Source organism: Arenimonas daejeonensis (assembly GCF_007993735.1).
Lineage (GTDB): Bacteria > Pseudomonadota > Gammaproteobacteria > Xanthomonadales > Xanthomonadaceae > Arenimonas > Arenimonas daejeonensis.
In genome coordinates this window covers 2,790,673-2,902,786 of sequence record NZ_CP042453.1, presented here as the reverse complement: position 1 = coordinate 2,902,786, position 112,114 = coordinate 2,790,673, and the positions used below count along the sequence as shown (strand labels likewise).

The following is a 112,114-nucleotide window of genomic DNA, read 5'->3' as shown; positions in this document are numbered from 1 at the left end:
TGGTGCATGGCGAACTCCTTGCGGGGGTGTGGGGAGGTCGGGACTGAAGTCCCTCCCACAGAAGGGATTACTGTGGGAGGGACTTCAGTCCCGAAACGTTCAGTCCAGACCGAGCTGGCCGTGGATGTCGCGGCGCGCCGCCTCGTCGAGCGACAACTGGCCGGCAAGCCGGTCCAGGAATGCACGTTCGGCCTCGGTGTCGGTGGTGATGGCGATGAGTGCGGCGGCGTAGACCTCGGCGCGCAGGTTGTCGGGCGTGCGCGCGACCAGTTGTTCGACCGTGAACGGCGCGCGGATCTCGGCGTCGAGCGCCTGCAGGCTGTCGGCGTCCAGGCCGGCCTCGCGGGCGCGGCCGAGGATCGATTCACGCTCTCCGGCGTCGATCAGGCCGTCGGCGTGCGCGGCGGTGATCATGGCGCGCAGCAGGTGCATGGCCTGTTCGGTGCGCGCCGGCGTGGAGGCGGCCGGCGGCGGAGGCGGCGGTGGGCTCGCCGTGGCGCCCGGCGGAGGCGGCGGCATGGCGGCGCCCGTGCCGGCCAAGGGGTTCGGTGCCGACCCGCCCCCGGGCTGTTGCTGGTAGTGCTGGTAGGCCGCGACCGCGATGCCCAGCAGGCCCAGGCCCAGCTTGGCCTTGGTGCCGCCGGACATCCCGCCCATCAGGCCGCCCAGGCCCGAGGAGGACGAATACGACGCCGAGCGCTTGCGCTTCTTGCCGCCGAGCTGGCCGGAGAGGGCATCGCCCATCAACTGGCCGAGCAGGCGTTCGGGATTGAACATGTAAGGCTCCATCGGGGGTCGGGGATGATCCCGATCTGGGGTGGGCTCCCCCAGTGCACAAGGTCAGGGCCGGCCCGGCACGGGGCCGGGAGGACGGACTGTGGCAAAATGCCGGACCTGCGTTCCGTCACCGAGCCCGACCTCCATGCCGATCCCCGGCCTGCGCCCCGCCTCCCAGGACTGAGCCCGGCCATGGCGGACAGCACCGGCAGCCACGCTCCGCGCAGCCCGTTCCGGGCCTGGCAGGCGTTCCTGTGGTCCATGAAGGGCCTGCGTGCGACCTGGGACGTGGAATCTTCGTTCCGGCTCGAGGTCTATCTGTTCGTGCTGCTGGCGCCGCTGGCGCTGTGGCTGGGCGGCGACGGGGTCGAACGTTCGATCCTGGTCGGCTCGATGATGCTGGTGCTGGTGATCGAAGTGCTCAATTCGGCGGTCGAGGCGGTCGTGGACCGCTGGGGCCCGGAGCACCACGAACTGGCCGGGCGCGCCAAGGACATGGGTTCGGCCGCGGTGTTCCTGGCCGACATGAACGTACTGATCTGCTGGGGCCTGATCCTCGGTCCCCGTTACCTGAATTGAACTGAGGCTTCGCCACGATGGAATGGATGTACAGCACCGAAATCTGGATCGCCCTGGCGACCCTGACCACGCTCGAGATCGTGCTGGGCATCGACAATCTGGTGTTCATCTCCATCGCGGTGAGCAAGCTTCCGCCGGAACAGCGGCCCAAGGCCCGCAAGTTCGGCCTGGCCCTGGCCTGCATCTCCCGCATCCTGCTGCTGCTGTCGCTGGCCTACCTGGCCACCATGCAGAACAGCCTCTTCCACCTGTTCGGCCAGGACTTCTCGGTGCGCGACCTGGTGCTGATCGCCGGCGGCCTGTTCCTGCTGGTCAAGGGCACGATGGAGATCCACGACTCGGTCGAGGGCCGCGGCGAGGAAGAGGACATCGGCACCCGGCCTTCGGCGGTGTTCGGTTATGTCATCGCCCAGATCGCCGTCATCGACATCGTGTTCTCGTTCGACTCGGTCATCACCGCGGTGGGAATGGTCAACAACCGTTGGGTGATGGTCGCCGCGATCCTGATCGCGGTGGCGGTGATGCTGTTCGCCGCCAACCCGATCGGCGACTTCATCGACCGGCACCCGACCGTGAAGATGCTGGCCCTGGCCTTCATCATCCTGGTCGGCGTGGCCCTGATCGCCGACGGCTTCGAATACCACATCGACCGCAAGTTCCTGTACTTCGCCATGGCCTTCTCGGCCGGCGTCGAGACCCTGAACATCCTGGCGAAGCGAAAACAGAAACGGCACGGCTGACGCGGACGTCAGCCGGCAACCGAACCAAGCCGTGTCCCTTCGCCGCCCGGAGCCCGCATGACCCTGTTGCACGATATCGACCCGCTGGCCGTTACCCTGCCGTTCTGGCCGCACGGCATCCACTGGTACGGCGTGATGTACCTGCTGGGCTTTGGCGTCGCCTGGTGGCTGGGGCGTCGCCGGGTGCGGGCCGGCCGGCTGCCGGGCGTGAACGAGGAAGGTTTTGGCGACCTGCTTTTCTACGGCATGCTGGGCGTCGTGCTGGGCGGTCGCCTGGGTTACGTGCTGTTCTACGGTTTCGAGGCCTTCCTGGCCAACCCGCTGATGCTGCTGAAGATCAACGAAGGCGGCATGAGCTTCCACGGTGGCCTGATCGGCGTGATGCTGGCCGCCGCCTGGTGGACGCGCCGGCAGCAGCTGCACTTCTTCGACACGATGGATTTTGTCGCGCCGCTGGTGCCGGCCGGCCTCGGTTTCGGCCGTCTCGGCAACTACATCGGCGGCGAGCTCTGGGGCAAGTTGACCGGGGGTGACGGCGGCGTGGTGTTTCCCGCCAGCCTGCCGGCCGAATACGCCCGCCTGCCGGCCGAACAGCTGCGCGAGCTGCACGCCTCCGGCGCGCTCGACGCTTTCGCACGTTACCCGTCGCAGCTCTACCAGGCCGCGCTCGAGGGTCTGGTGATGCTGGTCGTGCTGGTCTGGTACTCGCGCAAGCCGCGGCCGCGTTATGCGGTGTCGGGCCTGTTCGCGCTGCTCTACGGCGTGTTCCGTTTCGCGGTGGAGTTCATCCGCGAGCCGGACGCGCATATCAGCTACCTCGCCTGGGGCTGGGTGACGATGGGCCAGGTGCTGTCCTTGCCGCTGGTGGCGCTGGGGCTGTTCCTGCTCTGGCTGTCGCGCCATTCACCCACGCTTGCGCCTTCTTCGGCGCCCGGAGCCGCCTGATGCGCCAATACCTCGAACTGTTGCGCCACGTGATGGAACACGGTGCGGAAAAAGCCGACCGTACCGGCACCGGCACCCGTTCGGTGTTCGGCTGGCAGATGCGGTACGACCTCAACGAAGGTTTTCCGCTCGTCACCACCAAGAAGCTGCACCTGCGTTCGATCATCCACGAGCTGCTGTGGTTCATCCGCGGCGACACCAACGTGGGCTACCTGCGCGACAACAAGGTCACGATCTGGGACGAGTGGGCCGATGAAAACGGCGACCTTGGCCCGGTTTACGGCAAGCAGTGGCGGCGCTGGACCGGCCTGGATGGCCGCGAGATAGACCAGTTGCGCTGGGTAGTGGACGAGATCGGGCGCAACCCCGATTCGCGCCGGCTGATCGTCAGCGCCTGGAACGTGGCCGAACTGCCGCAGATGGCGCTGATGCCCTGCCACACCATGTTCCAGTTCTACGTGGCGGACGGGAAGCTCAGCTGCCAGCTCTACCAGCGTTCGGCCGACATCTTCCCGGGCGTGCCGTTCAACATCGCCAGCTATGCACTGCTGACCCACATGATCGCGCGGCACTGCGGCCTGGGCGTCGGCGACTTCGTGCACACGCTCGGCGACGCCCACGTTTACAGCAACCATTTCGAGCAGGCGCGCGAGCAGTTGGCTCGCACGCCGCGGCCGCTGCCCAAGCTGGTTCTGGCGCCGGAGGCGACCGACCTGTTCGCGATGCGCTACGAAGACATCACCATCGAGGCTTACGACCCACTGCCCGCCATCAAGGCGCCGGTGGCGGTGTGAGCGGGCTGGTCCTGGTCGCGGCGATTGATCGCCAGCTGGCGATCGGCCGCGGCAATGAACTGCCCTGGCGGCTGCCCGACGACCTGAAACGATTCAAGGCCCTGACCCTGGGCAAGACCGTGCTGATGGGGCGCAGGACCGCCGAATCGCTGGGTCGCGCGCTGCCCGACCGCCGCAACCTGGTGCTGACGCGTTCCGGCCAGGTGCCGTTCGCGGGCATGGAGGCCGTGGCTTCGCTTGACGCGGCCCGTGCGGGCTGCCCGGATGGGGAATTGGTGGTGATCGGCGGTGGCGAGGTCTACGCGCTGGCCTTGCCGCTGGCCAGCCGCCTGCACCTGACCCATGTGCACACCCGGGTCGAGGGTGCGGATGCGTTTTTCCCGCAGTGGGCCGCGGACGACTGGGAGCCGGTGGCGCGCGAAGCGCATGCCGCGGATGCGCGGCATGCTTTCGCCTTCGACTTCGTGGACTACCGGCGCCGGGGCGCCGGGATGCCTCAGAGCGGCGTGTTGGCCGCCAGCTCGTAACGCAGCAGGGTGGACAGCTGGCGCTCGAGCTGCAGGTACTTCAGGGCCTTGGTCGCCGGCAGCACGCGGCTCATGCGCGAATAGGTCTGCTCGTTGAGGCGGGCCTCTTCCATGTCGATTTCCGCCATTTCCTCGGCCAGCTCGGTGGCCTGGTCCTCGTCCAGGCTGGCCAGCCGGGCGTACGCCGTGGCCGCGGCGCGGCGGCGCAGCACGAGGTCGGCCAGCTCGCTCTGGTGGGCATCGTAGACCGGCCAGAAGTCGGCTTCCTCGGCCGGCGTGAGGTCCATCTGGCGGGAAATGAAGATCTGCTTGCCGGGCGCGAGCTGGGATTTCAGCGTCGCCATGTGCATGGCGGGATCGGCGGCGGTCTGCGCCAGGACCGGGGAGGCCAGCAGCAGGGCCAGGGTCAGGATGGCGAGGGAACGGTGCATGGAACGACTCCTTGAAGCGGGACAGGCAGGGTGACCATACCCCGCCTGAACCGAGGTGCGGCACTAATCGGCCGCGGCAGGCGACCAGAAATGTGATGGATTTCTCAGTCTTCGACGCGGGTGCCGGCCGGCACTTCGCGGCCCGGGACCTGGTAGAGGCGCAGTTCCTGGCCCAGTTCCATCGCGGTGAGCTTGCCGCCCCAGACCGCGCCGGTGTCGATGGCGTAAACGCCCAGGCCCATGAACAGGCCGAGCGTGGACCAGTGGCCGCAGACCACCGGCAACTCGCGCGGGGCATGGCCGGGCACTTCGAACCACGGATACATGCCGGGTTTCTGGGTGCCGGGGCGCCCCTTGTCGTCGAAACCGATGCGGCCGCTGGGCGTGCAGTAACGCAGCCGGGTGAAGACGTTGATGATGGCGCGGTGGCGGTCCACGCCGGTGAGCTTGGGCGACCAGGCCGGCTTGTCGCCATACATGTTCTTCACCAGCTTGAAGAAGCCGTCGCCCTGCAGTTTTTCCTCGACCTCGCGCGCGCGCGCCTCGGCCAGGCTGATCGTCCATTTCGGCGCCAGGCCGGCGTGCACCATGGCGAAACCGAGCGTGCGGTCCACGTGCATCAGCTTCTGGCGGCGCAGCCAACCGATCAGCACTTCGTGGTCGTCGGCGAACAGCACGCGCTGCAGGTCGGGGTTGACCTTGCGCTGGTCGGCTTCGCGCCGGGTGGAGATGGCCAGCAGCGACAGGTCGTGGTTGCCCAGCACGATGGTGCTGTGGATGGCCAGCGAGTGCACCAGGCGCAGCGTTTCCAGCGACTGGCCGCCGCGGTTGACCAGGTCGCCACAGAACCACAGGCGATCCAGGGCCGGGTCGAAGCGGATGCCCTCCAGCAGCCGCTGCAGCGCGTCATAACAGCCCTGGACGTCGCCGATGGCGTAGGTGGCCATCAGTGCAGCGTCCGCGGGATGGACAGGGTGAAGGGGTCGATCATGGCGTCGAAAGCGGTGCCGTCGTCGGCCAGCATCTGGTAGCTGCCGTGCATGGTGCCCAGCGGGGTTTCGAGCACGGCGCCGGAGGTGTACTCGAAATGTTCGCCGGGCCGCAGCCAGGGCTGCTCGCCGACCACGCCCTCGCCGCGCACCTCCTGCACCTTGCCGTTGGCGTCGGTGATCAGCCAGTGGCGGCTGATCAGCCGGGCCGGGACCTGGCCGACGTTGTGGATGCGGATGCTGTAGGCGAAGACGTAGCGGTCGTCCTCCGGGATCGACTGGTCGTCGAGGTAGCGGGTGCTGACGATCACTTCGATGGCGTGCAGGGGCGAATCCATGCCGCCATTCTACGCAGTCCGCTCGGCCGGGGGCAGTTTGGCGAGATGGGCCGTCAGCCTCACGAAATCAGCCACTTCCAGCTGCTCCGCGCGTGCGTCCGGGCGCAGGCCGGCGGCTTCGATCTGCGCGCCGGAGCAGACCTGCGAAAGCGCGTTGCGCAGCGTCTTGCGACGTTGCCCGAAAGCGTCGCGCACCACGTTCTCGAACAGCACCGGATCGGTGATGCCGATCGTGGCGGGATCGCGCGGCACCAGCCGCACCACCGCGGAGTCGACCTTCGGCGGCGGCCGGAACGCGCCGGGCGGCACGTCGAACAGCGCCGTGACCGTGCAGTACGCCTGCAACATGACGCTCAGCCTGCCGTACACCTTGGTGCCGGGGCCGCAGGCCATGCGGTCCACCACTTCCTTCTGCAGCATGAAGTGCATGTCGCGCACTGCGCCGGCGTGTTCCAGCGCATGGAACAGGATCGGCGAGGAGATGTTGTAGGGCAGGTTGCCGACCAGGCGCAGCGGGCCCTCGTCGCCGGCCAGCCGGCTGAAGTCCACCTGCAGCACGTCCTTGTGGATGATGGTCAGGCGGCCCACGCCCTCCGAACCTTCCATCAGCGGCGTGATCAGGTCGCGGTCGAACTCGATGACGGTCAGTTCGCCGTGTTTCTTCAGCAGCGGGAAGGTGATCGCGCCCTGGCCCGGGCCGATCTCGACCAGGCGGTCGCCCGGCTTCGGGTTCACCGCCATCACGATCCGGTCGATATAGCTGCGGTCGGTGAGGAAGTGCTGGCCGAGGCTTTTTTCGGGGGCCTTGAAGGAACTCATGCCGGCATCCTGCGGGCCGCGAGCCGGGCGCACAAGTCGGCGGCCGCGAACAGGCTGGACGGGTCGGCGCTGCCGTGTCCCGCCAGTTCCAGCGCGGTGCCGTGGTCCACCGCCACGCGCGGGTAGGGCAGGCCCAGGGGTGATGTTGACCGCCTGCTCGAAGCCGCTGTGCTTGAGCACCGGCAGGCCCTGGTCGTGGTACATGGCCAGCACAGCGTCGAAACCGGCCAGCTTCTTCGGCAGGAAGGCGGTGTCGGCCGGCAGTGGGCCGACCAGGTCCAGGCCTTCGGCGCGCAGCGCCTGCAGTGCCGGGAGGATGACGTCGAGTTCTTCGCGGCCCAGGTGGCCGTCTTCGCCGGCGTGCGGGTTCAGGCCCAGCACGGCGATACGTGGCGCCACCAGGCCGAAGTCGCGTCGCAGTGCGGCGTGCACGATGCGCAGCGTGCGCTTGAGTCCATCACCGGTGATCGCATCGGGCACGGCGCGCAGCGGTAGATGGGTGGTGGCCAGGGCGACCCGCAGCGAGGGGTTGGCCAGCATCATCACGACTTCGGTGCCCGCCTGGCGCGCCAGCAGCTCGGTGGTGCCGGAGTAGGCGATGCCGCCGGCGTTGATGCTGGCCTTGTGCACCGGACCAGTGACCAGTCCCTGCAGTTCGCCGGACAGGCAGGCGGCGCCGGCCTGTTCCAGCGCGGCGATCACCGCCGGCGCATTGGCCGGATCGGCATGGCCGAAATGCGGGGCGTGGGCTTGGAGAATGGGGTGCAGCGCCAGCTCGCCGGTGGCGGTGGCCTGGCCCGGTTCACGCAGCCGCAAGGGCAGGCCCAGGGCCGCGGCAGCGGCCAGCAGGGTTTCCGGGGCGGCGTAGGCGATCAGGTCGGCGGCGACCGGCCGCTGGGCCAGCCGCACGCACAGTTCGGGCCCGATGCCGCCCGGCTCGCCAGCAACCAGGGCCAGCCGGGGCCGCATCGGCGTCAGGTGGCCGCTTCGGGCGCCGCCAGGCGGCTCTCGACGTAGGCTTCGGAGCGGATCTGGCGCAGGAAGCGCTCGAATTCCTCTTCCGCCTTGCGCTGCGCGATGATCTCGCGCGCCTGGTTGCGGCGGTTCGTTTCGGTCACGTCCTGTTCGCGGGTGCCCAGGCGCCTCACCACATGCCAGCCGACCGCGCTCTGGAACGGCTGTGACAGCTGGCCGTCGGCCAGGCTCTGGATCTGGTTGCCGATCGCGGTGCCCCAGGCGTTGATGACGAACCAGCCCATGTCGCCACCATCGGAGCGGGTGAGGGTGTCGTCGGATTCGGCGCGCGCGATGGCCGCGAAATCCTCGCCGGCGGCGATGCGGCCGTGCAGGGCCTCGATCTTCTGGCGGGCGACCTCGACCGGCACCGTCGGGGTGACGCGGACCATCAGGCCCTGGGCGTTGTATTCGGTGACCGTCTGTTGGCTGGCCTCGCGGGTCTCGGAGACGTGGATCAGCTGGTAGCCGTTCGGCCCGCGCAGCGGCTGGGTGATGTCGCCGGCCTTCATGCCGCGGATGATGTTGGAGAAAGCGGGCGGTATCGCGTCGAGTCCGCGCCAGCCGATCTCGCCACCATCGAGCGCGTTCTGCGAGTCGGAATAGCGGATGGCGGCCGCGCGGAAGTCCAGTTCGCCGCTCAGGATCACGTTGCGGATGCCTTCGATCTTGCGCTGGGCGGTGGCCACCTGCTCGGGCGTGGCGCCGTCGGGCAGCGCGACCACGATGTTCGCCAGGCGCACTTCCGGGCCGCCGATTTCACGCAGCGCCAGCAATTGGTCGATCTCGGTCTCGCTGACCTGGACGCGGCTCTGGATGTAACGCTGGCGCAGGCGCTCGACCAGCATCTCCTCGCGCAGGCTGTTGCGGAATTCCTCGTAGCTGATGCCGTCGGCGGCAAGGCGTTGGCGCAGCTGGTCCTGGGTCATGCGGTTGCGCGTGGCCACGCTCTGGATGGCCTGGCTCAGTTCGCTGTCGCTTACGCGGATGCCGGTGTCCTGGGCCTGGACCAGCTGCAGGCGCATCAGCACGAGGCGGTCGAGGACCTGCCGTTCCAGCACGTCGCGGGGCGGAAGCTGGCCAGGCTGGGAGGCGTACTGGGCCATGATGTTGTTGACCGCGCGGTCGAGTTCACTGCGCAGGATCACATCCTCGTCCACGACGGCGACGATGCCGTCGATGGCGGTGGTTCCTGGGCTTGGGCCTGGGCCAGTGACGGCGCCGCGGTGGAACACAGGGCCAGCAGGGCAGCCAGGACGGTGGAAAGGGCGTTCTTCATGCGGGGGCGGGCTCCGGCGCCGGGGCCGGCGCCATGGGGTCAACGGGAGTAGTCAAGGATAGCATCATGGAGCAGACGGTCCGTGTCGCGGCCGATGCTGCCGACGCCGTTCAGCTCCAGCTCAAGGTAAATGCCGGTATTCGCCTCGCCGTCGACTTCGGCGAGGTAACGACGGCCCATGACCCGCACGGCGATGCAGCAGCTCTTCCACTCGATGCCGCCGAGGGCTTCGAGGGTGGCCTGGTCGCGCAGCGAATAGTTCCAGCGGCCGATCAGGCGCCAGCGCAGGTCGATCGGCACGACGAAGGAAATGTCGGTCTGTTCGACCAGGTCGTTTCGATAACGGTATGCGGCGTTCACCAGCCCGCCGTCGCCGAAAAGCCATTGGCCGCGCACGGCCGACAGGGCGGTGAGTTCCGTATCGGGGTCCCACTGCTGGGCCACGCCCAGGCTCCAGTTTTCGGAGGGCGAGATGCTGGCTTCGAAGACCCAGGCCGAGCCGTCCTCGGACAACGGCGGCGCACGGGGCACGGTGACCCGTGGCGGCTCGAAATAATGGATGCGGCCGACGCTCGCGCTGATCAGTTCGCGGCCATCCTGGGAACTCAGGATGCGGCTGGTGAGCGCCATGGTGACCTGGTCCGCATCGCCCTGCCGGTCGGCGCCGCCGAAGCGGTTGTCGCGGAACAAGGCAGGCCAGCTGAAGGTCAGCGGCTGGGTGTCGAACAGCGGCAGGTCGTCCTGGTCGCGATAGGGAACGTGCAGGTAGAACAGGCGCGGCTCCAGCGTCTGCAGGTAGTCGCCTCCCTGCCATTCGAAGTCGCGTTCAAACACCGCGCCTGCGTCCAGGCTCATGATCGGCACGCTGCGGCTGGGGGTGTCGTCCCCGTTCGCGGGCACCAGGCTGTCGTCGAGCTGGTAGGTGGTGTAGCGCCACGCGAATTCCGGCGTCAGGAACCACGATGCACCACCGAACGGCAGGCGCAGGTAGGGTTTGACGTCCATCCGTTCGCCGCCGGCGAGGGTTTCGTGCTGGAAGCGGGTGGCCTCTGCGCGCAGCCCCAGTTCGAACCAGTTGGCGAACGGGCGGTTCCAGGTGACTTCGGCGGTGGGCAGGCGCCGGTAGGGTTCTTCACCCGGGCGCAGGCTCGGGCTGGCGATCTGCCAGCTCTGTGCCCAGAGTCCGGCGTTCCAGCCCAGGCCACGGCCATACAGCCCGGCGCGGCTGGTGATGGTCGTGATGGTGGTCGAGTCGAGCGACTCGCCGAAATCCTCGAAATAATCCACGTCGCTGACATGGTTGAGGTTGGCCGTGGCATTCCAGTGCGGCCCCAGCTTCGTGAGGTGGCGCCATGATCCCAGGCCACGGTCGTAGCCCGTGATGTCGTCGTCTGGAAGCCAGGTGCCGTCGATCACGCCCCGGTGGCGTTGGCTGAGGTACCGGAATTCGCTGCCCAGCATCAGGCCACGCTGGCCCAGCACGTGCGGGGTCAGCGTGGCGTCGTAGTTCGGTGCCAGGTTCAGGTAGATCGGCTGTTCGTATTCGATGCCGTTGCGGTCGTCGTAGCCGAGCTTGGGCGCCAGCAGGCCGGTGCGGCGACGGTCGTCGGTCGGGAACCGGATGTACGGCAGCCACAGCACGGGCACGCCGCCCAGGCGGAGGGTGGCATTGCGCGCGGTGCCCATCGCCTCTTCCTGGTCCACGTCGATGCGGCTGGCGGAAAACTCCCACTGGCGCTGGCCCGGTGGGCAGGTCGAATAGGTGCCCTGTTCCATCCGGCCCAGGTCGCCCTGCAGCGTGATGGATTCGGCGGCGCCATTGCCGACGTTTTCATTGAACTGGTACTGCACCTTGTCCAGGCGCACCACGTCGGCCTTCTGGTCGCCCTCGGCTTTTTCGGCCAGGAAGCGCAGGCCGCGATCCTGGTATTTCACGGGACCTTCGGTGACGAAGGTTTCCGCTTCGTGTTCGTAGGTCAGCTGGTCGGTGCCCAGCCACTGCTCGCCGCGCTGCAGCTCCACCTTGCCCGTGAGCACGGTGACCTTCTCCCGGCTCACGTCCAGGCGTTCGGCACTGATGTCGGTGGCGAGGCCTTCGCGCACGGCCTTGGTTCCCGCCTCCGGCAGCGGCTGGAACAGCGGCAGCGCGTCGGTGACGGGGCACAGCTCCCAGGTGGGTGCTTCGGGTTATGGGCGCGGGCGGTGCAGGCCATGGCCAGGCAGACGGGGAGCAGTCGAAGGGCTGGACGGCGCACGGGGGTTCCCGGAAAAAGACGCGCTAGCTTGGCGCAAGGCGCCTATCGGGGCAACACGCGATGCCTTGCGTTCAGGCGCCAAGACCCCGCAGATGCGCCACGCTGCAGGCGCGCAGCGCCGCCAGGCTGTAACCGCCCTCGAGCAGCGACACCACGCGGCCGCCGGCGTGGCGCCCGGCCAGCGCCGCCAGTTCGGCGCTGAGCCAGCGGTAGTCTTCGGCCTCGAGCTCCAGGTCGGCCAGCGGATCCAGCCGGTGGCCATCGAAACCGGCGGACACCAGCAGCAGCTGCGGCCGGAGAAGGCCTCCAGCGCCGGCAGCAGTGTGCGCGACCAGGCGGCGCGGAAGGCTTCGCTGCCCGCGCCCGGCGCCAGCGGCGCATTGGCGATGTTGCCGACGCCGCGCTCCTCCGGACGGCCGCTGTCGGGATACAGCGGCATCTGGTGCGAGCTGGCGTACATCACCCGCGGCTCGTTCGCGAAGATGTCCTGGCTGCCGTTGCCGTGGTGCACGTCGAAGTCGGCGATCGCCACGCGCTCGAGGCCATGCGCGTGCACGGCATGCGCGGCCGCGACCGCGACCGCGTTGAACAGGCAGAAGCCCATCGCGGTGTCACCGGTGGCGTGGTGGCCGGGCGGGCGCACGGCGCAGAAGGCATGGCTGGATTCGCCCGCCATCACCGCGTCCACCGCGGCGATGCCGGCGCCGGCGGCGCGCAGCGCGGCTTCCGGTGAATCGACGGACATGGCCGTGTCCTCATCCAGGCGCCGGTGCCCTTCGAAGGGCGTGTCGAGCACGTCGGCCACCAGTGCGCGCGCGTGGACACGCAGCACGGCGTCGCGCGATGCCCGTGGTGCCTCGCGCCAGGGCAGCGCCGGGAAGGTGGCGCGCAGCGCGTGCAGCACGGCTTCGAGCCGGGCGGGGCATTCCGGGTGTCCGGCGCCGGGATCGTGCGAAAGGCAGGCCGGGTGCGTGTAGAGCAGCACGCTAGCCCTTGCGGCGCTCGTGGTTCCAGAGCACCTCGCCGTGGCCGCTGGCGCGTGCCAGCACCCGCGACAGCACGAACAGCAGGTCGGACAGGCGGTTGAGGTAGCGGATCGCCTCGGGCCGCACGGCGTCATGGTGCGACAGCGTCACCACTTCGCGCTCGGCGCGACGGCATATGGTGCGGGCGAGGTGGCAGTGCGCGGCCGCCAGGCCGCCGCCGGGCAGGATGAAGTCCTTCAGCGGCGGCAGGTCGGCGTTGAAGCCATCGAGCTGGTCTTCAAGGCGCTGGATGTCGGCATCGAAGATGGCGGCATGGCCCGGATGCACAGCTCGCCGCCGAGGTCGAACATCTGGTGCTGCACCGACACCAGCACCGCGCGCACGTCGTCGGGGATATCGCAGGCCAGCACCAGGCCGATCGCCGAGTTCGCTTCGTCCACGGTGCCATAGCCGGTGACGCGGGCCGAATCCTTGGCCACGCGCGAACCGTCGCCCAGGCCGGTGCTGCCGTCGTCGCCGGTGCGGGTGTAGATCTTCGACAGGCGGTTGCCCATCGCCCGGTCAGTGCGCCGTGCGGCCCGCGGACGGGGCGTGGCGCGCCATCAGGGTGATGGCGACATGCGCGACGGTGGCGATGGCGACGTAGATGCCGGTGGTGCGCAGGTAGGGCAGGAACCAGTCGGCGTAGTTCTTGGCCCAGCCGGCCACGGTCGGTTCGGCGACCTGGCTGCTGAGCCAGTAGAAGCCGCCCTGGGCGAAGAAGTGGCACAGCGCCACGCCGCCGAACACCATCAGCACCAGCAGGCCCAGGGGTGTTGGGCTGCAGGCCGTGGTAATGGCGGCGCAGCAGGCTGCCCGCGGCCCACAGGCTGAAGTGCGCCGGCAGCAGGAACCAGTAGCCCGGGGACACGCAGTAGTGGTTCCAGAAGCTCAGGCCGGCCTGGGTGATCACCAGGTAGTCCACCGCCACCGCCAGCACCATCAGTGCCGGGAAGGCCCAGCGGGCGCTGCCGCGCAGGTAGAAACCGGCGATGAAGAACACCGCCCAGGACGCGTCCGGCACCACGCCGAAGTGGTTCAGGCGGGTCGCGGCCATCACGGCGGCCAGCACCAGGGAAGATGGTCAGGCGCGAGCGGGTGGTCAGGGTCATGGGTCCGGCTTCCTTGGGTCAGGCCGGCATTTTAGCGGAAGTGGAGCGCCAGCGGGCCAGGCGTGGGCGGGCCCGGGGCGGGCGCGTATCATCGCCGCATGGTGCGCGATGACGCTTACGACCACGACATCCTGATCCTCGGCGGTGGCCTGGTGGGCAGCGCGCTGGCCTGCGCGCTCGACCGCAGCGGCTGGCGCGTGGGCCAGGTCGAGGCCAGTGCCCCGCAGGCGGGCGCGCCGGGTTTCGACGAGCGCAAGCTCGCCCTGGCCCAGGCCAGCCTGAATGCGCTGCAGGCACTGGACGTGCTGCCGCGCCTGGCCACGCCGCCCGCTCCGATCCGGCGCATCCACGTCAGCCGCGCCGGGGATTTCGGCAGCGTGCGCCTGGAGGCTGCCGAACATGGCCGCGAGGCTTTCGGCGCCGTGGTGCTGGCGCGCGAACTGGGCCAGGCGCTCGAGGCCAGGCTGTCGGCCTGCGGCGATCTGGTCCGGCATCGTCCCGCGCAGGTGATCCGTGTTCAGCCGGATGCCGACGGGCCGGTGGTGTGGATCGAACAGGACGGAAGCGAGCGCCGGTTGCGCACGCGCCTGCTGGTCGCCGCCGACGGCAGCCGGTCGCTGGCGCGCGCCGCCCACGGCATCGGCGCCGAAGAACACGACTACGGCCAGACCCTGGTGGTCTGCAGCGTCGCCACCGACCGTGCGCCCGACGGCACCGCCTACGAACGGTTCAGTGACGAGGGGCCGGTGGCGCTGCTGCCGATGGCAGGCGGCCACTACGGCGCCATCTGCGGCGTCGCGCGCGAAGACGCGGCGCGGGTGCTGGCGCTCGACGACGCCGGTTATGCGTCGTATTTCCAGCAGCGTTTCGGCTGGCGTGCCGGCCGCGTGTTGCGGGTCGGCGCGCGGGGCGGCTATCCGATCGTGCGGGTGGTGGCCGAACGGCTCACCGCGCCACGCCTGGTGGTGATGGGCAATGCGGCGCAGACCCTGCATCCGATCGGCGCCCAGGGGTTCAACCTTGGACTGCGCGATGCACTGTCGCTGGCGGAAGGGCTGGTGGGCGAAGATCCGGGCGCCGCACCGGTGCTCGCCGCCTACGTCGAAGCGCGCCGCGAAGACCGCGAACGCACCCTGGCTTTCAGCGACGGCCTGGCGCGCGCCACCGCCAATGGAAGTTTCCCGATGCACTTGCTGCGTTCGCTCGGACTGCTCGCGCTTGGCCATGTGCCGGGCCTCGCAGACCCGCTGGTGGCCGGCGCGATGGGGTTCCGCGGGCGTGTGCCGGTGCTGTCGCGGGGTGGCGCATGAACCGCCGCGCCGGATTCGACCTGGTGGTGATCGGCGCCGGCGTGGTCGGCAGCGCCGCGGCGCTCGCGGCCGCGCGCGACGGCCAGCGCGTGGCCCTGGTCGAGGCGCACGAACCGCCGGCCTGGCACGCCGACGCGCCCGATCTTCGCGTCTATGCATTCGCGCCGGACAACGCGGCGCTGCTGGCCGATCTCGGCGTCTGGCCTTCGGTGCTGGCCGCGCGTGCACAGCCCTATCGCCGCATGCGCGTATGGGACGCGGCGGGTGGCGGTGAACTGGCCTTCGACGCCGATGCGCTGGGTCGCGATTCGCTGGGCCACATCGTCGAACACGGCCTGCTGGTGGACCGCCTGTGGGCCGCCTGCGGCCGCGAACCGGGCCTGCAGCGTTTCACCGGCCGGCTGGACACCCTTGAACAGGACGAGGACACGGTGACCGCGGTGCTGCAGGACGGCCAGCGCCTGCGCGCGCGTCTGCTGCTGGGTGCCGACGGCGCCGCATCGCGGGTGCGCGGACTGGCGGACCTGCCGAGCGAACGCCACGACTATGGCCAACGCGGCCTGGTCGCCTACGTCGGTACCGCGTTCCCGCACGAAGACACCGCCTGGCAACGTTTCCTGCCGACCGGGCCGCTGGCTTTCCTGCCCTGCGCCGACGGCCGCTGTTCGATCGTGTGGACGCTGCCCGACGACGAAGCCACGCGCCTGCTCGCCGTCGACGACACGACATTCCTGCGCGAGCTCACGCGCGCCTTCGATGCCCGCCTGGGCGAGCTCACCTCGGTGTCGGAACGGGTCGCGTTCCCGCTGCGCCGGCAACTGGCCAGGGACTACGTGGCGGGCCGCGTGGTGCTGGCCGGCGACGCCGCCCATGTCGTGCATCCGCTGGCGGGGCAGGGCGTGAACCTGGGGCTGCGCGACATCGCTGCGCTGCGCCTGGCCTGGCGCCAGGCCGGTGAACGGGGATCGGATTTCGCCACGCCGCACCGGCTGGCGCGCTGGGCGCGCGGACGGCGCAGTGAGAACGCGATCGCCGCGCACAGTTTCGAGGCGATCAACCGCGCCTTCAGCAACGACGCGATGTGGCCGACGCTGCTGCGCGGCCAGGTGCTGGGGCTGGCGGGAAAGCTGCCGCCGCTGACCCGACTGCTCTGGAAACGCGCCGCCGGTTTGACGCGAACCAGGTTCATTTTCTTTCTCGCTGAGACGGAGTCTCAGCGAGAAAGAAAATGAACCTGGTTCGGCTTGTTCAGGTCAGGCCGCTTCGGCCTGCGACTTGCGCGGGCCCTTGAGCAGGGCCTGGCGGATGTGCTCGATCACCAGGTCCGCTTCCTCGCTGGTGACATTGAAGTGCGGGGTGAAACGCAGCGAATTGGTGCCGCCGTGGATCACGCCGATGCCGTGTTCGCGCATGTACTCCTCGGTGGAGCCGGCGCCGTAGCACTTGAACGACGGGTCGAGCTCGCAGGAGAACAGCAGGCCGGTGCCCTGGATCTTGGTGATCAGGCCGCCGCCCAGCTCGTCGCGCAGCTTGGCCAGCTTGTCCAGGAACTCCTGGCCGCGCTCGCGGATGTTCCTGCGCAGCGCCGGCGTCAGCAGGTCCAGCACGGTGGCGGCGATGTCGAGCGCGCGCGGGTTGGCGGTCATGGTGTTGCCGTACACGCCCTTGCGGTACAGGCCGGCGGCACGTTCGTTCACTGCCAGCACGCTCAGCGGGTACTGGCCGCCGTTGAGCGCCTTGGAATAGGTTTCCATGTCCGGCGCTTCCAGGCCTTCGAAGCCCGGGTAATCCACGATGGACAGCACGCCGTGCGCGCGCAGGCCGGCCTGGATCGAATCCACCAGCAGCAGGCTGCCGTGCGCCTGGGTCAACTCGCGCGCGACGGCGTAGAACTCCGGCGGCAGCGCCGGCCCGGGTCGCCTTCACCCATCACAGGCTCCAGGAACACGGCCTCGATGAACCAGCCGTTGGTTTCGGCGGCGGCGAAGGCCGCGCGCAGCTGCTCGGACGAATACGGCTCGACCGTCAGCACGCTGTCCTCGCCACGGAAGCTGGCCAGGTGCTGGATGTAGGTCTTGCGGCTGGAGTCGGAATACAGCGCCGGGCGTTCGGTGCGGCCGTGGAAGGCACCCTTCACCACCAGGCGCTTGATCACCCGGTTGGCATGGCGGCCGCCGGCGTCGGTCATCAGCTTGGCGTTGACGTCGGCGATGCGGCTGGCCAGCGACACCGACTCGGAGCCGGAGTTCAGGCACATGAAGCGGGTGTAGGGGCAGCCGCCGCGGCTGTGGCCGATTTCGGCGCGCAGCGCGCGCACGACGCGCAGCTGCGACAGCGACGGCGTCATGACGTTGGCCAGCACCTGCGGTTTGGCCATCGTGTCGAGGATGGCCTGCGGCGTGTGGCCGAAACCGAGCATGCCGTAGCCGCCGGAATCGTGGATCACGGCGCCCTTGAGCGTGACCACCCAGGGACCGCAGGCGGCGAGGGCGACATAGGGGTTCACGGCGTCGTCGGAGTAGAAGTTGACGAAACCGGCCTGCACGGCGTCGATCTGGGCCTGCTCGTCGAGGTCCAGCAGGTCGGCGAACTCGGCGCGGATCGCGGCGTACTGCTCGACCGCGGCCTGCACGGCGTTGGCGAGTTCCGGGAACTGGCCGGCCAGGCGCAGCACGGTGGCGTCATCGAGGCCGCGGGTGCGGACGGTGCCGGCGTGGTTGCGCAGCGGGGCGAGCGTGTCGATCAGGGTCATGGCGGTCTCCGGACCCGGAGATGGAGCGCCGCGGGGCCCTCGCTAGCCGAGTCTTGCGTTGAAAATCAAATACTTGGCGGCGATGGTACCACCGCGCCCAGACCCGCGTAACCCCCACGCGTTTGAATTCCGGTGGCCACCGGGTGACAGCTGTCAGGCGCGATCGCTGACGGCCACCACTGCCGGCCGCGGGGCGCGGAAACGAGTGGCGACACCCTGGAGGTGTCCCATGAATCGATCCTTGTCCCCCGACCGTCCGCTGGCGCAGTTGCGCGGCGCCGTGAAGCGTTACGGCGCGCTGACCGCCCTCGACCAGGTGAACTTGGACATCCGCGCCGGCGAAGTGCTGGCCGTGCTCGGCGCCAACGGCGCCGGCAAGACCACCGCGCTGGGCCTGCTGACCGGCCGGCTGAGCGCGGATGCCGGTGCCGCCACCCTGTTCGGCGCCGACCCGCGTGACCCGGCCGTGCGCCGCGGCATCGGCGTGATGCTGCAGGACGGTGGCCTGGCCGACACGGTGCGCGTGGCCGAACACGTGCGACTGTTCTCCAGCTACTACGCCCGGCCGCGCCCGGTCGCCGAAACGCTGGCACTGGCCGGTCTCGAGGACCTCGCGCACCGCCCCTATGCCGCACTGTCCGGCGGCCAGCAGCGCCGCGTGCAGTTCGCGCTGGCGATCTGCGGCCGGGCGCCGCTGCTGTTCGTGGACGAACCCACGGTCGGCCTGGACGTCGAATCGCGCCGCAACTTCTGGGCCGTGCTGCGCCGCCTGCGCGGCGAGGGCACCGCCATCGTGCTGACGACGCATTACCTGGAAGAGGCCGATGCGCTGGCCGACCGCATCGTGCTGCTGGCCGGCGGCCGCGTGCTGGCCGAAGACACGCCGGCCGGCCTGAAGTCCCGTGCCGCCGGAAAACGCGTGCGCGCCCGCAGCGCCCTGGCCGCCGCCGAACTCGCGGACTGGCCGGAAGTCGCCCGCGTGGTCGCGGAGGCCGGCCGCCTCGAGGTCACCAGTCCCGATGTCGAGGGTCTGCTGCGCCGCTGGCTGGCCGCCGACCCGGCGCTGTCCGAACTCGAGGTGCGGCCGCTCAATCTCGAAGAAGCCTTCCTGTCCCTGACCGCCACTGCCGCCGACGAGGTGACCGCATGAACGCCACCGCCCATCCCGTGCTCGATGCGCTCGGCACGCCGTCAGCACTGCGCATCCACGCGCTCGAAGCCTGGTACGAATTCCTGCGCGTGCTGCGCACGCCGGCCTTCGCGCTGCCGACCCTCTGCTTCCCGCTGGCGTTCTACGTGGTGTTCGCCTTGCTGGTGCCGGGTTCGTGGGGAAGCCTGCACAAGGCGTCCTACCTGTTCGCGACCTATTCGGCCTTCGGCGTGATCGGCCCGGCGCTGTTCGGTTTTGGCGTTGGCCTGGCACTGGAACGGCAGCAGGGCTGGCTGGAACTCAAGCGCGTGTCGCCGATGCCGACCTCGGCCTATTTCCTGGCCAAGATCGCCATGAGCCTGGCCTTCGGGCTGGCGGTGGTGGTCCTGCTGTCGATCGCGGCGATCGGTTTTGGCGGCGTGGTGATAGCGCCGCTGGACTGGCTGCGCCTGGTGGCGGTGCTGCTGCTGGGCACGTTGCCGTTCTGCGCCATCGGCCTGTGGATCGGCACGCTGGTGAAGGGCCAGGCTGCGGTGGCGATCGTCAATCTGGTCTATCTGCCGATGGCGTTGCTCAGCGGCCTGTGGATGCCGCTGTTCGTGTTCCCGCCGCTGATGCAGAAACTGGCCGTGGTCTGGCCGTCCTGGCATCTGGGCCAGATGGCGCTGGGCGTGGTCGGCCAGGTGCAGGACGTGCGCTACGGGCTGCACGCGGGCGTGCTTCTGGTGACCACCGTGCTGTTCCTGTCCCTGGCTGCGATCCGGCTGCGCAAGGAGTGATGGCCATGAATTTCCTGAAAGTCGGTGCCGCGGCCAGCGTGCTGGCGCTCGGCGGCCTGCTGTGGACGGTGGCGCCGGAGTCCGCCACGACCGCGCCGGCGCGGCCGGATCCGACGCGATTCGTGATCCGCGATGTACGCGTGTTCGACGGCGAGCGTTTCATCGAACGCGCCACCGTGCGGGTGAAGGATGGCCTGGTCGAAACCATCGGCGCCGATGCCGGAGTGCTCGCCGGTTGGGAGGTCGTGGAAGGCAAGGGCCGCACCCTGCTGCCCGGTCTGATCGACGCGCACGTGCACACCTGGGGCGAGGCACGCCGCGATGCGCTGCGCTTCGGCGTCACCACCCAGATCGACATGTTCAGCGACCACCGGCAGCTGGCGGCGGCGAATGCCGAGCGCGAGGACATCCGCCAGTCCGGCCAGGCCGATCTCTGGTCGGCCGGCACGCTGGCCACCGCGGCCGGCGGCCACGGCACCCAGTTCGGCATGACGGTCCCGACGCTGGCGGCACCGGGCGAGGCTGCCGCGTGGGTGGCCTCGCGCCGCGACGAGGGTTCGGACTTCATCAAGATCGTGCGCGAAGACCTGCACGTGTACACCGACGACCGGCGCCTGCCGACACTCGATGCCGCGACCGCGGCGGCGGTGATCGAAGCCGCGCACGCCAACGGCCTGCGTGCGGTTGTGCACGCCTCCGCGCAGGAAGCCGCGCGCGAATCCCTGCGCGACGGCGCCGACGGCCTGGTGCACGTGTTCCAGGACGCGCCTGCCGACGAGGCCTTCGTCGCCCTGGCGCGCGAACGTGGGGCCTTCGTCGTACCGACGCTCACCGTGATCGCCGGCTTTTCCGGCGAACGCAGCCCGCTCGCCGACGATCCCCGGTTTCGCGCCTGGCTTTCGCAGGAGCAACGCGATTCGCTGTCCGCACGCATGCACGACGGCGCCGGCGATCCCGCCATGCTGGCGAATGCGGTGGAAAGCGTGCGCCGCCTGCATGCGGCGGGCGTGGCCATCCTCGCCGGCACCGATGCGCCGAATCCGAACACTGCGCACGGCGCGTCCCTGCACGAAGAGATCGCCCGGCTGGCCGCGGCCGGCCTGGGCAATGCCGGCGCGCTGGCCGCCGCCACGTCCGGCCCGGCGCGTGCCTTCGGCCTGGACGACCGCGGCCGCATCGCCCCGGGCCAACGCGCCGACCTGGTGCTGGTCGAAGGCAATCCTGGAGCCGACATCACCGCCACCGGCGCCATCGCCATGATCTGGAAAAACGGCCGGCGTGTGGACCGGCGCCTGGTCGCCGGCGAATCGCCGGTGCTCGATCCCGGCCTGCTCAGCCATTTCGACGGCGAACGCATCGACAGCCGCGTCGGCAGCGGCTGGATGGCGACCAGCGACCAGATGGCGGGCGGCCAGTCCGAAGCGGTCATCGAACGCCGCGCGGGTGGTGCCGCCGGCAGTGCCGGTGCGCTGCACGTCAGCGGCGTGGTGCGCGCTGGCGGGCCGCAGGTCTGGGCCGGCGCCTTCTTCAATCCGGGCGAGCAGATGATGCAGGCGATGGATGCCGGCGCCGCGCGCGAGCTGGTGTTCCATCTGCGTGGTGACGGCCGCGAGATGTCGGTGCTGCTGTTTTCCGGCGCGCAGGGCGGACCGCCGGCGCGACGTGGCGTGACCGCCACCGCCGGGTGGACCGAGCACCGCATCGCGCTGGCGGATTTCAAGGGCGCCGACCCGTCCCGCCTGCGCGCCATCGCCATAACGGCCGGCGCGCCGGAGGGTGAGTTCGCCTTCGACCTCGACCAGGTCGAAATCCGCTAAGGTTCCGCCCGGGGAGACTCATGGCCACGATCACCGGACCGGCGCAGGTGGACAGGAACGACATCCACGACAACCCGTGGGTGACGCTGGTCTACCTGTTTTTCGTGTTCGTGCCGCTGGTGTTCTATCCCCGCGCCGCCGGCTGGCCGCTGCTGGCCAGCCTGGTCGCGATCGCGGTGTTCCTGCCGCTGCATTTCCGCTATTACCGCACCGGGCCGGCCGACCGGGCGCCGCTGGTGTTCGCGGTGGCGGCCATCGGTTACCTGCTGATCCCGATCAATGCCGGCGGCCAGACCTTCCTGATCTATGCCTGCGCCATGTGCGCCTGGGCGTTCCCGCCGCAGCGGGCGGTGATGGTGGCTTCGCTGCTGCTGGCGATCATGGTCGCCGAGTTCTTCCATGTCATGCCGACCCTGCGCCTGGCCCTGGGGTGGAGCGGCATGGCGGTGCTGATCGCCGGCATGGTGCTGACCGGAACGCTGTTCGCCCGCGCCAAGGCGCGCCGCGATGCCGAACTGCGGCTGACCCAGGATGAAGTCGGCCGCCTGGCCGCGATGGCCGAACGCGAACGCATCGGCCGCGACCTGCACGACCTGTTGGGCCACACCTTGTCGCTGGTGGCGATCAAGAGCGAGCTTGCGGGTCGGCTGGTGGACCGTGATCCCACCGCCGCCAAAGCGCAGATCGGCGAAGTCGAAACCGTCGCACGCCAGGCCCTGGCCCAGGTGCGCGAAGCCGTGGTCGGCATCCGCGCCACCGGCCTGCAGGCGGAACTTGCAGCGGCCCGGCTTGCCCTGTTGTCGGCAGATGTCCGGCTCGACCAGCGGCTGGCGCCCGTGGCGCCGACGCCTGCGGCGGAGTCGGTGCTGGCGCTGGGCCTGCGCGAGGCAGTGACCAATGTGCTGCGGCACGCCGGCGCCGGCCGGGTCGAGGTCGAGCTGTCGGCGCGCGACGGCGGCCTGTGCCTGGCCATCAGCGACGACGGCCGCGGCGGGGCGGGTACGACCGGCAACGGCCTGCTGGGCATGCGCGAACGGCTGGCAACCCTCGGCGGCACGCTGGAGATCGAAAGTCCGCCCGGCGGCGGCACGCGCCTGCTGCTGAAACTGCCGCCGGCCGCGCTCGAGGGCCCGTCGCCATGATCCGGCTGGTGCTGGCCGAGGACCAGGCCATGGTGCGCGGCGCACTGGCCGCGCTGCTGCGCCTGGAGCCCGATTTCGACTTGCTGGCCGAAGCCGGCGACGGCGAGGCAGCCTGGCACGCGGTGCGCGAACACCGGCCCGACCTGCTGGTCACCGACATCGAGATGCCCGGCCTCACCGGGCTGGACCTGGCGCTGAAGGTGCAGGAATCCGGCCTGGCCACGCGCGTGGTCATCCTCACCACCTTTGCGCGCGCCGGTTACCTGCGGCGTGCGCTGGATGCCGGCGTGCGCGGCTACCTGCTCAAGGACGCGCCCTCGGCCCAGCTGGCGCAGGCGCTGCGCCAGGTGCAGGCCGGCGGCCGCGCCATCGACCCGCAGCTGGCCGTCGCCGCCTGGGGCGAGGACGACCCGCTGACCGAACGCGAGCGCCAGGTGCTGCGGCTGGCGGGCGAGGGCGTGAAGAGCGCCGAGATCGCCGAACGCCTGCACCTGTCGCAGGGCACCGTGCGCAACTACCTGTCGGAGGCGATCGGCAAGCTGGGTGCCGCCAACCGCATCGAGGCCTATCGCACGGCAAGGGCGAAAGGCTGGTTGTGACGCCGTTTCTGGGATAATACCGGCCCGCTGCCGCCTTGCCCCGCCTTGAAGAAGTCCGACTTCCACTACGAGCTGCCGCCCGAACTGATCGCCCAGGCGCCCCTGGCCGAACGTTCGGCCAGCCGCATGCTCGTGGTTACGGCCGACGCGCCGCCCTACGTGGACAGCCACGTCCGCGAGCTTCCCGGTTACCTGCGCGCCGGCGACCTGCTGGTGTTCAACGACACCCGGGTGATTCCCGCGCGCCTGCACGGCAGCAAGGACAGTGGCGGCCGGGTCGAGATCCTGCTCGAACGCCTGGTCGGCGGGCACGAAGTGCTGGCCCAGGTCGGCGCCAGCAAGTCGCCCAAGGCCGGTGGCCGCATCACCCTGGACGAAGGCACGGCGCTGACCGTGCTCGGCCGCGAGGGCGAGTTCTACCGCCTGCGCTTCGACACCGACGAACCGCTGGAAAAGCTGCTGATGCGTGCCGGCCGGCTGCCGCTGCCGCCCTACATCCAGCGCGAACCCGGCGCCGAGGACCTGGAGCGTTACCAGACCCTGTTCGCGCGCCACACCGGCGCGGTGGCGGCGCCCACGGCCGGACTGCATTTCGACCAGTCGCTGCTGGCGACGCTGCAGGCCGGGGGCGTGAACTTCGGCCACGTCACCCTGCATGTCGGCGCTGGCACCTTCCAGCCGATGCGCGCCGAGTCGCTGCAGGACCACGTGATGCACAGCGAGTGGCTGAACGTCGGTGCCGAACTGTGCCAACAGATCGCCCGCACCCGCGCCGCCGGCGGCCGTGTGGTCGCGGTCGGCACCACGGTGGTGCGCGCGCTCGAGACGGCGATGCGCGACGGCGAGGTGCGGCCCTTCGCCGGCGACACCCGCATCTTCATCTTCCCCGGCCACCGCATCCGCAGCGTGGACGCGCTGCTGACAAACTTCCACCTGCCCGAAAGCACGCTGATGATGCTGGTGTCGGCCTTCGCCGGCCGCGAGCGCATCCTGGCGGCGTACGCGCACGCGGTGCGCGAGAAGTACCGCTTCTTCAGCTACGGCGACGCCATGCTGCTTTATCCGGAGGCCGCGCCGTGAGCCGGATGACATTCGAGAAACTCGGCCAGGACGGCCTCGCCCGTCGCGGCCGGCTGCACTTCCCGCGCGGCACGGTGGAAACGCCGGCCTTCATGCCGGTGGGCACCTACGGCACGGTGAAGGCGATGCTGCCGGAATCACTGCGCGCGATCGGTGCCGAGATCATCCTGGGCAACACCTTCCACCTGTGGCTGCGGCCGGGCATGGAAGTGATCGACGCGCACGGCGGGCTGCACGGGTTCTGCAAGTGGGACGGGCCGATCCTCACGGACTCCGGCGGCTTCCAGGTGTGGTCCCTGGCCAAGCGCCGCAAGATCACGGAGGAGGGCGTGACCTTCGCCTCGCCGACCGACGGTGCCAAGGTGTTCCTGTCGCCCGAGGTCAGCATGCAGGTGCAGCATTCGCTGGATTCGGACATCGTGATGATCTTCGACGAGTGCACTCCCTATCCGGCCACTGAGATCGTCGCCCGCAAGTCCATGGAACTGAGCCTGCGCTGGGCCGAGCGCAGCAAGGCGGCGCACGCGGGCAACGACGCGGCGCTGTTCGGCATCGTCCAGGGCGGCACCCACATCGACCTGCGCGCGCGTTCGGCCGAAGGGCTGAAGGCGATCGGTTTCGATGGTTACGCGGTCGGCGGCCTGGCGGTGGGCGAACCGCCGGAGGAGCGCGATGCGACGCTGGACGCGCTGGTGCCGCTGCTGCCGGAGGACCAGCCGCGTTACCTGATGGGGGTGGGCAAACCCGAGGACATCGTCGAGGCGGTGGCGCGCGGCATCGACATGTTCGACTGCGTGATGCCGACGCGGAATGCGCGCAACGGCCACTATTTCGTGCGCGGCGGGCAGGTGCGGATCCGCAATGCGCAGTACGAGAAGGACCTGCGCCCGATCGAGGAAGGCTGCACCTGTTACACCTGCGCCAGCGGCTACTCGCGTTCGTACCTGCGGCATCTGGACCGCTGCAACGAGATCCTGGCGTCGATGCTGGCCACGATCCACAACCTGCACCATTACCAGCAGCTGATGCGCGAAATCCGCGCCGCCATCGAGGCCGGCCGTTTCCAGGCCTTCCGCGAGGCCTTCCACGCCGCGCGCCTTACCGGTGCATCCCGTCCGTCCTGAGTTCTCGCTTGCCGCGCAAGAAGGCCTGACTTGCTCGTGTTCGGTGGGTTCGGTGCGCCGGGCTCGTTCCTGGCGATAGGCCGCCGTACGTGAGGTCGCTTTCCGGGGACGCCGTGAATCCATCCATGGAGGCTCTTCGAAAACGTCCATGTTTTCGAAGCCCCGGAAAGCGACCTCACGCACGACGACCTGCGGACCGTCCGGGCCGGGATTCCGTTTTGGGGCAAGAGCTCGCTTGCCTCGGCTTCTGGCAGGCATTCGGAACCTGGAACCACACAGGGCAGCAAAGCGACGGGCTCGCAAGGCTTTTCGAATTCGATGGCCCGGCCCAGATCGACCACAGGACGTCGTGCGAGGGAACTTTTCCGGACCTTCAGCGACACGGACGTCGCTGAAGAGCCTACATGGACGTACTTGCGGCGTGTCCGGGAAAGTTTCCTCGTGCGGCGGCCTATCGCCACGAACGATCCCGGCACCCCCAACCACCCGGATGCGAGCAAGACAGTCCTTCTTGCGCCCCGAAGGGAGCGCAAGCCGGGGCGGGCAGGGGGTGGCGCCCTGTGGCATACTTGCGCGCTAAATTCACTAGCGAGACGCCAAGCCCATGTCCCTGCTCGATATTCTGATTTCCCCGGCCGCCGCCCAAGCCGCCGGCCAGGCCGCCCCGAGCCCCCTGCCGAGCTTCCTGCTGATGGGCGCCGTGTTCCTGGGCATGTACTTCCTGATGATCCGTCCCCAGATGAAGCGCGCCAAGGAACACCGCGAACTGGTGTCCAAACTGCAGAAAGGCGACGAAGTGATCACCAGCGGCGGCATCGCCGGCCGCATCGACGGCCTGGACGAGAATTTCGTCAGCGTCGAAGTCGCCGACAAGGTCAGCATCAAGGTCCAGCGCGGCGCCGTCACCGCGGTCCTGCCCAAGGGCACGTTGAAGTCCGCCTGAACCGTCCCCATCCGAATCACCCACGGCCCTGACCGGGCCGCCACCGGTTGTCGCCCATGCTTCAGTACTCCACCTGGAAATACGTCGTCGCCGCCCTGGTGATCGCGCTGTCCCTGTTCTACTCGCTGCCCAACCTCTACCCGCAGGATCCTGCGGTGCAGGTGGCGGCCAACCGCGGCAACGTGGTGGACGACTCGCTGGTGCTGCGCGTGCGCGGCGTGCTGGATACCGCCAAGGTGCCGGCCAAGTCGGTGGCGATCGAAAAAGGCAACGTGGTCGTGCGCACCACCAACGCCGACCTGCAGACGGCCGCCGCCGACAGCCTGCGCGCCGAGCTCGGCACCGGCTACACCGTGGCGCTGAACCTGGCCTCGACCGTGCCGGACTGGCTGCTCAAGACCGGCGCCCGGCCCATGTCCATGGGCCTCGACCTGCAGGGCGGCGTGCACTTCCTGCTGGAAGTGGACCAGAAGGCGGCGATCGAGAAGCGCAGCAACGCCTTCGCCGACGAGATATCGACCGTGCTGCGGGAAGGCAAGTTCGCCTACACCAGCGTGGCGCGTGCGCCCGAGGGCGTGCAGGTGGAGATCAAGAACGCCACCGACATGGCCGCCGTGCGCAACGCGATTTCGCGCGAGGCGCCCGAGCTCGAGCTGATCGTGGACCCGGCGCAGCCGACCCGCCTGCTGGCCCGCATCACCCCGACCGTGATCAAGCAGATCATGGACGGTGCGATCGAACAGAACCGCACCACGCTCGACAACCGCATCAACAGCCTGGGCGTCGGCGAGCAGGTCATCCAGCGCCAGGGCGAAAGCCGAATCGTGGTGCAACTGCCGGGCGTGCAGGACACGGCCGAGGCCCGCAAGCTGATCGGTGCCACCGCCACCCTGGAATACCGCCACGTCGTCGACCTGGGCCCCCAGGCCATGGAGGCTGCCCGCACCGGCGTGGTGCCGCCCAACGCCCGCCTGTACTTCATGCGCGAGCGCGGTCCGGACGGCAAGCCGCGCCCGATCCTGCTGTCGCGCCGCATCATCGTTTCCGGCGACCAGCTGGTGAACGCCACCTCGCTGCTCGACCCGCAGTCCGGTACCCCGGCGGTGTCGATCGAGCTCAACCGCCTCGGTGGCGACCGCATGCTGGCGCACACCCGCGAGAACGTCGGCCAGCTGATGGCCGCGGTGTACATCGAGACCATCCCGGAAGTGAAGATGGTGGATGGCGTGGAAGTGCGCACCTCGCGCGTCAGTGAGGAGGTGATCAACGCCGCCACCCTGCAGGGCGTCTTCGGCCGCAACTTCCAGACCACCGGCCTGGACAGCATGGACGAGGCCACCAGCCTGGCCCGCCTGCTGCGCGCCGGTTCGCTGGCGGCGCCGATGGTGATCATCGAGGAACGCATCATCGGCCCGAGCCTGGGCGCCGAGAACGTCGAACGCGGCCTGACCGCGGTGTTCTGGTCGTTCGCCTTCGTGCTGCTGTTCTTCCTGGTCTATTACAAGATGTTCGGCATCGTCACCAATCTGGCGCTGCTGCTGAACCTGCTGATGGTGGTGGCGGTGATGTCGGTGATCGGCGCCACGCTCACCTTGCCCGGCCTGGCCGGCATCGCCCTGACCGTGGGCATGTCGGTGGACGCCAACGTGCTGATCAACGAACGAATCCGCGAGGAGCTGCGCAACGGCAACACGCCGCTGTCGAGCATCGCCAACGGCTACGACAAGGCTTCCGGCACCATCGCCGACGCCAACGTGACGGCGCTGTTGGCCGGCATCGCGATGGCGGTGTTCGGTTCGGGCCCGATCCGTGGTTTCGGCATCACGCTGATCATCGGCATCCTGACCTCGATGTACACCGCGGTCTCGGTTTCGCGCGGCATTGCCACCCTGATCTACGGCAAGCGCAAGAAGCTCGCCAAGGTCTCGATCTAACCGTTTTCCAGGAGGCGACGTGGAACTCTTCCCGTCCAACAGCAAGATCAACTTCATGAAGATCCGGGTCGCGGCCCTGGTCGTGTTCACGGCCCTTGCCGTGGCCGCGGTCGGCGCGCTGGCGACCAAGGGCTTCAACTACGCGCTCGACTTCACCGGCGGCACCGTGGTCGAGGTCGAGTTCCAGAAGCCGATGGACGTCGAGGGCGTGCGTGCGCGCCTGAGCGCCGCCGGTTACGACAGCCCGGTGGTGCAGACCTTCGGTTCGGGTACCGACATCGTCATCCGCCTGCAGCCGCCCGAGGTCGAGGGCGAGGCGGAAGGTCCGGTCGAGGCCACCCCGAGCGAGCAGACCGGCACGGCGATCCTGCAGGCCGCCCAGACGCCCGACAACCCGGGCCGGGTGATCCGCAGCGACTTCGTCGGCCCGCAGATCGGCAGCGAGCTGGCGCTCAACGGCGTCTATGCGGCGATCTTCGTGGCGATCGGTTTCCTGGCCTACATCGCCATCCGCTTCGAGTACAAGTTCGCGATCGCCGCGGTGACGGCGACGCTCGGCGACATCCTGCTGGTGTGCGGCTGGTTCGCGCTGAACCAGCATGAGTTCGACCTGACGGTGCTGGCCGGCATCCTGTCGGTGATGGGTTTCTCGATCAACGACAAGATCGTGGTGTTCGATCGCGTGCGCGAGAATTTCCGCCTGCTCAGCAAGCTCGAGCCCAGGGAAGTGCTGAACCGTTCGGTCAACCAGACGCTGTCGCGCACGATCATCACTTCGTTCGTCGCGTTCCTGACCATCCTGGCGCTGTATCTGTACGGTGGCCAGTCGCTGAAGGGCATGGCGGAGTCGCAGATGATCGGCATCGTGATCGGCACGCTGTCGTCGATCCTGGTCGCCTGCCCGCTGCTGTTGCTGCTGGGCGTCACCAAGCAGGACCTGATGCCCAGGGCCCGCGACGACCTGGAAGCCGAGCTCGCGCGCCGGCCGTAACGGCTCGCTCTGCCTGTTCTCGAAAGGCCCGCTTCGGCGGGCCTTTTCTATTTGCGCCCGATGGATCTGGCGCCGACAACACCGGAGAGGCGAGGGTCTCTTTCTGCTCAGTGAAGCCTTTTATTTCGCAGAAAGAGACCCTCACCTCTCCGGCGCCGCCGGTTCCATCCTCGCGGGTACTTGAGGGGAGTTCCTGAGGGGCATCGGTGCCTTGCTTGCGCGTACGGCTGGCGGGCTTCCGCGTGCGGGATCTTTCCTGCGCCTTGTCGTTTGCTAAAACGCACGCGTCCCTTGTCGTCAGCGCGCCCCCGCGGGCGCGTTCCCTGAACGCGTCTGGTGCCATTTCCGAAAACTGGTCAGGAGTACCCGCCGCTTCGCGGCGCAGAGCCCTGACCAGCAGCCGAGCCAGGGCGGGTCCGCTTGTGCCGTCGCCGTTGCTGGCGCTGTTGCTGTTCGCCGCGCAGCGGCGAGCACTTGTCGCAACCTAGCCCAAATGGCACCGGACGCGTTCAGGGGAACGCGCCCCACGATAGGCGAGCCGCCCCGATTTTGAGCGTGCTCCCACTTCACAACCCGCATGGCGCAGGAAAGATCCCGCACGCGGAAGCCCGCCAGCCGTACGCGCAAGCAAGGCACCGATGCCGCTCAGGAACTCCAATCAGCAACCCGGACGATCCGCACCGGCAGTGCCGGAGGAGTGACATGCTCTTTCTGCGAAATAAAAGGCTTCACTGAGCAGAAAGAGCATGTCACTCCTCCGGTGCTGACGGCGCCAGATCCCAAAGCCGCGAGCATGAAAAAGCCGCCCCAAGGCGGCTTTCTCGAAGCAGCATGGAGCGGCGAGGGTCAGACCGAGAAGGCCGCCGCGTAGTTCGACGACACGATCGCCTTCTGCAGCGAATCGCTGATCTTGAGATTGCCCGCGACGATCTGCCCCGACATCAGCAGCTTGTCGCCACCGCCGCGGAAATCGCAGACCCGCCCACCGGCCTCGCGCACCAGCAACAGACCGGCAGCGATGTCCCAGGGCTTCACCCCGCCTCGAAATACGCATCCGCCCGCCCACAGGCCACATAGGCCAGGTCCAGCGCCGCCGAACCCGTGCGGCGGATATCCTCCGCCTCCGCCAACAGCCTGCCGATGCATTCCAGATGCGGCGCCAGGCGCGCCCGCTCACGCGGCGGGAAACCCGTCACCAGCAGCGCACCGTTGAGGTCCTTGCGCTCCGCCACCCGGATCTTCTTGTCGTTGAGCACCGCACCGGCACCGCGCGAAGCGGTGAACAGCTCGTTGCGCAGCGGATCGAAGATCACCCCGTGGATCGGCTCACCGCCCTCGCACAGCGCGATCGACACGCAGAAATGCGGCAGCCCCCGGAGGAAGTTCGAAGTGCCGTCCAGCGGATCGATGACGAAGGTGTAGCGGCCCGTGCCCATCGCGCCCGATTCCTCGCCGAGGATGGCGTAGTCGGGGAAGGCGCGGCGCAGCTCGCGTATGATCTCCGCCTCGGCCTGGGAATCGACCTCGCTGGCGTAGTCCTGCTTCGACTTCTCGAAGACGTTCAGGGCGTCCAGCTTGCCCATGTGGCGAAGGATAAGGTTGCCGGCCGAACGGGCCGCCTTGACCATGACGTTGACGACAGGTTTTTGCATGGATCCCGTCCGATGACCGCTGGATTGTGTGAAGAACAAGGGGCCGGTCGAGCCGGCGCGGCGCAAAGGATAGCAGGTTGGCCCGAGCCGGGCCTCTAGAAACGGCATGACCATCCCCTTCCAGAACCTCCGGATCGTGCTCGTCGGCACCCAGCACCCGGGCAATATCGGCTCCGCGGCCCGGGCCATGAAGACCATGGGCCTGTCGGCCCTGCACCTGGTCGCGCCCGAACGTTTCCCCGACCCCGAGGCCAATACCCTGGCCGCCGGCGCCGACGACCTGCTGGCCGCGGCCCCGGTGCACGCCGGCCTCGACGAGGCCCTGGCCGGTTGCCACTTCGTGCTGGGCACCAGCGCCCGCCGCCGCCACGTGCCCCTGCCCGAACTCAGCCCCGTGACGCGGCCCGGCAACTGGTGGAAGCCTGCGCCCGGGGCCCGGTGGCCCTGCTGTTCGGGCGCGAGCGCACCGGCCTGGAAAACGAGGAGCTGCAGCGCTGTCACGCCTCCGTCGGCATCCCGACCGACCCCGGATTCAGCTCCCTCAACCTCGCTGCGGCGGTCCAGGTGTTGTCCTATGAACTGCGCCTGGCCTGCCTGGAAGCCACCGCCGGGCAGATGCCCTCCGGGCGGCAGATGCCGGCGCCGGACGAGGAGCCGCTGGCCACGGTGGACGAACTCGAGCGCTTTTTCGGCCACCTGGGCCAGGCCCTGGACGACATCGACTTCCACAAGGGCCGGGCGCCAGAAATGGTGATGGCCCGGCTGCGGCGCCTGTACCTGCGGGCCGGGCTGGACGCCCGCGAGGTCAAGATCCTGCGCGGCATCCTGTCCGAGGCCCAGCGCATGGCCCGGCTGGCCCGCGGCGGACAAGCCTAGCGCCGCCGCGGCGGGGCGCATACAGTAGGCCAGCCCGATCCGAGCCGCCCCCGAGCCTCTTGTGACGCCAACGTTTCCCAGTGCAGTTCCCGGCGGTTTGCGGCGTCTGACCTTCACCCTCTTCCTTTTGGCCTGCAGCCTGACCCAGGCCGCCGACGGCGTGCTGGTGCTCGGCCGCATCAGCGACGACCCGCGCCGCCACTACGAACAGCTGCAGCCGCTGCTGGACTACGTGGTGCCGCGCATGAAGTCGGTGGGAATCACCGAAGGCCGCGTGCTGATGGCCCGTGACCCGCAGCAGATGATGAGCTACCTGCGCCGCGGCAAGGTCGACTGGGTCACCGAGACGCCCGGCACCGGCCTGCTGCTGGCCGACCGCGCCGGCGCCCGGCCGCTGCTGCTGACCGAGCGCAGCGGCGCCCGCGAATACCGCAGCGTGGTCTTCACCCGGCGCGACAGCGGCATCACCAGCCTGCCGCAACTGCTGGGCAAGACCATCGCCTTCCAGTCCCCGTCCTCGACCAGCGCCTACCTGGTGCCGGCCATGGCGCTGCGCGAGCAGGGCCTGCCGATGAGCCTGATGGTGTCGCCGCTGGAAGAAGCCGATGCCGGCAGCCTGGGTTACGTGTTCGCCAACACCGATGCCAACCTGGCGGCCTGGGTGCACAAGGGCCTCGTGGACGCCGGCGGCTTCAGCGACCAGGACTGGGCCTCCCTGCAGCGGGTGTCGGAAGCCTTCCGCCGCGACCTGGTCATCATCCACACCACCGAACCGGTGCCGCGGGCGATGGAGCTGGTCAGCGCCGGCATGTCGCCCGAGGTGGCCGAGCGCCTGAAGCAGGTGCTGCTGGGCGCCAGCGCCGACCCGCAGGCGCGCGACGCGCTGCGCCAGTTCTTCCGCACCACCGGCTTCTACGAGGCCGATGCCGGCACCCAGGCGCGCCTGGAGCAACTGCGGCGCGGCGCCCGCGACGTGCGCGAGGCGCTGGAATGAAGCTGCCATTCCGGGTGGGCCTGCGTGGGGAACTGCTGCTGCTGATGGCCGGCGTACTGGTGGTCGTGGTGGCCCTGTTCACCGCCCTGTGGTGGCACGAGAAGCGCAGCAATGCCGACGCCCGCGAGCTCAGCGCCGGGGCCATGCGCGAAATGGCGCGCGAGGGCCTGCTCAGCCGCGGCCAGACCCTGTCCAGCCAGCTCGCCGACGCCGCCACCAATCCGCTGTACTACCTCGACCTGGCCAAACTGGGCGAACTGGCGCGCGCCACGCTGCGCCAGCCCGACGTGGTGTACGTGATCATCCACGACGCCAACGGCCAGGTGGTGCACGACGGTTCCGGTGACATCCCGGCCTTCGGCCAGCCGATGTCCGACCCGATGGCCTACGAGGCCCTCAACGCCCAGAACGTGCACGGGCAGTGGAGCGACAAGCTGCTGGATGTCGCCAGCCCGATCCGCATCGGCGACGAGCGCATCGGCGGCGTGCGCGTGGGCCTGTCGCGCGAGAATGCCAACCGCCGCGAGATCGAGATGCTGGGCCCGCTGGGCGAGCGCCTGCAGGCCGCCAGCAACGAACACCTGGGCTGGTTGCTGGCCCTGTTGGCGGCCCTGGTCGGCATCGCCATCGTCGCGATGGTGCTGCTGCAGCGACGCATCGTGCAGCCGATCTCCGAATTGGCGGTGGCCACGGCCCGCGTCGAGCAGGGCCGCTATGCCGACGTGCGCCTGCATTCGGACCGCCAGGACGAGATCGGCGAACTGGTGCGCGCCTTTTCGCGCATGAGCGACAGCGTGGCGCGGCACGACCGCGACATCCGCCGCATGGCCTACACCGATTCGCTGACCGGCCTGTCCAACCGCCTGGCCTTCCGCGAGGCGCTGGACGAACGCCTGCTGACGCTGCAGGCCAGCAGTGGCGAGCTGGCCCTGCTGTTCGTGGACCTGGACGACTTCAAGCGTGTCAACGACACGCTCGGCCACGAGGCCGGCGACGAGGTGCTTGGCCAGCTGTCGATGCGCATCCGCATGGCGGTCGAACGCCTGGGCGGCCTGGGCACCGAGATCGCGCGCTTCGGCGGTGATGAATTCATCGTGCTGTTCATGGCCGAGGACATCCGCACCAGTTCCGGCCGCCTGGCCGAGTCGCTGATCGAGGAGATCCAGCGGCCGCTGGTGCTGCGCGGGCGCCAGGTGTTCCTGGGCGCGTCGGTCGGCATCACCCTGTTCCCGTTCGACGCCGCCAGCGCCGGCCAGCTGCTCAAGAACGCCGACATCGCCATGTACCAGGCCAAGGTCGCGGGCAAGGGCTGCTACCGCTTCTACAGCAAGGCCATGGACCAGGCGGTCGAACGTCGCGTGCAGTTGGAAGAGGAACTGCGCGGTGCCTGGGATCGCGGCGAACTGAGCCTGCACTACCAGCCGATCTACCGCCTGGCCGACCGCCGCCTGATGGGCGCCGAGGCGCTGTGCCGCTGGCAGCATCCGCGCCTGGGCGTGGTGCCGCCTTCGGTCTTCATCGAAGTGGCCGAGCAGAGCGGGCTGATCGAATCGCTGGGCCGGCACGTGCTGGTGCAGGCCTGCAAGGACGCCGCCACCTGGACACCGCCGGGCGGCGAACGTCCCTTTGTGTCGGTGAACATCTCGCCGCGCCAGCTGCGCACCGGCGACCTGCCGGACGTGGTCGCCAGCGCGCTCGCCGCCACCGGCGTACTGCCACAGCAATTGCACCTGGAACTGACCGAAACCGCCGTGCTCGGCGACGAGGTACAGGCCAGCGCGCTGCTGTCGCGCCTGCGCGCCACCGGCGTGAAGGTGTGGCTGGACGACTTCGGCACCGGTTTCTCGGGCCTTAGCCACCTGCGCCGCGTGCCGGTGGACGGCGTGAAGATCGACCGCAGCTTCGTCGCCGACGTGCTGCGCGATCCCGACGACCTGGCGCTCACCTCCGCCATCATCGCGATGGCGCATTCGCTGGGCATCACCGTGGTCGCCGAAGGCATCGAGGCCGAGGGCCAGTACGCCGTGCTGCGCGAGCGAGGCTGCGACCAGGGGCAGGGCTTCTGGCTGGGCCGGCCGATGGTGGCCGCCGACATCCAGCGCAATTTCAGCGAATGATCAGCTGAAGACGTCGGACGCCCAGCGGGCGATCTGGCCCGAGAACACCACCAGCGCCACGATCTCGGCCACGCCCAGTACCCAGGCGATCGCCATCAGGCGGCCGTCACGCTCGATCAGGGCGATGGCATAGGCCAGCAGGATGATGCCGAACGGATAGTTGGTGCCCGGTATCGGCAGCGCCAGCAGGAAGCCGAGCAGCACCAGCAGCAGGCCGGTGAAGGTGCGCGCGGCGAAGTGGTCGATCAACACCTCGGTGCGCGGCCGGCTGAGTTTCTCCAGGCGCCGCAGCAGGCCCGAGGTGCGGTCGCGGAAACGCGTGACGCTGTCGCGCGACAGCGGGCGCCGGGACAGGAAGCCCGGCACCCAGGGGTGCGCCATCTGCGCCAGGAACTGCAATCCGATCAGGCTGACCAGCGGGCCGCTGATCGCGCCGGCACCCACCGGCAGCGGCACGAAAGCCGGAAGCACGCAGATCAACAGGAACACGCCGTAGGCGCGTTCGCGGAACCTGTCCAGCATGCCGCCCAGCGTCAGGGCTTCGCCATCCGCGCCCTCGGCCAGGGTGTCGAGCAGGGCGCGGGTGCTGATTTCTGGGCTCATTGGCCGGCAGTCTGGAAGGCGATGGCTTTATCCGCCCTAAACCCCGTCGTCCATCTGCGGGTCGGGCAGGCGGGCGATCAGCAGCTTGTCGATGCGGGCACCGTCGAGGTCGACCACTTCCATGCGCCAGCCCTGCCAGTCGAAGTGTTCGCCCGCGTGCGGGATGCGGCCGAAACGCGCGATCACCAGGCCGGCGGCGGTGTGGAAGTCGTGTTCCTCTTCGCCGGGCAGGGTATTGAGCGAGAGCAGCTCGCGCAGTTCCTCGCTCGACAGGCGGCCGTCCACCAGGAAGGAGCCATCGGCGCGGGTCACCACCAGGGCCTCGTCCTCGCTGGCCTCGCTGGCCTGCACACGGCCCAGCACGGCGTCCAGCAGGTCGTTGGCCGACACCATGCCCTGGATGTCGCCATATTCGTCCACCACCAGGGCCAGGGTCTGCTGCTCTTCGCGGAAGATCTCCAGCAGTTTCAGGGCATGGGTGGACTCGGACACGAACAGGGCCGGGCGCAGGTCGCGGAACAGGTCGGGCGTGCCCTCGCAGGGGCTGCCGATCAGGCCGGTGAGCGACTTGATCTCCAGCACGCCCAGCACTTCGGTGTCGCTGCCGCGATAGACCGGGTAACGGGCGTAGGGCGTCTCGCGCATGATGGCCAGGTTTTCCTCGGCGTCGGCCGCCGCGTCGAGCCAGATGATGCGCGTGCGCGGCGTCATCAGTCCGGCGCTGCTGCGGTCGCCCAGGCGCAGGACGCGGTTGATCATGTTGCGTTCGTCGGCGTCGATCACGCCTTGTTCGTGGCTTTCGGCCACCAGCAGGCGGATCTCTTCTTCCGTCACCTGGTTGTCGCTGCCCTTGTCCAGGCGCAGCAGCCGCATGAAGGTCCGGGTGCTCAGGGACAGCAGCCAGACGAAGGGGGAGGCGATCTTCGAGACCCAGGACATCGGCAGCGACACGCCGCTGGCGATCTTCTCCGGCGCGAGCAGCGCGATCCGCTTGGGCACCAGCTCGCCCAGGATGATCGAGACATAGGTGATCAGTGCGACGGCGAGCGCCGTGCCGATGGCCTGGTTCACGTCGAGATCGGCGCTCATCCAGGCCAGCAGCGGCTCGAGCCAGCCACCGACCAGTTGGTCGAGACCCAGTGGTTCGATCCAGGTGGCGATGCCGTCGCCGATGGCGTCGCCGCCGAGCATGCCGGTGAGGATGCCGATCGAGGTGATGCCGACCTGGACCGTGGACAGGAATCGTTCCGGGTGCTCGGCGAGATCCAGCGCGGCCTTGGACCGGCGGCTCTCCTGCGCCATCTGGCGCAGCTTGGGCTTGCGGGAGGCGACGACGGACATCTCCGACAGAGCGAAGAAGCCGTTGCACAGGACCAGGAACAGAACGATGGAAAGGGCGAGGGTCATGGGCCGCCGGACGGGCCGGCAAAGTCTTCCATTCAGGGGTGGGGAGTGTCGGCACTATGCCATAGGCCGGCCCCGGGCCTGGCCGCCCCCGGCGTCGCCGGATCGGGTTTCCGCCAGGTTTCAGGCGGGTTTCAGCGGGCGAGGGGAGGCCGGAGCGCGCGTCCGGCGAGCCTTGGGCCCGGCCGGCGTTGTAATATTGCCGTCACGAAACGCCGGGCATCCCGGCCAGCCACGGGGTTCCGCATGTTTTCCCTCCAGACCATCTTCGGCAAGGGCGACAAGTTCTACGGTCTGCTCGAAGCCAGTGCCGCCGCCGGCCGCGAAAGCGCCCGCGCCCTGGCCGAACTGCTGGCCACGCCGCCGGCCCAGCGTTCGCTGGAGAAGTTCAAGCTGGCCCGGCAGCGCGAGAAGGACCTGGCCGCGCAGATCAGCCAGGAGCTGGTGAACACCTTCGTCACCGCGCTCGAGCGCGAGGACATCGAGGCGCTGTCGAACGCGCTGTACAAGATCCCGAAGGTGGTCGAGAAGTTCGCCGAGCGCTACATGCTGGCCTACGAGCGCATCGGCGACGTCGACTTCATCGCCCGCTCGGGCATGCTCGAACGCGCCTGCGGCGTGCTCGAGGAAATGGTCGGGCTGTTGCGCAAGGGCATGGCACTGGAAACCACCAAGGCGCTCAACGACAAGCTGCAGGCGATCGAGGCCGAAGCCGACCGCCTGATCCTCGACCTGTACCGCGACACCTACACCAACGAGAAGGATCCGATGCGGTACCTGATCCTCAAGGACCTGTTCGAGATCCTGGAGAAGGCCATCGACCGCTGCCGCGACGCCGGCAACGTGATCTACCACGTCGTCCTCAAGAACGCCTGATTCCATGACCACCGCCTTGATCCTGGTCCTGGTCGTCGTGCTGACGGCCCTGGTGTTCGAGTACATCAACGGATTCCACGACACCGCCAACTCGATCGCCACCGTGGTCGCGACCAAGGTGTTGACGCCGACCCAAGCGGTGACGCTGGCGGCGGTCATGAACCTCATCGGCGCCCTGCTGGGCACGGCGGTGGCCAAGACCATCTCCTCCGGCCTGATCGATGCCGAGGTGGTGGCGATCTCCTCGCAGCTGATCATCTGCGCGCTGCTGGGCGGCATCATCTGGAACCTGATCACCTGGTGGTTCGGCCTGCCGTCCTCGTCCAGCCATGCGCTGATCGGTGGCCTGTGCGGCGCGGCGCTGGCCGCGGCCGACAACAACCTCGGCGTGCTGATCTGGTCCGAGGCCGCCGAGGACTGGACCAAGAGCAAGGGCATCCTCTGGAAGGTGGTGATCCCGATGTTCAGTTCGCCCGTGGCCGGCTTCTTTCTCGGTCTGGTGATGATGGGCACGCTGATGGCGGTCATCAGCGCCATGAACGGCGCCGGCGGCTGGATCGCGCGCATCTCGCGCCCGCGCTGGGTCAACGCTTTCTTCGGCAAGGCGCAGATCATCAGCGCCGGCTACATGGGCCTGGCGCACGGCATGAACGACGCGCAGAAGACCATGGGCATCATCGCCCTGGCGCTGTTCGGTGCGCAGGCCGCGGGCACGCTCGACGACCTGCCCGGCTGGCTCGCCTTCCTGCATCCCGACAGCGCCGACGAGGGTGCGATCGACACCTGGATCATCTTCACCTGCGCCATCGTGATGGCCGCCGGCACCGCCGCGGGCGGCTGGCGCATCATCAAGACGCTGGGCCACAAGATGGTGAAGCTGCATCCGATCCACGGCTTCGCCGCGGAGACGAGCTCGGCCACGATCCTGTCGCTGGCGGCGCATTTCGGCATGCCGGTGTCGACCACGCACAGCATCTCGACCGCGATCATGGGCGTGGGTTTCGCCAAGAATCCGCGCGCGCTGAAGTGGTCGGTGATCGAGCGCATCGTCTGGGCCTGGATCCTGACGATCCCGGCCGCCGGTGGCCTGGCCTGGCTGCTGTTCGAGGCGCTGCGCGTCCTCGGCTGGGCCTAGTCTCTTCTCCCTCCCCTGCAAGCAGGGGACCCCGGCTCTGCTCCCTCCCCTGCTGGCAGGGGAGGGTTGGGGAGGGGTGAGCTTTTCGCTCAAGTTCCACCCCCTCCCGGCCTCCCCCTGCAAGCAGGGGGAGGGGCTGAATCAGAGGAGGTCGCCGCCGGCCGAGAGCATGCGTTCCATCTGGTCGCCCAACCCGCCGATCTCCAGCACCAGCCGGTCGAGCTCGGCGGCGTTGAGGGTGTCGTAGGGACGGTTCTCGCACAGCTGCAGGTAGGGCACCGAATCGAGTTCGCCGATCGCCAGGTAACCCACGCGGCTGGCCCAGTTGAAGGACAGCATGCGACGGGCATCGATGCCGGTCATCGGCGCGATCACCGTGCTCACGCGCAGGTAGGGCCGGCCGTCCTCGCTCACCATCTCCGACAGGAAGATGCTCTGGTGCCGCTTGCCCTTGTCGAGCGACAGCTGCACGCAGGCCAGGTAGGGCTCGCTGGTGGTGAGCTTGTACTTGCCCAGGTGGCTGCGGATCTGTTCGAAGTTCTGCATGGCGGGACGGTTTTTCATCGGGAGGGGTATCCTAAACCCCATGCCGGCAAAGCCCAAGGATGAAAACGCCTCCGAGCGCGGCCGACGCCTGATCCTGGCGGCGGTTTGGGCGATCCCGCGCGGGCAGGTGGCCGGTTACGGGAAGTCGCAAGGCGCGCCGGCCTGCCGGGCCGGGCCCGCCTGGTGGCGCGACTGCTGTCGGCCGGTGACGTGCCCGGGCTGCCCTGGCATCGCGTGCTGCGCTCCGACGGCCGGGTGGCGTTTCCCGAAGGTTCGGAAGGATTCGATGAGCAGGTCCAGCGGCTGCGCGCCGAGGGCGTGCGGGTGGAGGCCGGGCGGGTGCGCGGGCAGCGGGCCGCGGCCACGCTGGACGAGATGCTGTGGGCGCCGCCGGAAACGCCGGTCAAACGCGCTGGCCCGGAGAAGAAAGCGACCCGCAAGCCGGCCAAGAAACCGCGCGTGACCACGAAGCCGAAAGCTACCGCGGCCGTTGCCGGAACCACGCGGCGACGCTGAAACGCGCCCGGTCCGCCGGCAGCACTTCGTGTTCGACCTCGGCGCTCAGGAACAGCGCGACCGTGCCCGCCCGCGGCGCGATGTCGTGCGGACCGCCCGGCAAGTGCAGTCGCAGGGCGCCCCGGCGTGGTCCGGCCAGTCGGGGTTGAGATAAAGCACCAGCGACAGCACGCGCGCGTCGTCGCTGCGGAACCGGTCGCGATGGCGGGCGTAACCCGCGCCGGGCGGGTAGTGCGCGAAATGCGCTTCGACTTCGTCCAGCCCCAGCAGCAGGCGCCGGTTGAGGTCGCCACGCAGCCCGTCGAGCGCCGCCTGCAGTTCGCGCGCGGCCGCACCGCAGGCCGGATCGTCCAGCCACAGCGTCGAGTCACCGCGATGGCCCGCGAACCGGCGGCCGTCGTTGCGGCCGGTGGCGGCGGGGTGCAGGCGGCCACCGGTGGCGTGGTTCACGGCTTCATCGCGTGCGGCGAGCAGCAGGGGCAGGTCGGCGGGTACTTCCAGCACCGCCCAGTCGTTTTCGCGCAGTTGCCCGGACAGCCGGTCGAGAGCAGGGGAGTCGTACGGCAATCGGGGCGCGTCAGGCATCCGGCTATGATACGGCCACGACCCGCACGAGCCTTCCCGCATGCGACTGACTCCGGCCACCACCGCCCTGCTCTGGGCCATCGGCATCGGCTTCCTGCTCCAACAGGTGCTCAGCCCCGAACTGATGCACTACTTCATGCTGTGGCCACTGGGCGAGTACCCGGCCGGCTTCGCCGCCGACGGCTCGCCGATCAGCGTCGGGTTCCTGCCCTGGCAGATCGTCAGCTACGGCTTCCTGCACGGCAGCTTCGGCCATCTGTTCTTCAATGGCCTCGCCTTGTTCATGTTCGGTTCGTCACTGGAGCAGACCTGGGGCCGCAACCGCTTCCTCACCTATTACTTCACCTGTGTTGCCGGCGCCGGCCTGATCCAGTTGATCGTGGTCACGTCGGGCATCACCGGGCAGGGCATCTACCCGACCATCGGTGCGTCCGGCGGCGTGTTCGGCCTGCTGCTGGCCTACGGCATGCTGTTCCCGAACCGGCAGGTGATGCTGCTGATCCCGCCGATCCCGATGAAGGCACGCACCTTCGTCATCGTCTTCGGCGCGATCGAACTTCTGCTGGGCGTGTTCAACACGCAGTCGGGCATCGCCCACTTCGCACACCTGGGCGGCATGCTGTTCGGTTGGCTGATGATCCGCTACTGGCGCGGCCAGCCGCCGTTCCGGCCGCGCGGGCCGCGGCTGGTGCGCTGACGCCCGGAAGAATCAGCGCCGCAGCTGCAGGAAGTCGGTGCTGGCCACCAGGCGCAGGCTGTCCAGGCGTGGACGGGCGGTGGGCAGGGCGGACAGCACGGCTTCGCGTTCCTTCTCCAGCGCCGCGATCTCCTCGGGGCGCACGGCCGGGTTGACCCGGGCCAGGGCGCGCAGGCGCTGGATCTCGTTCGACAGCAGCGCATCGGCGCGGGCCATGGCCTCGGCGATGCGGGCCTGGGCGGCGACCTGGGTTTCCTCGCGTGCGCGTTCGAGCATCGGCGGCACCAGCGCGGCCAGCACCTTGCGCTGGGGCGAGAGGTCGAACACGCGGTCGCCCGCGCGCAGACGCGCACGTTCGCCGGGCGCGAAGTCGGGGCGCAGCTGCAGGCGCGTGTCCACCGCGACGCTGAGCGGCGCCGGCGGCAGGTAACGTTCGATGTCCAGGCCATGCGGCGCGACGCACTCGAGCACGTTCACCGCCTCCATCACCACGGTGCGCGGCGGCAGGCTGTCGTCCACCGGGAAGGCGGCGTTGCCGGTTTCGCCCGAGACCAGCAGTTCGCCGGCCGAGAGCAGCAGCGGGTGGTCGGCGCGCAGGTAGAGCAGGTCGTCGCGCGCCAGCGCGGTGGCGCGGTCGAAGGTGGCGGTGCGTGGGCCGTTCTTGAGTTCCTCGAAGCCGTCCACGGTGACGTGTTCGGGATCGAGCAGCCACAGGCCGGGCGCCAGCGGTTCGTTGTGTACGCCGAAGGCTTCCAGCAGGCGCAGCGCGTGGTCGTCCATGGCCGCGTGGCGGTCGTCTTCCTGCAGCGCGGCCAGCAGTTCGCCGCCGCCCTCGCCGCGGCTGCCCAGTTCGAGCAGGCGGTCGCGGCCGTCGGCGATGATGCGCGCCAGTTCGGCGTGTTTGTCGCGGCTGCGGGTGATCAGCTCGGTCAGCGCGGGTTCGCGTGCGTCGGCATCCTGTTCGGCCAGCTGCAGCAGTTCGGCACCGAAGGCGCGCAGCAGTTCGCGGCCATCGGCCAACACGCCGCGGAACGCGTCCAGGCCTTCGTGCACCCAGCGCAGCAGCACTTCCTGCGCGCTGCCTTCCACCGCGGCGGCGTGGATGTTGACGTCGCCGCGCTGGCCGATGCGGTCCAGGCGGCCGATGCGCTGTTCCAGCATGTCCGGGTGCAGCGGCAGGTCCCACATCACCAGGTGCTGGGCGAACTGGAAGTTGCGACCCTCGGCGCCGATCTCGCTGGCGATCAGCAGGCGCGCGCCTTCCGGGTCGGCGAAATAGGCGGCGTTGCGGTCGCGCTGCAGCAGGTTCATGTCTTCGTGGAAACGCGCCACGGCCAGGCCGCTGCGCAGGCGCAGGGCTTCCTCCAGCGCCTGCACCTTGGCGCGCGAGCGGCACAACAGCAGCACCTTGGCCGGCGCCACAGCGTCCAAGATGCCCAGCAGCCAGTCGGTGCGCGGATCGCGGGCGTAATCGTGCGCGGGTTCGTCGTCGGTGTCGCCGACGTCGTGCGCGAACTCGGCGCGCAGGCGGCCAAGTACGGTGGGATCTTCGGGTTCGGGCAGCACGCTGACGTTCGGCAGGCGTTCCGGAAAACCGCCCACCGCCGCACGCCGGTTGCGCACCATCACCCGGCCGGTGCCGTGGCGGTCCACCAGGTCGGCCAGCAGGGCGTCGCGTTCGGTCGTGTCGCCGCTGGCGATGCGGCCCAGACGCTGCGCCAGCACGTCGCCTTCGTCGGGGAACAGCGCAGCCAGCCGTTGCATGTCGCCGGTGGTCAGGGCCTGGCCGTCGAGCAACCGTTCGGCGAGGGCGGAGAGTTCGAGATAACCGCGCGATTCGGCGCGGAAGGCTTCCAGATCGGTGTAACGCGCGGGGTCGAGCAGGCGCAGGCGGGCGAAGTGGCCGCCCAGGCCCAACTGTTCCGGGGTGGCGGTCAGCAACAGCAGTCCGGGCGTGCGCGCGGCCAGCGCTTCCACCAGCGCATAACCCGGGCTGGCGAACTCCGGCGTCCACACCAGGTGGTGCGCTTCGTCCACCAGCAACAGGTCCCAGCCGGCGGCCAATGCCTGGCGCGCGCGTTTTTCATGGCTGGACAACCAGTCCACCGCCGCGATCACGCACTGTTCGTCCTCGAAGGGATTGGCCTGCGGCTCGGTCATCTCCAGCGATTCGCAGCGCTCTTCGTCGTAGATGGCGAAGGGCAGGTTGAACCGGCGCAGCAGTTCGACGAACCACTGGTTGACCAGGCTTTCCGGCACCAGCACCAGCACGCGGCGGGCGCGGCCGCTGGCGAGTTGCTGGGCGGCGATCAGGCAGGCTTCGATGGTCTTGCCCAGGCCTACTTCATCCGCCAGCAGCAGGCGCGGCGGGCGGCGTTCGCCGGCCATGCCGGCGACACGCAGCTGGTGCGGGATCAAATCGATGCGTGCGCCCAGCACGCCCCAGCCGGCATGCGCGCGCGCCTCGGCGCGACGCTGCAGGCATTCGCGCCGGAATTCGAACTGGTCGTTGCGGTCCACCCGGCCCGACAGCAGGCGCGAGTCGGCCTGCGACACGGGTTGTTCGGCATCCAGCTCGCCTTCGGCGTGCAGGTGGCCGTCGCACAGGTAATGGATCAGCGCCTCGCGCAGCTCGGCGCGTTCCACCGTCTTGTCGGTACCACCGATGCGCACGCGCTCGCCCGGGCGGAACACCGCCCGCAGCAGCGGCGCCGAACCGAGCGCGTACATGCGCACGACGCCCGTGCCGGTGAACACGATCTGCACCTGGCGCCCGGCCAGGCGCAAAACGGTCCCCAGGCCCAGCTCGGGCTCCGCGCTGGAGAACCAGCGCTGTCCTGGCGCGAAACTGTTCACGTCAGCGCCACAGGGCGACCTGCTCCTTGGGCTGGCGCTGCATGGCCACGCGGCCCTTGCAGCCATAGGCCTCGGCGAACGCCGGCAGGTTGGCCAGCGGGCCGTTCACCCGCCACTTGGCCGGCGCATGGTCGCTGGTGGCCTGCGCCGCGGCGAGCGCGGTGGCTTTGTCCTGGCGTGCCCAGATCGTCGCCCAGCCGGTGAAGAAGGCCTTGGCGGCGTTGGCGTCGGGCTTGCCCCGGGCGTTCAGCGCATCCCAGGCCAGCTCAAGGCCCGCCAGGTCGGCCTGGTTCTGCACGAAGCTGCGGCCACCGTTGACCCTGGTGACGCCGCCGGTGGCGGAATAGGCGTTGTACTGCGCGATCAACGGCGTGGCGCGGGTGCTCCAGGCGGCGGCATCGGCGCCGTTCCAGGCCTGCAGCGCCATGCTCATCTGCTGCGCGACCAGGGCGCCGAACCCACCGAAGTCGGCGGCGCTGCCGCCGTCGTCCAGCAGCGGCGGCTGCAGCGTGGCGGCGGTGACCAGCAGGCGGTTTTCCTGCGGCAGGTAGGCCACCAGCGGCTGCCACTGTTCCGATGGCCAGGCGAAGCGGGCGCGCACCAGCGCGTACTTCATCAGCCAGCGGCGCAGGGCCAGCACGTTGCCGGGCAGGTTGTCGCGTTCGAAGCGCAGGTCGTCGAAGACGTTGTCCGGCACTTCGCTGCCGACCTGCACCACCATCGTTTCCAGGCGCTGGCGGGCGCCGGCCTTGCCCTCGGCGCTGAGCCAGGTGGCGCGCTCGACCGCGGCCAGCGCGCTGGCCTTCACGGCATCGGCGATGGCCTTGGCGCGCTGCTGGCGCGGTACCGGCAGGAAACGCTGGGTGTAGGCCGCGTCCAGGAATTCCGGTACGCGGGCCTCCAGCGCCCAGCGGGCACGGGTGGCGCGCGGCGTCGGCGCCGTCTGGCCGGCGAGCGTCACTTCATACAGCTGGACCCAGGGCTCGTGGAACGCCTTGCCCAGGGTCGGGGCCATCTCGCGGGCGACATGCGCGCGCAGGTAGGTTTTCCACTGATCGGGTTTGGTCTTGGCGATCAGCTGGTTGAGGGCCTGGAAGAAGCCCGGGCCGGACATCGCCACCTGGGTGGCCTTGAGGCCGTGCGCGGCCAGCAGCTTCTCCAGCTCGAGCGCGCCGGCGACCTTGGCGGCGTCCGGGGTCTGCATGACGGTGAAGGATTCGGTGGCCAGCACCGACTGCGCCAGCGTGCGCTCCATCTGCAGCACCTGGCCGGACTGTTCGGCCAGCTTGGCGGCCGGGGTGCCGGTCAGGCGCAGCCATTCGGATACGGCGGCGCTGTATTTCTGCTCGACCGGCTGCACCAGCGGGTCGGCGCTGCCGTAGAAACCCGGGTCGGGCAGGCCCATGCCGGCCGGGCCGACCTGGGCGTAGGGGTTGCCGCGGTTGTCGCGCAGCACCTGCAGGTCCACCAGCACCGGCAGGCCGGCGGCGTGCAGGGCGGCGATCGCGGGGGCGATGTCGCGGTTGCGCTTGATCTTGTTGACGATGGCCAGCAGCGGCTCGAGCGGCTTGGCGCCCAGGGCCTCGATGGCGGCCTCGTCCTCGGCGCTGGCGAACAGGTCGGCCAGGCGCATGGACACGGTGGCGCCAGCGGGGGCGGTGGTGGCGTCCAGCACCTGGTTGCGCTGGACCAGGCCCAGGGCATTGAGCTGGTCCCAGCGGCTGAAGTGGTCCTGGTTCGCCGGCAGCGGGTTCTGCGCCAGCCAGGCGGCATTGGTGTGGCCGTAGAAGTCGGTGCAGGCCTGCGGGGCGGCCGGTGCGCGCTGGGCGGCGGCAGGGGCGGCGGCCAGGGTCAGCAGCAGGCTGCCGAGCAGGGGGTGAGCAGGGGACGGAGGCGAGAGGACATCGGGGACTCCACGAGGGGGAGGGGATTCTAGCGCCCGTTGCCTGCTTGCCCCAACGCCGGGGGCCTTGGGCGTCGCCTGTGTCGTCTGGGGGCGTGGGGATCTGGCGCCGTCATCACCGGGGAAGTGGATACCTCTTTCTGCTCAGTGAGGCCTTATATTTCGCAGAAAGAGGCATCCACTTCCCCGGTGTTGCCGGCCCGGATACCCGACAAAAGAACGGCCCGGACAAGCCGGGCCGTTGATTCCACAGGGCTTTGGGCCCGCAGGGTTTACCAGATGGCGACCTTGGCGTCGCCCGCACGCACCATCGCATCGCCTTCCTTGCAGCCGAAGGCGGCCGCGAAGGCCGGCAGGTTCGACGGCGCGCCGATGGCGCGGAAGTTGGCCGGCGCATGCGGATCCGTGGTCAGGCGCACCTTCAGCTCCTCGGGCTTGAAGTTGCGGCGCCACACCGTGGCCCAATTCATGAAGAAGCGCTGGTCCTGACCGTAACCGTCGATCTCCGCGACCTTCTTGGTCTGCAGCTCGCGCTGGAGCGCATCGTAGGCCACCGCCAGGCCGCCCAGGTCGGCGATGTTCTCGCCCAGGGTCAGCTTGCCGTTCACATGCAGGCCCTCGATCGACTCGTAGGCGTCGAACTGCGCCACCAGCTTGCCGGTGCGTTCCTCGAAACCGATCTTGTCCTTCTCGCTCCACCAGTTCTCGAAATTGCCCTTGGCATCGAAGCGGCTGCCCTGGTCGTCGTAGCCATGGATCATCTCGTGGCCGATCACCGCACCGATGCCACCGTAGTTGAGCGCGTCGTCGGCGTTGGCGTCGAAGAACGGCGGCTGCAGGATCGCGGCCGGGAACACGATCTCGTTGGCCAGCGGGTTGTAGTACGCATTCACCGTCTGCGGGCTCATGCCCCACTCGGTCTTGTCCACCGGCTGGCCGATCTTGGCGAGGTTGAACTTGTAGTTGAACTCGCTGGCGGCGATCAGGTTGCCGACATAGCTGTCGCGAGCGGTCTGCAGGCCGCTCCAGTCACGCCACTTGTCCGGGTAGCCGATCTTCGGGGTGAAGGCGGCCCACTTCTCGAGTGCCTTGGCCTTGGTGTCCTCGCCCATCCAGTCCAGGCCCTCGATGCGCGCCTTCAGGGCCTCACTGAGGTTGCCGACCAGGGTCTGCATGCGCGCCTTGGCTTCCGGCGAGAACGCGACTTCCACGTACTCCTGGCCCAGGGCTTCGCCCATCTGGCCGTTGATGGTGTTGAGCACGCGCTTCCAGCGCGGCTGCATCTCCTGCTGGCCGCGCAGGGTCTTGCCGTAGAAGTTGAAGTTCTCCTGCGCGAACTCGTCGGCCAGGAACGGCGCGGCAGAGTCGATGGTCTGGTAGCGCAGGTAGGCCTGCCAGGTGGCGACCGGCACGTCGGCCAGCATCGCGTTCACTTCCTTGTGGAAGTCGGGCTGGGCCAGCGAGAACATCTCCGGCTGCGTCAGACCCTGCGATTCGAAGAAGGTCGACCACTTGAAGTTCGGGGTCAGCGCATCGGCGTCGGCGATCGACACCGGGTTGTAGTACTTGGACACGTCGCGCGAGAGTTCCTCGCTGGACATCGACACCTTGGCCAGGCGGGTTTCGAAGGCCATCACGTCCTTGGCCTGGGCCGTTGCGGTGGCTTCGTCGGCGCCGGCGAGCTTGAGGATGTTGCCGATGTGGGCGACGTAGGCCTCGCGCACCGAGGCGTGTTTGTCGTCGAAGTAGTACTCCCGGTCCGGCAGGCCCAGGCCGGCCTGGCCGGCGTAGGCGATGTTGATGGTGGAGTTCTTGAAGTCCGGGCTCGGGCCGAAGCCGAACACGAAACCCTGGCCCCGGGCGTAGCTGACGCGCATCAGGGCGGCGATGGACTCGGCGGAGTCCAGCGCGGCGATCTCGTCGAGGTAGGCCTGGATCGGGGTCAGGCCGGCGGCGTTGATCGTGGCCTCGTCCATGCCGGTGGCCCAGACGTCGCCGATCAGCTTGGCGGTGCCGCTGGCGTCGGTCTGCGCGGCCAGGTTCTCGACCAGCTTCTGCTGGATCTCGAGCGAACGTTCGGCCAGCAGTTCGAAGCTGCCCCAGGTGGTGCGGTCGGCCGGCACCGGGTTGGCGGCCAGCCACTTGCCGTTGACGAAGCCGTTGAGGTCGGTGCAGGCGGCGATGTTGCTGTCCAGGTCGGCGGCCTGGAAGGAGATGACGGGGGTCTTGAGGGTGGCCAGGTCGACCAGCGGCTTGGCCGGTTCGGGGGTGGCGGCGGTCTCGGCGGGAGCCTCGGTCTTCTGGCAGGCGGCGAGGGCGACGGTGACCGCGAGGGCCAGGGTCAGGGGTTTGATCGAGCGAAGGGTCACGTTTGGCTCCAGCCCCGCGGGGCGGTTGGTGGGTTTCGGCCGTCGGCAGCGCGGCGGACCGCTGATTCTGGACCTTCGGCCGGGTCGCGACATAGGTCGAAGGTCACGGGACGTGGGCTTTGCCCTACGAAAAGCTGTCTTGCTCGCGGGTGGATGGTTCGGCGTATGCCGGGATCGTTCCTGGCGATAGGCCGCCGCACGAGGGTCGTTTCCCGGGGACGCCGTGAACCCATCCATGGGGGCTTTTCGAAAACGTCCATGTTTTCGAAACCCCGGAAAACGACCCTCGCACGACGGCCTGTGACGTTTCCGGGCCGGGTTATCGAATCCGGGAAGCTCGCAACCTGCGACATGCAGGCTCTTCGTGACCGGAGGGCACGAGCGGGGTTTCAACGGCCCGCGGAGATGAGTCGTGGCGACGGCACGCATCGGTAGTGACCCCTGAAGTGGAGGCAGGATGCCGTAACGGCCGGTCGTTAGCTGGGCAGGATGCCGCTCGCGTGCGACCGGGCAGGGGTCACTACCGATGCGGGCGGCGCACGCCGGATCAGACGACCACGAGCACTTGATCTGCTTGCGCAGCAGCAAACCCCGGGCAGCGGACTGCCCGGGGTTGTCGGAACCGCGTGGATTACCAGATGACGACGCGGTCGGCTTCCGGGCGCACCATCTTGTCGCCTTCCTTGCAGCCGAACGCCGCGGCGAAGGCCGGCAGGTTCTGGTGCGGACCGATCGCCCGGAACATGCCCGGCGAATGCGGACCGACCGTGATCTGCTGCTTGAGCTGCGCCTCGGTGAACGCCACGCGCCACACCGTCGACCAGTTCATGAAGAAACGCTGGTCCTGCGTGTAGCCGTCGATCATCGGGTCGGTGAACCCCTCGCCCTGCGCCTGCTTCAGCGCGTCGTAGGCCACCGTCACACCGCCCAGGTCGGCGATGTTCTCGCCCAGGCCCAGCCGGCCGTTGACGAACAGCCCCGGCAGCGCCTCGTAACCGCTGTACTGGTCCGCCAGCTTGCCGGCCGCCGCGTCGAACTTGGCGCGGTCGGCGTCCGTCCACCAGTTGGCCATGTTGCCGGTGGCGTCGAACTTGCTGCCCTGGTCGTCGAAACCGTGCAGCATCTCGTGGCCGATCACCGCGCCGATGCCGCCGTAGTTGAGCGCGTCGTCGGCATTGGCGTCGAAGAACGGCGGCTGCAGGATCGCCGCCGGGAACACGATCTCGTTCGCGGTCGAACGGTAATACGCATTCACCGTCTGCGGGCTCATGCCCCACTCGCTACGGTCCACCGGCTTGCCGATCTTGTCGAGGTTGAAGCGGGTGTTGAACGCCGCCGCCGCGATCAGGTTGTCGGCATAACTTTCGCGCGAAACCTGCAGGCCGCTCCAGTCGCGCCACTTGTCCGGGTAACCGATCTTGGGCGTGAAGCTGGACCACTTTTCCAGCGCCTTGGCCTTGGTCTCGGCACTCATCCAGTCCAGGTTCTCCAGCCGGCCCTTCAGCGACTGCATCAGGTTCTGCACCAGCGCTTCCATCTTGGCCTTGGATTCCGGCGGGAAGGCCTGGGCGACGTAGATCTGGCCGAAACCTTCGCCCATCGAACCGTTGAGCGCTGCCAGCACGCGCTTCCAGCGCTCCTGCATCTGCGCCTGGCCGGCCAGGGTCTTGCGGTAGAACTCGTAATTGGCCTGCTCGAAGGCGCTGCTCAGGTAGGGCGAGGCGCCGTCGATGGCGCGGAAGCGCAGCCAGGTCTGCCACTGGTCCAGCGGCACGTCGGCCAGCATGGCGTCGAATTCCTTGAAGAAATTCGGCGTGGCCAGCGAGAAGGTGGCGGGTGCGTCGACGTCGAGCGCGGTGAAGAAGGCGGTCCAGCTGAAGTTCGGCGTGCTGGCGTCGGCGTCGGCCAGGGCGACCGGGTTGTAGCGCTTGGCCGGGTCGCGCAGGTCCACGCGGCCCAGCGAGGCCTTGGCCAGGCGGGTCTCGAAGTCCAGCACCTGCTGCGCCTGGGCCTTCGCGGTTTCGGTGTCGGCGCCGGCCAGCACCAGCACCTTGGCGACGTGTTCGAGGAAGGCGGCGCGCGCGGTCTTGTAGTCCTCGCGGTCTTCCAGGTAGTAGGCGCGCTCGGGCAGCGACAGCCCGCCCCATGGCGTAGGCCATGTTGGTGGTGGAGTCGTTGTAGTCGGCCATCGCGAAGAAGCCGAACAGCATGCCCTGGCCACGGGCGTAGGCATCACCCAGGTAGGCGGGGATGTCGGCGTTGCCGGCGAGCGCGGCGATGCGGTCGAGTTCGGGCTGCAGCGGCGCGATGCCGGCGGCTTCGATCTTGGCTTCGTCCATGCCGGCGGCGAAGAAGTCACCGACCTTCTGTTCCATCGTGCCGGTGTCCCAGGTGCCGGCCGCGGCGGCCTTGGCCAGTTCGTGCTGGACCTGGAGCGAACGTTCGCCCAGGGCCGCGAAGGCGCCCCAGACCGTGCGATCGCCCGGCACCGGGTTGGCGGCCAGCCACTTCGAGTTCACGAAACCGTTGAAGTCCTGGCAGGCCTGGATGTTGGTGTCGAGGTCGGCGGCCTGCAGCGAGATCGGCTGCTGGGCGACCTTGGTCAGATCGATGGTGAGTTTTGGCGCCTCGGGGGCAGCGGCGGTTTCAGCGGGTGCGTCGGCCTGCTGGCAGGCAGCGAGGGCGACGGTGATCGAGAGGGCGAGGGCGAGCGGGCGCAGGGTCATGGCGGGGTCCGGGGCGGGTGAAGTTGCCGAGGTTAGGGGGTTTGCGGGGGTGGGGGTAGGTCATTGGTCATGGGGTCCTGCTTTTCTCCTCTCCCCTTGTGGGAGAGGTTGGGAGAGGGGGGCTTTGTTGCTCCTCCCCCGCTTGCGGGGAGGTTGGGAGGGGGTGCTTCGGCGGAGCCGAAGAAGAGACAAGGCTCGCTATCTGGGGTGGGCCATAACGGGGCGGTTTTTCGGCCGCGATAAACGGTAAGGTGAACTCGTTGGTCCTGGACTCCCATGCTCATGAAGCCCCGTCTCCAGACCCGCGGACAAACCGGTTCCGTTCAGCCGTTCCGGTTTTCTGATGGTCACAGCGCAACAGCGCGATTCGACCGCCCTTCGGCGTCGTTTCTCCTTGCCCGCACGTCCGTGCGCCGGCAGACGGTGGATTTCCTGCGTACCCAAGCCCCCGCTCCGGCGGGTGCTGGCGTTTCCGCGATCTGAATCCCGAGCCCGGCCGTTGCGCCCCGCCCGGGGCGTGCGGACCGGTCTCCCACCGCTGTTGATCCGAGGAGATGGTGTATGCGCGTGTTGGCTTGTGATGGCATCCATGAAGACGGCCTGGAACTGTTCCGCAACGCGGGCTGGACGGTCGAAGTGTCCGAACCGATCAAGGACGCCAAGGCCCTGGCCGCGAAGCTCGAGGGTTTCGATGCCGTGCTGGTGCGCTCCGCGACCCAGGTGTCGGCCGAGTCGCTGGTGAAGGCCGGCGCGCTGAAGGTGATCGGCCGCGCCGGTGCCGGCGTCGACACCATCGACGTCGAGGCCGCCACCGCCCGCGGTATCGCGGTGATGAACGCGCCGGACGGCAATACGCTGGCCGCGGCCGAACACGCGATCTCGCTGCTGTTCGCCCTGGCGCGGCACGTTCCGCGCGCCGACGCCGGCATGAAAGCGGGCGAATGGCCGAAGGCGGGCCTCACCGGTTTCGAGCTGGAAGGCAAGAAACTCGGTGTGATCGGCCTCGGCCGCATCGGCGCCACCGTGGCGCGCAAGGCCCAGGGCATCGGCATGGAAGTGGCCGCGCACGATCCCTTCCTGCCGGCGTCCGCGGCCGGAAAGGGCAGCGTGCCGCTGATGGCGCTGGACGACCTGCTGGCCTGGGCCGACGTGGTCACCCTGCACATCCCGCGCACCAAGGAAACGACCAACCTGCTCAGCGAAGCGCGCCTGCGTTCGATGAAGAAGGGTGCGTTCCTGGTCAACGCCGCCCGCGGCGGTCTGGTGGACGAGGACGCGCTGCTGGCCTTGCTGGACGAAGGCCACCTCGGCGGCGCCGCGCTCGACACCTTCGCCACCGAACCGTTGCCGAAGGATTCGGCCCTGCGCGGCAATGCCAAGCTGATCCTGACCCCGCACCTTGGCGCCAGCACCGGCGAGGCGCAGCAGGCGGTGAGCACCATTCTTGCGCGGCAGATCATCGATTTCGTCGCCACCGGCGCGGTCGCCGGCTGCGTCAACCTGCCGCCGCTGACGCCGGAAACCGCGCGCGAGGTCGGGCCATGGATGCCGCTGATGACGGCGTTGGGCAAGCTCGCCGCAAAGCTGGTGCCCGCGCCGGTGAAGCTGCACGTCACCTACGCCGGTCGCACCGAAGGCCTGGATACGCGGCCGCTGACGCGCCTGCTGGTGGCGTCGCTGCTGGGGCCCGCCTCCGGTCGCGTCACGCCGGTGAACGCGCTGCATGAAGCGGTGTCGCGTGGCCTGGAAGTGGCGGAAACGCTCGGCGGCGACGGCGACGGTTTCGACCGCCTGCTGCGCATCCGCGTCGAAGGTGGTGGCGCCACGCGCGAGATCGAGGCGACGCTGCACCGCGGCCCGCGCGTGGTGCGCCTGGACGGTGTCGAACTCGACTTCGACCCGCTGGCGCACATCCTGCTGATGCGCAACGAGGACAAACCCGGCGTGATCGGCCTGGTTGGTTCGCACCTGGGCGCGGCGGGCGTGAACATCGTCAACTTCTCGCTCGGCGCGACCGGCGATGGCGGTGCTGTGGCGGCGATCACCGTGGACCGCGAGGTTCCGGAGGCGCAGTTGGCGTCGCTGCGCGGCATCCCGGGCATCGTGGCGATGGAGCAGGTCTGATGAAGGTCCTGCTCGCACGCCATGGTGAAACGCCCTGGAACGCCGAAGGCCGCTACCAGGGCCAGATGGACATCGCGCTGTCGGAGAACGGCGAACGCCAGGCGCGCCTGCTGGGCGAACGCCTGGCCGACGTCGCGATCGCCCGCGCCATCGCCTCGCCGCTGTCGCGCGCGCGGCGCACCGCCGAGCTGGCGCTGGGTGAGGCGCGCGCCGCCACGTTGCGCTTCGATGAAGGACTGAAGGAAATCGCGCACGGCGACTGGGAAGGCCTGCTGGCCGCGGAGATCCGCGAGCGCGACCCGGTGCGCCTGCGCGCCTGGCGCGAGACGCCCGAGACGGTGCAGATGCCCGGCGCCGGCGGCGAATCGATCGTCGAAGTGCTGGACCGCGCCTGGCCCGCCTTCCAGCGCGCCTGCGCCGGCCTGGGCACCGACGACACGTTGTTGGTGGTGGCCCACGACGCGGTCAACCGCGTGATCCTGTGCCGAATCCTCGGCCTGCCGCTGTCGCGGCTGTGGACCTTCCGGCAGGCGCCGACCACGATCAATCTGCTCGAGGGCCCGTCGGCCGAAGCGTTGGAAGTGGTGCGGCTGAACGACTGCAACCACCACACCGCCTTGTTCGGCGAAGCGGTGCACCGGGCGTTGTGACGCGGCGAGATCCCGGCTTCAGTCCGAAGCCGGTGGCAACGCCTTGCACATCCTGAACCGCTCCAGCCCGACGCCATCGAGCTGGACGGTTTGTGCATGCACGACCCGCCAGCCCTGCCGTTCGAACACCGGGCGCGACACGTGGCTGGCGAAGGTGCTGGCTTCACGCAGGCCGGCGGCGCGCATGCGCGTTTCCGCTTCCAGATAAAGCGCGGTGGCGATGCCGCGACGTCCGAACGTGGGCGCGGTGAACAGCAGGTCGACCAGGCCGTCGTCGTCCCAGGCGATGAAGCCGGCCAGTTCGCCGTCGCATTCCGCCAGCAGCACGTGCTGGTCCGCCAGGCGCGTTTCCCAGTCGGCGGCCTGCAGGTCGACCGGCGCCCAGGCGTTGCGCTGGGCGGTGTCGTAGTGCGAAGCGGCGGTTTCGTGCACGGCGGCGCGGAACAGGGCCACCACGGCGGCCGTATCGCCGGGGCGATGGGCGCGCAGCACCGGGCGGGCGCGAAGCATGACCGCGGGTGCGGGTGTCGCGCCGACGCTCAGTCGCCGGACGGCGCCGGGGTCTCGTCGTCGGTTTCCGACGCCGGGGCCGGTTCGCCGGCCCGCTTGCGTGCCGCCTTCTCGGCGTCCTTTTCGGCTTTCTTCTTCTGCTTGGCGAGTTCGCGCTGACGCTTCTCGAAGGAATAATTGGGCTTGGCCATGGGGGCGCTCGGCGTGGGAATGGCGTCAGTCTAACCGCTGAGCCACCGGCCCAGGCGCGGCTCCGGCCGGAATCCGCCCGGCATTGCGCCGCGAAGGCTCAGAACAGCCGGCACATCAGCCGGACATTGGCGGCGAACAGCCCGCCGATCCAGACCGCGACCGCCACCCCCATGAAAACCACGCTGAACAGGGCGCGCCACCCAGGGGTGGCCTGGGTTTCCAGCAGCCAGGGCAGCGCCGCCACGGCCAGCGCCACGGCGATGCCGGTCAGGACGTAGGCCTTCAGCCCCCATTCGCAGGAATGCGGCGCGGCGACGAAAGCGAACCCGAACATGCCCAGGATCAGCAGTGCGGCGGTGACGAGGGTGCTGGTGTGCAGGGCCATGTGCGGGAACAACGCATTCCGGTGTCGCCCCCTGCCATCCGGGGCCGGGCGGGGCGGATAATACCGGCATGAAGCGCACCCTCGACCAGTGGCTCGAATACCAGCAGGCCGTGCACCCCAAGGCCATCGACATGGGCCTGGAGCGGATAGGCGAAGTGGCGCACCGGCTCGGCCTCGGCCGTCCCGCGCGGCAGGTGGTCACCGTGGCCGGCACCAATGGCAAGGGTTCGACGGTCGCCTTCCTGGAGGCGATCGCACGTGCCGCCGGCCTGCGCGTGGGTGCCTACACCTCGCCGCACCTGCTGCGCTACAACGAGCGGGTGCGGGTGGACGGCACCGATGCCGACGACGGACAACTGGTGTCGGCGTTCGAGCGCATCGAGACGGCCCGGGGCGACATCCCGCTGACCTATTTCGAATACGGCACGCTGGCAGCCCTGTTGCTCTTCGAGGCCGCGGACCTGGACCTGGCGCTGCTGGAAGTGGGGCTGGGCGGCCGCCTGGATGCGACCAACATCGTCGACCCCGACGTTGCGGTGATCACGACGGTGGACCTGGATCACCAGGACTACCTGGGCGACGACCGCGAAAGCATCGGCGCCGAGAAGGCCGGCATCCTGCGCGCGGGCAGACCCTGCGTGCTGGCCGAGAAGGATCCGCCGTCCTCGGTGCTGCGGCGTGCCTACGCCATCGGCGCCTTCGCCATCCGCGGCCATTCCGATTACCTGATCGATCTGCTGGACGAGGGCTGGCGCTGGCGCGAGCCCGGCTACGAGATAGACCTGCCCGAACCGGCGCTCGAAGCCCCCGCCCAGCGCGGCAATGCCGCTGCGGCCATTGCCGCGCTGCGCGCCCTTGACCTGGCCATCCCCGATGTCGCGATCCGCGAAGGCGTGCGCACGGCGCGTGCCCCGGCCGCCTGCAGCGCCTGCCCGGTTCGCCCGAACGTGTGCTCGACGTCGCCCACAATCCGCAGGGTGCCCGGCAACTGGCCGACTGGCTGGCCAAACACCCGAAACCCACCGTCGCCGTGTTCAGTGCACTGTCCGACAAGGACCTGGCCGGCATCAGCGCGCCGGTGGCGCCGTACCTGCTGGCCTGGCACCTGGGGCCGATCACCGACGCCGGCCCGCGTGGCCTGGAGGTCGAGGAACTGACGCGGCGCCTGGGCGAGCACCTGCCGGCCGAGATCCTGTACCCGCACCGCAGCCTGGCCGACGCGCTGGCGGCGGCCACCCGGCAGGCCGGCCCGGACGGGCGTGTGCTGGTGTTCGGCTCTTTCCACACCGTCGCTGAAGCACTGGCCGTGGGATGAACCGGGCGGGGTGGCATCCCGGCTATAATTCGCGCCTCTCCCGGCCGGACTGAAATCCCGATGGATTCCGCCCTGAAACAGCGCCTGATCGGCGCCGCCGTGCTGGTGGCGCTGGCCATGATCTTCCTGCCCATGCTGCTCAAGGGCCCCGAGACCACTGAGCCCGATGCCGCCCAGGTTCCGCTGGACATGCCGGCCGCGCCCGACCAGGAGTTCGAGACCCGCGAATTGCCGCTGACGGTACCGGCGCCGGTCACCTCCGAAGACGGTGTACTGGGCCTGGACACCACCCGCCCCGCCGCCGGTGAAGACCCGGACGCGCTGGTCACCATCGGCCCCGATGGCCGCCCGGTGGGCGGCAGCGAGCCCTTGTCGGAAGAAACCGCTGTACCCGACGACGCGCCGCAGGTGGCGGTTGACGCCGCGACCGGCGAAGTCCCGCCCACGCCGGCCGCCCCGGAACCTGCGCCGGCCCCTCAGGCACCCGTCGCCGCCACGCCGCCGGCCCCGGCCGCACCGCTGCCGGTGGCCACCGCCGGCGGACGTTACATGGTCAATGTCGGCAGCTTCTCCAACCTGGACAACGCCCGCGCCCTGGCCGACAAGCTGCGCGCGCAGGGACTGCCGCTGACCAGCGAGTCGGTGGACGTGAACGGCAAGCCGGCCATGCGCCTGCGCGTGGGGCCGTATGCCGAACGCACCGCCGCGGAAGCGGCGCGGCTGCGCGTGGAAGGTGTCGCCGGTGGGGCGGCGACCGTGGTCGCGCTGGATGCGGGGCCAGCGCGGCCTCGACGCCGGCCGCTCCGGCGTCGCGGCCTGCCGCGGCCGCCGACGTGGGCTTCGCCGTGCAGCTGGGTGCGCTGAGTTCCGAAGCCGACGCCAACGCCCTGCGCGACCGTGCCCGCGCCGCCGGTTTCGTCGCTTTCCACCAGCGCGTGAACACCGACCGCGGTGCGGTCTGGCGCGTGCGCGTCGGCCCGGAAGCCGACCGTGCCGCCGCCGACCGCCTGCGTACGTCGGTGGTCGAGAAGCTGGGCCTGAAGGACGCGATCGTCGTCCCGCATCCGTGAACCGAGTCTGCCGCCGATGCTGAACTGGGCCGACTTCGCGCTGCTGGGCGTGCTGGCCATTTCGATGGCGGTCGGGCTGTGGCGCGGGTTCGTGATCGAGGTGCTGTCGCTGACGGTGTGGATCGCTGCGTTCTGGCTGTCGATCGGGTTCGGCGCCGATGTGGCCGCATATTTCACCGGCGTCTCCGAACCCTCGGCGCGCCTGTTCCTCGGCTACGCCGGCGTGTTCTTGGTCGTGCTGATCCTGGGCGGCCTGGCCACCTGGGGCATCGGCAAGCTGATCGCCAACACCGGGCTGTCGGGCACCGACCGGGTGCTGGGCCTGGGCTTCGGCCTGGCGCGCGGGCTGGTGCTGGCCTGCGTGGCGGTGATGCTGCTCGGCTTCACGCCGGTGCCGCAGGACGCCTGGTGGTCGCAGTCGCGCTTTCTGCCCGGCGTGCAGCGTGGCGCCGAGTGGATGGTGACGTTCCTGCCGCCCGAGGCGGCCGGGTTGATCCGGTTCGAGGCGCCGCCCGAGGCGACCGAGCCGACCCTTTCAAGCGAACCGCCGGACGCGGTCGCTCCCCCTGTTTCGGAGACCTGAACCATGTGCGGCATCATCGGAATCGCCGGCGCCAGCGACGTCGCGGCGGCCCTGTACGACGGCCTGACGGTGCTGCAGCACCGCGGCCAGGACGCGGCCGGCATCGCCACCATGGACGGCAACAAGGTGCGCCTGCACAAGGGCAATGGCCTGGTGAAGGAAGTCTTCGACGAGGACGCGATGGCGCTGCTGACCGGGCGCGTGGGCATCGGCCACTGCCGTTACCCGACCGCGGGCTCGGAAGGTTCCGATGAAGCCCAGCCCTTCTACGTCAACTCGCCCTACGGCATCGCGCTGGCGCACAACGGCAACCTGATCAACACCGACGCGTTGCGGCGCCTGGTGTTCGAGCAGGACAAGCGCAACGTCAACACCGAGTCCGATTCCGAAGTGCTGCTGAACGTGTTCGCGCATGAACTGCAGGCCCAGGGCGCGTTGACGCCGCAGGCCGCGGTCGCCGCGGTCGCCGGCGTGCACCGCCGCTGCACCGGCGGTTATGCGGTGGTGAGCATGGTGCTGGGCCTGGGCCTGGTCGCGTTCCGCGACCCCCATGGCATCCGGCCGCTGGTGCTGGGCAAGCGCGAGCGCGCCGATGGCGGCACCGACTACGCGGTGGCCTCGGAAAGCGTGGCGCTGGACATCCTGGGTTTCGTGCGCGAGCGCGACATCCAGCCGGGCGAGGCGGTGGTGATCACCGGCAACGGCCAGCTGCACGCCGAGGTCTGCGCGGCGCCGAAGGAACACGCGCCCTGCATCTTCGAATACGTGTACTTCGCCCGCCCCGACTCGATGATCGAGAACATCTCGGTGCACAAGGCGCGCATGCGCATGGGCGTGACCCTGGGCCAGAAGATCCAACGCCTGCGGCCCGACCACGGCATCGACACCGTGATCCCGATCCCCGACACCTCGCGCGACGCCGCGCTTGAGATCGCGAACGTGCTGGGCGTGAAGTACCGCGAGGGTTTCATCAAGAACCGCTACGTCGGCCGCACCTTCATCATGCCGGGGCAGGGCGAGCGCGTGAAATCGGTGCGCCGCAAGCTCAACCCGATCCCGCTCGAGTTCAAGGACCGCGTGGTGCTGCTGGTGGACGACTCGATCGTGCGCGGCACCACCAGCCAGCAGATCGTGCAGATGGCGCGCGATGCCGGCGCCAGGAAGGTGTATCTGGCGTCCGCGGCGCCGCCGGTGCGGCATCCGAACATCTACGGCATCGACATGCCATCGGCCGAGGAACTGGTGGCGCACGGCCGCAGCGAGGCCGAGATCGAGAAGCTGCTCGGCTGCGACTGGCTGATCTACCAGGACCTGGCTGACCTCGAGGCCGCCGTGGCGGGTCCGAAGTTCCCGGGAAAGAAGTTCGACAGCTCCTGCTTCAGCGGCGAATACGTCACCGGCATCGAGGCCGGGTATTTCGAACGCATCAAGCAGCTGCGTTCGGACGAGGCCAAACGCAAGCGCAAGGCGTCCTGAGGTACGGGCGCGGCACCTGCGCATGCATTCCCTGTTCGACGCCGCCCAGCGTTGCCTCGCCGAAGCCGACCCGGCGGCCAAGGTCGCCCTGACGCATGAAGCCGCCGCGTCGTTCCGCGCCGGTGCCCTGTCTGTTCCCGAGGATGCATCGCCGCCGGCGCTGATCGCCGCACCGGGTCGCCCGGAAAAGCCGCGGCTCGTGCATCCGCGTGACGTGCCCCAGCGTGGCATGGGCACCGTCGAAGGCCGTGCGGCCTTCCTGCACGCCATCGCCCACATCGAATTCAATGCGATCAACCTGGCCTGGGATGCGGTTAACCGTTTCCGTGGCATGCCGGTGGAGTTCTATGCCGACTGGGTCGGCGTGGCCGACGACGAAGCGCGGCACTTCGCGCTGCTGGCCGCGCGCCTGGCCGAGCTCGGCGCCGCCTATGGCGACCACGACGCGCACAACGGGTTGTGGGAAATGGCGGAAAAGACCGCGGATTCCTGCCTCACGCGCATGGCCCTCGTGCCGCGGGTGCTCGAGGCCCGCGGGCTGGACGTGACGCCGGGAATGATCGCGCGCCTGCGCAGCAACGGCGACAACGCCTCCGCGGAGATCCTGGAATTGATCCTTCGCGAGGAAGTCGCGCACGTCGCCGCCGGCAGCCGCTGGTACCACTGGTGCTGCGAACGCGAGGGCCTGGCGCCCGCGCGCGAATTCATCCGCCTGGTGCGCGAAGTCGCGCGCAGCTCGGTGCGTGGTCCGTTCAACCGCCCGGCGCGCGCCGCCGCCGGTTTCGGCGATGATGAGATGCGCCTGCTCGAAGCCATGGAGCCGAAACGATGATCCGAATCCTGTTGCTCGCTTGCCTGCTCGCCCTGTCCGCCTGCCAGCCCGCCGAGATAGACCCGGCGTTCGACGAGACCAAAGGTGCCGAACTGCTGGCGTCCTACGAGGCCGCCCGCGCCGACGGCGACTGGGAAATCGCCGAAGCCCGCGGCAACGAGCTGCGCCAGCGCCACGGCGAAACCGCCGCCGCGAAAACCATGCGCGAAACGCTGGACGAAGTGCGCGCCGAAGCCGAGAAGATGCGCGAACAGCGGCGCCTGGTGGGCCTGTGGGAATACCAGTCCATTCCGGCCGGCGGCGGCACCCAGCACACCGCCGCGATCTACAGCCGCGTCGAAACCGACCCGTATGCCGAGGAAGGCACGCCGGTCGCGATTCCCGATGCGCGCCTGATCCTTCGTCGCCACCCGGACTGGGGCGACAGCGCCTACCTCGTATTGACCCAGCAGGCGCTGCAATGCGGCTCGCCCTGCGTGCTGGAGATCCGCTTCGACGACGGCGAACCGCAGGACTACACCGGCGACCCCGCCGACACCGGCACCGGCCCGGCATTGTTCATCGAGGAACGCGACCGTTTCCTGGCCGCGATGCGCGAAGCCCGCCAGGTCCGCATCAAGCTGCCGCGCTCGGGCCACCTGGTGCCCGTGTTCGAATTCGAAGTCGGCGGTTTCCGGCCGACGCCCGAACTCATCGACTGAAGCGCGGATTCTCCACGTCGCCACGCGACGTTTTCCGACATCCGGTTTTCGCCAGATCCCCCATTCTCCTCCCCCTGCCCGCAGGGGGAGGCCGGGAAGGGGTGAGCACTTGCCAGGAATCAGACAATTCGCCAGAACCCTGCGCAACAGCAGCACCGACGCCGAGCGGCGCCTATGGCGTCATCTGCGAAACCGCCAACTGCTTGGCCTGCGCTTCCGCCGCCAGCACCCGATAGTCGGCTTCATTGCCGACTTCGCCTGTGTTGAAGCCCGTTTGGTCATCGAGCTTGATGGCGGGCAGCATGCTGACGCCCGCGAATACGACCTGCGGCGCACGGAGATACTCGAAGGCGCGGGGTATCGCGTGCTTCGGTTCTGGAATCATGACGTGTTGTTGAAGACGGATGACGTGCTTGCGGAGATTTTCCGGCAAGTACTTACCCCTCCCCAGCCCTCCCCTGCAGGCAGGGGAGGGGGCAGAAGCTAGAGCGCGCTGAGGGCCAGACCGTCTTCGGAGAGGCGCAGCACCGAGCCCTGTTCGTACCAGTCGCCCAGCACGACGCGGGTCGCGGGGTGGCCGTTGACCGCGAAGGAATGGATGGCGGGGCGGTGGGTGTGGCCGTGGATGAGGCGGTCGACGCCGTAGGCGGCCATCGTGTTTTCCACGGTGCTGGCATTCACGTCGGTGATGGCTTCGGACATACCCGACTGGTGCTGTTTGCTGGCCGCGCGCGCCTGCGCCGCGAAGGCCTGGCGTGCGGCCAATGGCTGCGCCAGGAAGTTCGCCTGCCAGGCCGGGTCGCGTACCTGGCGCCGGAACGCCTGGTAGGCGGTGTCGTCGCTGCACAGCAGGTCGCCGTGCATCAGCAGGGTGGGACGGCCGGCCAGCGACACCACGCAAGGATCGGGCAGCAGCCGCGCGCCGCAACGTTCGGCGATGCCCTGGCCGTAGAGGAAATCACGGTTTCCGCGCATCAGGTACACCGGCACGCCGCTGTCCACCAGCGCGCGCAGGGCCGCGCACACCGACGCGCCCGGTTCACCCGGGTCGTCGTCGCCTACCCAGGCTTCGAACAGGTCGCCCAGGATGTACAGCGCCTCGGCCTGGCGCGCCTCGCCCGCCAGCAGGTCCAGGAACAGCGAGGTGATGGCCGGGCGCGAAACATCCAGGTGCAGGTCGGACACGAACAGCACGGTCATGGTGTGGTCGGCTCCACGTCGACGGGAGCGACGGGTGCGGCGGGCGCCAGTACCTGCACGCGTTCGATCAACACCGGCGTGTCGGGCACCCAGCCCGGGAACGGCCCGCGTGCCGAAGTCGGCAGCGCGGCGATGCGGTCCAGCACGTCCAGCCCCTGCAGCACGCGGCCGAACACCGCGTAACCGGCGGTGTAGGGACTGTCGCCGTCCTGGCGGTCGAAGTGGTGGTTGTCGGCCAGGTTGATGAAGAACTGCGTGGTGGCCGAATCGCTGACGCCGCGGTCGCGCGCTGCCGCCACCGTGCCGCGGCGGTTGGACAGGCCGTTGCCGGCTTCGTTGGGAACCGGCGTGCGGCTTGGCTTCTGCTGCAGGTCGGGTGTGAACGCGCCGCCCTGCACCAGCAGGCCGGGCACCACGCGATGGAAGACCGTGCCGTTGTAGTGGCCGTCGCGGGCGTAGGCCAGGAAATTCTCGACAGTGCGCGGTGCCGCCACGGCGTCCAGTTCGATCGTGATCTCGCCCAGGCTGGTGACCAGCAGTACGCGCGGCGCCGGTGCGGCGGCTTCGGCAGGCTCGGGACCGGACGTGGGTACCGGCGTCGCGGCCGCGTGGGCGCACACGGGCAGCAGCCACAGGCAGGCGAGCAGGACGGCTGAACGGACGGGCATCCGCGACTCCGGGCGGGACAGGATCGGCGGTCATGTTACCGCAGCCGGACCGTTGACCCGGAGCCAACGCGTACACGGTTACGATGTGCGCCTTCATCGCCACGGGAGTCACGCCATGAACCGCATCCGCCATGGACTGATCGCGCTGGGCCTGTTGGCCGGCGTGGCCTTCGCCGCCGAACTGCCGCGCACGCCGGCACCGCCGGACGCCGCGGTCTATTTCATCAGCCCGGAAGACGGCGCCACCGTCAGTGGCCCGGTGACCGTGCGGTTCGGACTGCGCGGCATGGGCGTTGCACCGGCGGGCGCCATCATCGAAGGCACGGGACACCACCACCTGATCGTGGATGCGCCGCTGCCGCCGGCCGGGCAGCCCATCCCCAACGACGCCAGGCACCTGCATTTCGGCAAGGGACAGACCGAGACCACGGTGACGCTGGCGCCGGGCAAACACACGCTGCAGCTGCTGGTGGGCGACCACAGCCATATTCCGCATGATCCGGTGGTGGCTTCCGAAGTGATCACGATCACCGTCAAGTGATGGACTCCCTCCCCTGCTGGCAGGGGAGGGTTGGGGAGGGGTGAGGTCTTGCTCCGAAGTTGCACCCCCTCCCGGCCTCCCCCTGCAGGCAGGGGGAGGAGAAGGGCGCTGGCTCGCGAGCAGGGGGAGGGGCTAAGGCGTAAAATGCGCAGCTTCCTGCTTCCCGAGCCTGGCCCGATGACCTGCCGCACCCGTTTCGCCCCCAGCCCGACCGGTTTCCTGCATATCGGCGGCGCCCGCACGGCGCTGTACTGCTATCTGGAAGCGCGCCGCCGCGGTGGCCAGTTCATCCTGCGGGTGGAGGACACCGACCGCGAGCGCAGCACCCAGGCCGCGATCGACGCCATCCTGGCGGCGATGGACTGGCTGGGCCTGGACTACGACGAGGGTCCGGTCTTCCAGACCGCGCGCCTGGACCGCTACCGCGAGGTGGCCGAGCAGATGGTCGCCGCCGGCACCGCGTATTACGCCTACGAGACCAAGGAAGAACTGGAGGCCATGCGCGAGACCGCGATGGCCGCCAACCTCAAGCCGCGTTACAACGGCTTCTACCGCGAGCGCAACGAGCCGTATCGCGATGACCCGAACCGCGTGATCCGCTTCAAGAACCCGATCGGCGGCACGGTGGTGTTCGAGGACAAGATCAAGGGCCGCATCGAGTGGAGCAACGACGAGCTCGACGACCTGGTCATCTTCCGTTCCGACGGCTACCCGACCTACAACTTCGCCGTGGTGGTGGATGACCTGGACATGGGCATCACCGACGTCATCCGCGGCGACGACCATGTCAACAACACCCCGCGCCAGATCAACATCTACAAGGCCCTGGGCGCGCCGGTGCCGCACTTCGCGCACATGCCGATGATCCTGGACCCCGAGGGCGCCAAGCTGTCCAAACGCTCCGGTGCCGCCAACGTGATGTCCTACAAGGACGAGGGCTACCTGCCGCACGCGCTGGTGAACTACCTGGCGCGCCTGGGCTGGTCGCACGGCGACCAGGAAATCTTCAGCCGCGACGAACTCAAGGTGCTGTTCGCGATCGAGGACGTCAACCAGAAGGCCTCGCGCCTGGACCCGGCCAAGCTGGGCTGGCTCAACCAGCACTACCTCAAGACCGACGATCCGGCCGAGGTGGCGAAACACTTCGAACCGCAGCTGCTCGCTGCCGGTTACGACCTGGCGCAGGGGCCGAAAGCCGCCGATGTCGTCGTCGCGCTGCGCGACCGCGTGCAGACGCTGAAGGAAATGGCCGAACGCGCGGCGGTCTGGTACCAGCCGCTGACGACGTACGACGAAGCGGCCGTGGCCAAACACCTGGTGGCCGCCGCGAAGGCGCCGCTGGAAACCATGCGCGGCGAACTGGCCAAGCTGACCGACTGGTCGGCGCAGGCCGTGCATGGTGCATTGGAAGCCACCGCCGCGGCACTTGGCGTGGGCCTGGGCAAGATCGCCCAGCCGCTGCGCGTGGCCATCACCGGCACCCAGGTCAGCCCGTCCATCGACCACACGGTGTTCCTGGCCGGCCGCGAGGCCGCGCTGGCCCGCATAGACGCCGCGCTGGCGAAGATTCCTGCCTGAACCCGAGCCGCGTCCCGACCGGCCGCGAATTGATTTCGCACCGGTCAGGGGCCACCCTAGGCCCATGTCCCGCCACGCCCACGACCACGACTGCACCAGCCCCGAGCATCACGTGCACGATGCCGACGGCTACCTGCAGGCCGTGGAAAAAGCCTGCGGGGAACGTGGCCTGCGCCTGACCCCGCTGCGCGCCCAGGTGCTGGGGCTGATAGCCGCGGCCGGCAAACCGGTGAAGGCCTACGACCTGCTGGACTCGATGAAGGCCGAAAACGGCAGCAGTGCGCCGCCCACGGTCTATCGCGCGCTCGATTTCCTGCTCGAGCAGGGGTTCATCCATCGCCTGGCCTCGGTGAACGCTTTCGTCGGCTGCCACCACCCGCACGAGCGGCACTCGGTGCCGTTCCTGATCTGCGACAACTGCCAGGCCGCGATCGAACTGGAAGACGAACGCATCCCGCACCTGCTGGAAACCCAGGCCAAGACCCTGGGCTTCACGCCGCGGGCCCAGACCCTAGAGGTGCACGGCCTGTGCGCAAGCTGTTCGGCCGCCTGATGCGGCGCCTGTCCCCCTGCTGGCCGCGCTGCTTTTCGCCGGCGCCGCAACGGCACAGGACTACCCGGTCGACCTGCCCACCGGCCCGGAAACGCCGGAGGTGACGCCGCCCCCGGGGCATCGCCGTGCCCGACCTGCTGCCGCCCGCGCCGGAACTGGTGACGCCGCTGGCCATCCTCGACCGCCTGGTCGTGCCCGGCACGCGCCTGCAGCTGGAATGGCGCCCGGGCGGTGGCATCAGCAATGCGGAAATCGCCAGTCCCGTGATCGTGGCGCGCGGCGCCCTGGCCGGCCCGGTGCTGTGCCTGGTGGCCGGCATCCACGGCGACGAGATCAACGGCGTCGAGATCGTGCGGCGCATCGCCCATTCGGTGGACCCGACCCGGCTGTCGGGCACGGTGATCGGCGTGCCCATCGTCAACGTGTTCGGTTATTCGCGCGGCACCCGCTACCTGCCGGACCGGCGCGACCTGAACCGCTACTTCCCGGGCAGCCGCCACGGCAGCATCGCCTCGCGCATCGCCAATGGTTTTTCCAGGACATCGTGCGGCACTGCGACGTGCTGGTGGATTTCCACACCGGCAGCTTCGACCGCAGCAACCTGCCGCAGGTGCGCGCCGACCTGACCAACCCCGACGTGCTGGAATTCACCCGCGGTTTCGGCGCCACCGTCGTGCTGCACAGCCCGGGCAACAAGGGCATGCTGCGGGTCGCTTCGACGGCGGTGGGCATTCCCGCGGTCACCTTCGAGGCCGGTGCGCCGACCCGGCTGGAGCCGGCGGAAATCGCCCAGGCCGTGGCCGCCATCGATCGCCTGATGCTGAAGCTGGGCATGCGCGTGGTCGAACCCGACGCGATCGAGATCACCGCCACGCCGCTGCTGGAACTGGCCGAGCCGCCGCCGATCTTCCTGGACTCGCGCTGGGTGCGCGCCAATTCCGGCGGCCTGCTGATCAGCGAAGTCACGCTGGGCCAGCGGGTCACGGCCGGGCAGCGCCTGGGACGGGTGATCGACCCGGTCAGCAACGTCGAGCGTTACATCCTGTCGCCGGTGCCGGGCCGCGTGATCGGCATGGCGCAGAACCAGGCCGTACTGCCGGGATACGCCGCCTTCCACCTCGGCACCGAAACCAGCGAACAGCAGGCCGTGCAGGAAGCCGCGGCGCCGCACGCGCCCGAGCCGGTCGAAGAAGATCCGGAGGATCGCCCGGAAGCGATGGACGTCGAGGAGGGCGAGGACTTCGAGTAGTCCCCGCCCGTTGCGGTCAGAAGCTGACGCGCACGCCCATCGCCACGTTGCGCCCCGGCAGCGGCGCGAAGTCCTTCAGGAACGAAGTGTGCACGCGCGCGTCCTCGTCGGTGAGGTTGCGGCCTTCGAGGAAGGCTTCCCAGCCGACCTGGCCGACGTCCCAGTGGTAGGCCAGGCCCGCGTCCAGCAGCGTGTATCCCTCGGTCGGGCTTTCCAGTTCGGCCACGTCGTCCTGGTCGGCCACGCGCACCGCGCCGAGGCGTGCGCGCCAGCCGCCCAGCGACCAGTCGAGGTCCGCGCCGAAACGGCCGGGCGCGATGCGCGGCAGGCGGTCGCCGTTGTCGAGCCTGGCGTCCACGCCGTCGGCGAACAGGCGCAGTTCCCACAGGCCACTGGCGTTTTCGAACAGTTCGGCCGAGAGTTCGGCCTCCCAGCCGGTGAACTCCGCGTCGCCCTGCACCCAGGCGCGCACCGGTAGTCCGTCGAGTTCGCCGCCGGTTTCCGACAGATAGATGAAATCGTCGAAATCGGTGCGGTACACCGACAGCTTGCCCTCGAAGCGGCCCTGGTGCAGGTGCAGGCCGAGTTCGGCGCTGGTGGCGGTTTCCTTGTCCAGCGTGGCGTCGCCGATCTCGTAACTCTGCGTGGCGATGTGCGGGCCGTCGGAGAAGAGTTCCTCGGCGGTCGGTGCGCGTTCGGCGCGGTCCAGGTTCAGGCTCAGGTGCATCAGTTCGCTGAAGCGCCACAGGCCGCCCAGCGCGAGGCTGGTGGCATTGTGGTCGACCTCGGCCAGGCCGCCTTCCGGGTCCACGCGGACCTGGTCGTGGCGTGCGCCGAGTTCGAGCTTGAAGTCGCCGAAGTCGCGTTCCTGCACGACGAACAGGCCGACGTCGCGGCTGACCGACGGCGGCACGAAGGCCTCGTCGCCGATCGCGGAGAAATCGCGGTGCCCGTACTGCAGGCCGACCACGCCGCGCCAACCGGCGATTTCATTCTGCACCGCTTCGATGCGCGCCTCGGTGCCTTCGTTCTCGAACACGGTGCCGACCTCGTCGCCTTCGAACTCGGTGTGTTCGTACTGGCTGCGGGTCAGGCGGTAGTTCAGTTCCTGCAACGGGCCCAGGCCGCGAATGCCGCCGCGGAAATCGAAGCGGTCCTGGCGCAGGTCCAGGCGCACGACTTCCCCGCCGTGCTCCTCATCGCCTTCGTGGTCTTCTTCTTCCTCTTCTTCGTGCTCGTGCGCGCCCGGCGGTACACCGTAGTTGCTGCGGTAGGTGTTGGCGGACGCACCGAACCAGGCCTTCTCGCCGAACCAGCTGGCGCCGAAGGCGCCGCCTTCGGTGGTCAGCGAGCTGTTGGGCAGTTTGCCGCGGGCGAAGTGCTCGAGCTCTTCGCCTTCCGCCAATTCTTCGGCGATGAGTTCCGGCGAAAAGGCATAGCCGGGGATTTCGTAGTCGCCGCTGTCGCGCCGGAACAGGTCGGCGTGGAAGGTGACCGGGCCGGCATCGGCATCAAGCCGGCCCATGCCGGTGTTCTCGCCGGCAGCGGTGCCGTGGCGGATCTCGGCACGACCGGAAAGGTCGCGGCCCACGGGCGCGGTCGGCACGCGGCCGTCCACCACGTTCACCGCGCCGCCGATCGCGCCGCTGCCGTACAGCAGGGTCGCGGGGCCTTTCAGCACTTCGATCTGGTCGGCGAGGAAGGGTTCGATGGTGACCGCGTGGTCCACGCTGACCGTGGACACGTCCAGCGAACCGGTGCCGCCGCTGAGCACCTGCACCCGCGCGCCGTCCTGGCCGCGGATGATCGGACGGCCGACGCCGGCACCGAAATACGAGGACTGCACGCCGGTCTGGCGCTCCGGGGTTTCACCCAGGGTGCCGGCCTTGCGGGCGTCCAGTTCGGGGCCGGCCAGCACCTCGACCGGGCGGACGATGTCGTCCACGGCGTTGCGCAGCGGGGAGGCCGTGACTTCCACCGTATCCAGGGTCCGGGCGGTGTCGTGACTGTGGCGTTCGGCGGCATCGTCGGCCCAGGCCAGGGCCGGCAGGGCCAGGAGGATGGCGGCGGTGAGGGCGGTGCGGTGGGGGATTCGGGGCATGGATCGGTCCGGTTGTCTGGCGTCGGGGTGAAATGTTATATTGTTCCAACTTTGACGCAACCCCCGGATGTCATGTCCAGCCTGATCGCTCCGCGCAAGTTCCGACTGCCGCCTTGGGCCGACCGCCTGGGCGCGGTGGGCGCCTTCATCTGCGCGCTGCACTGCGCACTGATCCCGGTGGCCCTGGCGGTGGTGCCGGCGCTGGGCCTGGGGCTGGTGGGCTGGCACGGGTTCGAATGGGCCTTCAGCCTGTTCGCCACGGTGCTGGCGGTGGTCAGCCTGTCTGCTGGGCTACCGCGGCCACCGCGCCTACCACGCCTGGTTGCTGGTGGCGCCGGGCCTGCTGCTGATCTGGGGCGCCTACCTGTACCCGCCGCTGCACGAATCCATCACCCCGCACGCCGTGGCGATGGCGGTCGGCGGCGTGTTGATCGCGCTGGCGCACCTGGTCAACCTGCGCCTGTCCTGGGGCCATTCGCACTGAGTCCGGCGACCGGCCATCTTGGTCGGAAGGGCCCGCGGTGATAGGCTACGCGCCTCACCGCACATCACTTTCTAAGGAATCACCATGGGTAGGGGCGACAAGAAGACCGCCAAGGGCAAGCGTTTCACCGGCAGCCACGGCAATGCCCGTTCGCAGACCGTCAAGAAGCCGACGGCCGTGAAGGCCGCCACCGTGAAGGCTCCGGTCGCCGCTGCCAAGGCCCCGGCCAAGAAGGCTCCGGCCAAGAAGGCCGCTGCCGCCAAGTAATCGCGCATCGCGCCTTGCTTGAACGAAGCCCCGCCTTGGCGGGGCTTCGTCGTTTCCGGCGAACGAAACTTCAGTCGCTGACGCGGCGGCCGGCGATGTGCACGGAATGGGCGGCCTCGCCGCCCAGCCAGTAGGCCAGTTCGGCCGGGTGGGCGATGTTCCACTGCACGAAGTCGGCGCGCTGGCCGGGCAGCAGCCGGCCACGGTCGTGCAGGCCGGGGCGCGGGCGGCATGCACGGTGGCGCCGCGCAGGGCTTCTTCCGGCGTCAGCTTGAAATGCGTGCAGGCCAGCGACATCGCCAGCCGCAGCGACTGCAGCGGCGAGGTGCCGGGGTTGAGGTCGGTGGCGATCGCCATCGGCACCGCGTGTTCGCGCAGCGCGGCGATCGGCGGCAGTTTCGTTTCGCGCAGCACGTGGAAGGCGCCGGGCAGCAGCACCGCGACGGTGCCGGCGGCGGCCATCGCGCGCACGGCGTCGTCGCCGGTCCATTCGATGTGGTCGGCCGACAGGCCGCCGAACTCCGCGGTCAGCGCCGCGCCGCCGAGGTCGCTGAGCTGGTCGGCATGCAGCTTCACCGGCAGGCCCAGCGCGCGCGCCGCGTCGAACACCCGCCGTGTTTGCGCCGGGCTGAAGCCGATGCCTTCGCAGAACGCGTCCACCGCATCCACCAGCCCTTCGGCCTGCAGCCGCGGCAGCCATTCGATCACCGCGTCGATGTAGGCATCGGGCCGGCCGGCGTATTCCGGCGGCAGCGCATGCGCGGCGAGATAGGTCGTGCGCACCGTCAGGCCCAGCTTCTCGCCGAGCTGGCGCGCCACCCGCAGCATCTTGCGCTCGTTGTCGAAGTCCAGGCCGTAGCCGGACTTGATCTCGATCGATGTCACGCCGTCGGCGCGCAGTGCCCGCGCCCGCGGCAGCGAAGCGGCCAGCAGTGCGTCTTCGTCCAGGCCGCGCGTGGCGCGCACGGTGGAAACGATGCCGCCGCCTTCGCGCGCGATCTGTTCGTAACTCGCACCCTGCAGCCGGCGCTCGAATTCCACCGCGCGGTCGCCGCCGAACACCAGGTGCGTGTGGCAGTCCACCAGGCCCGGCGTGATCCAGCGCCCCTGTGCCGAATCCACCCGTGCCGCTAGCTGCGCCGGTGCGCCCGGCAGTTCGGCGCGCGGGCCGGCCCAGGCGATCAGGCCGTCCTTCCAGGCCAGGGCCGCCTCTTCGATGGCGCCGTAGGCGCCGAGGTCGTCGCGCAGCGTCGCCAGCCGCGCATCCAGCAGCAGCCGGTCCCAGGGCGGGGCGAGGCGGCCGATCACCGGATGGCTCCCGCGGCGCGCAGCGTGGCCGGATCGAAACCGTAGGCAAGCGCGATTTCCTCACTGTGCTGTCCCAGCCCGGGCGGCGCGCGTTCCAGGCGCGGCGGCGAGCCGGACAGTTTCAGCGGGCTGCCGACCATCGGCACGCCGTCGATCTGCACGCGCATGCCGCGCGCCTGCGCCACCGGATGGTCCAGCGCCTGCCGCACCGAATTGATCGGCGCCGCCGGTACGCCGGCGCGTTCGAACAGCGCCAGCCAGTGCGACACCGGTTCGGTCGCGAACAGTGCCGCCAACTCGCCGCAAAGCGCCGCGCGGTGTTCGACCCGGGATGCGTTGTTCTGGAAACGCGGATCCCGCAACCAGTCGCGCCGGCCCAGTGCATCGCAGGTCTGCATCCAGAGTTTTCGCTGGCGACCGCCAGCACGAACTCGCCGTCGCGCGCCCGGAACGCCTCGTAGGGCACGATGCTGGCGTGCGCATTGCCATAACGCGCCGCCTCGCCGCCGGTGAACAGCGCATTGCTGCCTACGTTGGCCAGCAGCGCCAGCTGGCTGTCGAACAGCGACACGTCGATGCGCTGGCCCTTGCCGCTGTGGTGGCGCTGCAGCAGCGCGGCCAGGATGGCGGTGGCGGCGTTCTGGCCGGTGGACAGGTCGGCCACGGCCACGCCGACCTTGTACGGTTCGCCGTCGGACGGACCGGTGACCGACATCAACCCGGCCTCGGCCTGCACCACGTAGTCGTAACCCGGCAGCTGCGCGCCAGGGCCTTCGCGGCCGTAACCGGAGATCGAGCAATAGACCAGGCGCGGATTGATCGCCGCCAGTTCCTCGTAGCCCACGCCCAGCGACTCCGCGCCACCGGTGCGGTAGTTCTCCACCAGCACGTCGGCCTCGCGCACCAGTGCTTCCAGCAAGGGTCGCGCCGCGTGGGCCCGCAGGTCGATCGCCAGCGAGCGCTTGTTGCGGTTGCAGCAGGCGAAGTACGCCGACATGCCGTCGAGGAAGGGCGGGCCCAGGCCGCGGGTGTCGTCGCCGTCGAAGGACTCGAGTTTGATCACGTCGGCGCCGAGGTCGGCCAGGATCATGCCGCACCACGGGCCGGCCAGGACCCGCGACAGTTCCAGCACGGTGATTCCGGACAGGGCGCTCATGGGGCGCCATTGTATGCGGCCCGCATCGCGCCATGCGAAACTCGCGCCATGCCGCAACGCGCCTTCCATGCCTTCCTGCCCGCCGGTTGGACCCGCGGCGGGGAGGACGACGCCCACGCCGCCTCGCGCTGGCGCCTGGCCGGACTGCCGAACCTGCATTCGCACGCCTTCCAGCGCGCCATGGCTGGCCTGGCCGAACGCCAGAGCCATCCCGAGGACAGCTTCTGGACCTGGCGCGAGCTGATGTACCGCTTTGCCGGCAAGGTGACGCCCGACACTCAATACGCCATCGCATGTCAGCTCTATGCCGAGATGCTGGAGTCCGGCTACACCACCGTCTGCGAATTCCACTACCTGCACCACCAGCCCGACGGCCGGCCCTACGACGACCCCGCCGAGATGTCGCTGGCGCTGGCTGCCGCCGCCCGCGACACCGGCATCCGGCTGACGCTGCTGCCGGTGCTGTACATGACCGGCGGCTTCGACGGCCGTGCGCTCTCGGATCGCCAGCGCCGTTTCGGCCACACGCTGGACGCGTATCTCGCGCTGCTGCAGTCGCTGCGCGCGCGCGGGAACGACATGCTCAAGGTCGGCATCGCCCTGCACAGCCTGCGCGCGGTGCCGGAAGCGGCGATGCGCGAACTGCTGGCCGCGGTCGCCGGCACGCCGATGCCGGTGCACATCCACATCGCCGAACAGATCGGCGAAGTGCAGGACTGCCAGGCCCTGCGCGGCGCCCGCCCGGTGGAGTGGCTGCTGGCGAACGCGCCGGTGGATGCGAACTGGACCCTGGTGCACGCCACGCATCTCGAAAACGCCGAAGTGCAGGGCATCGTCGCCAGCGGCGCCACCGTGGCGATCTGCCCGACCACCGAAGCCAACCTGGGCGACGGCCTGTTCCCGCTGCGCGAGTTCCTCGCCGCCGGCGGGCACTGGGGCGTGGGTTCGGATTCGCACGTGTCGGTGTCGCCGGTCGAAGAACTGCGCTGGCTCGAATACGGCCAGCGCCTGGTCACGCGCCGGCGCAACATCGCCGTCAGCGCCGGCCAGCCCAGCACCGGCGAACTGCTGTACGCGCAGGCGCTGGCCGGTGGCCTGCGCGCCTGCGGCCAGAGTGCGGCGGCGGAGTCGGACTTCGTGCTGCTCGACGCACACGCACCGGCCCTGGCGGGTGCGACCCAGACCGACCTGCTAGACCGCTACGTGTTCGCCGGCAACCGTAACCTGGTGGCCGAGACCCATGTCGCCGGGCACCGGGTCGTGGCGGCGGGACGGCATCGCAACCACGACGCCATCGCCCGCTGCTACCAGCAGGCCATGGCCGCTCTGCTGGCGGACTGAGCCGCCGGCTCCGCCGCACCGCCATTCCGTCGCCCGCAGGCCGGCTTTCGTCGCAAGCCGCTGCAAGGGCCTCCATGCTCGGGCAGGGTGTCACCGTCCCTGATCCGGAGTGCGCCATGTCCCTGCCGATGTCCGCCCTTGCCTTCGCTTTCGCGTTCGCCCTGTCTTCGCCCGCCGCGGCCCTGAGCCAGCCCGAGCTGCAGGCCACCGTCGAACAACGCCTGACCGGCGACCGCACCGGCGCCTGTTTCGCCGTCGCGGTGATCGACAAAACCGTCACCCGCGCTTTTGCCTGCGCCGATCCCGCGCAGGCCCGGCGCATCGGCCCCGACAGCGCCTTCGAGATCGGCTCGGTCAGCAAGACCATGACCTCGGCCCTGCTGGCGGAAATGATCGACCAGGGCCAGGCCTCGCTCGACGACCCGCTGTCGGCCTGGTTGCCCGAAGGCACGAAAGTGCCAAGCTTCCAGGGCCAGCCCATCCTGCTGCGTCACGTCGTCACCCACACCAGCGGCCTGGCCTCGCTGCCGCCCGGCGTGCCGATGCCGGACCCCACCAACCCCTACACCGGCATGAACGCGAAGATGCTGCTGGGCGCGCTCGAGCGCAGCGAACTCACGCAGGCGCCCGGCACCCGTTTCGAATATTCGAACTTCGCCTCGATGCTGCTCAGCTACGCGGTCGCGCGCCGGGCCGGCACCGACTTCGAAAGCCTGCTCGACACCCGCCTGTTCACGCCGCTGGGCATGGAACGCGCCTACATCAACAAGCCCCCAAAGGGCGTGCGCGCGGCGCAGGGCCACACGCCCAACACCAAACCCACTACGGCCTGGACCTTCAAGACCGACCTCGCCGGTGTCGGCGGCGTGCGCGCCACGCTCGACGACATGGTTCGTTATGTGCAGGGCCAGCTGGGCACCGCGCCCGAACCGCTGGCGAGTGCACTCGCGCGTGGCCAGGTACCGGTGGATCCGGATTCAAAACCCGCGATGGCGATGAACTGGATGCTGGCGCCGCTCAACGGCCACACCTGGCATGTGCATGAAGGTGGCACCGGCGGCTTTTCGTCCTTCGTGGCCTTCGACCGCAAACGGCAGCGCGGCGTGATCGTGCTGTCCGACACCGCCCTGCATTCGCTGGGCAGCCTTGGTAGCCTGGGCCTGCACCTGGCCGACTCGTCCGTGCCCTTGGGCAAGCCGCGCAAAGCCGTCGCGGCGTCGCCGGAACTGCTGGACGCGCTGGTGGGCAACTACCAGCTGCAGGGCGCGATGAAGATGCGGCTCAGCCGCAAGGGCGACACGCTGGTGATCCAGGCCGAAGGCCAGCCCGCGTTCGAGATGGGCCACGACGATGCCGGCGACTTCTATCCGCTGGCGTTTGATGCGCTGCTCAAGCCGCAGCGCAAGGGCGACGGCAGCTATGGTTTCACCTGGGTCCAGATGGGCGGCGCGATGCCGGCGGTGCGCATCGATGGCCCGGCCAAGGCCAAGTTCGCCACCCCGTCGCCGGCCGAACTGCAGGCCTACGCCGGCGACTACCCGCTGATGCCGGAGTTCTCGCTCAAGGTGTTCGAGCGCGGCGGCAAACTGTTCATCCAGGCAGCGGCCAGCAGGCGCTGGAAACGGTCGCGGTGGCCAAGGACGTGTTCACCGTGGACCAGGTCGGCGCCGAGGTCCGGTTCGAACGGGATGCCGATGGGCGGGTCGTCGCGGTCACGCTGCACCAGGGCGGCCAGGCGCTGCGCGGCGTGAAGCCGTGATCCGGACGCAGCCGACGCGCCATCGCCAGGACCTGGACGGTATCCTGCGCAGGCCATGACCCGACCCTCCGACAACCACTATTCGCTGCAGCAGGTCCTGCCCGCAGAAGTGCTGGTGCGCGGCAATTCCGTCTGGGCGCGTTATCGCCAGTACCCGGTGTTCAGTTGGCCGTGGTTGCGTGGCCGCAGCCTGATGTTCGCGGCGATCATCGCTGTGTTCGCGCTGGTGACGGCATTCGGCACCGGCGCCGCGGCCCGCGATTTCGGGCTCGGCGCGCTGGCCGGTGCGCACCTTTTCGCGGCCTTCCTGTTGATGGCCACCGCCGGCCCGGCGCTGGCGACCTGGATCCGGCACCGGCGGCTGCCGGTGCGGCGCGAACGCGTGGGCGTGGTCCTGGCCGTGTTGCTGGGCATGGTCGCGAGTTACCACGTCGACCGCTGGGCTTCGGAATCGGTGGACCACAAGGTCGAAGCCGCCCTGGTCGAACAGGGGTCGCCACCACGAAGAAGCCCGACGTGGCGCCCGAGATCAAGCCGGTCGCCAGTGTCCTCCGGGTCATCTTGCTGGCGACGGTCTACGGCCTGTTCGGCGGCGGCCTGGCGCTGCGCGCCTACTTCAGTGAAGGTCGTCGTTTCACCGACAACCGCCGGCGCCAGGAGCTCGACGCCCTGCGCACGCAGAAGCAGCAGGCCGACCTGCGCCTGGGCCTGCTGCAGGCGCAGGTGGAACCGCATTTCCTGTTCAACACCCTGGCCTCCGTGCGGGCGCTGGTGCGCCAGGATCCGGCGCAGGCCGAGGCCACGCTGGATGCACTCGTGGACCACCTGCGCGCCACGATTCCAAAACTGCGCGACGGCGAAGCGATGCTGCATTCGACGCTGGGGCAGCAGTTGGACATCTGCGCGAGTTACCTGGCGCTGATGAAGCTGCGCATGGGCGGGCGCCTGAGTTATGCGGTTGAGGCGGAAGCTTCGTTGCGGCAGCAGGCGTTCCCACCGTTGCTGCTGATCACCCTGGTGGAGAACGCCATCAAACACGGCATCGAACCGCAGCCGGGCCCCGGTCGCGTCGAGGTGCGTGCATCGGTGAAGGGCGAACGGCTGGTGGTGAGCGTGGTGGACGACGGCGCCGGCCTGCAGCCGGGCCTGGGCAGCGGCGTGGGCCTGGCGAACGTGCGCGACCAGCTGGCCACGCGTTTTGGCGACCGCGCGACGCTGAGCCTGCGCGGGTTGCCCGGCCGCGGCGCCGTGGCCGAGATCCAGCTGCCGCTGGAGCCCGCCGCATGAACCGCATCACCGCCCTGATCGCCGAAGACGAAGCGCCGCAGCGCGCCGCGCTGTTGGACATGCTGGAAGCGGCCTGGCCCGAACTCGAACTCGTCGCCGTCTGCGAGGACGGCCTCTCGGCGCTGGACGCCGCGAAGGAACACCAGCCGGCCATCGCCTTCCTCGACATCCGAATGCCCGGCGTCAACGGCCTGGACGTGGCGCGCGCCGTGGTGGCGCACGGCGGCCTGGTGGTGTTCACCACCGCATACGACGACTACGCCATCCGCGCCTTCGAAGCCGGCGCCGCCGACTATCTGTTGAAGCCGGTGCAACCCGCGCGGCTGGCGCAGGCGGTGGAACGCCTGCAGGCCCGGCTGGCCGAACCGCGCCCGCCCGACCTGCAGACGCTGGTGGAAGACCTGGAAGCGCGCCTGCGCCCGCAGGGCGAACGCCTGATCCGCTGGATCAGCGCCAGCATCGGCGACAGCGTGCGCATGATCGGCATAGACGAGGTGCTGTATTTCCAGGCGCAGGACAAATACGTGCGCGTGGTCACCGCCGGCGACGAAGCCATCATCCGCACGCCCCTGAAGGAGTTGCTGGCCGGGCTCGATCCCGAGACCTTCTGGCAGGTGCACCGCGGCGTGGTGGTGCGGGTGGCGGCGATAGACCGCCTGCGCAAGGACGAGCTGGGCAAGGCCAGCCTGAGCCTGAAGGGACGCGCCGAACCGCTGCCGGTGAGCGCCGCCTTCCTGCATCGGTTCCGAGGCATGTGGTGGCATCGCATGCATTGCGATGTGAATCGGCCAGGCCTTTTCAGATACTCGAGCCCCAGGGCTGTCTGTGCTGCCGTCCGGCCTTTTCAGGTTCCGGAGTACTGAAAGGATGAACGCTCAGGCAAGCGTCAACGGCGTATGCCGCCCTTCGTGCTGCAGCAGGAACTTCTTCAGCGGAAGCCCGCCACCGAACCCGGTGAGGCTGCCGTCGGCGCCGATCACGCGATGGCAGGGCAGGATCACCGGCAGCGGGTTGCGGCCGTTGGCGGCGCCGACGGCGCGCACGGCTTTCGGTTCGCCGATGTGGCGCGCCAGATCGCCGTAACTCCAGGTGCGACCGTAGGGGATCCGCGCCAGCGTGGTCCACACCTTCACCTGGAAGGCGGTGCCGGTAGGCGCCAGCGGCAGGTCGAAGGTCTGGCGTTCGCCGGCGAAGTAGGCCAGCAGCTGCTCGCGCGCTTCGCGCAGTGCGCCGGCATCGCGGCGCCAGGACGTGTCGCGCGCCGGCGGGTATTTGTTGTCGGGGAACAGTACGTGGCGCAGGCCGGTCGGGTCGGCGGCCATCGTCATCACGCCGATCGGCGTGTCGAATTCATCGAACCACATCAGGTTTTCTCCTTCGCCAGGTCGCCGGAGAGGAACCACAGGTGCAGCACCGCGTAGGCGCGCCAGGGTCGCCAGGCCAACGAGCGGGTTTCGGTTTCGCGTTCCGACAGCCGGCCTTCGTCGCCGCCGAGTACCTGCTGAAGTACGAGGTCGCCGGCCGGGAAGGCGTCGGGGTGGCCCAGCGCGCGCATCGCCACGTAGTGCGCGGTCCAGGGCCGATTCCGGGCAGGGCGGTGAGCGCGTGCACGAAATCGTCGAGCCGCTGGCCGGCGCCGAAATGTACGCGACCCTGGGCGACGGCGGTGGCGAGCGCACGGATCGTCGCGGCGCGCGACTTCGGCAGGCCGATACTTTCCAGTGCGGCGCCGGCGAGTGTTTCCGGTGTAGGGAAGATCCGGTCGAGGCCCGGCGCCGCGTTCGGCCGCAGACCGCCAAACGCCTGCACCAGCCGCCGCGCCAGCGTGGTCGCGCCGGCCACGCTGACCTGCTGGCCCAGGATCGCGCGCACCGCCACTTCGAAGCCGTCCCAACCGCCCGGTACACGCAGCCCGGGCCGGCGGCGCAGGCCGCGCGCCAGCAGCGGCGTGCGCGACAGCAGCGCGTGCACCGCGGCGGGATCGGCGTCGAGGTCGAAGAGGCGGCGCACGCGGCGCACGATGTCGGGGATCGCGCGCGGGTCGCCACCGGAGAGTTCCAGGCGCAGTTCGGGACGCACGGGGTCGGCAGTGACGCGCAGCAGGATCGGCGCCTCCGCGGGGCCACACACGCGTTCGTAGGTGTCGGCGCCCACACGTTCGATGCCGTCAATGGCACGTTTGCCGAGGAAGGCCAGCATCAGCGGGAAATCCAGCGGCGGTCGGTAGCCCAACCGCAGCGCCAGCGTGCCGGCCGGCGTTTCGGTGCGCTGGCGGCGGATCGCGGTCGGCGCCATGCCGCAGCCTTCGAGGAAGGCGGCGTTGAAGCGGCGCAGGCTGCGGAAACCCGAGGCCAACGCCACCTGGGTCACCGGCAGTGCGGTTTCGGTGAGCAGCTGTTTCGCCAGCAGCAGGCGCCGGGTGCCGTGCACCGCCATCGGCGTGGCGCCGGTCTGCGCCAGGAATACCCGGCGCAGCTGCCGGTCGCCCAGGCCGACCTGTTGTGCGAGATCGGCGATCGAGCCTTCTTCAAGTGCGCCATCCGCGATCAGCGCCAGCGCACGCTGCACCGCCTGCTCGCGGTCACCGGCGTGGCGCTCGGGCGACAGCTCCGGCCGGCAGCGCAGGCAGGGCCGGTATCCGGCGGCGGTCGCGGCGGCGGCGCTGGGGTAATACCGGATGTTCTGGCGCTTTGGGGTTGGCGCCGGGCAGACCGGGCGGCAATAGATGCCGGTGCTGCGCACGGCGGTGAAGAACAGGCCGTCGAAGCGCGCGTCCCTGGCGGCGCGGGCGCGGTCGCAGACGTCGGTTGGGGGCAGGGTGGCGAGGTCCATGGCGCATCCTAGCGCCGGGCCTGGTGCCGTACTCGCCGTTTTCGGACATCAATGCCGGGCCGGGGAACCTATAATCACCGTCTGCCTTTGGGAGCCGCCGATGTCCGCCAACCGCAACGACCCGTCCCGTTCCATCCGTGCGCCGCGCGGCAATACGCTCAGCTGCAAGTCCTGGCTCAGCGAAGCCGCGTACCGGATGATCCAGAACAACCTCGACCCGGAAGTTGCCGAAAACCCGGCCGAGCTGGTGGTCTACGGCGGCATCGGCCGCGCCGCGCGCGACTGGGCCTGTTACGACGCCATCCTGAAGTCGCTGCGCGAGCTCAACGACTACGAGACCCTGCTGATCCAGAGCGGCAAGCCGGTCGGCGTGTTCCCCAGCCACCCCGACGCGCCGCGCGTGTTGCTGGCGAACTCCAACCTGGTGCCGCACTGGGCGACCTGGGAACACTTCAACGAACTCGACAAGAAAGGCCTGGCGATGTACGGCCAGATGACCGCCGGTTCCTGGATCTACATCGGTTCGCAGGGCATCGTCCAGGGCACCTACGAAACCTTCGTCGAGATGGGTCGCCAGCATTACAACGGCGACCTCACCGGCCGCTGGATCCTGACCGCGGGCCTCGGCGGCATGGGCGGCGCGCAGCCGCTGGCCGCGGCCCTGGCCGGCGCCAGTTCGCTGAACATCGAATGCCGGCAGACCAGCATCGACATGCGCCTGCGCACGCGCTACGTGGACGAACAGGCGGTGGACCTGGACGACGCGCTGGCGCGTATCGAGCGTTACACCAGTGGCGGCCAGGCCAAGTCGATCGCACTGCTGGGCAATGCGGCGGAAATCCTGCCCGAACTCGTGCGCCGCGGCGTGCGTCCGGACGCGGTCACCGACCAGACCAGCGCGCACGACCCGCTGCACGGTTACCTGCCGGCCGGCTGGACGCTGGAGGAATGGTTCAGCGAGCAGAAGAACAACCCGCAGCGCGTGGTGGACGCCGCCAAACATTCCATGCGCGTGCACGTCGAGGCGATGCTGCATTTCCAGAACCAGGGCATCCCGACTTTCGACTACGGCAACAACATCCGGCAGATGGCCAAGGACGTCGGCTGCGACGACGCCTTCGACTTCCCGGGTTTCGTGCCGGCCTACGTGCGGCCACTGTTCTGCCGCGGCGTCGGCCCGTTCCGCTGGGTCGCGCTCAGCGGCGATCCCGAGGACATCTACAGGACCGATGCCAAGGTGAAGGAACTGATCCCCGACAACCCGCACCTGCACCGCTGGCTGGACATGGCGCGCGAGCGCATCAGCTTCCAGGGCCTGCCGGCGCGCATCTGCTGGGTCGGCCTGGGCGATCGCCATCGCCTGGCGCTGGCCTTCAACGAAATGGTGCGCAATGGCGAAGTGAGCGCGCCGATCGTGATCGGTCGCGATCACCTGGATTCGGGCTCGGTCGCGTCGCCAAACCGCGAAACCGAAGCCATGAAGGACGGCAGCGACGCCGTGTCCGACTGGCCGCTGCTCAACGCCATGTTGAACGTCGCCGGTGGCGCCACCTGGGTCTCGCTGCACCACGGCGGCGGCGTCGGCATGGGTTACAGCCAGCACAGCGGCGTGGTGATCGTGGCCGACGGCACCGACGCGGCCGCGAAGCGCCTGGGCCGCGTGCTGTGGAACGACCCAGGCACCGGCGTGATGCGCCATGCCGATGCGGGTTACGAGATCGCGAAGGATTGCGCCAAGCAGCAGGGCCTGAAGCTGCCGATGCTCTGACCACCACAAGGGAAACGCCATGATCGGTTACGTCACCCTCGGCACCTGCGACATCGCGCGTGCCGCCGCGTTCTACGACCGCCTGCTGGGCGAGGTCGGTGCGAAACGTTTCATCGACAGCCCGCGCTTCATCGCCTGGTCCACAGGTCGTGGCAAACCCTGGTTCGCCATCGCGCTGCCCTACGACGGCGAACCCGCCCATCGCGGCAACGGCCTGATGACTGGCCTGCTCGCCGCCGATCGCGCGGCGGTCGCACGCCTGCACGCACTGGCGCTGGAACTCGGCGGCAGCGACGAAGGCGCACCCGGCGAACGTGTTCCGGGTTTCTACGCCGGCTATTTCCGCGATCTCGACGGCAACAAGCTCAACATCCACTACATGGGTGCGTAAGCGGCACGCGGGCCGGATTTCCGGCCGGTGCTAAACTCCCCGCGCGGCACCCGCCGCCCCTGGGGAGGACATGCACCATGTTGAGCATTCTCTGGACCATCCTGATCGGTTTCGTCGTTGGCCTGGTCGCGCGCGCGATCAAACCCGGCAACGACAAGCTGAGCCTGCTGTGGACGATGGTGCTGGGCGTCGGTGGTGCGCTGGTGGCCAAATACGTCGGCCAGGCCATGGGCTGGTACACAGAGGGCGAACCGGCGGGTTTCATCGCCTCGGTGGTGTTCGCGATCGTGCTGCTGTTCATCTACGGCGCGGTGAAGAAGAACAAGACCGGCTGAGCCGGCGGCGCGCGCGTGGTTCAGGCCGCGCGCACGTGGATCTCGATATCGTCCAGGCGCACCACCTGGCCCGCGCGGATCTTGCAGGTCTTGCGCAGCTCGACCGCGCCGTCCACCGTCACCTCGCCGCTGGCGACGATGGCCTTGCCCATGCCGCCGCTGTCGCAGACACCGGTCAGCTTCAGCAGCTGGTTGAGTTCTACGAACTCGCGATCGAGTTCGAATTCCAGGCGGGGCATGCGGAGGTCCGGGATCTGCGGTGGGCGCACAGGGTAACGCGTCAGGCGCCGTGGCCGGCGACGTCGGCCAGCAGCCAGTCCACGAAGGCCTGCGCCGCCGGCCGCAGCCGCCGGTGCGCCGGGTACACGACGTAATAGCCCCAGCGGGCGGTCAGCGCCGGACCCGGCAAGCGCATCAGGCGGCCATCGGCCAGGAAGGGCGCGAGCAGTCGGTCGCGCGCAAGCACGGCCCCAAGGCCCTGAACGGCGGCCTGCAGGCTGCCGGTGCTGTCGGTGAAGCGGTAACACTCCTCGAACGGTCCGCCGTGCACGCCCGCGGCGCGGAACCAGTCCGGCCAGCCCTGGCGCGCCAGGTCGGAGATCAGCGGCAGCCGGGTGATGCCGGCGGCATCGCGCACATCCTTCACTCCGGGCAGGTCCGGCGAAGCGACGGGGTACAGGGTTTCGTCCATCAGCGCATGCGCGCTCAGGCCCGGCCAGTGGCCCGGGCCGTGGCGGATGCCGAGGTCGGGGCCGGCGTCATCGAAGCGCACCAGACCGGCGTCGGTTTCGAAACCCAGGCGGATCTCCGGGTGCGACGCGGCGAAGCGCGGCAGGCGCGGCAGCAGCCAGCTGAAACACAGCGAGTGCAGGGTGGTGATGCGCACGCGTGGTGTTTCCTGCGGCGTGGCGCGCAGGCCGCGCAGCGTGCCATCGAGATCGGCCAGGGCGTTGCTGGCGGCGTCCGCCAGTTTCCGCCCTTCCGCGGTCAGTGAAACGCCGCGGGCCTGGCGCTGGAACAGGCTCACGCCCAGGCGCGACTCGAGCTTGCGCACGTGGTGGCTGACCGCGCTGGCGGTCAGGTGCAGCTCTTCGGCGGCGTGGGCGAAGTTCTGGTGCCGGGCGGCCGATTCGAAGGCGGCCAGGGCCGGCAGCCAGTCCGAACGAAGAGTCATGGCAAGCCTCAAGTCTGATTTGTGGCTGACGCCGAAAGTATGCGCTTGTGCGCGCCAACGGCTCAAGCAGAATGGCCGCCAGACACGAACCGGGCTTGCCTCGCCATGAAGAATCCGTCCCCCGCGGTCCTGCCGGTGCAGCCGGCCAATGTTGCCGCCTGGCGTACCCCCGTCGAGCTGGGCCTGCTGGCGGCGATCTGGGGTGCGTCCTTCCTGTTCCAGCGCGTCGCGGCGCCGGAGTTCGGCGCCAGCGCGCTGGCCGAACTGCGCCTGCTGCTGGGCGCGGCCGTGCTGCTGCCCTTCCTGTGGCTGGCGCGCGCCGACTTCCCGGCGCGGCTGTGGCCGCGGTTGGCCCTGCTGGGCGCCATCAACTCCGCCATCCCGTTCGCGCTGTTCGCCTGGGGCGCGCAGCGGGCGCCGGCCGGCGTGGGCGCCATCACCAATGCGATGGCGGTGCTGTTCACCGCCCTGGTGGCCTTCCTGTTCTTCCGCGAACGCATCGGCGCGCGCAAGGTGCTGGCCCTGGTGGTCGGCTTCATCGGGGTGATCGTGCTGGCCAGCGACAAGACCGAAGGCGCCAGCGTGGGCTGGGCCACCGCGGCCGGCGTGGCGGCGGCGCTGATGTACGGCGTGGGTGCCAACCTGGTGCCGCGCCTGCTCAACGGCCTGCCGCCCTCGGCGGTCGCGGCCGCGACCCTGGGCAGCGCCGCGCTGCTGTTGCTGCCGTTCTCGATCGCGCACTGGCCCGAACAGTCGGTGTCGGCGCCGGCCTGGGGCTCGGCGATCGCGTTGGGCGTCATCTGCACCGGCCTGGCCTATGCCATCTATTACCGCCTGATCCAGCGCATCGGCGCCGCGCGCGCCGTCACCGTCACCTACCTGGTGCCGCTGGCCGCCGTGGCCTGGGCCTGGAGCCTGCTGGGCGAACCGCTGACCTGGCCGATGGCCATCGCCTGCGCCCTGATCCTGGGCAGCGTCGCCATCAGCCAGCGGCCGGCGAAGCAGGGCGGCTGAGGTCCAGGCAAAAAAATGGCAGGGCCGCCTGTCCCGAAAACAGTCGATCGCCCTGCCGAAGGTCGTCAACGCCAGGGGGCGGTTGACCTGAAAACGTGACGCCGTTCCGACGAGGTGGATCGGCGGCGTGGCGCGACTGGACCATTTACCGTCGGCCCTGCGCAAGCGCCTGCTGGCGGTTCTGGCCTGTCCGGGTCTGCTGAACTGCTCACTATCACTGTCTGGCTGGCGGGAAAGCCTGTCGGTTGGCCTTTTCAGCCGGATGCTGTAGCGATGCCGGACAAGCTTTGCCTAGTTATTCTTCCCTTGTCCTTAATCACTACCATCAGCCGCCCGGGGCCGGGGTGTCGAGCAAGCGCTTGAATTTGCCGAATCCCCTCCGGAGCCGGACAATGCGCCGTCCATACGGAGCCCTGCCTTGAGCGAAGCCGCCGAAACACCTTCCACCCCGGTCAACCTGCGCCAGCTGTGCGCGCGTTTCGCCAAGCCCCACCTGGGCAAGGCCGTCTGGCAACTGCTGAACACGCTGCCGCCGTTCGCGGCGATCTGGGCTCTCATGGCCTGGAGCATCCACGCCGACTGGAACTACGTCTTCACCCTGCTGCTGGCGATCCCGGCAGCCGGCCTGTACGTGCGCACCTTCATCATCCAGCACGACTGCGGCCACGGCTCCTTCTTCGCCAGCGGCAAGATCAACGACACCGTCGGCCGCTGCCTGGGCCTGATCACCCTGTTTCCCTACGGCTACTGGAAGAAAACCCACGCCGTGCACCACGGCACCTCGGGCAACCTCGACCGCCGCGAGATGGGCGACATCGAGACCCTGACCGTGGCCGAGTACCAGGCCATGCACTGGTTCAAGCGCTTCTGCTACCGCTTCTACCGCAGCACCCCGGTGCTGCTGGGCATCGGTCCGGCCTACCAGTTCGTGATCAAGCACCGCTTCCCCTTCGACCTGCCGTTCTCGTGGAAGAAGGAATGGGCCAGCGTGCTGCTGAACAACCTGATGCTGCTGGTCGTGGGCGGCCTGATGGCCTGGGCCATTGGCTGGCAGACCGTGCTGATGGTGCACCTGCCGATCGTGCTGATCGCCGGCGCGCTGGGCGTGTGGCTGTTCTACGTGCAGCACACCTTCGAGGACGCGTACTGGACCAAGGGCAAGGAGTGGGACTCGCACGAAGCCGCGATCGCCGGCAGCTCGTTCTACGACCTGCCGCGGGTGATCCACTGGTTCACCGGCAACATCGGCTACCACCACATCCACCACCTGGCCAGCCGCATCCCGAACTACAACCTGCGCGCGGCGTTCGAATCGCACCCGATGCTGCAGGCGGCGCCGCGCCTGACCTTCTGGACCAGCCTGAAATCCGCGCGCCTGAAGCTGTGGGACGAAGACCTCAAGCGCATGGTCGGTTTCCCCAAGCGCGCGCGAGCCTGATCGGTGCCGCGCCAGTACTTCGACGGCAAGAGCCTCTAGCCTCGTGATGCCGGCGTTCCGCTGCCGGCCGCCAGGATCTTCTGCTGCCGCGCCAGCGACCAGCCCGTGTACGCCCAGACCAAGGCCATTGCCGCACCGGCCAGCGCCACCACGGACGGATTGCCCGCGATCGCATCAATGCCGGTCTTCACCCAGCCGCTGACCGCGTCGGCGCCGCGATAGACCGCGGTGTCGATGACGTTCTTGGCCTTGTACTTGGCTTCAGGCGGAACCACGGTGAACAGCATCTCGCGGCCCGGGCGCGCCAGCGCGTATTCACCGGCGCGTCGCGTCACCATCACCACCGCGAACACGGCGAAGGTGGGCGCAAACGCCAGCCACAGGAAACCCAGCGCCATCACCACCGGCACCGCCGTCAGCAGCACCACGAGGCCCAGCCGCTGCACGATGCGACCGGTCAGGAACATCTGGGTGAAAAAGGCCAGGCTTTGCACGATGAAGTCGAGCGTGCCGAACACCCGCGTCTGGTCGGTGCGGTCGGGAAAGTTCAGTTCGACCAGGCGCGCCTGCTCGAAGTACAGGAAGGTGGTGACGCTGGCCAGCAGCACCACGAAGGCGGCGATGCCCAGCAGGTAGGGCGAGGCCAGCACCGTGGTGATGCCCTTGAACGGATTGCCGCCCAGCGGCTGCTGGCGCGCCCTGGGTTCGTCCGCGGCCAACGGGTTCCGATCGCGCCAGCGCTGCAGGCTCATCGCCGCCAGCGAAGAGCCCAGCAGGAACACCGTCGCCAGCACCATCAGCCCGGCGATGCCGAGCGGCCCGACCAGCAGCACGCCCAGCAACGGACCGACCAGCCCACCGGCACTCAGGCCCGCGGCGACCAGGCCGAACAGTCGTTTGGCCTGCAGCACCGAAAACAGATCGGCCAGTACGCTCCAGGCCACCGACACGCTGAGCAGGCTGAACACCGACAGCCAGATGTAGAACCCGCGCGCGATCCAGGGGATTGTCCGGCTGCGCCGCGATGCCCGCCGCGAAACCCAGCAGGTTCAGCGCGAAGAAGCCGTAGGTCCAGGGCAGGATGCGCCGCCGCGCCGCGCGCGCCCGCGACCCAGCCGAACAGCGGAATGGCCGCGAGTGTCGCAATGAACGTGCCGGTGAACAGCCACTGCAGGTTATCCACGCCGCCAGCGATGCCCATGGTCTCGCGCACCGGCCGCAGCATGAAATAACCCGCGAACAGCAGGAAGAACATCAGCACGCCGGCCATCACCGCCGGCGCTTCGTCGGCTTCGACGCCGAACAGCCGGGACAGGAAGCGCAGCACCGGTCCCGGCGCAGACGTCACGCGAACATCGCCTCGAGTTCGGCGCGCTCGGCGTCGCTCAGGTCACGGCCGACGCCGGCCTTCAGGTTGTCGCTCTGGCGGTCGGGCTTGCCGGTGGCCGGAATCACCACCGTCACCGCCGGATGGCTGGTGACGAAGCGCAGGAACATCTGCGCCCAGGACGTCACGCCCGCCTCGGCCGCCCAGCCCGGCAATGCCTTGCCCGCCACGCGCGAAAACAGCCGGCCGTCGTCGAAGGCCCGGTTGATCATCACTGCCACGCCCAGGTCTTTCGCCATCGGCAGCAGGCGCTTGGCGGCGTTGGTGGTGCTGACGGAATAGTTGATCTGGATGAAGTCGGGTTTTTCGGCGGCCATGATGCCGGCCAGCTCTTCGTGCTTTTCGTTCACGTAATGGGTCAGGCCGACGTATTTCGTCTTGCCTTCAGCCTTGAGTTCGCGCGCGTAGGCCAGTTGCGTCTTCCAGTCGCGCAGGTTGTGCACCGCCAGCAGTTCCACCTTGTCGGTGCGCAGGCGCCGCAGCGAATCGGCGAACTGCGCCTCGCCGGCGGCACGGTTGTCGGCGGCGAGCTTGGTGGCCAGGAAGATCCTGTCGCGCACGCCCAGCTCGGCCATCAGGTCGCCCAGCACGTCCTCGGCATTGCTGTAGTTGGGCGAGGTGTCGATGACGCTGGCGCCGCCGGCGACAAAACGCCGCAGCACTTCCTTCAGCGGCTCGCGGCCAGCGGCGTCCACTTCGAAACTGCCGGAGGTGCCCATGCCGATCACCGGGATCATCTCGCCGGAGGAAGGGATGGCACGCCGCACCAGCGTGGTCGCGACCGGCGACACGGCGAAGGCGGGCAGGGGATGCAGCGCGGCGGCCGTGGCGGCAAGTGCGGCGGCGGAGAGGAAGGAGCGGCGGCTGGTCATGGCGGCACCTCGTGGTCGGGACGTGAGCAGCGATGGTGCGTCAGCCTAGGTGAAAATTCCGTTCCGCGGCCGGAAGAACTCCGGTGCTAGAGTCCGGATGAGGCCGCACGGGCAACCGTACCGTTCTGGAGTTCCCGACATGGTGACGAGCCGCTGCGTCCGCACGTTCCTGCTGGTGTCCGGCGCGCTGTTCGCGCCTGACGGGCATGCCGGGGAGGCGCAGGCCACCGGGGAAGGCCACGTGGCCGGGCCGCACTGGTCGGGATTGCCGATCTGGGGCGCGGAGGCCGAAGCACGGGGATTCGTCCTTCCGGCACCCTTCGGCATCGCCATCACCGCCTATTCGGCCGAACAGCCGGTGAACATCGAGGACCTGCGGCTGGGACGCAATGGCGCACCGCCGGTGTCGGTCAGCAATGTCCTGCAGATCGACCGCGTCGACACGACCCAGCAGAACGTCTCGGCGAAGTTCGACGTGCTGGTGCTGCCGTTCCTGGATGTCTACGGCCTCGCCGGATACACCCGGGGAACGACCCGCGGCGTCATCGAGGTCCCGGGTGATTCCCTGCCGGGTTTCATCGTGCCGCGGCAGCTGCAGCTCGATGCGGAATTCTCAGGCCCCACCTACGGCGCCGGCGTCACCCTTCAGGGCGGAACCCCGGTCGGCGAGGACCCGGACCTCATGGCCATCGTCGTGCTCGACTGGAACCGTACCCGTACGGACCTCGAGTTCGAGAACGACGCGCTGATCGCCGAAACCAACCCGGAAGCCACGGTGTTCTCCGCGCGCCTGGGCCTGCACGGTACGCTGGGATCGAAGATGACCGGCGCCGTCTGGATCGGGGCGATGCACCAGACCATCCAGCAGACGGTCGCTGGCGGTGTCTCCGACACCGACCTGCAGTTCGTCGTCCAGCAGTCGCCGACCCGTCCCTGGAACACCCTGCTCGGCGCGCTGCTGGAACTGGGCGACGATGGCGGTTACGTGCTGGTCGAGGGCGGCCTGGGGGCACGCAAGTCGTTGCTGCTTTCGGCGGTGTACCGTTTCTGATCGGGCGGTGGCCTGCCGCTACACCGCTGCTCCCGGCGGATCCTTCCTGAAGTCCCTGTGCGCGAGGCTGCGGGTGAACCGGAACACCCCTTCCCGCACCACCCGCGTCAGGCGCAGGTCGATGATCGTCGTCTGGTTCGGCGTGATCACATCCACCAGGTCCGCGATGCCGCGGCCAAGTTCAGCCGGCCAGTGTTCGACGAACCTCTCCACATCTCGAGGCTGCAGCCGCAGGCCGTAAGGCGGGCGCGGGATCAGTTCGGGGCGACGTACTTTTCCATCCTTGTCTTTCAGTTCCGGGCAGCCGGTCAGCACCGCGTGGTTCAGGAAGAAGGTGATGTTGCCCGACGCACGCCGGTTGCCCTGGCGGTCGGTCAGGAACCCCTGCGGCAGCTGGTTCGGATCGGCGGCGGGGCCGGCGGTGATCAGCAGGTTCATGTCGGGCACGCGGGCGCCGGTGTCGTCCATCAGCCGGAAGATCACCATCGCGTGCGGGTCGTGGAAATAACGACGATCTGGCAGCACCGGGATCTTTTCGACCTCGATGCGGTTTTCCAGGCGTTGGTGCTGGCTGTTTTCGGCGGCGAAGGCCTGGCGCAGGGCGGTGTAGCCCGCGGCGTCCTTCACGCCCAGGCAGCGCAGCACCGCGTCCACGGTGGCGTGCGGGCGGCCGTCGTTGCGCACGCTGGCCATGATTCCCATGTCGGTGCCGCTGTGCGACACGCCCGGCACGATCTTGAAGGCGCAGGGCGCCGACTTGTGGTGCGACACCTTCACCAGGTCGCGCAGGCGTTTGCGTGCGGTCGGCAGCGTTTCGCCCGGCGCCAGCGCGTCCTGCGCCAGCACCATAGGTGGTTGCAGTCCAGGTTGGCCGCGGCCAGCCGCACCACGCCGTCGCCGCCGGTCTCGCCGGTGTAGCTGTTGATGTGGTCGTAGAGCTTGCGGTCGATGGCGTCGCCGCTGAGCACGAAGGGGAACACCGGGTTGGTGCCTTCGGTGAGCTTGAGCTTCGGGTAGTCGTGGACCCAACGCAGTGCCAGCGCGACCGATTCGGGGCTGGCCAGTTCCAGCCAATCCAGCACACCCTGGCCCGGTTCAACGCCGTTGAACCACGCCTTGATCGCGCCCAGCCTGCTTTTTCCGAGCTGCGCCAATGCCGACCCGAAATTCGCAGGCGCAAGCATGATCAGGTGGCTCATCGGGCACGCGTCCAGCGTCTTGCGTTGCACGTGGTAGCGGTCCAGCCACTCGCGCACCACCGGCCCGCCGGTGCTGTGGGTGATGCAGGCGAAGCGGCGGTTGCGGCCCGACTCGGCCAGCACCCTGGCGATGGCGGTGTCGAAGGCGCGGGCGATGTCGGCCACGGTCACTTCGTCGCGGAAGCTGACGTACTGGCCCAGGTGCACGTGGGCGATGTCGATCGCGCCACCCGCTTCGGCTTTCAGGCGGGCGGGCAGTTCGCCATAGGTGCTGGTGCTGGTGACGGACCAGCCGTGGACGAAGACGAGCAGGGATCTGGACATGCGGGCCTCGGTTCGGGGGATGCCGGGTCCGGTGCGTGGGCACCGGGGCTCAGTATCCCGAACGCGGGCGGGTGGAAAACGGGCCGGGGGCGTCGGCTGGGGCGGGCCACGTGGTGTGGCCAGGCCCGGAGGCGGTGTGCCGCCCCGGACCGGGATCGAGACGTTGGATCGACCCCATCTGGCGCTCCCCACGCAGATGGGCTTGGTTTATGCCTGTACGGGCCGGAAAAAGTGATCCGCGTCACAGATCGGGAGAGTTCGACCAAAGGACTACCCGCAGGCGCGCGGCCGTCTCAGGCCGGGGTCGCGGCATCGTCGGCCGCCTGGGGCATGGCCGGCAGGCGCTTTGGCACGGAATTGGCGTCGAGCAGGCGCTCGATGCGGGCGAACACCTCGGCACGCGAGAACGGCTTCTTCATGAAGTCGTCGGCGCCGATGCGGTGCACGTAGAACTGCTCGGTCGCCTGTTCGTTGCCGCTGATCATGATCACCGGGATGTCGCGGGTGAACGGGTCGCGGCGCAGCTGGCGCAGGGCGGCGAAACCGTCCATGCCCGGCAACACGATGTCCAGGAAGATCAGTTCGGGTTGCTGGGTGCGGGCGATCTCGAGGCCGGTTTCGGCGTCCTCGGCTTCCAGCACGGTGTATTCGTTCTGCCGGAGCATGCGCGCGAGCAGCGCGACGATGGTGGCCGAGTCGTCGATCACCAGCATGCGGGTGCCGGGGCGGGCGTTGACACGGGGTTTGCTGCGGCGTTCGGGCGCGGCGCTGTCGGTGCCGCCGGTGGCCGGGGCGGGCGTGGTGGCCGGGCGAGCCGGTTCCGTCTTGGGTCCCCAGCCGAACAGGCGCTTGATCTTGTCGTAGATATCCACGTTTCCGGCGCTCCCCGCGCGATTTCCCGGCGACAGTGTCCACGCCCGCCCGCCGGCTGGCAATCGCACCGGGCTGGACAAGGCCGTCCATGGCGCGCACCCTGCCGGCCCCGATGCACTTCCGGAATCGCCGTGGCCCCCAAATCCACCGTCTACAAGGCCGAGCTGCAGGTCAGCGACATGGACCGGCATCACTACGCCAGCCACGCGCTGACCCTGGCCCAGCACCCGTCGGAAACCGAGGAGCGGCTGATGCTGCGCCTGCTGGCTTTCGCGCTGCATGCGGACGAGCGCCTGGAATTCGGCCGCGGGCTGAGCACGGACGACGAGCCGGACCTGTGGCGCAAGGATCTGACGGGGTTGATCGAGCTTTGGATCGATCTGGGCCAGCCGGACGAGTCGCGCCTGCGCAAGGCCTGCGGGCGGGCGGGGCAGGTGGTGCTGATCACCTACGGTGGGCGGGGTGCAGACCTGTGGTGGGAAAAAAAACGAGGCGGCGCTGGCGCGCTGCCGCAATCTGACGGTGCTCGACATCGCACCCGAATCCAGCAAGGCACTGGCCGAACGGCTGCAGCGCGGCATGAATCTCCAGGTCTTGATCCAGGACGGTGTGCTGCAGCTCATCGACGGCGACATCACCCTCGAGGTCACCCCGCGACTTCGGCGTGGGCCTTCTGCCTGATCTTCCTTGTGCTGGGTGTGTGCCGGGATCGTTCCTGGCGATAGGCCGCCGTACGTGAGGTCGCTTTCCGGGGACGCCGTGAATACGTCCATGTAGGCTCTTCGAAAACGTCCATGTTTTCGAAGCCCCGGAAAGCGACCTCACGCACGACGGCCTGCGGACCACCCGGGCCGGGATGCCGTTTTGGGGCAAGAGCTCGCTTGCCTTGGCTTCTGGCTGGCATTCAGCAATGACCCTGGAACCACGCCCAGGAGGCGGTGACACGACGCGCTTTTCGAGTTCGACAACCCGGCCCGGAAACGTCACAGGCCGTCGTGCGAGGGGACTTTTCCGGACCTTCAGCGACATGGACGTCGCTGAAGAGCCTACATGGACGTATTCACGGTCGCCGGGAAAGTTCCCTCGTGCGGCGGCCTATCGCCAGGGACGATCCCGGCAAACCGAACCAACCGCCCACTAGCAAGAGAGTTTTTCTTGCGGCAAGCCAAAAGCCAGGTCAATCCAGTGATTTGGATTCCGCGGTGCCTAGCGTGGAAGGATCGGGCTTGTGCGGCGGCTCCCGCGACAGCAGCGGATGCACGAACACGCCGGCCAGGATGATCGCCACGCCGGCGTAGAACATCCCGCCCAGCTCGCGCTGCTCACCCAGCAGGATGACGGCCAGCACGATCGCGTAGATCGGCTCCAGGTTCACCGCCAGCTGCGCCGAAAACGCGCTCATGTGCCGCAGCGCCACCAGTGACAGCGCGAACGGCAGCAGCGTGCAGGCCAGCGCCAGGATCAACAGCAGCACCCCGTCGCGCAGTCCCGGCATCACCAGCGGCGACCCGAACCACGGCAACAGCGGCGTGCACAGCGCCAGGAACAGTCCGCCCGCGCCCAGCTCGATCGCCGTCACCGTCAGCGGATCGGCGCGTTCGACATAACGTTTCTGCAGCGCGCCGAACAGCGCCACCAGCACCGCCGAGATCGTGCCGACCACGATGCCCGCGCGCATGCCCGACGGCACGCCACCCACCACCAGCGCCACGCCCGGAACCGCCGCCACGCCCAGCAGCAGTTCACGCGGCTGGAAACGTTTGCCGGTGACCCAGGGTTCGACCAACGGTACGAAGACGGTCGCCAGGGCGATGCACGTGACCGCCACCGACGCATTGGCCAACTTGATCGCCCCGTAGAACGTCAGCCAATGCAGCGCCACCAGGGCGCCGATACCGGCATAGATGCCGATCAACCGCCGCGGCAAGGCCCGCAATCCGCGCCACACCCGCGGCACCAGCAACAAGGCCAGCGTCACCAGCCCCATGCGCCACACCACCAGCGCCATCGCAGGCAGCGTGATCGCCTTGCCCAGGATCGCGGTGAAGCCCCACAGCAGCACGCAGAAATGCATCTGCCACTGGGCTTTGAGGGCGGGGCTCATGTTTCCGGCATTCCTTGTCGGGCCAGCGCGCGTTTTTCGCCCGCCGAAAGTTGTTTGATCGCGTATTCGGCCTTGAGCGCGCTGGACCGGTCAGGATGCGGGAACGATGCCAGCAGCCGCGCCGGCGGATGCGATCGGGTGTAGCGCGCGCCCTTGCCGGCGGCGTGTTCGGCATAACGTTTGTCCACGTCCACCGCCACGCCGGTGTACAGGCTGCCGTCGGCGCACTCGATCAGGTACACGAACCAGGGTTTCACTGCAGGCTCAGCGCGATCCGGCGCCAGTCGTCGCGCACGTCGCGGCAGTCGCCGCCGCCCATGTCGAATTCGCGGCAGACGAAGGGGCGCTGCTCGTAGATGCTGCAGCACATCCGGTCACGGTCCAGCGCCACGCACCAGCCGTCGTCGGCCTTGGCCATGATCAGGTAACCGTCGTCGTCCTCGTCCAGGAAATGTTCCGGCGGCAGATCACCCGGCAGCACCCGCACCGGCAGCTGGCAGCAGCAGGCCTGGCAGGTGTCGCAATGGATGGTCGGGTCGATGGCGGTGTCCACGGCGGCATTGTCCCACGACGACGGCGGGCAATCCCGGCCGGAACGACGGTCCTGGCGGCAAGGTGGTCCGGGCCGGGAAACCCGGCTGGCCGGGCGCTCAGGGCGCCGCCGCAATCTCCCGCACCGGCACCGGCACGAAACACAGTTCGATGTGGCCGGCCTGGCGCAGGAAAAATTCCTCGGGCCGGTTGCGGCGCGATTCCACCAGCGCCTCCCAGGTCGGCGTGTCGGTGCGCAGGATCTCCAGCCGTTCGCGCTGTTCCGCCGGCAGGTCCGCCGCCAGGGTGACCGCCTGGATCGGCACCAACTGCTTTTCATTTTCGTAGAAGCCCAGCGGGCCGGTGCCACGCGGGTGCGCGCTCAGGAATTCCATGCCTTTGACCACGCGACCGACCGTGGTCATCAGGCGGTCGAGCTGGCGGCTGGGGCCGATCGCCACGTACAGCTCGGCGCCGGTGCTGCTGTCGGGTTCCATGCCGCGGCCGGCGCCGACGGTGCCGTAGCAGTGGGTCAGCCAGGCTTCGTTGCCCGCAGGATCGCGGCCGGCGGGAAAACCCTGCACGAAGCCGACTTCCGGCGCGTAACCATCCACGTCCGGCAGGCGCGTGAAGGACAGGCCTTCGGCGGGGCGGGTGAATTCCGCCGGCAGCGTCGCCTTGGCCGAACCCAGCGGGCGCGCCTTGGCCGGGTCGCCGCCGTCAGGGTCGCCCCACTGCACCACGTAGTTGTCCTGCGAACGCACGATGGCCAGGCCGTCGAAATAATTTTCCTGCGCCAGCGTGCGGATGTTGGCGACGTGTCCGGGCGCGAAGTCCGGTGCCAGTTCGATCACCACGCGGCCGCCGCCCACGTCCATGTACAGCGTGTTCTGCGGGTCCAGCGGGCGCCAGTCGGCCGGGGTGGAGGCGTCGAGCACTTCCTGCATGGTCTTGCCCTTGGCCTTGGGCGCGTCGTCGGCCGGAGTGGTTTCGGCAGCCGCGGTCGTATCCGGGGACGGTGCCTCCGGCGGCGTGGCGGGCGAACAGGCGGCCAGGGCGAATGCACGATGGCGATGGGCAGCAGGGTGCGGGCGGGATTCATGGGTCTCGATTCCAGGCGGGAAAGGAAGTGGGGGCAGGGTAACCGAGCCGGTCGGCTCAGTCCGGGTCGGGGGGCTTCGTGCAGCGCGGCCAGTTGTTCCTGCATCTGGGTGATCACCGATTCCCAGTGCCGGGGTTCCTGGAACCACGGGAAGGCGACGGGGAAGGCCGGGTCGTGCCAGCGCCGGGCGATCCAGGCGTTGTAGTGCAGCAGGCGCAGGGTGCGCTGCACTTCGACCAGGTGCAGTTCGCGGCGGTCGAAGCGGCGGAACTGTTCATAACCTTCGAGCAGCCAGCGCAGCGGTTTCGCCATGTCCTCGCGCCGGCCCAGCAGCATCCACAGGTCCTGCACGGCCGGGCCGGTGAGGGTGTCGTCGAAGTCCACGAACAGCGCCTGGTCCTCGCGCCACAGGATGTTGCCCGGGTGGCAGTCGCCGTGCAGGCGCAGCAGGTGCACGGCGCCGGCGCGTTCCTCGGCGGCGTCCATCGCGTCCAGCAGGGCTTCGGCCAGGCGCTCGAAATTGCTGGTCAGCACCGGCGGCAGCCAATCGTTTTCCAGCAGGTAGTGCACCGGGTCTTCGGCGTGGCTTTCGATGCCGATGCGGCCGCGGTGCACGAAGGGCGCGTTGTCGCCGACCGCATGCAGGCGGCCCAGCGTGCGGCCCAGGTGGGTCAGCACGGTGCGGTCGCCCAGTTCCGGCGCGTGGCCGCCGCGCATCGGGTACAGCGCGAAGCGGTGGCCTTCGAACGGGAACAGCGTGGCGCCGCCGTAGGCGAGTGGCGCGACCACCGGGATGTCGGCGGCCTGCAGTTCCAGTACGAAGGCGTGTTCCTCGGCGATGGCGGCATCGGTCCAGCGGCCGGGGCGGTAGAACTTCGCCACCAGCGGCGCGCCGTCCTCGAGGCCGATGCGATAGACGCGGTTTTCGTAGCTGTTGAGCGCCAGCACGCGGCCGTCGGCGTGCAGTCCCAGGGACTCGACCGCGTCCAGGATGCGATCGGGGTCGAGGTCGGCGTAGGGCGTGTCGCTCATGCGCGGTCCGGGGCCGCGGATCAAGGCAGCTCGAGCGCGGTGGCCGCGGCGGCGACGTCCGCGCTCAGGTACAGGTGCGATCCGGCGGCGGTGAACCCCGCGCGCGCGAACGCACGGCGGTACCAGGCGGCGGGTCGGCGGTGCATCTCCTGCAGGTCGCCGACGATGTCGTCGCCCTCGGCGAACACTTCCAGGAAGGCGACGCCGTCGCACAGGCGCGAAAATTCCTTCAGGCCGCGCTTGAGTTCCTCGTCGGACAGGTAGTGCATCACGTCCGAACACACCAGCAGGTCCACCGGCCGCATCGGCGGCAGCGCCGCCAGGTCGCCGAAGGGCAGCCAGTGCAGGTTGCGGCGGGCGCCGTGGCGGGCGATGGCGTAGTCGCTGGAGTCCACGCCCATGTAGTGCAGCTTCGGTCGCAGCGCCAGCAGCGGCGCGCGCCAGGCGCCTTCGCCGCAGCCCACGTCCAGCACCGACCGGAGCGGCCGGCCCAAGTGGTATTCGGCCAGCGCCACCGCCAGCGCGACCTTGCGCGTCAGTGCGGCCTTGCCGCCCAGGTCGCGCTGGCGGTACCAGGTGTCGAAGTAGCGGCGGTCGTAGGCCTTGCTCATGCGCGGCGCGGCCGGCGGTGCAGCAGCCAGGCGGCGAACAGCGCGCCGGTGAGGTACATGCTGAGCGAATAGATGGCCGGCGCGATGGTGGCCTGGGCGCGTCCCAGGACTTCGAGCGCGATGAAGATGGCCAGCGTGCCGTTGTGGATACCGACCTCGAAGCCGATCGCGATCGCCTGCGGTTCGGACAGTTTTGTCGCCCGCGGCAGGAAGTAGCCCGCCAGCAGGCTGATGACGTTGAACGACACGCAGGCCAGGCCGACCACCGGCGCGAATTCGCGCACCGTCTCCCATTCCGAGATGAAAGCCAGGGCGATCAGCACGCCCAGCAGCAGCGAGGACAGGACGCGCACGGGTTTTTCCGCCGCGTCCGCCAGCATCGGGTTCCAGGCGCGGACGGCCATGCCCAGGTCACCGGCACGATCACCAGCAGCGCCACTTCCACCACCTTGCCGGTCGGTGGCGGCACGCTGGCCTCGTCGCCCAGGAACAGGGACAGGGCCAGCGCCGTCCACAGCGGCAGGGTCAGCAGCGCCAGCAGGCTGTTGATCGCCGTCAGACTGATGTTCAGGGCGACGTCGCCACGCGCGAGATGGCTGAAGAGGTTGGCGGTGACGCCGCCGGGCGAGGCGGCCAGCAGGATCAGGCCGAGCGCCAGTTCGCCGGGCAGCGAAAACGCGCGGCAGAGCAGGAAGGCCAGCGGCGGCAGCAGCAGCGCCTGCACGACCAGTGCCACCAGCACGGCGCGCGGTGTCGCCAGCACGCGGCGGAAATCCGCCAGCGTCAGGTGCAGGCCGAGGCCGGCTATGACCACGGCAAGCGCGATCGGCAGGAACAGGACCAGCAGGGTGTTGTCGGCCACGGTTCACTCCTGGCGGGCGGCTGGCGGAGCCTAACATCCGGCCACGCTCCGGACATGTGCGGATGCCGCGTCCTGCGTCGCGCGTCCGGGGCGATTATCCTCGGGGCACAACGATCTGCACGGAGGACCCATGTCCAGTTATTCCGCGGCACACCCGGGACGCGCGTCGCGCGCCCTGGCGATCGTCAGGATCCTGCTGGCGACCCTGCTTTTCATCCACGGGCTGGCGCGCGTGATGCACGACGGCGTGGTGCCGTTCGGCGGCTGGCTGGGCAGCCAGGGCATTCCGCTCGGGTTGGGCGTCGCCTGGTTCGTGACCGGCTTCGAGCTGGTGGCCGCGCCGCTGCTGGCGCTGGGCGTGCGCCGGCTGGTGGCGCCGGTCTGCCTGGTGTTCGCGCTGATCTACAGCATCGGCCTGTGGCTGGTGCACTGGCCGGCCGGCTGGTTCGTGGTCGGCCTGGGGCGCAACGGCATGGAGTACAGCGTGCTGATCATCGTGACGCTGCTGGCGCTGGCCTGGAACGGCTGGCCGGAGTTTCTGCCGCGCAAGCGGCGTTGAACCCATTCGCGCTCAGGCGCCGATCAGCACCGAGCGCATCGAGATCGAGCTGGCCACTTCGTCGTTGAAGAACTCGACGCTTTCGCCCTCGCGCTGCAGCGCCAGTACATAGAGCAGGGGCAGGTAGTGTTCGGGCGTCGGGATCGCCAGCAGCGCATCCGGCCCCAGGGTTTCGTAACCGAGCATGCCCTCGTGGTGGCCTTCGGCGATGCGGTCGGCGATGTCCTCGTCGAATCGCTGGGCCCAGTCGTAGGCCTCGGGCTTGTTCTGCCGCCACAGCCGCAGGTTGTGCACGATGTTGCCGCTGCCGACCACCAGCACGCCTTCGTCGCGCAGCGGCGCCAGGTGCTTGGCCAGGTCGTAGTGCCAGGCGCCGGGCTGCAGGATGGACAGGCTCAGCTGCACCACCGGGATGTCGGCCTCGGGGTACATCGGCGCCAGCACGCCCCAGGCGCCGTGGTCCAGGCCACGTTTGTGGTCGAGGTGCGCATGCGGCTGGCGCAGCAGATCGACAACGCGGTGCGCCAGCTCCGGGCTGCCCGGCGCGCGGTAGCGCACGTCGAACAGGGCGCGCGGGAAGCCGTGGAAATCGTGGATGGTCTCGGGGTGTTCGGCGGCGCTGACGTACACACCCTGGGTTTCCCAGTGGGCGGATACGCACAGGATGGCCTTGGGGCGCGGCAGCCGCTGGCCCAGGGCCTGCCAACTTCGCCGCCAGGCGTTGTCCTCGATCGCGTTCATTGGCGAACCGTGCCCCAGGAACACCACGGGCATCGGACCGGACATGGACGCAGCGCTCATCGAGGACATCTCCATCGGGGCAGGGACCAGCCTAAACACTACCACCCTGACTTCCGGCACTGCGCAACCCCCACCACGACTGGCTAGTGTGAACTTAACGATATGGTCAAGCAGACCCTATCGGGCAGTCGAGGACAGGGCCATGGCCGAAACCGAGCCGCACCAGAAGAAATTCCAGAAGGAACTCAGCGCCGGGACCGTGTCCCCGGTGTTGCTGGCGGTGCTGGGCCAGTCCAGCGAACCGCTGTACGGCTACCAGATCGCCAAGCGCCTGGAACAGACCGGCGACCCGCTGCTGGGCGGCAAACAGAGCGCGCTCTACCCGGTGCTGCGCAACCTCAGCGCCGCCGGCCTGGCCGAGAGCCATGTCGAACCCTCGATCAGCGGGCCCCCGCGCCGCTACTACCGCATCACCCCGCTGGGCGAACAGGTGCTGGCCGAATGGGCCGCCACCTGGCGCAGCACCCGCCAATCCGTCGACTCCGTGCTGGAAGGACACCTGCAATGAACACCGTCACCCCGAAGACGATTCCCGAATACCTGGACCAGTTGCGCTACGAACTGCGCAGCGCGGACCCGGCCCTGTTGCAGGACGCGCTGTACGACGCCGAGGAGTACCTGCGTTCCGAACTGGCGGAGAACCCCGGCATACCCGAGGCCGAGATGCTGGCGCGCATCGCCACCAGCTACGGCGCGCCCGAAGAGGTGGCGGCGATCTACCGCGACACCGAGGTCCAGGTCAGCCAGGCTCTGCGAACGCCGAGGCCGCCACCGCGCGGCAGCACGCTGGGCCGCTTCTTCGGCGTGGCGATCGATCCACGCGCCTGGGCCGGGCTGTTCTACATGCTGCTGTCGCTGGCCACCGGCATCGTCTACTTCACCACGGTGGTGACGGGCCTGAGCGTGTCGGCCGGTTTCGCGATCCTGATCATCGGCATCCCGGTGGTGATCCTGTTCATCGGCATCGTGCGCATGCTGAGCCTGGTCGAGGGCCGCATCGTCGAAGTGATGCTGGGCGAACGCATGCCGCGCCGGCCGCTGTACGTGGGCCGCGGCCAGCCGCTGCTGACGCGCATCGGCGCCATGTTCACCGACCCGCGCACCTGGTCCACCATGCTGTACATGGTGCTGATGCTGCCGTTGGGCATCGCCTACTTCACGGTGGCGGTGACGGCCATGAGCGTGTCGCTGGGCCTGATCGTGGGCACGATCGGCGCCGTGCTGGAATACATCGGCCTGGACTGGTTCACCAGCAGCATCGACGGCCAGGTGTTCCTGCCCCCGGTCTGGCAGTTGCCCCTGCTGATGGCGGCCGGCGTGCTGGGCCTGTTCCTGACCCTGCACCTGGCGCGCGGCGTCGGCAAGGTCCACGGTCTGCTGGCCAAGCACCTGCTGGTGAAGACCGCGCAGCACTGAACCCGCACGATGAAACGCACGCACGGGCCGGCCATCGCCGGCCCGTCGTGTTTTCATGCCGGCAACAGGGTCCAGGCGATGCCCCACAGCGCCTGCAGCACCAGGCCGACCACCGCTGACGCCGGGAAGCGGGGATCGGATGGACCGGTCCTCCGATTCCGGTATCGTGGCGGCCTGCGCGTCCTTCCGGAGCCCTCCATGGTCGATCCGCTGGCCCAGCCGCTGCGCCTTCCCTGCGGCGCCGTGCTGCCCAATCGCCTGTGCAAGGCGGCGATGACCGAAGGACTTGGCGACGACCATCTGCGCGCCACCCCGCGGCACGAACGCCTGTACCGCGCCTGGAGCGAGGGCGGTGCCGGCCTGCTGGTCACCGGCAACGTGATGATCGATCGTCAGGTGCTTGAACGCCCGGGCAATGTCGCCATCGATCCCCGCCACGCCGCCAGCACCGACGCCGAAGCCCGCGCAAGTTTGCTGGCCTGGTCGCGCGCCGGCACCGTCGCCGGCAACGCGCTGTGGATGCAGATCTCGCATGCCGGGCGGCAGTCACCGCGTTATGTCACCCGGCAGCCGGTCGGGCCCTCGGACGTGCAACTGGACCTGCTGGGCAACTACGCACGGCCGCGGGCCCTGCGCGAACAGGAAATCCTGGAGCTGGTGCAGCGTTTCGCCCAGGTCGCGGTGATCGCGCGGGAGACGGGCTTCACCGGCGTGCAGGTGCATGGCGCGCACGGCTACCTGCTCAGCAGTTTCCTGTCGCCGGTGACCAATCGCCGGGACGATGCCTGGGGCGGGTCGCTCGAAAACCGCGCGCGTTTCCTGCTGGAGACCGTGCGTGCGGTGCGCCGGGCCGTGGGCGCCGATTTCCCGGTGTCGGTGAAACTCAATTCCGATGATTTCCGCAAGGGCGGTTTCAGCCATGCCGACTGCCTGGGCGTGGTGCAGTTGCTCAACGGCGAGAACATCGACCTGTTGGAAATCTCCGGCGGCAACTACGAACAGCCGCGCCTGCTTGGCGTCAGTGGCCGCAGCGTGGATGCCGTGGAGGTGCGCGCCAGCACCCGGGTGCGCGAGGCCTATTTCCTGGACTACGCGGCGGCGATCCGCCGGGTGGCGACGATGCCGCTGATGGTGACGGGCGGTTTCCGTACCCGCACCGGCATGGAAGCGGCGCTGGCCAGCGGCGACACCGACCTGATCGGCATCGCCCGACCGTTCTGCACCCATCCCGATGTCGCACGCCGGCTGCTGGCGCGGGAACTCGACGCGCTGCCGGCGTTCGAACAGGGGCTGCACCTGCGCGCGCGTGGCCGCCTGTCGCCGGCCAGCCCCTGGCTGGCCGCGAAGATGGTCAACGTGCTGGGTGCGCAGGGCTGGTATTACCAGCAGATGGACCGCCTGGCCGACGGCCGGCCGGTGGACCTGTCGCGCGGCGTGCTGCGTTCGTTCGCGCGTTACTGGTGGAACGACCTCAGCAAGGCCGCACAGATGCGGCGCTAGGAGGCGAACATGCACACGTCCGATCCCCTGCACGGCATCGAGCCGCTGTCCGACGAGGCGGTGATCGCCGCCACGCGCGACTGGCTGGAGAAGGCCGTGATCGGCCTGAACCTGTGCCCGTTCGCCAAGGCCGTGCACGTGAAGCGGCAGATCCGCTACGTGGTCAGCCACGCCGAAAACGAGGAGTCGTTGCTGGAGGACCTGCTGCACGAACTGCAGCTGCTGGCCTCGGCCGATCCGGGCGACATCGAGACCACGCTGGTCATCCACCCGCGCGTGCTGCGCGACTTCCTCGACTACAACGACTTCCTGGACATCGCCGACGCGGCGGTGGAGGAACTGGACCTGGGCGGCGTGCTGCAGGTCGCCAGCTTCCACCCGCAGTACCAGTTCGCCGACAGCGAACCGGATGACATGGGCAACTTCAGCAACCGCGCGCCGTACCCGACCCTGCACCTGCTGCGCGAGGACAGCGTGGACAAGGCGGTGGCGGCGTTCCCGGAGGCCGGGCGCATCTACGAGACCAACATCGAGACCCTGCGCAAGCTGGGGCCGGCGGGCTGGAAGGCCTTGTTCGGCTAGAACGCCTCAGTCCTGGCCGGCGTCCGCCGGTGCTTCGCCGGCGATGTCTTCCAGCGCCTGGGCCTCGGCCTCCAGTTGCGCCAGTCGTGCCTGTTCGGCGGCGACCATGGCCTTGAGTTCGGGCAGGTTTTCCTGGACGCGCCGCACGCCAAGATCGGCGCTCATCTGGATCAGGCGCGGCGTGACTTCGAGGAACTTGCTGCCGGCCGGCGTGGCATAGAACTCGCGGGCGGCGCGCAGTTCCTCCGCAGTGAACTCGCTGGCGTAGATCGCCACCAGGTCGTCGCGCAGCACCGCGTAGCTCATGTACTTGGCGAAGAAGTCGGTCATCACCTTGCGGTATGGCACGAGCTCCGGCTTCTGCTGCATCTCCGCATCGAGCATGGCATTCATCATCGCCTGCATCGATGCATCGGCCTTCATCACGTCGAGCAGCTTGCCGGCCTCGATGTGCGCTTCGCTCGCGCGCTGCGAGCTTTGTTCAGCCGGCGCGGCATGGGAAAAAGCCAGCAGAACTGACAGCAGGGGAATGGCCAGGCGCTTCATGGTCGTCCTTCGGGCAGAGAGGGTGGGGCGCAGGTCGGTCCGCTGGATGGACTCAGAACTGCGCGGCGTCGAGCGCCATCAGTGTGCCAGCTCCTGCACGCGCCGCCCGGAACTGGTGCTCGACCTCCGGCAGCAGCCACGCGAAATGGAAGCGCGCCGTCGCCAGCTTCGCGGCGTGGAAATGATCGGCGGCCTTTTCCGCGGAAACCGCCGCCATGCGCGCCCACATCCAGGCATAGGCCAGGTGGCCGACGATGCGCAGGTAGGGAACGGAAGCTGCGCCGACTTCGTTCGGGTCGGACTTGGCCTTGGCACCGATCTCGCCGGTCAGCGTGGCGGTGTCGGCCAGCAGCTTCGCCAGCGGGCCGGTGAACTCGGCCAGGTCCCCGCGGCCGGCGTGTTCCTTCAGGAAACCTTCGATCAGGCGCGCGAAACGTCCGAACTTCGCGCCGCCGTCCATCAGCACCTTGCGCCCCAGCAGGTCCAGCGCCTGGATGCCGTTGGTGCCCTCGTAGATCATGTTGATGCGCGCGTCGCGCACGAACTGGTCCATGCCCCATTCGTTGATGTAGCCGTGGCCGCCGTACACCTGCAGGCACAGGTTGGTGGTCTCGAAGCTGTTGTCGGTGATGAAGGCCTTGACCACCGGCGTCAGAAGCGCCATCAGCTCGTCGGCTTCCTCGCGCACGGCCGGGTCGGGATGCGAGTGCTCGCGGTCGATCAGCAGCGCGGTCCAGGTGGTGAAGGCGCGACCGGCCTCCGTGTAGGCGCGGCTGGTCATCAGCATGCGGCGCACGTCGGGGTGCACGATGATCGGGTCGGCAGGCTTGTCCGGCAGAGCCGGACCGGTGGGCGCGCGGCTCTGCAGGCGGTCCCTGGCATAGGCGACGGCGTTCTGGTGCGCGGCCTCGGCCAGGCCCAGCGACTGCATGCCCACGCCCAGGCGCGCCGAGTTCATCATCACGAACATCGCCGCCAGGCCCTTGTGCGGTTCGCCGATCAGCCAGCCGGTGGCGCCGTCGAGATTGATCACGCAGGTGGCGTTGCCGTGGATGCCCATCTTGTGTTCGATCGAACCGGCCTTGACGCCGTTGCGCGCGCCGACGCCGCCGTTCGCGTCCGGCAGGAACTTGGGCACCAGGAACAGCGAGATGCCCTTGGTGCCGGCCGGTGCGCCGGGCAGGCGGGCCAGCACCAAGGTGCAGGATGTTTTCCGCCAGGTCGTGATCGCCGGCGCTGATGAAGATCTTGGTGCCGGTCAGCGCCCAGCTGCCGTCGCCATTGTCCTCGGCCTTGGTCTTGAGGATGCCGAGGTCGGTGCCGCAGTGCGGTTCGGTCAGGCACATGGTGCCGGTCCATTCGCCCGAGACGATCTTGGTCAGGTACACCTGCTTCTGTTCCGGCGTGCCGAACGCGACCAGGCATTCGTAGGCGCTGTGCGAGAGGCCGGCATACATCAGCCAGGCCTGGTTGGCCGAGTTCCACATCTCGTACAGGCGGTTGTTGACGATGGTCGGCAGGCCCTGGCCGCCGAAGTCGGGGTCGCAGGCCACCGAGGGCCAGCCCGACTGCACGAACTGCGCGTAGGCGTCCTTGAAGCCGGGCGGGGCGGTCACCACGCCATCGCCGTGCCAGGTGCAGCCTTCGCGGTCGCCGACCAGGTTCAGCGGCTGGATCACCTGGCTGGCGAATTTCGCGCCTTCCTCCAGCACGGCCTCGATGGTGTCGCGATCAAGTCCGGCGTGGGCAGGCAAGGCCTTGAGCTCGTCCTCCACCTTCAGCAGGTCGAACAGGACGTAGTGCATGTCGCGCAGCGGCGCGGTGTAGGTGGGCATCGGAAAGAACCGGTGAGGAGACTTCGCCGGACTCTACCATACCGGCCCGTACGGCTTTCCAGGCCGGGCAGCGTCGAGCCGTCCGGGCGACTATGCTTCGGGTTTCGCCCCGAACGAGAGCCTATCGATGCGCCATTCCCTGCTAGCCGCCGCCATCCTCGCCACCCTGCTCGCCGGCTGCGCGCCGGGCGGCCAGGCACCGGCTTCCGACCCCAATGCCACGGCCGCCGCCACGGATGCGGTGTCCGAAGCCGATACCGCCTTCGCGGCGATCGCCGCACGTTTCCTCGATGAAGGCCTGGCGCTCAGCCCGGTCTATGCGACCGGCATGGGCGACCACCGCTTCGACGCCGAGCTCGACGACCTGAGCCCCGAAGGCCGGCAGAAGGCCGTCGCCTGGGCCGAAGGCCTGCTTGCGGACCTTGGGAAGATCGATGCAACGCAACTTTCGCGCGAGAACCAAGGTTGACGCCGCCATCCTTCGCAACCAGCTCGAATACGGGCTCTGGGACGAGGCCGTGCTGCAGCGCTGGGCCTGGGATCCGCAGAGCTACAGCAGCCTGGCCGGCGGCGCGATCTACAGCCTGATGGCGCGCGATTTCGCGCCGATGCCCGAACGCCTGGTGTCGGCGACCGCACGCATGGAGAAACTGCCGGGCCTGCTGGCGCAGGCGCGCGCCAACCTCGACCCGGCCCGCGTGCCGAAGACGCATGCGGAAACCGTTGCCCGCCAGAACCGCGGCGTGATCTCCCTGCTCGACACCTTCATCGTGCCCAACGCCGGGCAGCTGGACGGCGAGCAGCGCACCCGCCTCGATGCCGCCGTCGCCACCGTGCGCGCGGCCGTCGAGGAACACCAGAAGTGGCTGGACGAAACCCTGGTGCCGAACGCCGCCGGCGATTTCCGCATCGGCGCCGAGAAGTACGACCAGCAGCTGAAGTTCGCCCTGAACTCCTCGCTGACGCGCCAGGAGATCCGCCAGCGCGCCGAGGCCGAGCTGGCGCGTGTGCGCGACGAGATGTACGTGGTCGCACGGGGTGTGCTGGCCGGCCGGGAAGGCGCGCCGGCAACGCCGGAAGTGCCGGACGAGACGCAGAAGCAGGCGGCGATCGAGGCGGCGCTGGAGCTGGCCTACGCCGAGAAGCCGGGCCGCGACGAGGTGGTGGACTTCGCCAAGCACACGCTGGACGTCGCCACGGCGTTCGTGCGCGAGAAGGACCTGGTCACCGTACCCAACGACCCGGTCAAGATCATCCTGATGCCGGAGTTCCAGCGTGGATTCTCGGTGGCCTACTGCGATTCGCCGGGCCCGCTCGACAAGGGCCTGGACACCTACTACGCGATCTCGCCGATCCCGGACGACTGGACCGACGCCCAGGTCGATTCCTTCCTGCGCGAATACAACAACTACATGATCCACGTGCTCAGCATCCACGAGGCGATGCCGGGCCACTACCTCGAGGGCGTGCATTCGGCCGAACACCCGTCCACGCTGCGGGCGGTGCTGCGTTCCGGCCCGTTCGCGGAAGGCTGGGCCGTGTACACCGAACGCATGGTCGCCGACGCCGGCTACATGGACAACAACCCGCTGTTCCGCCTGACCCAGCTGAAGTTCTACGCGCGCGCGGTCGCCAACGCGATCCTCGACCAGGGCGTGCACGTCGACAACTGGACCAAGGACCAGGCGATGGACCTGATGGTGCGCCAGACCTTCCAGCAGGAGCGCGAGGCCGAGGGCAAGTGGGTACGAGCGCAGTTGTCCTCGACCCAGCTGGCGACCTATTTCGTCGGCGCGCAGGAACACTTCGACGCGCGCGAAGCGGCGAAGGCCAAGGCCGGCGATGCCTTCGACCTCAAGACCTACAATGACCGCATGTTGTCCTTCGGCGCGCCGCCGGTGCGCTTCGCGCGCCAGCTGATGCTGGACGAGCCGATCAAGTAAGCCGCGTTCCGGTCACGCCGCCAGCCCGGCGGCGTGACCCGAGGCCCAGGCCCACTGGAAGTTGTAGCCGCCCAGCCAGCCGGTGACGTCCGCCACCTCGCCGATGAAATACAGGCCGGGAGCGTGCTTCGAGGCCATCGTGGCCGAGGAAAGGCCGTCGGTATCGACACCGCCCAGGTGACTTCCGCGGTGCGGTAACCCTCGGTACCACTGGCCACGATCGGCCAGTGCGCCAGCTGCCGGGCGATGTTCGGCAGCTCGTGGTGCGTGTACTGGCGCATCGGCTTGTTGGCGAACCAGATTTCGCACAGGCGCTGGGCGAAACGTTTCGGGAACACGTCGCCGAGCACGGTCTTCAGTTCCGCCGCCGGCTGCGCGGCCTGGCGTTCCAGCAGCCAGGCTTCGATGTCGTGTTCGGGCAGCAGGTCGAGCAGCAGTTCCTTGCCCGGTTCCCAGTACGACGAGATCTGCAGGATGCTCGGCCCGCTCAGGCCGCGATGCGTCACCAGCATGGCGTTGTCGAAGCGCGCCTTGCCGCAGCGCGCCGACACGTGCAGGGCGACGCCGGCGAGGTCGGCATAGTGTTCCTGGTGTTTGCCGCTGAGGGTCAGTGGCACCAGGCCGGCGCGGGTCGGCAGCACGGTGTGGCCGAACTGGCGCGCCAGTTCGTAACCGAAGCCGGTGGCGCCCATGCTGGGAATGGACAGGCCGCCGGTGGCGACCACCAGCGATTCGACGGCCAGGATTCCCTGCGAGGTGCGCACGCGGAAACCGCCGCCGGCCAGCGCTTCGACCGATTCCACGGAACATGAAGTCTGCACCTGCACGCCGGCTTCCGCGCATTCGGTCAGAAGCATGGCCACGATCTGCTTGGACGACTCGTCACAGAACAGTTGCCCGAGTTCCTTCTCGTGGTACGCGATGCCATGCGCGTCGACCATGGCGATGAAGTGTTCCGGCCGGTAGCGCGCCAGCGCCGACTTGCAGAAATGCGGATTGGCCGACAGGAAGTTCGCCGGCGTGGTGCTGGTGTTGGTGAAATTGCAGCGCCCGCCGCCCGACATCAGGATCTTCTTGCCGCAGCGGTTGGCGTGTTCGACCACCCGCACGCGCCGGCCGCGCCGGCCGGCGGTGATGGCGCACATCAGGCCGGCCGCGCCGCCGCCGATCACCAGGACGTCAGTCTGCATGCCGGCCGGTACCGTGGCTGCTTATTCGGCGCGCGGTCCCTTGCGGTGCGGCTTCTTGAACGGCGGCTTGTCGCCACCGAACTTGCGCGGGCCGAATTCCTTCTTGGCGCCGGCGAAGGACTTCTTGCCGGCGGGCTTCTTGCCCGCGGTATCCGGCGTCTCGCCGTCGCGGGTGATGCGCAGCTGCTGGCCGGCGCACCAGACGCCCTTGAGGTGCTGCATGATCTCGGCCGGCATGCCGTCCGGCAGGTCGAGCAGGGTGTGGTCCTCGAAGATCTCGATGCGGCCGATGTGCTTGGCGTCCAGGCCGGCTTCGTTGGCGATGGCGCCGACGATGTTGCCCGGCTTCACGCCATGGTCGTAACCGACCTCGATGCGGAAAGTGGACTTGCCTTCGTCCGGCGTGCGCGCCTCGCGCTGCTTTTTCGGGAAGGCGGGGCGCTCGGCGCGGGCCGGGCGTTCGCCGCGCTCGGGCTTGTCGAAACGCGAGGGCCGGGCGAACTTGTCGGTCGCCGCCTGCACATCGCGGTCGAAGGCGCGTTTCTTGGCCTCGAACTTCGGCGGCTCCATCAGCAACGGCACGTCGCCGCGGGCCATCTTGGCCAGGGCGGTGGCAATCTCGATCGCCGGCACGTTCTTCTCGCGCTCGTAGTCCTCGATCAGCTTGCGGAACTCGGCCAGCTCGCCCGAGGCCAGCGTGTCGCTGATCTGCTGCTTGAACTTGGCGATGCGCACGTCGTTGACGGCCGCCACGGTCGGCAGCTCCATCGGCGTGATCGGCTGGCGGGTGGCGCGTTCGATCGCGCGCAGCATGCCGCGCTCGCGCGGGGCGATGAACAGGATTGCCTCGCCGCTGCGGCCGGCGCGGCCGGTGCGGCCGATGCGGTGCACGTAGCTTTCGGTGTCGTAGGGCACGTCGTAGTTCACGACATGGCTGATGCGGTCCACGTCCAGGCCGCGGGCGGCGACGTCGGTGGCGACCAGGGATGTCGATCTTGCCGTTCTTGAGCTGCTCGATGGTGCGCTCGCGCTGGGCCTGGGCCACGTCGCCGTTGATGGACGCCGCGGAGAAGCCCCTGGCCTGCAGCTTTTCGGCCAGTTCGTCCGTGGCCTGCTTGGTGCGGGCGAAGACGATCATGGCGTCGAAGGGTTCGGCTTCCAGGATGCGGGTGAGCGCGTCGAGCTTGTGCAGGCCGGACACTTCCCAGCTGCGCTGGCGGATGTTCTCGGCGGTGCGGGTCTTGGCCTCGATCGTGACCTCGACCGGGTCCTTGAGGTAGGTCTGGGCGATGCGGCGGATCGCGTGCGGCATCGTCGCCGAGAACAGCGCGGTCTGGCGCACGGCCGGCATCTTCTTCAGGATCGCCTCGACGTCGTCGATGAAGCCCATGCGCAGCATCTCGTCGGCTTCGTCCAGCACGAGGTTCTTCAGCAGCGACAGGTCCAGCGAACCCTTCTCTAGATGGTCGATGATGCGGCCCGGGGTGCCGACCACGACGTGCACGCCGCGGCGCAGGGCCGACAGCTGCGGGCCATAGGGCTGGCCGCCGTAGACCGGCAGCACGTGGAAACCCGGCATGTAGGAGGCGTAACGCTGGAAGGCCTCGGCGACCTGGATCCCCAGCTCGCGGGTCGGCGCCAGCACCAGGGCCTGGGGCTTGGTCTGCGTCAGGTCGATCTGCGACAGGATGGGCAGGGCGAAGGCGGCGGTCTTGCCGGTGCCGGTCTGGGCCTGGCCCAGCACGTCGCGGCCGCCGAGCAGGTGCGGGATGGTCGCGGCCTGGATCGGCGAGGGCGACTCGTAGCCGACCTCGGCCAGCACCTTGAGCAGGGGCTCGCTGAGGGCGAGATCACGGAAATGGAGCGTGGCGCTGGGCGCCTCGGGCGTTTGGGCGGTCATGGGAGTCCTGGAGGAAGCGAGGTACTTCGCATTCCGGCACACCACGGACACGAAGAAGGCGCGCGATTGTACCCCAATCCGCCCGTAACCGCCTGAACCGCAGCGGTATTGCGGCCCGCGGGCGATGCCGGAATCATGGGGCCCGGTCCGCGAAGGAGAGTCCCCATGCGTATGCCCCCGCGAAACTGCTCGCCGCCTCCGTCCTGGCCCTGCTGGTCGCCTGCAGCACCACCCCCACCGGCCGGTCCCAGCTGATCCTGGTCAGCGACGCCGACATGGACAAGATGGGCGCCACCGCCTTCAACCAGATCAAGACCAGCGGCAAGGTCGCCAACGACCCGGCCAAGGCCCGCTACGTACGCTGCGTGGCCGATGCCCTGATCGCCCAGTTGCCGGAGCCGGCGCGCAGCCAGAAGTGGGAAGTCGCGCTGATCGCCGACGACAGCGCCAACGCCTTCGCCCTGCCGGGCGGCAAGGTCGGCGTGAACACCGGCCTGCTCAAGGTCGCCAGAAACCAGGACCAGCTCGCCGCCGTGATCGGCCACGAGCTGGGCCACGTGATCTCGCGCCACGCCGCCGAACGCGTGTCGCAGCAGTTCGCCACCGAGACCGCGCTGCAGATCGCCAACTCCGCCACCGGCGGCCAGCGCCAGCAGCTGCTGGGCCTGCTCGGTGCCGGTGCGCAGGCGGGCGTGATCCTGCCGTTCTCGCGCAAGCACGAAAGCGAGGCCGACGTGCTCGGCCAGCGTTACATGGCCCAGGCCGGGTTTGACCCGAACGCAGCCGCGGCGCTGTGGCAGAACATGATCGCCCAGTCGGGCGGCAACCGGGTTCCGGCGCTGCTGTCCACCCATCCCGACCCGCAGCAGCGCATCAAGTCGCTTCAGGCCGCCGCGCCCGGCCTGATGCCCGCCTACCAGCAGGCCCGCGCCGCCGGGCGCAAGCCGGCCTGCCGCTGACACCGACCGAGGAAACCGCACGTGGCCTATCTCTGGACCAAGACCTTCCACCTGCTGTTCGTGATCGCGTGGATGGCGACCGTTTTCTACCTGCCGCGCATCCTCCCATCAACCTGGCCGAGACCCGCGGCCAGCCCGAGGTGCAGGCGCGCCTGGTGCTGATGGGGCGGCGACTCTACGGCTTCGGCCACAACATGTTCGGCATCGCGGTGATCCTGGGCGGCGTGTTGTGGCTGTACTTCGGCATCAGTGGCGGCTGGATGCACGCCAAGCTGGGGCTGGTGGCGGCGCTGCTGGCCTATTTCATCGTCGCGGGCCGCTGGCTGAAGAAGGCCGCGGCCGGTGGCGAACTGCCGTCGCCGACTACGCTGCGCTGGTTCAACGAGCTGCCGCTGCTGTTCCTGATCCCGGTGATCTGGCTGGTGCTCGCCAAGCCGTTCTGAGTTTCAGCGCCTGCCGCGGAGCCATTGCCGCAGCTCGCGCCAGGCGACGGCCGCCAGGGTCAGCGCGGTCAGCGGCAACACCACGGTGCGCATCACCAGGTGTATTCGTCCAGGGCGTCGTGGTCCTGGGCGTAGAGGATCAAGTAGGCCGTGTAGGCGAAGTAATAGGCCAGGAACACCACGCCTTCCCAGCGCGCGATCAGGTGGCCGGTGAAAAGCACCGGCAGGCAGGCCACGGCCACCGCGACCATCACCGGCAGGTCGAAGGCCAGCAAGGCCCCCGGCACCTGCAGGCCGGTACCGGAAACCACCGCGCTGATGCCCAGCACGGCGGCCAGGTTGAAGATGCTGCTTCCCAGCACGTTGCCGACCGCGATCTCGCGTTCGCCACGCAGCGCGGCGATCACCGAGGTGGCCACTTCCGGCAGCGAGGTGCCGATCGAGACGATGGTCAGTCCGATCACCAGCTGGCTGACGCCGAGCAGGGTCGCGACCGTGGTGGCGGCACGCACCAGCCATTGCGAACCGATCACCAGCATCCCCAGGCCCACGGCGACCAGCAGAAGTTGCACCCACGGGCGCGACATCAGGCCCGGCCGCGCGGCGATGGCGACCAGCGCCGGATCGGCGATTTCCACCGAAGGCGCGCGCTTGCCCTGGTGGTACAGGAGCACCGTGTAGCCAACCAGCGCCGCCACCAGCATGACGCCGTCCATCATCGAAACGACCCGGTCGAGCGCCATCCAGGCCACGGCTGCCGACAGGCCGATCAGGATCGGCACTTCCTGCCGGATCAACTGCCGGTCGACCACCAGCGGCGCCAGGATCGCGGACAGCCCGAGGATGAAAAGCACGTTGAAGATGTTGCTGCCCACGACGTTGCCCAGCGCGATGTCGGTCTGGCCACCCAGCGCGCCCTTGATCGAGATCGCCAGTTCCGGCGCGCTGGTGCCGAAGGCCACCACGGTCAATCCAACCACCAGCGGCGCGATGCCCAGCGACAGCGACAGGCGCGAGGCGCCGCGCACCATCAGGTCGGCGCCCAGGATCAAGAGCACCAGGCCGGCGAGGAACAGCAGCAGGGTCATCGGGGTCTCCGGAAAGGGAGGC

Annotated in this window: 93 protein-coding genes and 23 pseudogenes (1 of these 116 cut by a window edge); 60 read left to right on the top strand and 56 right to left on the bottom strand. The window is 69.0% G+C overall.

What is annotated here, in order from left to right; translation table 11 throughout:
- Together FRZ33_RS14315 and FRZ33_RS14310 are read right to left on the bottom strand one after the other, a co-directional pair.
- Positions 1-8: the start of a TIGR00266 family protein gene (locus FRZ33_RS14315; RefSeq protein ID WP_146910443.1), read on the bottom strand. Its footprint begins 1,009 nt before the window's first position; 8 of the gene's 1,017 nt are visible here — the first part of the coding sequence; it begins with the start codon at positions 6-8; its stop codon lies off the left edge, out of view.
- A 91-nt stretch (positions 9-99) separates the two neighbouring features.
- A complete protein-coding gene (locus FRZ33_RS14310) occupies positions 100-777 on the bottom strand; it encodes a DUF533 domain-containing protein (protein WP_158637246.1) in 678 nt (225 codons plus the stop codon).
- A gap of 192 nt (positions 778-969) precedes the next feature.
- Here FRZ33_RS14310 and FRZ33_RS14305 point away from each other — a divergent pair, with 192 nt between their 5' ends.
- Genes FRZ33_RS14305 through FRZ33_RS14285 form a run of 5 tightly spaced genes read left to right on the top strand, consistent with a single transcriptional unit; the run spans position 970 to position 4,362 of the window.
- Positions 970-1,356: a diacylglycerol kinase gene (locus tag FRZ33_RS14305; protein WP_146910441.1), complete on the top strand. Its 387-nt coding sequence runs from the start codon at positions 970-972 to the stop codon at positions 1,354-1,356.
- A gap of 17 nt (positions 1,357-1,373) precedes the next feature.
- Positions 1,374-2,096, top strand: a complete 723-nt coding sequence (locus FRZ33_RS14300; RefSeq protein WP_146910440.1) for a TerC family protein — start codon at positions 1,374-1,376, stop codon at positions 2,094-2,096.
- Between the two features lie 57 nt (positions 2,097-2,153).
- Positions 2,154-3,041 carry a prolipoprotein diacylglyceryl transferase gene (lgt, locus tag FRZ33_RS14295; protein WP_146910439.1) on the top strand — a complete coding sequence of 296 codons (888 nt, stop codon included), beginning with the start codon at positions 2,154-2,156 and terminating at the stop codon, positions 3,039-3,041.
- Entirely contained in the window at positions 3,041-3,835 is a 795-nt protein-coding gene (locus FRZ33_RS14290; RefSeq protein WP_146910438.1) for a thymidylate synthase, read from the top strand. The genes lgt and FRZ33_RS14290 overlap by 1 nt, the downstream gene beginning before the upstream one ends.
- A gap of 5 nt (positions 3,836-3,840) precedes the next feature.
- The gene (locus FRZ33_RS14285; RefSeq protein ID WP_146910664.1) at positions 3,841-4,362 is read left to right on the top strand and encodes a dihydrofolate reductase; all 522 of its coding nucleotides are present in this window, start codon (positions 3,841-3,843) and stop codon (positions 4,360-4,362) included.
- Here the strand turns inward: FRZ33_RS14285 and FRZ33_RS14280 are convergent.
- The 10 genes and pseudogenes from FRZ33_RS14280 to FRZ33_RS14235 form a co-directional block, all read right to left on the bottom strand.
- On the bottom strand, positions 4,332-4,793 hold the full coding sequence (locus FRZ33_RS14280; RefSeq protein ID WP_146910437.1) for a hypothetical protein: 462 nt from the start codon (positions 4,791-4,793) through the stop codon (positions 4,332-4,334). The two genes, FRZ33_RS14285 and FRZ33_RS14280, sit on opposite strands and share 31 nt — an antisense overlap.
- A gap of 104 nt (positions 4,794-4,897) precedes the next feature.
- Complete coding sequence (locus FRZ33_RS14275) at positions 4,898-5,740, bottom strand: symmetrical bis(5'-nucleosyl)-tetraphosphatase (RefSeq protein ID WP_146910436.1); 843 nt, start codon at positions 5,738-5,740, stop codon at positions 4,898-4,900.
- On the bottom strand, positions 5,740-6,120 hold the full coding sequence (apaG, locus tag FRZ33_RS14270; protein ID WP_146910435.1) for a Co2+/Mg2+ efflux protein ApaG: 381 nt from the start codon (positions 6,118-6,120) through the stop codon (positions 5,740-5,742). Before apaG ends, FRZ33_RS14275 begins: the two co-directional genes overlap by 1 nt.
- A 9-nt stretch (positions 6,121-6,129) precedes the next feature.
- A complete protein-coding gene (gene rsmA, locus FRZ33_RS14265; protein ID WP_146910434.1) occupies positions 6,130-6,939 on the bottom strand; it encodes a 16S rRNA (adenine(1518)-N(6)/adenine(1519)-N(6))-dimethyltransferase RsmA in 810 nt (269 codons plus the stop codon).
- Positions 6,936-7,908 (bottom strand): annotated as a pseudogene (gene pdxA, locus FRZ33_RS14260) (4-hydroxythreonine-4-phosphate dehydrogenase PdxA). Before pdxA ends, rsmA begins: the two are co-directional and overlap by 4 nt.
- A gap of 5 nt (positions 7,909-7,913) precedes the next feature.
- Positions 7,914-9,113, bottom strand: coding sequence for a peptidylprolyl isomerase (locus FRZ33_RS14255; RefSeq protein ID WP_265468645.1), 1,200 nt, complete (start codon positions 9,111-9,113; stop codon positions 7,914-7,916).
- Between the two features lie 158 nt (positions 9,114-9,271).
- On the bottom strand, positions 9,272-11,335 hold the full coding sequence (lptD, locus tag FRZ33_RS14250) for an LPS assembly protein LptD (protein ID WP_146910433.1): 2,064 nt from the start codon (positions 11,333-11,335) through the stop codon (positions 9,272-9,274).
- A gap of 223 nt (positions 11,336-11,558) precedes the next feature.
- Positions 11,559-12,472, bottom strand: a pseudogene (locus FRZ33_RS14245) (histone deacetylase family protein).
- Between the two features lies 1 nt (position 12,473).
- A pseudogene (locus tag FRZ33_RS14240) lies at positions 12,474-13,027 on the bottom strand (cob(I)yrinic acid a,c-diamide adenosyltransferase).
- A gap of 7 nt (positions 13,028-13,034) precedes the next feature.
- Positions 13,035-13,569, bottom strand: a pseudogene (locus FRZ33_RS14235) (hypothetical protein).
- Positions 13,570-13,722: 153 nt separating this feature from the next.
- Here FRZ33_RS14235 and ubiH point away from each other — a divergent pair.
- Together ubiH and FRZ33_RS14225 are read left to right on the top strand one after the other, a co-directional pair.
- Positions 13,723-14,934 carry a 2-octaprenyl-6-methoxyphenyl hydroxylase gene (gene ubiH, locus FRZ33_RS14230; protein WP_146910432.1) on the top strand — a complete coding sequence of 404 codons (1,212 nt, stop codon included), beginning with the start codon at positions 13,723-13,725 and terminating at the stop codon, positions 14,932-14,934.
- Positions 14,931-16,166: an FAD-dependent oxidoreductase gene (locus FRZ33_RS14225; RefSeq protein ID WP_146910431.1), complete on the top strand. Its 1,236-nt coding sequence runs from the start codon at positions 14,931-14,933 to the stop codon at positions 16,164-16,166. The genes ubiH and FRZ33_RS14225 overlap by 4 nt, the downstream gene beginning before the upstream one ends.
- Positions 16,167-16,187: 21 nt before the next feature.
- On the opposite strand, the pseudogene FRZ33_RS14220 reads toward FRZ33_RS14225, so the two are convergent.
- Positions 16,188-17,686: pseudogene (locus tag FRZ33_RS14220) on the bottom strand (aminotransferase class III-fold pyridoxal phosphate-dependent enzyme).
- Between the two features lie 229 nt (positions 17,687-17,915).
- On the opposite strand from FRZ33_RS14220, the gene FRZ33_RS14215 reads away from it, so the two are divergent.
- From FRZ33_RS14215 to FRZ33_RS14165, 11 genes are all read left to right on the top strand, one after another.
- Positions 17,916-18,836, top strand: coding sequence for an ABC transporter ATP-binding protein (locus tag FRZ33_RS14215; RefSeq protein WP_146910430.1), 921 nt, complete (start codon positions 17,916-17,918; stop codon positions 18,834-18,836).
- Complete coding sequence (locus tag FRZ33_RS14210) at positions 18,833-19,615, top strand: ABC transporter permease (protein ID WP_146910429.1); 783 nt, start codon at positions 18,833-18,835, stop codon at positions 19,613-19,615. The genes FRZ33_RS14215 and FRZ33_RS14210 overlap by 4 nt, the downstream gene beginning before the upstream one ends.
- A gap of 5 nt (positions 19,616-19,620) precedes the next feature.
- Entirely contained in the window at positions 19,621-21,432 is a 1,812-nt protein-coding gene (locus tag FRZ33_RS14205) for an amidohydrolase family protein (protein ID WP_146910428.1), read from the top strand.
- Between the two features lie 20 nt (positions 21,433-21,452).
- A complete protein-coding gene (locus FRZ33_RS14200) occupies positions 21,453-22,574 on the top strand; it encodes a sensor histidine kinase (RefSeq protein ID WP_146910427.1) in 1,122 nt (373 codons plus the stop codon).
- Positions 22,571-23,173 carry a response regulator transcription factor gene (locus tag FRZ33_RS14195; RefSeq protein ID WP_146910426.1) on the top strand — a complete coding sequence of 201 codons (603 nt, stop codon included), beginning with the start codon at positions 22,571-22,573 and terminating at the stop codon, positions 23,171-23,173. Before FRZ33_RS14200 ends, FRZ33_RS14195 begins: the two co-directional genes overlap by 4 nt.
- 45 nt (positions 23,174-23,218) lie before the next feature.
- Positions 23,219-24,253, top strand: a complete 1,035-nt coding sequence (gene queA, locus FRZ33_RS14190) for a tRNA preQ1(34) S-adenosylmethionine ribosyltransferase-isomerase QueA (RefSeq protein WP_146910425.1) — start codon at positions 23,219-23,221, stop codon at positions 24,251-24,253.
- Between the two features lie 5 nt (positions 24,254-24,258).
- The gene (tgt, locus tag FRZ33_RS14185) at positions 24,259-25,377 is read left to right on the top strand and encodes a tRNA guanosine(34) transglycosylase Tgt (protein WP_425480639.1); all 1,119 of its coding nucleotides are present in this window, start codon (positions 24,259-24,261) and stop codon (positions 25,375-25,377) included.
- 604 nt (positions 25,378-25,981) lie between these two features.
- Positions 25,982-26,320, top strand: a complete 339-nt coding sequence (yajC, locus tag FRZ33_RS14180) for a preprotein translocase subunit YajC (RefSeq protein WP_146910423.1) — start codon at positions 25,982-25,984, stop codon at positions 26,318-26,320.
- Between the two features lie 56 nt (positions 26,321-26,376).
- Positions 26,377-28,254 carry a protein translocase subunit SecD gene (gene secD / locus FRZ33_RS14175; RefSeq protein ID WP_146910422.1) on the top strand — a complete coding sequence of 626 codons (1,878 nt, stop codon included), beginning with the start codon at positions 26,377-26,379 and terminating at the stop codon, positions 28,252-28,254.
- Between the two features lie 55 nt (positions 28,255-28,309).
- Positions 28,310-29,245, top strand: coding sequence for a protein translocase subunit SecF (gene secF / locus FRZ33_RS14170; RefSeq protein ID WP_146910663.1), 936 nt, complete (start codon positions 28,310-28,312; stop codon positions 29,243-29,245).
- A gap of 577 nt (positions 29,246-29,822) precedes the next feature.
- The gene (locus FRZ33_RS14165) at positions 29,823-30,116 is read left to right on the top strand and encodes a hypothetical protein (RefSeq protein ID WP_146910421.1); all 294 of its coding nucleotides are present in this window, start codon (positions 29,823-29,825) and stop codon (positions 30,114-30,116) included.
- Here the strand turns inward: FRZ33_RS14165 and FRZ33_RS14160 are convergent.
- Positions 30,092-30,897, bottom strand: a pseudogene (locus FRZ33_RS14160) (inositol monophosphatase family protein). The gene FRZ33_RS14165 and the pseudogene FRZ33_RS14160 sit on opposite strands and share 25 nt — an antisense overlap.
- Positions 30,898-31,003: 106 nt before the next feature.
- Between FRZ33_RS14160 and FRZ33_RS14155 the strand changes: the two are divergent.
- The 3 genes and pseudogenes from FRZ33_RS14155 to FRZ33_RS14145 all read left to right on the top strand — a co-directional run bounded on the left by FRZ33_RS14155 (position 31,004) and on the right by FRZ33_RS14145 (position 34,884).
- Positions 31,004-31,773: pseudogene (locus FRZ33_RS14155) on the top strand (RNA methyltransferase).
- Positions 31,774-31,900: 127 nt separating this feature from the next.
- Positions 31,901-32,767: a phosphate/phosphite/phosphonate ABC transporter substrate-binding protein gene (locus FRZ33_RS14150; RefSeq protein ID WP_227977927.1), complete on the top strand. Its 867-nt coding sequence runs from the start codon at positions 31,901-31,903 to the stop codon at positions 32,765-32,767.
- On the top strand, positions 32,764-34,884 hold the full coding sequence (locus FRZ33_RS14145) for a putative bifunctional diguanylate cyclase/phosphodiesterase (protein ID WP_146910420.1): 2,121 nt from the start codon (positions 32,764-32,766) through the stop codon (positions 34,882-34,884). The genes FRZ33_RS14150 and FRZ33_RS14145 overlap by 4 nt, the downstream gene beginning before the upstream one ends.
- Here the strand turns inward: FRZ33_RS14145 and FRZ33_RS14140 are convergent, their stop codons facing one another.
- Positions 34,885-35,487, bottom strand: a complete 603-nt coding sequence (locus tag FRZ33_RS14140; RefSeq protein ID WP_146910419.1) for an exopolysaccharide biosynthesis protein — start codon at positions 35,485-35,487, stop codon at positions 34,885-34,887.
- Positions 35,488-35,523: 36 nt separating this feature from the next.
- Positions 35,524-36,894 carry a hemolysin family protein gene (locus FRZ33_RS14135; RefSeq protein ID WP_146910417.1) on the bottom strand — a complete coding sequence of 457 codons (1,371 nt, stop codon included), beginning with the start codon at positions 36,892-36,894 and terminating at the stop codon, positions 35,524-35,526.
- A gap of 243 nt (positions 36,895-37,137) precedes the next feature.
- Between FRZ33_RS14135 and FRZ33_RS14130 the strand changes: the two genes are divergently transcribed.
- Both FRZ33_RS14130 and FRZ33_RS14125 read left to right on the top strand, forming a co-directional pair.
- Positions 37,138-37,767: a DUF47 domain-containing protein gene (locus FRZ33_RS14130; protein WP_146910415.1), complete on the top strand. Its 630-nt coding sequence runs from the start codon at positions 37,138-37,140 to the stop codon at positions 37,765-37,767.
- A gap of 4 nt (positions 37,768-37,771) precedes the next feature.
- Positions 37,772-38,902: an inorganic phosphate transporter gene (locus tag FRZ33_RS14125; protein WP_146910414.1), complete on the top strand. Its 1,131-nt coding sequence runs from the start codon at positions 37,772-37,774 to the stop codon at positions 38,900-38,902.
- Between the two features lie 141 nt (positions 38,903-39,043).
- Here FRZ33_RS14125 and FRZ33_RS14120 read toward each other — a convergent pair whose 3' ends face one another.
- Positions 39,044-39,466: a hypothetical protein gene (locus FRZ33_RS14120; protein ID WP_227977925.1), complete on the bottom strand. Its 423-nt coding sequence runs from the start codon at positions 39,464-39,466 to the stop codon at positions 39,044-39,046.
- Positions 39,467-39,488: 22 nt separating this feature from the next.
- Between FRZ33_RS14120 and FRZ33_RS16550 the strand changes: the two are divergent.
- A pseudogene (locus FRZ33_RS16550) lies at positions 39,489-39,838 on the top strand (MGMT family protein); the annotation flags it as partial.
- Between the two features lie 88 nt (positions 39,839-39,926).
- On the opposite strand, the pseudogene FRZ33_RS14110 reads toward FRZ33_RS16550, so the two are convergent.
- Positions 39,927-40,549, bottom strand: a pseudogene (locus tag FRZ33_RS14110) (2OG-Fe(II) oxygenase).
- A gap of 40 nt (positions 40,550-40,589) precedes the next feature.
- Here FRZ33_RS14110 and FRZ33_RS14105 point away from each other — a divergent pair.
- Complete coding sequence (locus tag FRZ33_RS14105; RefSeq protein ID WP_146910412.1) at positions 40,590-41,246, top strand: rhomboid family intramembrane serine protease; 657 nt, start codon at positions 40,590-40,592, stop codon at positions 41,244-41,246.
- 12 nt (positions 41,247-41,258) lie between these two features.
- Here FRZ33_RS14105 and rapA read toward each other — a convergent pair whose 3' ends face one another.
- The 4 genes and pseudogenes from rapA to FRZ33_RS14085 all read right to left on the bottom strand — a co-directional run bounded on the left by rapA (position 41,259) and on the right by FRZ33_RS14085 (position 51,100).
- Positions 41,259-44,102 (bottom strand): RNA polymerase-associated protein RapA, encoded by a 2,844-nt coding sequence (rapA, locus tag FRZ33_RS14100; RefSeq protein ID WP_227977921.1) that lies wholly within the window; start codon positions 44,100-44,102, stop codon positions 41,259-41,261.
- A 1-nt stretch (position 44,103) separates the two neighbouring features.
- Positions 44,104-45,951 (bottom strand): M13 family metallopeptidase, encoded by a 1,848-nt coding sequence (locus tag FRZ33_RS14095; RefSeq protein ID WP_227978358.1) that lies wholly within the window; start codon positions 45,949-45,951, stop codon positions 44,104-44,106.
- Positions 45,952-46,277: 326 nt separating this feature from the next.
- Entirely contained in the window at positions 46,278-48,374 is a 2,097-nt protein-coding gene (locus FRZ33_RS14090; RefSeq protein WP_174754983.1) for a M13 family metallopeptidase, read from the bottom strand.
- A gap of 631 nt (positions 48,375-49,005) precedes the next feature.
- Positions 49,006-51,100, bottom strand: a pseudogene (locus FRZ33_RS14085) (M13 family metallopeptidase).
- Positions 51,101-51,661: 561 nt separating this feature from the next.
- On the opposite strand from FRZ33_RS14085, the gene serA reads away from it, so the two are divergent.
- Complete coding sequence (gene serA, locus FRZ33_RS14080; protein WP_146910404.1) at positions 51,662-53,224, top strand: phosphoglycerate dehydrogenase; 1,563 nt, start codon at positions 51,662-51,664, stop codon at positions 53,222-53,224.
- Entirely contained in the window at positions 53,224-53,874 is a 651-nt protein-coding gene (locus FRZ33_RS14075; RefSeq protein WP_146910402.1) for a histidine phosphatase family protein, read from the top strand. The genes serA and FRZ33_RS14075 overlap by 1 nt, the downstream gene beginning before the upstream one ends.
- Before the next feature lie 18 nt (positions 53,875-53,892).
- Here the strand turns inward: FRZ33_RS14075 and FRZ33_RS14070 are convergent, their stop codons facing one another.
- The 3 genes from FRZ33_RS14070 to FRZ33_RS14065 all read right to left on the bottom strand — a co-directional run bounded on the left by FRZ33_RS14070 (position 53,893) and on the right by FRZ33_RS14065 (position 54,961).
- The gene (locus FRZ33_RS14070; protein WP_146910400.1) at positions 53,893-54,384 is read right to left on the bottom strand and encodes a GNAT family N-acetyltransferase; all 492 of its coding nucleotides are present in this window, start codon (positions 54,382-54,384) and stop codon (positions 53,893-53,895) included.
- 29 nt (positions 54,385-54,413) lie between these two features.
- The gene (locus FRZ33_RS15555; RefSeq protein WP_174754981.1) at positions 54,414-54,575 is read right to left on the bottom strand and encodes a hypothetical protein; all 162 of its coding nucleotides are present in this window, start codon (positions 54,573-54,575) and stop codon (positions 54,414-54,416) included.
- A 98-nt stretch (positions 54,576-54,673) separates the two neighbouring features.
- The gene (locus tag FRZ33_RS14065) at positions 54,674-54,961 is read right to left on the bottom strand and encodes a hypothetical protein (RefSeq protein WP_146910389.1); all 288 of its coding nucleotides are present in this window, start codon (positions 54,959-54,961) and stop codon (positions 54,674-54,676) included.
- 68 nt (positions 54,962-55,029) lie between these two features.
- Here FRZ33_RS14065 and folC point away from each other — a divergent pair.
- From folC to FRZ33_RS14030, 7 genes and pseudogenes are all read left to right on the top strand, one after another.
- Positions 55,030-56,276: pseudogene (gene folC, locus FRZ33_RS14060) on the top strand (bifunctional tetrahydrofolate synthase/dihydrofolate synthase).
- 60 nt (positions 56,277-56,336) lie between these two features.
- Positions 56,337-57,346, top strand: a pseudogene (locus FRZ33_RS14055) (SPOR domain-containing protein).
- Between the two features lie 16 nt (positions 57,347-57,362).
- The gene (locus FRZ33_RS14050; protein WP_146910387.1) at positions 57,363-57,929 is read left to right on the top strand and encodes a CvpA family protein; all 567 of its coding nucleotides are present in this window, start codon (positions 57,363-57,365) and stop codon (positions 57,927-57,929) included.
- Between the two features lie 3 nt (positions 57,930-57,932).
- Positions 57,933-59,405, top strand: a complete 1,473-nt coding sequence (gene purF / locus FRZ33_RS14045) for an amidophosphoribosyltransferase (protein WP_146910385.1) — start codon at positions 57,933-57,935, stop codon at positions 59,403-59,405.
- Between the two features lie 22 nt (positions 59,406-59,427).
- Entirely contained in the window at positions 59,428-60,237 is an 810-nt protein-coding gene (locus FRZ33_RS14040; RefSeq protein WP_146910383.1) for a ferritin-like domain-containing protein, read from the top strand.
- On the top strand, positions 60,234-60,938 hold the full coding sequence (locus FRZ33_RS14035; protein WP_146910382.1) for a hypothetical protein: 705 nt from the start codon (positions 60,234-60,236) through the stop codon (positions 60,936-60,938). The genes FRZ33_RS14040 and FRZ33_RS14035 overlap by 4 nt, the downstream gene beginning before the upstream one ends.
- Positions 60,939-61,047: 109 nt before the next feature.
- On the top strand, positions 61,048-61,425 hold the full coding sequence (locus FRZ33_RS14030) for an endonuclease domain-containing protein (RefSeq protein WP_146910380.1): 378 nt from the start codon (positions 61,048-61,050) through the stop codon (positions 61,423-61,425).
- On the opposite strand, the gene lpxH is transcribed toward FRZ33_RS14030, so the two are convergent.
- Positions 61,422-62,138: a UDP-2,3-diacylglucosamine diphosphatase gene (lpxH, locus tag FRZ33_RS14025; RefSeq protein ID WP_146910378.1), complete on the bottom strand. Its 717-nt coding sequence runs from the start codon at positions 62,136-62,138 to the stop codon at positions 61,422-61,424. The genes FRZ33_RS14030 and lpxH overlap by 4 nt on opposite strands.
- Positions 62,135-62,806: a peptidylprolyl isomerase gene (locus tag FRZ33_RS14020; protein ID WP_146910376.1), complete on the bottom strand. Its 672-nt coding sequence runs from the start codon at positions 62,804-62,806 to the stop codon at positions 62,135-62,137. The genes lpxH and FRZ33_RS14020 overlap by 4 nt, the downstream gene beginning before the upstream one ends.
- A gap of 115 nt (positions 62,807-62,921) precedes the next feature.
- On the opposite strand from FRZ33_RS14020, the gene FRZ33_RS14015 reads away from it, so the two are divergent.
- The 4 genes and pseudogenes from FRZ33_RS14015 to FRZ33_RS17875 all read left to right on the top strand — a co-directional run bounded on the left by FRZ33_RS14015 (position 62,922) and on the right by FRZ33_RS17875 (position 66,727).
- Positions 62,922-63,347, top strand: a complete 426-nt coding sequence (locus FRZ33_RS14015; RefSeq protein ID WP_146910374.1) for a DUF4399 domain-containing protein — start codon at positions 62,922-62,924, stop codon at positions 63,345-63,347.
- A 177-nt stretch (positions 63,348-63,524) separates the two neighbouring features.
- Entirely contained in the window at positions 63,525-64,925 is a 1,401-nt protein-coding gene (gene gltX, locus FRZ33_RS14010; protein ID WP_146910373.1) for a glutamate--tRNA ligase, read from the top strand.
- 64 nt (positions 64,926-64,989) lie between these two features.
- Positions 64,990-65,478, top strand: a complete 489-nt coding sequence (locus FRZ33_RS14005; RefSeq protein WP_146910371.1) for a transcriptional repressor — start codon at positions 64,990-64,992, stop codon at positions 65,476-65,478.
- A gap of 125 nt (positions 65,479-65,603) precedes the next feature.
- Positions 65,604-66,727, top strand: a pseudogene (locus tag FRZ33_RS17875) (succinylglutamate desuccinylase/aspartoacylase family protein).
- A gap of 16 nt (positions 66,728-66,743) precedes the next feature.
- On the opposite strand, the gene FRZ33_RS13995 reads toward FRZ33_RS17875, so the two are convergent.
- The gene (locus FRZ33_RS13995) at positions 66,744-68,828 is read right to left on the bottom strand and encodes a TonB-dependent receptor (RefSeq protein WP_146910367.1); all 2,085 of its coding nucleotides are present in this window, start codon (positions 68,826-68,828) and stop codon (positions 66,744-66,746) included.
- A 72-nt stretch (positions 68,829-68,900) separates the two neighbouring features.
- Between FRZ33_RS13995 and FRZ33_RS17870 the strand changes: the two are divergent.
- The 3 genes and pseudogenes from FRZ33_RS17870 to FRZ33_RS13985 all read left to right on the top strand — a co-directional run.
- A pseudogene (locus tag FRZ33_RS17870) lies at positions 68,901-69,116 on the top strand (MerC family mercury resistance protein); the annotation flags it as partial.
- Between the two features lie 40 nt (positions 69,117-69,156).
- The gene (locus FRZ33_RS17865; RefSeq protein WP_425480596.1) at positions 69,157-69,312 is read left to right on the top strand and encodes a hypothetical protein; all 156 of its coding nucleotides are present in this window, start codon (positions 69,157-69,159) and stop codon (positions 69,310-69,312) included.
- 84 nt (positions 69,313-69,396) lie between these two features.
- Positions 69,397-69,579, top strand: coding sequence for a 30S ribosomal protein THX (locus tag FRZ33_RS13985; protein ID WP_146910365.1), 183 nt, complete (start codon positions 69,397-69,399; stop codon positions 69,577-69,579).
- 70 nt (positions 69,580-69,649) lie between these two features.
- Here the strand turns inward: FRZ33_RS13985 and hutI are convergent.
- Both hutI and FRZ33_RS13975 read right to left on the bottom strand, forming a co-directional pair.
- Positions 69,650-70,884: pseudogene (hutI, locus tag FRZ33_RS13980) on the bottom strand (imidazolonepropionase).
- Positions 70,884-71,977: pseudogene (locus FRZ33_RS13975) on the bottom strand (CaiB/BaiF CoA transferase family protein). Before FRZ33_RS13975 ends, hutI begins: the two co-directional pseudogenes overlap by 1 nt.
- Before the next feature lie 114 nt (positions 71,978-72,091).
- On the opposite strand from FRZ33_RS13975, the gene FRZ33_RS13970 reads away from it, so the two are divergent.
- Positions 72,092-73,384 (top strand): formimidoylglutamate deiminase, encoded by a 1,293-nt coding sequence (locus FRZ33_RS13970; RefSeq protein ID WP_146910363.1) that lies wholly within the window; start codon positions 72,092-72,094, stop codon positions 73,382-73,384.
- A 116-nt stretch (positions 73,385-73,500) separates the two neighbouring features.
- A complete protein-coding gene (locus tag FRZ33_RS13965) occupies positions 73,501-75,135 on the top strand; it encodes a serine hydrolase (RefSeq protein WP_158637243.1) in 1,635 nt (544 codons plus the stop codon).
- 149 nt (positions 75,136-75,284) lie between these two features.
- Here FRZ33_RS13965 and FRZ33_RS13960 read toward each other — a convergent pair whose 3' ends face one another.
- Positions 75,285-75,557 carry a hypothetical protein gene (locus tag FRZ33_RS13960; RefSeq protein ID WP_146910360.1) on the bottom strand — a complete coding sequence of 91 codons (273 nt, stop codon included), beginning with the start codon at positions 75,555-75,557 and terminating at the stop codon, positions 75,285-75,287.
- Between the two features lie 102 nt (positions 75,558-75,659).
- Between FRZ33_RS13960 and FRZ33_RS13955 the strand changes: the two genes are divergently transcribed.
- Positions 75,660-76,430 (top strand): sensor histidine kinase, encoded by a 771-nt coding sequence (locus FRZ33_RS13955; RefSeq protein ID WP_146910358.1) that lies wholly within the window; start codon positions 75,660-75,662, stop codon positions 76,428-76,430.
- On the top strand, positions 76,427-77,293 hold the full coding sequence (locus FRZ33_RS13950; protein WP_146910356.1) for a LytR/AlgR family response regulator transcription factor: 867 nt from the start codon (positions 76,427-76,429) through the stop codon (positions 77,291-77,293). Before FRZ33_RS13955 ends, FRZ33_RS13950 begins: the two co-directional genes overlap by 4 nt.
- 12 nt (positions 77,294-77,305) lie before the next feature.
- On the opposite strand, the gene FRZ33_RS13945 is transcribed toward FRZ33_RS13950, so the two are convergent.
- Together FRZ33_RS13945 and FRZ33_RS13940 are read right to left on the bottom strand one after the other, a co-directional pair.
- Complete coding sequence (locus FRZ33_RS13945; RefSeq protein WP_146910354.1) at positions 77,306-77,794, bottom strand: methylated-DNA--[protein]-cysteine S-methyltransferase; 489 nt, start codon at positions 77,792-77,794, stop codon at positions 77,306-77,308.
- Positions 77,794-79,262 (bottom strand): annotated as a pseudogene (locus FRZ33_RS13940) (AlkA N-terminal domain-containing protein). Before FRZ33_RS13940 ends, FRZ33_RS13945 begins: the two are co-directional and overlap by 1 nt.
- 100 nt (positions 79,263-79,362) lie before the next feature.
- Here FRZ33_RS13940 and hutU point away from each other — a divergent pair.
- The 3 genes from hutU to FRZ33_RS13925 all read left to right on the top strand — a co-directional run bounded on the left by hutU (position 79,363) and on the right by FRZ33_RS13925 (position 81,756).
- Positions 79,363-81,030: a urocanate hydratase gene (gene hutU / locus FRZ33_RS13935; RefSeq protein WP_146910352.1), complete on the top strand. Its 1,668-nt coding sequence runs from the start codon at positions 79,363-79,365 to the stop codon at positions 81,028-81,030.
- 19 nt (positions 81,031-81,049) lie between these two features.
- Positions 81,050-81,421, top strand: a complete 372-nt coding sequence (locus FRZ33_RS13930; RefSeq protein WP_146910350.1) for a VOC family protein — start codon at positions 81,050-81,052, stop codon at positions 81,419-81,421.
- Between the two features lie 77 nt (positions 81,422-81,498).
- Positions 81,499-81,756, top strand: coding sequence for a GlsB/YeaQ/YmgE family stress response membrane protein (locus tag FRZ33_RS13925; protein ID WP_174754979.1), 258 nt, complete (start codon positions 81,499-81,501; stop codon positions 81,754-81,756).
- Between the two features lie 20 nt (positions 81,757-81,776).
- On the opposite strand, the gene FRZ33_RS13920 is transcribed toward FRZ33_RS13925, so the two are convergent.
- Both FRZ33_RS13920 and FRZ33_RS13915 read right to left on the bottom strand, forming a co-directional pair.
- Entirely contained in the window at positions 81,777-81,995 is a 219-nt protein-coding gene (locus tag FRZ33_RS13920) for an RNA-binding S4 domain-containing protein (RefSeq protein WP_146910348.1), read from the bottom strand.
- A 41-nt stretch (positions 81,996-82,036) separates the two neighbouring features.
- Positions 82,037-82,930: a LysR substrate-binding domain-containing protein gene (locus tag FRZ33_RS13915; protein WP_146910347.1), complete on the bottom strand. Its 894-nt coding sequence runs from the start codon at positions 82,928-82,930 to the stop codon at positions 82,037-82,039.
- Between the two features lie 105 nt (positions 82,931-83,035).
- Here FRZ33_RS13915 and FRZ33_RS13910 point away from each other — a divergent pair, with 105 nt between their 5' ends.
- A complete protein-coding gene (locus tag FRZ33_RS13910; protein WP_146910345.1) occupies positions 83,036-83,944 on the top strand; it encodes a DMT family transporter in 909 nt (302 codons plus the stop codon).
- A gap of 418 nt (positions 83,945-84,362) precedes the next feature.
- Positions 84,363-85,382: a fatty acid desaturase gene (locus tag FRZ33_RS13905; RefSeq protein ID WP_227977920.1), complete on the top strand. Its 1,020-nt coding sequence runs from the start codon at positions 84,363-84,365 to the stop codon at positions 85,380-85,382.
- Positions 85,383-85,417: 35 nt separating this feature from the next.
- Here FRZ33_RS13905 and FRZ33_RS13900 read toward each other — a convergent pair whose 3' ends face one another.
- Genes FRZ33_RS13900 through FRZ33_RS13895 form a run of 3 tightly spaced genes read right to left on the bottom strand, consistent with a single transcriptional unit; the run spans position 85,418 to position 87,641 of the window.
- Positions 85,418-86,350 (bottom strand): NTP/NDP exchange transporter, encoded by a 933-nt coding sequence (locus FRZ33_RS13900; RefSeq protein ID WP_227977919.1) that lies wholly within the window; start codon positions 86,348-86,350, stop codon positions 85,418-85,420.
- Positions 86,248-86,730 carry a hypothetical protein gene (locus tag FRZ33_RS16545; protein ID WP_227977918.1) on the bottom strand — a complete coding sequence of 161 codons (483 nt, stop codon included), beginning with the start codon at positions 86,728-86,730 and terminating at the stop codon, positions 86,248-86,250. The genes FRZ33_RS13900 and FRZ33_RS16545 overlap by 103 nt, the downstream gene beginning before the upstream one ends.
- Complete coding sequence (locus tag FRZ33_RS13895; RefSeq protein ID WP_146910343.1) at positions 86,727-87,641, bottom strand: aldo/keto reductase; 915 nt, start codon at positions 87,639-87,641, stop codon at positions 86,727-86,729. Before FRZ33_RS13895 ends, FRZ33_RS16545 begins: the two co-directional genes overlap by 4 nt.
- Positions 87,642-87,780: 139 nt before the next feature.
- On the opposite strand from FRZ33_RS13895, the gene FRZ33_RS13890 reads away from it, so the two are divergent.
- A complete protein-coding gene (locus FRZ33_RS13890; RefSeq protein WP_146910341.1) occupies positions 87,781-88,692 on the top strand; it encodes a hypothetical protein in 912 nt (303 codons plus the stop codon).
- Between the two features lie 18 nt (positions 88,693-88,710).
- Here FRZ33_RS13890 and FRZ33_RS13885 read toward each other — a convergent pair whose 3' ends face one another.
- The 3 genes from FRZ33_RS13885 to FRZ33_RS13875 form a co-directional block, all read right to left on the bottom strand.
- Complete coding sequence (locus FRZ33_RS13885; protein ID WP_146910339.1) at positions 88,711-89,541, bottom strand: hypothetical protein; 831 nt, start codon at positions 89,539-89,541, stop codon at positions 88,711-88,713.
- Positions 89,466-90,215, bottom strand: a complete 750-nt coding sequence (locus tag FRZ33_RS13880; RefSeq protein WP_146910337.1) for an esterase/lipase family protein — start codon at positions 90,213-90,215, stop codon at positions 89,466-89,468. The genes FRZ33_RS13885 and FRZ33_RS13880 overlap by 76 nt, the downstream gene beginning before the upstream one ends.
- Positions 90,216-90,508: 293 nt before the next feature.
- A complete protein-coding gene (locus FRZ33_RS13875; RefSeq protein ID WP_227977916.1) occupies positions 90,509-91,087 on the bottom strand; it encodes a response regulator in 579 nt (192 codons plus the stop codon).
- Between the two features lie 132 nt (positions 91,088-91,219).
- Between FRZ33_RS13875 and FRZ33_RS13870 the strand changes: the two are divergent.
- Positions 91,220-91,769 (top strand): annotated as a pseudogene (locus FRZ33_RS13870) (YaeQ family protein).
- Positions 91,770-92,265: 496 nt separating this feature from the next.
- Here FRZ33_RS13870 and FRZ33_RS13865 read toward each other — a convergent pair.
- The 8 genes from FRZ33_RS13865 to FRZ33_RS16535 form a co-directional block, all read right to left on the bottom strand.
- On the bottom strand, positions 92,266-93,192 hold the full coding sequence (locus FRZ33_RS13865) for a DMT family transporter (RefSeq protein ID WP_146910334.1): 927 nt from the start codon (positions 93,190-93,192) through the stop codon (positions 92,266-92,268).
- A complete protein-coding gene (locus FRZ33_RS13860) occupies positions 93,189-93,449 on the bottom strand; it encodes a GIY-YIG nuclease family protein (protein ID WP_146910332.1) in 261 nt (86 codons plus the stop codon). The genes FRZ33_RS13865 and FRZ33_RS13860 overlap by 4 nt, the downstream gene beginning before the upstream one ends.
- Positions 93,446-93,745 carry a YkgJ family cysteine cluster protein gene (locus FRZ33_RS13855; RefSeq protein ID WP_146910330.1) on the bottom strand — a complete coding sequence of 100 codons (300 nt, stop codon included), beginning with the start codon at positions 93,743-93,745 and terminating at the stop codon, positions 93,446-93,448. The genes FRZ33_RS13860 and FRZ33_RS13855 overlap by 4 nt, the downstream gene beginning before the upstream one ends.
- A 97-nt stretch (positions 93,746-93,842) precedes the next feature.
- Positions 93,843-94,670 (bottom strand): peptidylprolyl isomerase, encoded by an 828-nt coding sequence (locus FRZ33_RS13850; RefSeq protein WP_146910328.1) that lies wholly within the window; start codon positions 94,668-94,670, stop codon positions 93,843-93,845.
- Entirely contained in the window at positions 94,574-95,857 is a 1,284-nt protein-coding gene (locus FRZ33_RS13845; protein WP_146910326.1) for a serine/threonine protein kinase, read from the bottom strand. The genes FRZ33_RS13850 and FRZ33_RS13845 overlap by 97 nt, the downstream gene beginning before the upstream one ends.
- A 20-nt stretch (positions 95,858-95,877) precedes the next feature.
- Positions 95,878-96,468 carry a class I SAM-dependent methyltransferase gene (locus FRZ33_RS13840; RefSeq protein ID WP_146910324.1) on the bottom strand — a complete coding sequence of 197 codons (591 nt, stop codon included), beginning with the start codon at positions 96,466-96,468 and terminating at the stop codon, positions 95,878-95,880.
- A complete protein-coding gene (locus FRZ33_RS16540) occupies positions 96,465-96,821 on the bottom strand; it encodes a bile acid:sodium symporter family protein (protein ID WP_227977915.1) in 357 nt (118 codons plus the stop codon). Before FRZ33_RS16540 ends, FRZ33_RS13840 begins: the two co-directional genes overlap by 4 nt.
- Complete coding sequence (locus FRZ33_RS16535; protein WP_227977913.1) at positions 96,785-97,330, bottom strand: bile acid:sodium symporter family protein; 546 nt, start codon at positions 97,328-97,330, stop codon at positions 96,785-96,787. The genes FRZ33_RS16540 and FRZ33_RS16535 overlap by 37 nt, the downstream gene beginning before the upstream one ends.
- A 130-nt stretch (positions 97,331-97,460) precedes the next feature.
- Between FRZ33_RS16535 and FRZ33_RS13830 the strand changes: the two genes are divergently transcribed.
- A complete protein-coding gene (locus tag FRZ33_RS13830) occupies positions 97,461-97,889 on the top strand; it encodes a DoxX family protein (protein WP_146910322.1) in 429 nt (142 codons plus the stop codon).
- A gap of 12 nt (positions 97,890-97,901) precedes the next feature.
- Here FRZ33_RS13830 and ygiD read toward each other — a convergent pair whose 3' ends face one another.
- Entirely contained in the window at positions 97,902-98,690 is a 789-nt protein-coding gene (gene ygiD, locus FRZ33_RS13825) for a 4,5-DOPA-extradiol-dioxygenase (RefSeq protein WP_227977911.1), read from the bottom strand.
- A gap of 142 nt (positions 98,691-98,832) precedes the next feature.
- On the opposite strand from ygiD, the gene FRZ33_RS13820 reads away from it, so the two are divergent.
- From FRZ33_RS13820 to FRZ33_RS13805, 4 genes are all read left to right on the top strand, one after another.
- Entirely contained in the window at positions 98,833-99,198 is a 366-nt protein-coding gene (locus tag FRZ33_RS13820; RefSeq protein WP_146910321.1) for a PadR family transcriptional regulator, read from the top strand.
- Positions 99,195-100,106, top strand: a complete 912-nt coding sequence (locus tag FRZ33_RS13815; RefSeq protein ID WP_146910319.1) for a sensor domain-containing protein — start codon at positions 99,195-99,197, stop codon at positions 100,104-100,106. Before FRZ33_RS13820 ends, FRZ33_RS13815 begins: the two co-directional genes overlap by 4 nt.
- A 198-nt stretch (positions 100,107-100,304) precedes the next feature.
- Positions 100,305-101,606, top strand: coding sequence for an NADH:flavin oxidoreductase/NADH oxidase family protein (locus FRZ33_RS13810; protein WP_146910312.1), 1,302 nt, complete (start codon positions 100,305-100,307; stop codon positions 101,604-101,606).
- 9 nt (positions 101,607-101,615) lie between these two features.
- Positions 101,616-102,188 carry a DUF1415 domain-containing protein gene (locus FRZ33_RS13805; RefSeq protein ID WP_146910310.1) on the top strand — a complete coding sequence of 191 codons (573 nt, stop codon included), beginning with the start codon at positions 101,616-101,618 and terminating at the stop codon, positions 102,186-102,188.
- A 6-nt stretch (positions 102,189-102,194) separates the two neighbouring features.
- Here the strand turns inward: FRZ33_RS13805 and FRZ33_RS13800 are convergent, their stop codons facing one another.
- Together FRZ33_RS13800 and FRZ33_RS17860 are read right to left on the bottom strand one after the other, a co-directional pair.
- Positions 102,195-102,734, bottom strand: a complete 540-nt coding sequence (locus FRZ33_RS13800; RefSeq protein WP_146910308.1) for a DUF2059 domain-containing protein — start codon at positions 102,732-102,734, stop codon at positions 102,195-102,197.
- Between the two features lie 52 nt (positions 102,735-102,786).
- Positions 102,787-104,569: pseudogene (locus tag FRZ33_RS17860) on the bottom strand (acyl-CoA dehydrogenase C-terminal domain-containing protein).
- Between the two features lie 127 nt (positions 104,570-104,696).
- On the opposite strand from FRZ33_RS17860, the pseudogene FRZ33_RS13790 reads away from it, so the two are divergent.
- Positions 104,697-106,512, top strand: a pseudogene (locus tag FRZ33_RS13790) (DUF885 domain-containing protein).
- 12 nt (positions 106,513-106,524) lie between these two features.
- Here the strand turns inward: FRZ33_RS13790 and FRZ33_RS17855 are convergent.
- From FRZ33_RS17855 to FRZ33_RS13780, 3 genes and pseudogenes are all read right to left on the bottom strand, one after another.
- Positions 106,525-106,821 carry an NAD(P)/FAD-dependent oxidoreductase gene (locus tag FRZ33_RS17855; RefSeq protein ID WP_425480638.1) on the bottom strand — a complete coding sequence of 99 codons (297 nt, stop codon included), beginning with the start codon at positions 106,819-106,821 and terminating at the stop codon, positions 106,525-106,527.
- Positions 106,749-107,657: pseudogene (locus FRZ33_RS13785) on the bottom strand (BaiN/RdsA family NAD(P)/FAD-dependent oxidoreductase); the annotation flags it as partial. The pseudogene FRZ33_RS13785 and the gene FRZ33_RS17855, both read right to left, overlap by 73 nt.
- A gap of 66 nt (positions 107,658-107,723) precedes the next feature.
- A pseudogene (locus tag FRZ33_RS13780) lies at positions 107,724-109,602 on the bottom strand (DEAD/DEAH box helicase).
- Between the two features lie 275 nt (positions 109,603-109,877).
- On the opposite strand from FRZ33_RS13780, the gene FRZ33_RS13775 reads away from it, so the two are divergent.
- Positions 109,878-110,561 (top strand): M48 family metallopeptidase, encoded by a 684-nt coding sequence (locus tag FRZ33_RS13775; protein WP_146910306.1) that lies wholly within the window; start codon positions 109,878-109,880, stop codon positions 110,559-110,561.
- Positions 110,562-110,582: 21 nt separating this feature from the next.
- Positions 110,583-111,004 (top strand): annotated as a pseudogene (locus FRZ33_RS13770) (CopD family protein).
- A 92-nt stretch (positions 111,005-111,096) separates the two neighbouring features.
- On the opposite strand, the gene FRZ33_RS13765 reads toward FRZ33_RS13770, so the two are convergent.
- Positions 111,097-112,092 carry a calcium/sodium antiporter gene (locus FRZ33_RS13765; protein ID WP_227977903.1) on the bottom strand — a complete coding sequence of 332 codons (996 nt, stop codon included), beginning with the start codon at positions 112,090-112,092 and terminating at the stop codon, positions 111,097-111,099.
- Between the last annotated feature and the right edge of the window lie 22 nt (positions 112,093-112,114).

Coding starts and splice junctions, on each gene's coding strand:
- FRZ33_RS14310 (WP_158637246.1), bottom strand. CDS start 777: ATGTTCAATCCCGAACGCCTGCTCGGCCAGTTGATGGGCGATGCCCTC.
- FRZ33_RS14305 (WP_146910441.1), top strand. CDS start 970: ATGGCGGACAGCACCGGCAGCCACGCTCCGCGCAGCCCGTTCCGGGCC.
- FRZ33_RS14300 (WP_146910440.1), top strand. CDS start 1,374: ATGGAATGGATGTACAGCACCGAAATCTGGATCGCCCTGGCGACCCTG.
- lgt (WP_146910439.1), top strand. CDS start 2,154: ATGACCCTGTTGCACGATATCGACCCGCTGGCCGTTACCCTGCCGTTC.
- FRZ33_RS14290 (WP_146910438.1), top strand. CDS start 3,041: ATGCGCCAATACCTCGAACTGTTGCGCCACGTGATGGAACACGGTGCG.
- FRZ33_RS14280 (WP_146910437.1), bottom strand. CDS start 4,793: ATGCACCGTTCCCTCGCCATCCTGACCCTGGCCCTGCTGCTGGCCTCC.
- FRZ33_RS14275 (WP_146910436.1), bottom strand. CDS start 5,740: ATGGCCACCTACGCCATCGGCGACGTCCAGGGCTGTTATGACGCGCTG.
- apaG (WP_146910435.1), bottom strand. CDS start 6,120: ATGGATTCGCCCCTGCACGCCATCGAAGTGATCGTCAGCACCCGCTAC.
- rsmA (WP_146910434.1), bottom strand. CDS start 6,939: ATGAGTTCCTTCAAGGCCCCCGAAAAAAGCCTCGGCCAGCACTTCCTC.
- ubiH (WP_146910432.1), top strand. CDS start 13,723: ATGGTGCGCGATGACGCTTACGACCACGACATCCTGATCCTCGGCGGT.
- FRZ33_RS14225 (WP_146910431.1), top strand. CDS start 14,931: ATGAACCGCCGCGCCGGATTCGACCTGGTGGTGATCGGCGCCGGCGTG.
- FRZ33_RS14215 (WP_146910430.1), top strand. CDS start 17,916: ATGAATCGATCCTTGTCCCCCGACCGTCCGCTGGCGCAGTTGCGCGGC.
- FRZ33_RS14210 (WP_146910429.1), top strand. CDS start 18,833: ATGAACGCCACCGCCCATCCCGTGCTCGATGCGCTCGGCACGCCGTCA.
- FRZ33_RS14205 (WP_146910428.1), top strand. CDS start 19,621: ATGAATTTCCTGAAAGTCGGTGCCGCGGCCAGCGTGCTGGCGCTCGGC.
- FRZ33_RS14200 (WP_146910427.1), top strand. CDS start 21,453: ATGGCCACGATCACCGGACCGGCGCAGGTGGACAGGAACGACATCCAC.
- FRZ33_RS14195 (WP_146910426.1), top strand. CDS start 22,571: ATGATCCGGCTGGTGCTGGCCGAGGACCAGGCCATGGTGCGCGGCGCA.
- tgt (WP_425480639.1), top strand. CDS start 24,259: ATGACATTCGAGAAACTCGGCCAGGACGGCCTCGCCCGTCGCGGCCGG.
- yajC (WP_146910423.1), top strand. CDS start 25,982: ATGTCCCTGCTCGATATTCTGATTTCCCCGGCCGCCGCCCAAGCCGCC.
- secD (WP_146910422.1), top strand. CDS start 26,377: ATGCTTCAGTACTCCACCTGGAAATACGTCGTCGCCGCCCTGGTGATC.
- secF (WP_146910663.1), top strand. CDS start 28,310: ATGAAGATCCGGGTCGCGGCCCTGGTCGTGTTCACGGCCCTTGCCGTG.
- FRZ33_RS14165 (WP_146910421.1), top strand. CDS start 29,823: ATGGCGCAGGAAAGATCCCGCACGCGGAAGCCCGCCAGCCGTACGCGC.
- FRZ33_RS14145 (WP_146910420.1), top strand. CDS start 32,764: ATGAAGCTGCCATTCCGGGTGGGCCTGCGTGGGGAACTGCTGCTGCTG.
- FRZ33_RS14140 (WP_146910419.1), bottom strand. CDS start 35,487: ATGAGCCCAGAAATCAGCACCCGCGCCCTGCTCGACACCCTGGCCGAG.
- FRZ33_RS14135 (WP_146910417.1), bottom strand. CDS start 36,894: ATGACCCTCGCCCTTTCCATCGTTCTGTTCCTGGTCCTGTGCAACGGC.
- FRZ33_RS14130 (WP_146910415.1), top strand. CDS start 37,138: ATGTTTTCCCTCCAGACCATCTTCGGCAAGGGCGACAAGTTCTACGGT.
- FRZ33_RS14125 (WP_146910414.1), top strand. CDS start 37,772: ATGACCACCGCCTTGATCCTGGTCCTGGTCGTCGTGCTGACGGCCCTG.
- FRZ33_RS14120 (WP_227977925.1), bottom strand. CDS start 39,466: ATGAAAAACCGTCCCGCCATGCAGAACTTCGAACAGATCCGCAGCCAC.
- FRZ33_RS14105 (WP_146910412.1), top strand. CDS start 40,590: ATGCGACTGACTCCGGCCACCACCGCCCTGCTCTGGGCCATCGGCATC.
- serA (WP_146910404.1), top strand. CDS start 51,662: ATGCGCGTGTTGGCTTGTGATGGCATCCATGAAGACGGCCTGGAACTG.
- FRZ33_RS14075 (WP_146910402.1), top strand. CDS start 53,224: ATGAAGGTCCTGCTCGCACGCCATGGTGAAACGCCCTGGAACGCCGAA.
- FRZ33_RS14070 (WP_146910400.1), bottom strand. CDS start 54,384: ATGCTTCGCGCCCGCCCGGTGCTGCGCGCCCATCGCCCCGGCGATACG.
- FRZ33_RS15555 (WP_174754981.1), bottom strand. CDS start 54,575: ATGGCCAAGCCCAATTATTCCTTCGAGAAGCGTCAGCGCGAACTCGCC.
- FRZ33_RS14065 (WP_146910389.1), bottom strand. CDS start 54,961: ATGGCCCTGCACACCAGCACCCTCGTCACCGCCGCACTGCTGATCCTG.
- FRZ33_RS14050 (WP_146910387.1), top strand. CDS start 57,363: ATGCTGAACTGGGCCGACTTCGCGCTGCTGGGCGTGCTGGCCATTTCG.
- purF (WP_146910385.1), top strand. CDS start 57,933: ATGTGCGGCATCATCGGAATCGCCGGCGCCAGCGACGTCGCGGCGGCC.
- FRZ33_RS14040 (WP_146910383.1), top strand. CDS start 59,428: ATGCATTCCCTGTTCGACGCCGCCCAGCGTTGCCTCGCCGAAGCCGAC.
- FRZ33_RS14035 (WP_146910382.1), top strand. CDS start 60,234: ATGATCCGAATCCTGTTGCTCGCTTGCCTGCTCGCCCTGTCCGCCTGC.
- lpxH (WP_146910378.1), bottom strand. CDS start 62,138: ATGACCGTGCTGTTCGTGTCCGACCTGCACCTGGATGTTTCGCGCCCG.
- FRZ33_RS14020 (WP_146910376.1), bottom strand. CDS start 62,806: ATGCCCGTCCGTTCAGCCGTCCTGCTCGCCTGCCTGTGGCTGCTGCCC.
- FRZ33_RS14015 (WP_146910374.1), top strand. CDS start 62,922: ATGAACCGCATCCGCCATGGACTGATCGCGCTGGGCCTGTTGGCCGGC.
- gltX (WP_146910373.1), top strand. CDS start 63,525: ATGACCTGCCGCACCCGTTTCGCCCCCAGCCCGACCGGTTTCCTGCAT.
- FRZ33_RS14005 (WP_146910371.1), top strand. CDS start 64,990: ATGTCCCGCCACGCCCACGACCACGACTGCACCAGCCCCGAGCATCAC.
- FRZ33_RS13995 (WP_146910367.1), bottom strand. CDS start 68,828: ATGCCCCGAATCCCCCACCGCACCGCCCTCACCGCCGCCATCCTCCTG.
- FRZ33_RS13985 (WP_146910365.1), top strand. CDS start 69,397: ATGGGTAGGGGCGACAAGAAGACCGCCAAGGGCAAGCGTTTCACCGGC.
- FRZ33_RS13970 (WP_146910363.1), top strand. CDS start 72,092: ATGCCGCAACGCGCCTTCCATGCCTTCCTGCCCGCCGGTTGGACCCGC.
- FRZ33_RS13965 (WP_158637243.1), top strand. CDS start 73,501: ATGTCCCTGCCGATGTCCGCCCTTGCCTTCGCTTTCGCGTTCGCCCTG.
- FRZ33_RS13960 (WP_146910360.1), bottom strand. CDS start 75,557: ATGCCCAGCAACACGGCCAGGACCACGCCCACGCGTTCGCGCCGCACC.
- FRZ33_RS13950 (WP_146910356.1), top strand. CDS start 76,427: ATGAACCGCATCACCGCCCTGATCGCCGAAGACGAAGCGCCGCAGCGC.
- FRZ33_RS13945 (WP_146910354.1), bottom strand. CDS start 77,794: ATGTGGTTCGATGAATTCGACACGCCGATCGGCGTGATGACGATGGCC.
- hutU (WP_146910352.1), top strand. CDS start 79,363: ATGTCCGCCAACCGCAACGACCCGTCCCGTTCCATCCGTGCGCCGCGC.
- FRZ33_RS13930 (WP_146910350.1), top strand. CDS start 81,050: ATGATCGGTTACGTCACCCTCGGCACCTGCGACATCGCGCGTGCCGCC.
- FRZ33_RS13925 (WP_174754979.1), top strand. CDS start 81,499: ATGTTGAGCATTCTCTGGACCATCCTGATCGGTTTCGTCGTTGGCCTG.
- FRZ33_RS13920 (WP_146910348.1), bottom strand. CDS start 81,995: ATGCCCCGCCTGGAATTCGAACTCGATCGCGAGTTCGTAGAACTCAAC.
- FRZ33_RS13915 (WP_146910347.1), bottom strand. CDS start 82,930: ATGACTCTTCGTTCGGACTGGCTGCCGGCCCTGGCCGCCTTCGAATCG.
- FRZ33_RS13910 (WP_146910345.1), top strand. CDS start 83,036: ATGAAGAATCCGTCCCCCGCGGTCCTGCCGGTGCAGCCGGCCAATGTT.
- FRZ33_RS13895 (WP_146910343.1), bottom strand. CDS start 87,641: ATGACCAGCCGCCGCTCCTTCCTCTCCGCCGCCGCACTTGCCGCCACG.
- FRZ33_RS13890 (WP_146910341.1), top strand. CDS start 87,781: ATGGTGACGAGCCGCTGCGTCCGCACGTTCCTGCTGGTGTCCGGCGCG.
- FRZ33_RS13885 (WP_146910339.1), bottom strand. CDS start 89,541: ATGGTGCTGGCGCAGGACGCGCTGGCGCCGGGCGAAACGCTGCCGACC.
- FRZ33_RS13880 (WP_146910337.1), bottom strand. CDS start 90,215: ATGTCCAGATCCCTGCTCGTCTTCGTCCACGGCTGGTCCGTCACCAGC.
- FRZ33_RS13865 (WP_146910334.1), bottom strand. CDS start 93,192: ATGAGCCCCGCCCTCAAAGCCCAGTGGCAGATGCATTTCTGCGTGCTG.
- FRZ33_RS13850 (WP_146910328.1), bottom strand. CDS start 94,670: ATGCAGGAAGTGCTCGACGCCTCCACCCCGGCCGACTGGCGCCCGCTG.
- FRZ33_RS13845 (WP_146910326.1), bottom strand. CDS start 95,857: ATGAGCGACACGCCCTACGCCGACCTCGACCCCGATCGCATCCTGGAC.
- FRZ33_RS13840 (WP_146910324.1), bottom strand. CDS start 96,468: ATGAGCAAGGCCTACGACCGCCGCTACTTCGACACCTGGTACCGCCAG.
- FRZ33_RS13830 (WP_146910322.1), top strand. CDS start 97,461: ATGTCCAGTTATTCCGCGGCACACCCGGGACGCGCGTCGCGCGCCCTG.
- ygiD (WP_227977911.1), bottom strand. CDS start 98,690: ATGAGCGCTGCGTCCATGTCCGGTCCGATGCCCGTGGTGTTCCTGGGG.
- FRZ33_RS13820 (WP_146910321.1), top strand. CDS start 98,833: ATGGCCGAAACCGAGCCGCACCAGAAGAAATTCCAGAAGGAACTCAGC.
- FRZ33_RS13815 (WP_146910319.1), top strand. CDS start 99,195: ATGAACACCGTCACCCCGAAGACGATTCCCGAATACCTGGACCAGTTG.
- FRZ33_RS13810 (WP_146910312.1), top strand. CDS start 100,305: ATGGTCGATCCGCTGGCCCAGCCGCTGCGCCTTCCCTGCGGCGCCGTG.
- FRZ33_RS13805 (WP_146910310.1), top strand. CDS start 101,616: ATGCACACGTCCGATCCCCTGCACGGCATCGAGCCGCTGTCCGACGAG.
- FRZ33_RS13800 (WP_146910308.1), bottom strand. CDS start 102,734: ATGAAGCGCCTGGCCATTCCCCTGCTGTCAGTTCTGCTGGCTTTTTCC.
- FRZ33_RS13775 (WP_146910306.1), top strand. CDS start 109,878: ATGGACAAGATGGGCGCCACCGCCTTCAACCAGATCAAGACCAGCGGC.
- FRZ33_RS13765 (WP_227977903.1), bottom strand. CDS start 112,092: ATGACCCTGCTGCTGTTCCTCGCCGGCCTGGTGCTCTTGATCCTGGGC.